Origin of the sequence: Phocaeicola coprocola DSM 17136 (assembly GCF_000154845.1) — a bacterium.
Taxonomy (GTDB): Bacteria; Bacteroidota; Bacteroidia; order Bacteroidales; family Bacteroidaceae; genus Phocaeicola; species Phocaeicola coprocola.
Map to the genome: position 1 here is coordinate 1,751 of NZ_DS981462.1, position 97,401 is coordinate 99,151.

83 protein-coding genes, 1 rRNA gene and 1 pseudogene (1 of these 85 running past the window's edge) are annotated in these 97,401 nt (G+C 40.5%); 37 read left to right on the forward strand and 48 right to left on the reverse strand.

Going from position 1 to position 97,401, the window contains the following annotated elements:
- Positions 1-430 (reverse strand): 16S ribosomal RNA (locus tag BACCOP_RS21605); it reaches 729 nt to the left of the window's first position.
- A gap of 199 nt (positions 431-629) precedes the next feature.
- On the opposite strand from BACCOP_RS21605, the gene BACCOP_RS19710 reads away from it, so the two are divergent.
- The 5 genes from BACCOP_RS19710 (at position 630) to BACCOP_RS06985 (ending at position 5,717) form a co-directional block, all read left to right on the forward strand.
- A complete protein-coding gene (locus tag BACCOP_RS19710; RefSeq protein WP_007567651.1) occupies positions 630-1,127 on the forward strand; it encodes a hypothetical protein in 498 nt (165 codons plus the stop codon).
- 197 nt (positions 1,128-1,324) lie between these two features.
- Entirely contained in the window at positions 1,325-1,774 is a 450-nt protein-coding gene (locus BACCOP_RS06970) for a LytTR family DNA-binding domain-containing protein (protein WP_007567653.1), read from the forward strand.
- Positions 1,775-1,788: 14 nt separating this feature from the next.
- Positions 1,789-2,292, forward strand: coding sequence for a TonB family protein (locus BACCOP_RS06975; RefSeq protein WP_007567655.1), 504 nt, complete (start codon positions 1,789-1,791; stop codon positions 2,290-2,292).
- A 5-nt stretch (positions 2,293-2,297) separates the two neighbouring features.
- Positions 2,298-3,419 carry a tetratricopeptide repeat protein gene (locus BACCOP_RS06980; protein ID WP_040311904.1) on the forward strand — a complete coding sequence of 374 codons (1,122 nt, stop codon included), beginning with the start codon at positions 2,298-2,300 and terminating at the stop codon, positions 3,417-3,419.
- A gap of 9 nt (positions 3,420-3,428) precedes the next feature.
- Entirely contained in the window at positions 3,429-5,717 is a 2,289-nt protein-coding gene (locus BACCOP_RS06985) for an outer membrane beta-barrel family protein (RefSeq protein ID WP_007567658.1), read from the forward strand.
- Between the two features lie 205 nt (positions 5,718-5,922).
- On the opposite strand, the gene BACCOP_RS06990 is transcribed toward BACCOP_RS06985, so the two are convergent.
- Positions 5,923-7,857 carry an NAD(+) synthase gene (locus BACCOP_RS06990; RefSeq protein ID WP_007567663.1) on the reverse strand — a complete coding sequence of 645 codons (1,935 nt, stop codon included), beginning with the start codon at positions 7,855-7,857 and terminating at the stop codon, positions 5,923-5,925.
- Between the two features lie 161 nt (positions 7,858-8,018).
- Between BACCOP_RS06990 and BACCOP_RS06995 the strand changes: the two genes are divergently transcribed.
- On the forward strand, positions 8,019-8,438 hold the full coding sequence (locus BACCOP_RS06995) for a Fur family transcriptional regulator (protein ID WP_007567665.1): 420 nt from the start codon (positions 8,019-8,021) through the stop codon (positions 8,436-8,438).
- A 51-nt stretch (positions 8,439-8,489) separates the two neighbouring features.
- Entirely contained in the window at positions 8,490-9,044 is a 555-nt protein-coding gene (locus tag BACCOP_RS07000; RefSeq protein WP_007567666.1) for an NADH peroxidase, read from the forward strand.
- A 295-nt stretch (positions 9,045-9,339) separates the two neighbouring features.
- Here BACCOP_RS07000 and secG read toward each other — a convergent pair whose 3' ends face one another.
- The 5 genes from secG to BACCOP_RS07025 form a co-directional block, all read right to left on the reverse strand.
- Positions 9,340-9,717 (reverse strand): preprotein translocase subunit SecG, encoded by a 378-nt coding sequence (gene secG / locus BACCOP_RS07005; RefSeq protein ID WP_040311912.1) that lies wholly within the window; start codon positions 9,715-9,717, stop codon positions 9,340-9,342.
- Positions 9,718-9,732: 15 nt separating this feature from the next.
- Entirely contained in the window at positions 9,733-10,515 is a 783-nt protein-coding gene (locus tag BACCOP_RS07010; RefSeq protein WP_007567670.1) for a hypothetical protein, read from the reverse strand.
- A gap of 9 nt (positions 10,516-10,524) precedes the next feature.
- On the reverse strand, positions 10,525-11,052 hold the full coding sequence (locus tag BACCOP_RS07015) for an LptE family protein (protein ID WP_007567673.1): 528 nt from the start codon (positions 11,050-11,052) through the stop codon (positions 10,525-10,527).
- Positions 11,039-12,340, reverse strand: a complete 1,302-nt coding sequence (locus BACCOP_RS07020) for a sigma-54 interaction domain-containing protein (protein WP_007567674.1) — start codon at positions 12,338-12,340, stop codon at positions 11,039-11,041. The genes BACCOP_RS07015 and BACCOP_RS07020 overlap by 14 nt, the downstream gene beginning before the upstream one ends.
- Positions 12,341-12,406: 66 nt before the next feature.
- Positions 12,407-15,040 carry a DUF5686 and carboxypeptidase-like regulatory domain-containing protein gene (locus BACCOP_RS07025; RefSeq protein WP_227994624.1) on the reverse strand — a complete coding sequence of 878 codons (2,634 nt, stop codon included), beginning with the start codon at positions 15,038-15,040 and terminating at the stop codon, positions 12,407-12,409.
- A 227-nt stretch (positions 15,041-15,267) separates the two neighbouring features.
- Here BACCOP_RS07025 and BACCOP_RS07030 point away from each other — a divergent pair, with 227 nt between their 5' ends.
- Genes BACCOP_RS07030 through BACCOP_RS07045 form a run of 4 tightly spaced genes read left to right on the forward strand, consistent with a single transcriptional unit; the run spans position 15,268 to position 17,869 of the window.
- Positions 15,268-15,747 carry a phosphatidylglycerophosphatase A family protein gene (locus tag BACCOP_RS07030; protein ID WP_007567677.1) on the forward strand — a complete coding sequence of 160 codons (480 nt, stop codon included), beginning with the start codon at positions 15,268-15,270 and terminating at the stop codon, positions 15,745-15,747.
- 41 nt (positions 15,748-15,788) lie between these two features.
- Complete coding sequence (locus BACCOP_RS07035) at positions 15,789-16,262, forward strand: GtrA family protein (protein ID WP_085960423.1); 474 nt, start codon at positions 15,789-15,791, stop codon at positions 16,260-16,262.
- The gene (locus BACCOP_RS07040) at positions 16,240-16,923 is read left to right on the forward strand and encodes a CDP-alcohol phosphatidyltransferase family protein (protein ID WP_007567681.1); all 684 of its coding nucleotides are present in this window, start codon (positions 16,240-16,242) and stop codon (positions 16,921-16,923) included. Before BACCOP_RS07035 ends, BACCOP_RS07040 begins: the two co-directional genes overlap by 23 nt.
- 10 nt (positions 16,924-16,933) lie before the next feature.
- On the forward strand, positions 16,934-17,869 hold the full coding sequence (locus BACCOP_RS07045; RefSeq protein ID WP_007567683.1) for a phosphoinositol dihydroceramide synthase: 936 nt from the start codon (positions 16,934-16,936) through the stop codon (positions 17,867-17,869).
- A 117-nt stretch (positions 17,870-17,986) separates the two neighbouring features.
- Here the strand turns inward: BACCOP_RS07045 and BACCOP_RS07050 are convergent, their stop codons facing one another.
- Positions 17,987-18,883 (reverse strand): PfkB family carbohydrate kinase, encoded by an 897-nt coding sequence (locus BACCOP_RS07050; protein ID WP_007567685.1) that lies wholly within the window; start codon positions 18,881-18,883, stop codon positions 17,987-17,989.
- A 249-nt stretch (positions 18,884-19,132) separates the two neighbouring features.
- Between BACCOP_RS07050 and BACCOP_RS07055 the strand changes: the two genes are divergently transcribed.
- Positions 19,133-20,440 (forward strand): inositol-3-phosphate synthase, encoded by a 1,308-nt coding sequence (locus BACCOP_RS07055; protein ID WP_007567687.1) that lies wholly within the window; start codon positions 19,133-19,135, stop codon positions 20,438-20,440.
- A gap of 173 nt (positions 20,441-20,613) precedes the next feature.
- Here the strand turns inward: BACCOP_RS07055 and BACCOP_RS07060 are convergent, their stop codons facing one another.
- Genes BACCOP_RS07060 through rlmN form a run of 7 tightly spaced genes read right to left on the reverse strand, consistent with a single transcriptional unit; the run spans position 20,614 to position 27,729 of the window.
- Positions 20,614-21,819: a sugar MFS transporter gene (locus BACCOP_RS07060; RefSeq protein WP_007567689.1), complete on the reverse strand. Its 1,206-nt coding sequence runs from the start codon at positions 21,817-21,819 to the stop codon at positions 20,614-20,616.
- A gap of 18 nt (positions 21,820-21,837) precedes the next feature.
- Positions 21,838-22,557: an IspD/TarI family cytidylyltransferase gene (locus BACCOP_RS07065; RefSeq protein ID WP_007567691.1), complete on the reverse strand. Its 720-nt coding sequence runs from the start codon at positions 22,555-22,557 to the stop codon at positions 21,838-21,840.
- A gap of 4 nt (positions 22,558-22,561) precedes the next feature.
- On the reverse strand, positions 22,562-23,476 hold the full coding sequence (locus BACCOP_RS07070; RefSeq protein ID WP_007567694.1) for a CDP-alcohol phosphatidyltransferase family protein: 915 nt from the start codon (positions 23,474-23,476) through the stop codon (positions 22,562-22,564).
- A 15-nt stretch (positions 23,477-23,491) separates the two neighbouring features.
- Positions 23,492-24,508 carry a lysylphosphatidylglycerol synthase transmembrane domain-containing protein gene (locus BACCOP_RS07075; protein ID WP_007567696.1) on the reverse strand — a complete coding sequence of 339 codons (1,017 nt, stop codon included), beginning with the start codon at positions 24,506-24,508 and terminating at the stop codon, positions 23,492-23,494.
- The gene (pdxA, locus tag BACCOP_RS07080; RefSeq protein ID WP_007567698.1) at positions 24,492-25,592 is read right to left on the reverse strand and encodes a 4-hydroxythreonine-4-phosphate dehydrogenase PdxA; all 1,101 of its coding nucleotides are present in this window, start codon (positions 25,590-25,592) and stop codon (positions 24,492-24,494) included. Before pdxA ends, BACCOP_RS07075 begins: the two co-directional genes overlap by 17 nt.
- A gap of 5 nt (positions 25,593-25,597) precedes the next feature.
- Positions 25,598-26,668: a DUF4837 family protein gene (locus BACCOP_RS07085; protein ID WP_007567700.1), complete on the reverse strand. Its 1,071-nt coding sequence runs from the start codon at positions 26,666-26,668 to the stop codon at positions 25,598-25,600.
- An 11-nt stretch (positions 26,669-26,679) separates the two neighbouring features.
- Positions 26,680-27,729: a 23S rRNA (adenine(2503)-C(2))-methyltransferase RlmN gene (rlmN, locus tag BACCOP_RS07090; RefSeq protein ID WP_007567702.1), complete on the reverse strand. Its 1,050-nt coding sequence runs from the start codon at positions 27,727-27,729 to the stop codon at positions 26,680-26,682.
- 131 nt (positions 27,730-27,860) lie between these two features.
- Between rlmN and BACCOP_RS07095 the strand changes: the two genes are divergently transcribed.
- Genes BACCOP_RS07095 through BACCOP_RS07105 form a run of 3 tightly spaced genes read left to right on the forward strand, consistent with a single transcriptional unit; the run spans position 27,861 to position 32,882 of the window.
- Entirely contained in the window at positions 27,861-30,272 is a 2,412-nt protein-coding gene (locus BACCOP_RS07095) for a DUF4922 domain-containing protein (RefSeq protein WP_007567704.1), read from the forward strand.
- A gap of 14 nt (positions 30,273-30,286) precedes the next feature.
- Positions 30,287-31,600 carry a SpoIID/LytB domain-containing protein gene (locus BACCOP_RS07100; protein ID WP_007567706.1) on the forward strand — a complete coding sequence of 438 codons (1,314 nt, stop codon included), beginning with the start codon at positions 30,287-30,289 and terminating at the stop codon, positions 31,598-31,600.
- A 10-nt stretch (positions 31,601-31,610) separates the two neighbouring features.
- Positions 31,611-32,882: an MFS transporter gene (locus BACCOP_RS07105; RefSeq protein WP_007567708.1), complete on the forward strand. Its 1,272-nt coding sequence runs from the start codon at positions 31,611-31,613 to the stop codon at positions 32,880-32,882.
- Between the two features lie 118 nt (positions 32,883-33,000).
- On the opposite strand, the gene BACCOP_RS07110 is transcribed toward BACCOP_RS07105, so the two are convergent.
- The gene (locus BACCOP_RS07110) at positions 33,001-34,641 is read right to left on the reverse strand and encodes an ABC-F family ATP-binding cassette domain-containing protein (protein ID WP_007567710.1); all 1,641 of its coding nucleotides are present in this window, start codon (positions 34,639-34,641) and stop codon (positions 33,001-33,003) included.
- A gap of 152 nt (positions 34,642-34,793) precedes the next feature.
- Complete coding sequence (gene mfd / locus BACCOP_RS07115) at positions 34,794-38,156, reverse strand: transcription-repair coupling factor (RefSeq protein ID WP_040311905.1); 3,363 nt, start codon at positions 38,154-38,156, stop codon at positions 34,794-34,796.
- Positions 38,157-38,394: 238 nt separating this feature from the next.
- Between mfd and BACCOP_RS07120 the strand changes: the two genes are divergently transcribed.
- Both BACCOP_RS07120 and BACCOP_RS07125 read left to right on the forward strand, forming a co-directional pair.
- The gene (locus tag BACCOP_RS07120) at positions 38,395-39,312 is read left to right on the forward strand and encodes an NAD(P)-dependent oxidoreductase (protein ID WP_007567714.1); all 918 of its coding nucleotides are present in this window, start codon (positions 38,395-38,397) and stop codon (positions 39,310-39,312) included.
- 30 nt (positions 39,313-39,342) lie between these two features.
- On the forward strand, positions 39,343-41,526 hold the full coding sequence (locus tag BACCOP_RS07125; protein ID WP_007567717.1) for a tetratricopeptide repeat protein: 2,184 nt from the start codon (positions 39,343-39,345) through the stop codon (positions 41,524-41,526).
- Positions 41,527-41,603: 77 nt separating this feature from the next.
- Here the strand turns inward: BACCOP_RS07125 and BACCOP_RS07130 are convergent, their stop codons facing one another.
- From BACCOP_RS07130 to ilvD, 8 genes are all read right to left on the reverse strand, one after another.
- A complete protein-coding gene (locus BACCOP_RS07130; protein ID WP_040311914.1) occupies positions 41,604-43,301 on the reverse strand; it encodes an alpha-amylase family glycosyl hydrolase in 1,698 nt (565 codons plus the stop codon).
- A gap of 30 nt (positions 43,302-43,331) precedes the next feature.
- A complete protein-coding gene (locus tag BACCOP_RS07135; protein WP_007567720.1) occupies positions 43,332-44,126 on the reverse strand; it encodes a patatin-like phospholipase family protein in 795 nt (264 codons plus the stop codon).
- A 26-nt stretch (positions 44,127-44,152) separates the two neighbouring features.
- Complete coding sequence (locus tag BACCOP_RS07140) at positions 44,153-44,677, reverse strand: nitroreductase family protein (RefSeq protein ID WP_007567721.1); 525 nt, start codon at positions 44,675-44,677, stop codon at positions 44,153-44,155.
- A gap of 385 nt (positions 44,678-45,062) precedes the next feature.
- Positions 45,063-46,106 (reverse strand): ketol-acid reductoisomerase, encoded by a 1,044-nt coding sequence (ilvC, locus tag BACCOP_RS07145; protein ID WP_040311906.1) that lies wholly within the window; start codon positions 46,104-46,106, stop codon positions 45,063-45,065.
- Positions 46,107-46,129: 23 nt separating this feature from the next.
- Positions 46,130-46,873, reverse strand: coding sequence for an acyl-[acyl-carrier-protein] thioesterase (locus BACCOP_RS07150; RefSeq protein ID WP_204482953.1), 744 nt, complete (start codon positions 46,871-46,873; stop codon positions 46,130-46,132).
- Positions 46,874-46,887: 14 nt separating this feature from the next.
- Positions 46,888-47,445, reverse strand: a complete 558-nt coding sequence (ilvN, locus tag BACCOP_RS07155; RefSeq protein ID WP_007567725.1) for an acetolactate synthase small subunit — start codon at positions 47,443-47,445, stop codon at positions 46,888-46,890.
- A 13-nt stretch (positions 47,446-47,458) separates the two neighbouring features.
- Entirely contained in the window at positions 47,459-49,156 is a 1,698-nt protein-coding gene (ilvB, locus tag BACCOP_RS07160; RefSeq protein WP_007567726.1) for a biosynthetic-type acetolactate synthase large subunit, read from the reverse strand.
- Positions 49,157-49,183: 27 nt separating this feature from the next.
- Complete coding sequence (gene ilvD, locus BACCOP_RS07165; RefSeq protein WP_022126306.1) at positions 49,184-50,983, reverse strand: dihydroxy-acid dehydratase; 1,800 nt, start codon at positions 50,981-50,983, stop codon at positions 49,184-49,186.
- Between the two features lie 439 nt (positions 50,984-51,422).
- Here ilvD and BACCOP_RS07170 point away from each other — a divergent pair, with 439 nt between their 5' ends.
- The 3 genes from BACCOP_RS07170 to BACCOP_RS07180 all read left to right on the forward strand — a co-directional run bounded on the left by BACCOP_RS07170 (position 51,423) and on the right by BACCOP_RS07180 (position 54,656).
- Entirely contained in the window at positions 51,423-52,019 is a 597-nt protein-coding gene (locus tag BACCOP_RS07170) for an FKBP-type peptidyl-prolyl cis-trans isomerase (protein ID WP_007567729.1), read from the forward strand.
- Positions 52,020-52,097: 78 nt separating this feature from the next.
- Positions 52,098-52,943, forward strand: coding sequence for a hypothetical protein (locus tag BACCOP_RS07175; protein WP_007567730.1), 846 nt, complete (start codon positions 52,098-52,100; stop codon positions 52,941-52,943).
- Positions 52,944-53,246: 303 nt separating this feature from the next.
- Complete coding sequence (locus BACCOP_RS07180) at positions 53,247-54,656, forward strand: undecaprenyl-phosphate glucose phosphotransferase (RefSeq protein ID WP_040311907.1); 1,410 nt, start codon at positions 53,247-53,249, stop codon at positions 54,654-54,656.
- Between the two features lie 394 nt (positions 54,657-55,050).
- Here BACCOP_RS07180 and BACCOP_RS07185 read toward each other — a convergent pair whose 3' ends face one another.
- The 4 genes from BACCOP_RS07185 to nadC form a co-directional block, all read right to left on the reverse strand.
- A complete protein-coding gene (locus BACCOP_RS07185; protein WP_007567733.1) occupies positions 55,051-55,896 on the reverse strand; it encodes an SDR family oxidoreductase in 846 nt (281 codons plus the stop codon).
- A gap of 1 nt (position 55,897) precedes the next feature.
- Complete coding sequence (locus tag BACCOP_RS07190; RefSeq protein WP_007567735.1) at positions 55,898-57,121, reverse strand: NADH:flavin oxidoreductase; 1,224 nt, start codon at positions 57,119-57,121, stop codon at positions 55,898-55,900.
- A 103-nt stretch (positions 57,122-57,224) separates the two neighbouring features.
- Positions 57,225-57,998, reverse strand: coding sequence for a DUF1295 domain-containing protein (locus BACCOP_RS07195; RefSeq protein ID WP_007567740.1), 774 nt, complete (start codon positions 57,996-57,998; stop codon positions 57,225-57,227).
- Between the two features lie 269 nt (positions 57,999-58,267).
- Positions 58,268-59,122 (reverse strand): carboxylating nicotinate-nucleotide diphosphorylase, encoded by an 855-nt coding sequence (gene nadC, locus BACCOP_RS07200; protein WP_007567742.1) that lies wholly within the window; start codon positions 59,120-59,122, stop codon positions 58,268-58,270.
- Positions 59,123-59,213: 91 nt separating this feature from the next.
- On the opposite strand from nadC, the gene rlmH reads away from it, so the two are divergent.
- Positions 59,214-59,687 (forward strand): 23S rRNA (pseudouridine(1915)-N(3))-methyltransferase RlmH, encoded by a 474-nt coding sequence (rlmH, locus tag BACCOP_RS07205; RefSeq protein WP_007567744.1) that lies wholly within the window; start codon positions 59,214-59,216, stop codon positions 59,685-59,687.
- Positions 59,688-59,893: 206 nt separating this feature from the next.
- Here rlmH and BACCOP_RS07210 read toward each other — a convergent pair whose 3' ends face one another.
- Positions 59,894-60,616, reverse strand: a complete 723-nt coding sequence (locus BACCOP_RS07210) for a DNA alkylation repair protein (RefSeq protein WP_007567746.1) — start codon at positions 60,614-60,616, stop codon at positions 59,894-59,896.
- 158 nt (positions 60,617-60,774) lie between these two features.
- Between BACCOP_RS07210 and BACCOP_RS07215 the strand changes: the two genes are divergently transcribed.
- The 4 genes from BACCOP_RS07215 to BACCOP_RS21330 all read left to right on the forward strand — a co-directional run bounded on the left by BACCOP_RS07215 (position 60,775) and on the right by BACCOP_RS21330 (position 67,842).
- A complete protein-coding gene (locus BACCOP_RS07215; protein WP_007567747.1) occupies positions 60,775-62,130 on the forward strand; it encodes a hypothetical protein in 1,356 nt (451 codons plus the stop codon).
- Positions 62,131-62,180: 50 nt separating this feature from the next.
- Positions 62,181-63,416 (forward strand): imelysin family protein, encoded by a 1,236-nt coding sequence (locus tag BACCOP_RS07220; protein WP_007567749.1) that lies wholly within the window; start codon positions 62,181-62,183, stop codon positions 63,414-63,416.
- A gap of 120 nt (positions 63,417-63,536) precedes the next feature.
- The gene (locus BACCOP_RS07225) at positions 63,537-65,279 is read left to right on the forward strand and encodes a di-heme oxidoredictase family protein (protein ID WP_007567751.1); all 1,743 of its coding nucleotides are present in this window, start codon (positions 63,537-63,539) and stop codon (positions 65,277-65,279) included.
- A gap of 343 nt (positions 65,280-65,622) precedes the next feature.
- Positions 65,623-67,842, forward strand: a complete 2,220-nt coding sequence (locus BACCOP_RS21330) for a cytochrome c biogenesis protein CcsA (RefSeq protein ID WP_007567753.1) — start codon at positions 65,623-65,625, stop codon at positions 67,840-67,842.
- A gap of 132 nt (positions 67,843-67,974) precedes the next feature.
- Here the strand turns inward: BACCOP_RS21330 and purT are convergent, their stop codons facing one another.
- The 4 genes from purT to BACCOP_RS07250 all read right to left on the reverse strand — a co-directional run bounded on the left by purT (position 67,975) and on the right by BACCOP_RS07250 (position 71,408).
- On the reverse strand, positions 67,975-69,144 hold the full coding sequence (gene purT / locus BACCOP_RS07235; RefSeq protein WP_007567754.1) for a formate-dependent phosphoribosylglycinamide formyltransferase: 1,170 nt from the start codon (positions 69,142-69,144) through the stop codon (positions 67,975-67,977).
- A 236-nt stretch (positions 69,145-69,380) separates the two neighbouring features.
- Positions 69,381-69,998, reverse strand: coding sequence for a GIN domain-containing protein (locus tag BACCOP_RS07240; RefSeq protein ID WP_022125313.1), 618 nt, complete (start codon positions 69,996-69,998; stop codon positions 69,381-69,383).
- A 14-nt stretch (positions 69,999-70,012) separates the two neighbouring features.
- Positions 70,013-71,065: a PspC domain-containing protein gene (locus tag BACCOP_RS07245; RefSeq protein ID WP_007567758.1), complete on the reverse strand. Its 1,053-nt coding sequence runs from the start codon at positions 71,063-71,065 to the stop codon at positions 70,013-70,015.
- Complete coding sequence (locus BACCOP_RS07250; protein WP_007567759.1) at positions 71,043-71,408, reverse strand: PadR family transcriptional regulator; 366 nt, start codon at positions 71,406-71,408, stop codon at positions 71,043-71,045. Before BACCOP_RS07250 ends, BACCOP_RS07245 begins: the two co-directional genes overlap by 23 nt.
- Before the next feature lie 215 nt (positions 71,409-71,623).
- On the opposite strand from BACCOP_RS07250, the gene BACCOP_RS07255 reads away from it, so the two are divergent.
- Positions 71,624-72,121: a GNAT family N-acetyltransferase gene (locus tag BACCOP_RS07255; RefSeq protein WP_007567763.1), complete on the forward strand. Its 498-nt coding sequence runs from the start codon at positions 71,624-71,626 to the stop codon at positions 72,119-72,121.
- Here BACCOP_RS07255 and BACCOP_RS07260 read toward each other — a convergent pair.
- Together BACCOP_RS07260 and BACCOP_RS07265 are read right to left on the reverse strand one after the other, a co-directional pair.
- Positions 72,102-73,130 carry an endonuclease/exonuclease/phosphatase family protein gene (locus BACCOP_RS07260; RefSeq protein WP_007567765.1) on the reverse strand — a complete coding sequence of 343 codons (1,029 nt, stop codon included), beginning with the start codon at positions 73,128-73,130 and terminating at the stop codon, positions 72,102-72,104. The genes BACCOP_RS07255 and BACCOP_RS07260 overlap by 20 nt on opposite strands.
- Entirely contained in the window at positions 73,130-74,587 is a 1,458-nt protein-coding gene (locus BACCOP_RS07265; RefSeq protein ID WP_007567767.1) for an aminoacyl-histidine dipeptidase, read from the reverse strand. The genes BACCOP_RS07260 and BACCOP_RS07265 overlap by 1 nt, the downstream gene beginning before the upstream one ends.
- A gap of 141 nt (positions 74,588-74,728) precedes the next feature.
- On the opposite strand from BACCOP_RS07265, the gene BACCOP_RS07270 reads away from it, so the two are divergent.
- The 3 genes from BACCOP_RS07270 to trxA all read left to right on the forward strand — a co-directional run bounded on the left by BACCOP_RS07270 (position 74,729) and on the right by trxA (position 76,082).
- Positions 74,729-74,974: a hypothetical protein gene (locus BACCOP_RS07270; protein ID WP_007567768.1), complete on the forward strand. Its 246-nt coding sequence runs from the start codon at positions 74,729-74,731 to the stop codon at positions 74,972-74,974.
- Between the two features lie 15 nt (positions 74,975-74,989).
- Positions 74,990-75,598 carry an OmpH/Skp family outer membrane protein gene (locus BACCOP_RS07275; RefSeq protein WP_007567770.1) on the forward strand — a complete coding sequence of 203 codons (609 nt, stop codon included), beginning with the start codon at positions 74,990-74,992 and terminating at the stop codon, positions 75,596-75,598.
- Positions 75,599-75,785: 187 nt separating this feature from the next.
- Positions 75,786-76,082, forward strand: a complete 297-nt coding sequence (trxA, locus tag BACCOP_RS07285) for a thioredoxin (protein ID WP_007567774.1) — start codon at positions 75,786-75,788, stop codon at positions 76,080-76,082.
- Positions 76,083-76,182: 100 nt separating this feature from the next.
- On the opposite strand, the gene BACCOP_RS07290 is transcribed toward trxA, so the two are convergent.
- Entirely contained in the window at positions 76,183-77,565 is a 1,383-nt protein-coding gene (locus BACCOP_RS07290) for an MltF family protein (protein WP_007567776.1), read from the reverse strand.
- Positions 77,562-78,173 (reverse strand): uridine kinase, encoded by a 612-nt coding sequence (gene udk / locus BACCOP_RS07295; protein ID WP_007567778.1) that lies wholly within the window; start codon positions 78,171-78,173, stop codon positions 77,562-77,564. The genes BACCOP_RS07290 and udk overlap by 4 nt, the downstream gene beginning before the upstream one ends.
- A gap of 72 nt (positions 78,174-78,245) precedes the next feature.
- Here udk and BACCOP_RS07300 point away from each other — a divergent pair, with 72 nt between their 5' ends.
- Together BACCOP_RS07300 and BACCOP_RS07305 are read left to right on the forward strand one after the other, a co-directional pair.
- Entirely contained in the window at positions 78,246-78,545 is a 300-nt protein-coding gene (locus BACCOP_RS07300) for a Dabb family protein (RefSeq protein ID WP_007567780.1), read from the forward strand.
- Between the two features lie 14 nt (positions 78,546-78,559).
- Complete coding sequence (locus tag BACCOP_RS07305; protein WP_007567783.1) at positions 78,560-79,033, forward strand: PaaI family thioesterase; 474 nt, start codon at positions 78,560-78,562, stop codon at positions 79,031-79,033.
- A gap of 195 nt (positions 79,034-79,228) precedes the next feature.
- On the opposite strand, the gene BACCOP_RS07310 is transcribed toward BACCOP_RS07305, so the two are convergent.
- Positions 79,229-80,140, reverse strand: a complete 912-nt coding sequence (locus BACCOP_RS07310) for a polyprenyl-phosphate transporter (protein WP_040311908.1) — start codon at positions 80,138-80,140, stop codon at positions 79,229-79,231.
- A gap of 154 nt (positions 80,141-80,294) precedes the next feature.
- Between BACCOP_RS07310 and tpx the strand changes: the two genes are divergently transcribed.
- A complete protein-coding gene (gene tpx, locus BACCOP_RS07315) occupies positions 80,295-80,807 on the forward strand; it encodes a thiol peroxidase (RefSeq protein ID WP_007567787.1) in 513 nt (170 codons plus the stop codon).
- A 107-nt stretch (positions 80,808-80,914) separates the two neighbouring features.
- Here tpx and BACCOP_RS07320 read toward each other — a convergent pair whose 3' ends face one another.
- From BACCOP_RS07320 to BACCOP_RS07335, 4 genes are all read right to left on the reverse strand, one after another.
- Positions 80,915-81,979 (reverse strand): mannose-1-phosphate guanylyltransferase, encoded by a 1,065-nt coding sequence (locus tag BACCOP_RS07320; protein ID WP_007567788.1) that lies wholly within the window; start codon positions 81,977-81,979, stop codon positions 80,915-80,917.
- A gap of 111 nt (positions 81,980-82,090) precedes the next feature.
- Positions 82,091-83,407 carry a xylose isomerase gene (gene xylA / locus BACCOP_RS07325; RefSeq protein WP_007567790.1) on the reverse strand — a complete coding sequence of 439 codons (1,317 nt, stop codon included), beginning with the start codon at positions 83,405-83,407 and terminating at the stop codon, positions 82,091-82,093.
- Between the two features lie 91 nt (positions 83,408-83,498).
- Positions 83,499-84,980: a xylulokinase gene (locus tag BACCOP_RS07330; protein WP_007567792.1), complete on the reverse strand. Its 1,482-nt coding sequence runs from the start codon at positions 84,978-84,980 to the stop codon at positions 83,499-83,501.
- 14 nt (positions 84,981-84,994) lie between these two features.
- Positions 84,995-85,735: an NUDIX hydrolase gene (locus BACCOP_RS07335; RefSeq protein WP_040311916.1), complete on the reverse strand. Its 741-nt coding sequence runs from the start codon at positions 85,733-85,735 to the stop codon at positions 84,995-84,997.
- Between the two features lie 246 nt (positions 85,736-85,981).
- Here BACCOP_RS07335 and thiD point away from each other — a divergent pair, with 246 nt between their 5' ends.
- Both thiD and fabD read left to right on the forward strand, forming a co-directional pair.
- Complete coding sequence (gene thiD / locus BACCOP_RS07340) at positions 85,982-86,812, forward strand: bifunctional hydroxymethylpyrimidine kinase/phosphomethylpyrimidine kinase (RefSeq protein ID WP_007567796.1); 831 nt, start codon at positions 85,982-85,984, stop codon at positions 86,810-86,812.
- Between the two features lie 70 nt (positions 86,813-86,882).
- Complete coding sequence (gene fabD / locus BACCOP_RS07345; protein WP_007567798.1) at positions 86,883-87,770, forward strand: ACP S-malonyltransferase; 888 nt, start codon at positions 86,883-86,885, stop codon at positions 87,768-87,770.
- A gap of 196 nt (positions 87,771-87,966) precedes the next feature.
- Here fabD and BACCOP_RS07355 read toward each other — a convergent pair whose 3' ends face one another.
- The 5 genes from BACCOP_RS07355 to BACCOP_RS07375 form a co-directional block, all read right to left on the reverse strand.
- On the reverse strand, positions 87,967-89,067 hold the full coding sequence (locus BACCOP_RS07355) for a TlpA disulfide reductase family protein (RefSeq protein ID WP_007567801.1): 1,101 nt from the start codon (positions 89,065-89,067) through the stop codon (positions 87,967-87,969).
- 92 nt (positions 89,068-89,159) lie between these two features.
- The gene (locus tag BACCOP_RS07360) at positions 89,160-89,864 is read right to left on the reverse strand and encodes an AbgT family transporter (protein WP_007567803.1); all 705 of its coding nucleotides are present in this window, start codon (positions 89,862-89,864) and stop codon (positions 89,160-89,162) included.
- Positions 89,854-90,576, reverse strand: coding sequence for a DUF5932 domain-containing protein (locus tag BACCOP_RS07365; protein ID WP_007567804.1), 723 nt, complete (start codon positions 90,574-90,576; stop codon positions 89,854-89,856). Before BACCOP_RS07365 ends, BACCOP_RS07360 begins: the two co-directional genes overlap by 11 nt.
- Before the next feature lie 13 nt (positions 90,577-90,589).
- Positions 90,590-94,990, reverse strand: a complete 4,401-nt coding sequence (locus BACCOP_RS07370) for a DUF5113 domain-containing protein (RefSeq protein ID WP_040311909.1) — start codon at positions 94,988-94,990, stop codon at positions 90,590-90,592.
- Between the two features lie 139 nt (positions 94,991-95,129).
- Entirely contained in the window at positions 95,130-95,306 is a 177-nt protein-coding gene (locus tag BACCOP_RS07375) for a histone H1 (RefSeq protein ID WP_007567807.1), read from the reverse strand.
- A 218-nt stretch (positions 95,307-95,524) separates the two neighbouring features.
- Between BACCOP_RS07375 and BACCOP_RS07380 the strand changes: the two genes are divergently transcribed.
- From BACCOP_RS07380 to BACCOP_RS20260, 3 genes and pseudogenes are all read left to right on the forward strand, one after another.
- Positions 95,525-96,430 carry a cation diffusion facilitator family transporter gene (locus BACCOP_RS07380; protein ID WP_007567808.1) on the forward strand — a complete coding sequence of 302 codons (906 nt, stop codon included), beginning with the start codon at positions 95,525-95,527 and terminating at the stop codon, positions 96,428-96,430.
- 58 nt (positions 96,431-96,488) lie between these two features.
- Positions 96,489-97,097, forward strand: a pseudogene (locus BACCOP_RS07385) (transposase family protein); the annotation flags it as partial.
- A 47-nt stretch (positions 97,098-97,144) separates the two neighbouring features.
- Positions 97,145-97,401 (forward strand): hypothetical protein (locus tag BACCOP_RS20260; protein WP_185150259.1); only part of this gene is annotated, 257 nt, incomplete at its 3' end.

The window sequence follows — 97,401 nt, forward strand, 5'->3', positions numbered from 1 at the left end:
CCGTAGGACCTTCACCCTTCACGCTACTTGGCTGGTTCAGGCTCTCGCCCATTGACCAATATTCCTCACTGCTGCCTCCCGTAGGAGTTTGGACCGTGTCTCAGTTCCAATGTGGGGGACCTTCCTCTCAGAACCCCTATCCATCGCAGGCTAGGTGGGCCGTTACCCCGCCTACTACCTAATGGAACGCATCCCCATCGTTTACCAATAAATCTTTAATGGTGTTATCATGCAATCTCACCATACTATCAGGTATTAATCTTTCTTTCGAAAGGCTATCCCTGAGTAAACGGAAGGTTGGATACGTGTTACTCACCCGTGCGCCGGTCGCCATCAAACTTAGCAAGCTAAGTTCATGCTGCCCCTCGACTTGCATGTGTTAAGCCTGTAGCTAGCGTTCATCCTGAGCCAGGATCAAACTCTTCATTGTAAAATATCTTTTTACTCTTGCGAGTACTTTTTGTCTCTGTTCAGGTGACCGAATGTTTCTTGATTGTTTAATCAGATTGACGGTTTTATCACTTCATCACGGATACACATTATTATATCACATGACTACTGCTTGTACTACATTTCGTTTGTTTATCTAAAGTCTTTCAAAGAACTATCTCTTATTTCTAAGCTTCCGTTTGTTAGCGAAAGCGTTTGCAAAGGTAAGAGGTTTTTTCTTAACCACCAAATTTTTTCGAAGTTTTTTTTTCGAAAAAATTTTCCAGCGGTCAGAAACCGGAGCCGCAAGCCCTTCTCGCTCCCTTAGCACCGCTAAGGTAAGATACAAGGCAACAACCGAAAAACCGGAAACCTCACGTTCACTCTGTCAATGCTTCAGCGCGTTTCTCTCTCGAAAGCGGGTGCAAAATTACGCACTTTTTCGCAAACTCCAACTTTTACACGACTTTTTTTTGACCGTTTCCCAAAGTTTTTTCGTAAGACACTGGAAAACAGCTATGTTACGCGGCATATTTTTTTACCGGACGCAGAAGGAGGAGGAAAACATGCACAATAATATTTATTGCGCGGGCGGGCGCATGTGCGCGGAGGAAAACACACCGCATTATCCGCAAAAAGCGGCACAATGGAAAAACAACGCCTTGTCTTCATTAAAACAACGGCATATTTTTACCTGAAATACACCACATAATAACTAATACTATTAGTACATCTCCCAACTCGTCATCAACATTCCAAAGAACATTTTACTGTGTACAAAATAAATCCTCGTAAAATAATCAGAACATATAAAAGAATACCGCTACAAAAGAATATCAAAAAACGATTCTAGATAAATTCATAAAATGAAAAAGGGATTTCACAAAAAAGCAAAATGAGAATTACACTATCTGACCAAAAATTTCTTCCTTTGTTTGATACAATTATAGAAACACATTTAATGAATACATTTAATGTTATGCCAAATTACCTAACAGTTTCCAACAATACCATATTGGTAAGAGTCTTAGATACCGGAATTGTCTACATCAGTTCAGACGGCAGCTACACAACTATGAAATTAATAAATGGTGAAGAATATACATTTTCCTTCAACCTATCAGCTTTTGAAAAAATCATAGAACAACAATTAAAAGACCATGCCAGTATATTTATTCGAGTAGGCAGAAGCCTTGTGATAAACAGCAACTTCATATATGTAATAAATATCAACAAACAAGAACTTATACTTGCTGATACAAAAACTTCTGCAAAGTTCATTTTGCATGTTTCGAAAGAAGCCCTGAAAGTATTGAAATCATTAGTTGAAAAATCAATCATTTAAAATATTAAATAATTATGAATAAAGAAGATAATGAAGTTTATTTCTTAGGAAAGAGTAAACCCGAACAGCATAGTAAGCGTATATATCTATATACACTCATATCATTAGCTATACTTGGAATAAGTGGATGGATATATTATAAAAGCACAATAAAAAAAACAGATAATACTGAAATGTTACAAACCGTATCCATTCATTCTAAGAAGACAATACTCAAGCGTCCTCGTTTTGATAAAGATAAAGACATTACAGCCTTTTATTCATGGATAGCCCAAAATTTGAAATATCCCAAAGGACTTGAAAATAAAGATGCAAAAGTCGTCATCAAGTTTACAGTAAATACAGCCGGCAAGCTGGAAAAATTTCAGATTCTTGAATCCCCAAAAGAGAAAGCTTTCGAACAAGCAGTAATAAGTCTTCTGAAAGAATCTCCACAATGGGCACCTGCCGAACTCACAGACGGCACCAAAGTCAACATGGAGTTCACCCTACCCGTTTCGTTTAAACCTGAAAAATAACCACTATGAAGCATTCTATCATTTGTTTTATCAGCCTGATGATGACTGTATTTTGTTATGCAAGAACTTCAATCTATCAACTTCCAAGCGATTCAACCGACTGGAAAGTCTATTACATGCAAGGAGAAGAATACCATCGAAAAGGGAAGCTGCAAAAATCTTTATCGAACTACAAAAAAGCACTCAGCATACATGTTTCTGATACGATCGTACATGCACTGGCCAATTGTTATTACCAAAGGGGGTACTACCAGCAAAGTATTGAGCTATATAATACATTTATAAAAGAAGACTCTTCGGAAATCAAACTGAATACTATCGCCAAATGCTACGACAAACTAGAAAAACCAGACTCTGCGCTTATATACCGCAAAATAATTGCAATGCAAGATATAGAGAATCAGAATAACACTATCGCACTTGCCCAAAATTTTTTAAGCATGGAGCAACCTGATTCTGCGCTGACATATCTATGCCGATACACCTCCATTGACTCTACCGACTTAAACATAAACAGACTGAAAGCATACGCATACAATCAGGCAGGATTGCACCAAGATGCTATCAAACTGTACCAGAAAATCAGACAATCCGGTGACAGACAGGCCAGTACGGAATATTATCTCGGACTATCGTATGCATACACAGACAGCCTCAGCCAAGCATACGATTGTCTGGTCCGTGCCAATAATCTATCAGAGAGGAAAAATGCTTACATTTTATCTCAACTGGGTGTAATAGGAAGTAAAATAGGCATGATAAAAGAAAGCCAGCAGGACATAAAAGATGCACTTGATCTCTTACAGCCCGACAAGCAACTGGTTATTTCTCTGTATGAAACAGCAGCAACAAACCACATTCAACTCCATCAATACAAGGATGCCATTGCCTGCTACGACAAGATTTTAAAAGAAAACCCAGAGAAGCTGCATATGCTATACCAGACGGCCTTCTTATACGGCAAATTGCAACAGCCTGAACAAGAGGCCGTCTATTACGAAAAATTCATCAAAGCGGTCGAGCAGGCCGGAAAGCCGAAGAAATATACAAATATGCTTCAAGATGCCGAAAGCTATATAAAAGAACTCAACGTAGAGAGATTTTTTCAAGGGAAAACAAACAAATAACCCAAACGTATGAAACGACTGATCATATTAGGCATTGTGATATGTGCGGGAACTCTTTGTACCCACCTGTCTGCACAAGTTATAGAAGGTAAGGTAACAGATGCTTCACAACAAGGAATAGACGGAGCAACAGTTATACTCCAGTCGGCCGACTCTGTATTTATCGAAGCAACGATAACCGACAAGGAAGGAAACTTCCATTTCCGTCAAAAACGGGAAAATTACTGTCTGACCGTACAACACCTGCTATTCCAGACAATAAGAAAATGTTTTCAGGAAAACAATATCCGACACCACATCATCATGCATCCTAAAGACAATCAGCTTCGTGAAATAATAATCGAAGGAGAAAAACCTCTGCTAAAAATGGAAGGAAGCAAACTGATATATGACATTACCCAGCTGACAAACACCAAGCTTGTAACCAATGCCTATGAAGTTATCAAAAACCTTCCCGGAATTATGGAATATAATGGAACTCTGACACTCGCAGGAAGTGGTTCGGTTAATATCTTATTAAACGACAAGGTATCTTCCATGACTTACGAGCAAATTCTTACACTCCTGAAAAGCATGCCAGCCTCACGAGTGGAGAAAGTCGAAATCATGTACACCACTCCCCCACAATATCATGTTCGTGGTGCATCCATAAATATTCATACCCCAAAGCATAAAACAGATGAAGGCAAATTACAAGGAGAAATCAACGGATCCTACAGCCAAAAGCAGCAAAGCGACGGAGAAGGTGGTATTACGCTAGCCTATACCTCCAAAAAGTTTGATGCAGATTTTACCTATCATTTTACTAATGAATACAGCCGTCAGGGTAATAGTGTGGAAACTCTCCATACAGTCGATGGCAACCAACACCATGTCTGCCAAAACTTCTCCGGAGAAGGTCGAAGCAACACGCATCTGCTAAAAATTGGCAGCACCTATAAATTTACTTCTCAAAGCAGCCTAAGTCTGGATTATACAACCAGTCTTACTCCTGACGATCAAAACACCCTGACAGCTTCCGGCAATCAGTTTGCATCTGAAAACATTTCCAACAGTCAAATCCAGGTACACAATCTCTCACTATACCTGACTTCAGCTTCCGGATTAAAAACCGGCGCAGATTATACTTACTACCGGAATATAGAGGATCAACATTTTCAAACACTTCAACCGGTTGAAGCTTTGCAGAAATTTCTCAGCTCGTCCAGGCAAGTGATTAACCGTTGCAAAATATACGCAGACCAACATCATATTCTCAATCAGGCATGGCAATTGGACTATGGCACTTCCTTTTCGTATGTAACCAACAGTAACCGGCAACAATACGATGCCCCAACAATGAGCAAACAGAATCTGGACTCCCGAATAAAGGAATACACCTATAATTTATATGCAGGCTCCGAATATAAATTCAACAAGAAACTAAGTTTAAGCGCATCCGTTTCGCTGGAGTTTTACAAAATGATGAATTATAAAAAATGGGCCATATACCCTACCCTACAACTTGGATACATTATTTCCCCTTTCCATTTGTTACAATTTTCATTCAACTCCGACAAGACATATCCAAGCTATTGGGTAATGAGTGGAGCCATAAACCATATCGACAATTACCAAGTAGCAATAGGCAACACTTACCTCAAGCCATACACCGATTATTCCGCCCATCTTAGCTATATATTAAAACGCAAATATATTTTTCAGATGCGCTACAGCCACAGACCTCATTACTTTACGCAAATGATGTACCTGCCTCCCAACGAACTGAAGTCCATATATAATTATCAGAACTGGGACTATATGAATCAACTTACATTTTCTTCCATCCTCCCCTTTAAAATCGGGAAATGGTGGAGTAGCCGACTATCGCTAAGCGCAATCCTGAAACACGACAAAGCCAGCCATTATTTTGATGCTCCTTTCGACCGAAAACAATGGACAGGAATAGGTATTTGGAATAACACATTTACACTATCCCAAAAACCGGATATAAAAATAGAACTCAGTGCCTTCGGACAAACCAAAGGAATACAGGGAAGTTATACGATAAAGCCTATGGGAAAGACAGATGCCGCTATCCGATATACATTTCTTAATCAAGCAGCTTCCATACAGCTGCGCCTAAATGACATATTCAATTCGATGAATCCATATACAACCATACGCAACGGAGTTCAAATTGCAGACATGAGCGTCAAACGAAACCAGCGCAGTTTGACCCTGTCTTTCAGCTATAAGTTCAAAGGATTCAAAAAAAAAGAAGTGAAAGAAATAGACACTCAAAGATTTGGATTATAGACTAATCTGCATACCAGAGAATGTACGTTTAAAAAGATGCAGAAGAAAGGATGAAAAATTGCTGAAAAAATAAAAAAAGATGCTGATGTTTTCAAGAAAAGATGCTGATGTTTTTCTGATGATTTCAGGGAAAGATGCCTAAAAAATAAAATGACATGCCAAAAGCCAAACAGTTGCTTCCGGCATGTCATTTTCTTCAATATCATTATAGCTGTTCACATTCCTGTAACCACAATGCTGAACTAGCATCGCTCGGCATACGCCAATCACCACGAGGACTTAAAGAAACAGATCCCACCTTAGGACCGTCAGGCAAACAAGAGCGTTTGAACTGTTGATTAAAGAAACGACGGCAGAAATTTACAAGCCACTTCTTTATTGTTTCTTTATCGTACACATCACGGAAAGCAATCTCTGCCAAATAGAAAATCTTTGCCGGACGAGAACCGAAACGCAAGAAATGGAAAAGGAAGAAATCATGCAATTCGTAAGGTCCGACCAAATCTTCTGTTTTCTGCTTGATATTTCCATTTTCATCTGCAGGAATCAGTTCGGGACTGATCGGGGTATCGATAATATCGAGAAGCGTTGCACGTGATTTTTCATCCACTCCGGTTTCTGCTACCCAAGTAACCAAATACCGAACCAGTGTTTTCGGTATACTTGCATTTACTCCATACATAGACATATGATCACCATTGTATGTAGCCCAGCCCAGTGCCAGTTCGGAAAGATCGCCTGTACCAATTACCAGTCCTCCTACCTTATTTGCATAGTCCATCAGAATCTGAGTACGCTCACGAGCCTGACCATTTTCATAAGTTACATCATGAACAGATATGTCATGATCAATATCTTTAAAATGCTGGATGCAAGCATCGCGTATACTGATTTCTTTCGTCGTTACCTGCAATGAACTCATCAAATCCAAAGCATTATGATAAGTACGGTCGGTTGTTCCAAATCCCGGCATCGTAATGCCGACAATACCCTTTCGGGACAATCCAAGTTTATCGAACGTTTTTACACATACCAGCAAAGCCAGTGTAGAATCCAATCCACCGGAAATGCCGACAACTACCGTTTTACATCCCGTATGTACCAAACGCTTAGCCAATCCCGCTACCTGAATTGAAAAGATTTCCTCACAGCGTTCATCAAGCAACTTACCTCCTGCCGGAACAAAAGGATGAGGTTCCACCGCACGTGTCAATGTAAAATCTTCATTCGCTTTAGTCATTTCAATTGGAATACGCTTTACCGGATAGTCTTTATATGTCCGTACGCTAGCAGCAAAAGTCGTATTCACCATTCGCTCTCCTCTCAAACGTTCGATATCAATTTCACTGACAACCAACTGTTCCTCAAATGAGAAGCGTTCGGAAGCAGCCAGTAGTGTTCCGTTCTCATAAATAAGAGCGTTTCCTGCAAAAACGACATCAGTAGTAGACTCTCCAAATCCAGAAGAAGCAAAAACATATCCAGCCAGACAACGAGCAGACTGCTGTGCCAGCAAAGAACGCAAATACTGATGCTTACTGATATTTTCGGTATCAGCAGACATATTGAATATTACATCAGCTCCTTTCAATGCCAAATGAGAACTTGGAGGGATGGTAGCCCATACATCTTCACAAATTTCTACGCCAAAACATAAATCTGTTGATTCAAATATCAAATCGGAACTGACAGGAACATGCTGCCCACATATACGAACCATCTCATCATCTGCATGTGCCGTTGATGGAGCAAACCAACGCTGCTCGTAAAATTCTTTATAGTTAGGCAAATATGTTTTAGGAACAATTCCCAATATTTTTCCACGCTGGCAGACCACAGCACAGTTCATCAAGGTAGAATTGACAACAACAGGCATGCCCACAATAGATATGATATCCAACTGACGAGTTTCATTCATAACCTGCATCAAAGCTATTTCTGCCTGCTCAAGCAATAAAGTCTGCCCGAACAAATCGCCACACGAATATCCAGTTAGATTTAATTCCGGAAAAATAATAACCTGTACGCCTTTCGAATCAGCTTCGACAATCAGTTTACTTGTCTGCTGAGCATTAAACTGGCAATCGGCCACCTTCACTAAAGGTATAGCAGCTGCCACTTTTACAAAACCATATTTCATATAAATTGTTATATAAATAGTGCATTACTGCAAAGATAGGAATTATTTATTGTTCACTATGAGAAAAATAAAAAAACTAACTTTGCTTTGGATTTTAAGAAAATCTTTATATCTTTGCCAAAGAATTAAAATTGTAACAATTACAAAATAAAAAGAATAACATGAACGTTTACGAATATCTGCTTAGCTATAACATCAAGCCATCCGTACAACGCATTGCTATTATGGACTACTTGCTAAAGCATCATACACACCCGTGTATAGATGAAATTTATTTAGCATTATGCAAAGATATACCCACCCTGTCGAAAACAACTGTATACAATACATTGAAGCTGTTTATTGAGCATGGTGCAGCACGCATGTTAACTATTGACGAACGCAATGCATGTTTTGACGGAGATACTTCTATGCATGCACATTTCCAATGCAAAACTTGCGGAAAAATATATGACATTCCAATGAAAACGGAAAGCGAAGAGGCAGACCTCTTACATAAAGATGGATTTCAAATAGAGGAAATACATCATTATTATAAAGGTATCTGTCCTGAATGTCTAAACGAGAAAAATGAAAATTAATGCCTGTAAATGGCAAATAAAATATTACTAATAACTAAAACTTTTTGACTTATGAAAAAATTTATCTGTACTGTATGTGGTTACATCTATGAAGGTGAAACAGCTCCTGAAAAATGCCCTTTGTGTAAAGCTCCAGCTTCTAAATTTAAAGAAATGGAAGAAACAGCAGAAGGTGGCTTGCAGTTTGTTGACGAACACGTTATCGGTGTAGCTAAAGGTTGCGACGACGAAATGATTAAGGATTTGAACAACCACTTCATGGGCGAATGTACAGAAGTTGGTATGTACTTGGCAATGAGCCGTCAGGCAGACCGTGAAGGCTATCCTGAAGTAGCTGAAGCTTTCAAGCGTTACGCTTGGGAAGAAGCAGAACACGCTGCAAAATTCGCAGAATTGCTGGGTGACTGCGTATGGGATACAAAAACTAACTTGGAAAAACGTATGAACGCTGAATGCGGTGCTTGCGAAGACAAGAAACGTATCGCTACTCGTGCTAAACAGCTGAACTTGGATGCAATCCACGATACAGTTCACGAAATGGCAAAAGACGAAGCTCGTCATGGTAAAGGTTTCGAAGGTCTGTACAACAGATATTTCAAGAAATAATAAATCCTTCCAATAATTAAGGTAGAAAGAGGCTGCTTATTCAAAGCAGTCTCTTTTTTTATTTACTCCCAACTATACCATATTAATAGCAATCAGTATAACTCTTTTGTCATCACTCTTCCAACACGAAATACACCCGTTCAATAACTTTAGACAATAATAGTCCTGATCTAGCTAGCTCCAACCCAATAAATAAACCTTGCAGTAACTCAAATCAAGGAATAGCTAGTTTTTATAGACAATAAAAAAGCGACCCTTTTTCGAGGGTCGCTCATTCTGCAATATATCTTTTTTATTAATTAGCAGCAGAATCTTTAGCTGCAGGAGCAGCAACAGGCTGATCGGTTGCTGCATCAGACTGAGGAGCAGCAAATCCTGCAGGAGCATTCAGAGGGTTAGTTTTCTGTTCTTTTACTGCCTGATCCATAATAACAGATGAAGCTTCGCTTGTGGTAGGAATAACATAAGCTGTAGCAACACTCACTACAACCATAAAAATAGCCAATCCCCAAGTAAGTTTTTCAATAAAATCTGTTGTTTTGCGAACTCCCATAATCTGGTTTGAAGCAGCAAAACTAGAAGAGAGACCTCCTCCCTTAGAATTCTGTATCAACACGACAAAACACATCAACACAGCTGCAAGTACGATTAATCCTACAAATAATAAATACAATGAATACATTTTCTTTTATTTTGATTTAGCGTTAATAATCAATTTTTCCAAAAATCTTATTTGGTCTGCAAAGTAAGCATTTTTTTTTGGATATTTCAAATTTAATTTTTTAATTATTTCAAGAGCTTTGTCATATCGTTGCTGTTTTACATAGATCTTAGCCAAAGTTTCAGTAAAATAATTTTCATCCGAACTTTCTTCTACTCTCGCTACCTCATCTTCTTGCTCTTGTATATCTGTTTCCTCCGGAACTTCATCTGTCGTATCTGATTCTTGCATCAAGTCATCCTCTTCCACCACAGCCAAGGTTTCAGAACCTGCTGACTGTTCAATAAAGTTATCAATCAAATCCTGGCCTTTCAACATGGCAGAAGAAGCAGGCTCTGCATCAGGTTCCTGCATCAAAATGGAAGTATAATCTACATTAACTTCTGCTGGCAATGGCAGTTCCATAGAAGTTTCCTCCGATAAATCCGACAAGAAACGGTCTATCAAATCTAAAGTCCGGTCAGTAGAGGAATCACTTGATACGTTTTTTTCAGAGGGGTGTTTCTTTATTACCAGACGCTCTCCTTCGATGTAATAGAAAAGAACACTTAAATCGGCTATATACAATGCACTTTTCCTTAATTCATCCTTGAAATCAGCATCCTGAAGCAAGAAGAGATTTTTCAGATAAAGTAACCGGACTGTCTGAAAATAAGGATAGCGAGCCAATAAATTTCTCAACTCAAACAAGCTATCCTTATTCAAATATTCCGGATGCAATATCCACTCATATAAACGTTGCTGCATCATTTGAATGAATTACCAGTTCGCTACTGTTGCATTAAATATTTGTTCCACTATTTCATCGATCATCTGGTTAACCAGATCTTCCTGAACAGAAGACAACTGCTGGCTTGCATTATACTCACGGCTCGCAGAAAATTGCTGTTCAAAATCTTCAGCATGATTTGTGTTATTCACGAAACGTACATTAACAGTCATTCTCAACTCAGCCATAGTAGAATAACCGTCGGAACCTACACCCTTATTATAAGCATCGTAGTTTGTAATCTCACCTGACAATTCCAAATCTCCCCCTTGTCTAACCTGTTTCAAGCGAGTTTGCTGCATGTATATATCCTGCAAAGCCGTATTAAACATCGACTCCATAGGTCCCCATACAAACGCTGCAGAACGGTTCGGGAAATTTTCGAAAGAAATTGTTTTTACCTTATCATAATTAATGGATGCACCATTAAACTTATATGACACAGTACATGCCGCCATTATACAGACAGCAACAGACAAAACAGAAACTAACTTATAATATTTTTTAATCAAGCCCATATTCTTTTATTTTTCGATAGAGCGTACGCTCTGATATTTTTAAATCATTCGCCGCATTCTTGCGTTTGCCGTGATGGCGTTCCAATGCTTTCCGAATCATTTCTTTCTCCACTTCATCCAAAGAAAGATTTTCTTCTACATATTCTTCTGTATCTTGAACTTCTGCTACTTCATCCGAAGAAACCTTTACTGGAGATATAGTATTTACAGACGAAACAGAAGGCTTTACAACAGGCACAGAAACCGGAGCGACCACTACTGGGGGGTCTTGTACCATTCCTACCGGATTCTGTAAATAATGTACAGTCGCAGTTTCCGTAGAATGATTTATCGGAGTTCCGGCACGTTCGGACATAATATCGTGAACCAGTTTTTTCAGCTCGGTTACATCGCGACGCATATCAAACAAAACCTGATAAAGAATTTCACGCTCGCTTTCAAAGCCTTTTCCTCCGGAAGTATTCTTCACTCCCAATAAAGCCGGCAGACGAGATACCGGTTGCGCAGGCAAATACCCCTGTAAAATGTCTGCTGTAATATCGCGGTTGGTTTCTATAATAGAAATCTGTTCTGTTATATTTTTCAACTGACGAATATTGCCAGGCCAGGAATATGATACAAGCATATGTCTGGCATCGTCAGTCAACTGAATGGCAGGCATACGATATTTTTCAGCAAAGTCAGCAGCAAACTTACGGAACAGCAAAGCAATATCATCCGGACGCTCACGCAAAGGAGGTATTTTGATTGGAACTGTATTCAAACGATAATACAAGTCTTCACGGAAACGTCCTTCCGCTATTGCATCTGCAAAATTCACGTTTGTAGCAGCAACAATACGCACATCCGTCTTCTGAACTTTAGAAGAACCTACCTTAATATATTCGCCAGACTCAAGGACACGCAACAAACGAGCTTGTGTGGATAATGGTAGTTCGCCCACCTCATCCAAAAAAATCGTTCCCCCATTGGCTTCAGCAAAATATCCGTTACGGTCACTGATAGCTCCGGTAAAAGCCCCTTTCTCATGCCCGAAAAGCTCTGAATCAATAGTTCCTTCAGGTATTGCACCACAGTTGACTGCGATATAGGGACCGTGTTTGCGGCGACTGAACTGGTGAATAATTTGCGGAAAGCTTTCTTTACCGACACCACTTTCTCCTGTTACCAGTACAGACAAATCTGTAGGAGCAACCTGTATTGCAATGTCAATAGCCCGATTTAAGCCTTCGGCATTACCAATAATGCCAAATCGCAACTTTATATTCTGTATTTCTGACTTTACCATATTCTACATTCAATATATGACAAAATTACAAAAAGTTTAATACATCAGGCAATTTTGGCAGAAATTTTAAAATACGGTACGAATCATAAAGCGAATACCCCACTTGTTTGCAGTTGGAAGATTGTTATAATTCAAACGGCGTACATACTCTACATGCAAAAGCTTGAAGATATTATGTATACCAGCGGTAATCTCCACATAAGGCTTCTTGGGATCCATCACATTGCTTGAATAGCGGTATTCTCCATTATAATCATAATGTCCCGGGAACTTCATCAGTATATCGTCATTACGGTTTTGCTCCAGGAACGGATTATTTTTATCGGTCAACGTTCCCCACAAACATTTTACGCCAATAAACTCACGCCATTTCAGTTTTTTCAACAATGGAATACGATTGAACAATTTACCTTGCATATTCCATGAAACATCCAATGAAGCATAACGGTCGTTTAAGAACTCCATATTGTTAATCAAATTGAATGTCTCATCCTGAATGATATAAGAAAGATTGGCAGCGGGCATAATCAACAGCGGGAATGGTACTTTATTCCACTGAATACCTCCTTTCAAACGGGCATCAACATTTCCCCATGAACTAAACCAGAAACGTTTATAGACACTTGCTTCCGTTACATTATACGTATAATCGCCTCCCAATACACCTTTCAAAGCCAATGTATGCTGCAAAGTAAACACCGGAGCATCCAGATTGATAGGAAGACGCCGCTGTTTGGTGTTGACAAATGTTTCACCAGGAGCATAGCGGAATGCAACAGATGCTTCAGCTACCGTAATGTCATGAGTATTGAATGGAGAATGTACCCATTTTTGTCCAGACAACTGCTGTTCAGCAATAAACGTCTGCAATGAGCTTTCACCGGCCATCGTACGATAGAACAATTCTCCGCATGGCTCATAGTTAGCATAGCGAATCATTGCAGTCGTTTTAAAGCCAAACTCCCGTTCACGTTCATATTTTATGGTAGCCTTACGCTCATAATTATACTGATCGACAGTACAAACCTTCAATGAAGTAAATACATTATCCTTATCTGTATTAATAAACTTATCAGAAGGCAACATATTATCATATTGATAAGTAAACGTGAGTGAATGTTTAGGGAATTCACGCGGCAAATATTCCTTCTTGTCGAATGAATACTCTACCTCACCCATATATTTGGATTTCTGGTCTTTAAAACCATATGCATAATACCCTTTCAAAAACAAATGCGGATTCAGGTTTGCCGTAGTCTGGGCCGAAGCACGCAAACGAAGTCCATCAATATAATTTGAAGTAATCATGGTATTGATGGGACCTATATCTACCTTACTATCCGGCGTACTGGTCTCCACGAAGTTTTCAATAAAAGCTTTCAATACGAACATGATATACTTGAATCCTTTTATTTTGGTCAAGTCGTCAACAAAACTGCTCATTCTGTTTTCCGACTGAGTCAAATCTTCTTGCCTGTACTGACTCCAATATTTGTCATCACGCATCATTGCATTGACATCTTTTATCTCATCACCTTTCTTCTTAAAAAGCTTATCAGGCAAAGGATCAAAAGTAAAATCAAAATAGCGGGTAGTACGCCTTACAAGATAAGAGCCCAATACTTTCTTTAGATATGACAGTTCGCACAACATGTCATCTTCCAATAAAGCCCATTCACCAGTAGGAAGTTCACCAAATTTTTGGTCGATGATCATATTATCAACGAAATTAATATCCGTTTTTTTAGGCAAGTTCAACTGACATTCTTTTACACGATAAGTTGAGTCTGCCAAAATATACAGATGTCCAGTAAAACCAAAATCCTGAGAGTTATTAGGGACAAAAGATAAATGGAAGCATTTATCCCGCTCTACATATACCGTATCCATTATATAGAACTTATAAAAACGAATACCTGCGTCCGAAACAGGGCTATCGAACGGATACTGCAAAAAGCGGAAACGATCTTCATAAATATCTATATCCTGAAAAACATCCTTCAAAACCGTAGTCAGCATATCACCTGTACTAAACAGTTCATTGACTCCGGTTGAATTTATTCCCTGAATAATTGTCTTCTCCGAACGTGGATTTTTTCTAAAGATTTTCTCCGAAACAGTTTCATCAACAGAAAGCGGCAGGATATTTTTTCCCGTTACATCACAAGTTTCTACCTGATCCCGAAAAAAAGGATACTTCTTAAACAGCCACGACTCTCGCAATGAATCTGTGGTAATATTATTCATCGCAAAAGTAATCTTCTGATACTTATTATAATGATAATAGTCGTTTTGCTCCAAATTTGTTTTCTCTTTTGAAGCAACTACTTTCTTCATAAGTTCTACTGCCGGATTATTTTTACGTGAATACTTTTCACGCTTGGGCTTTACAATAACTTCATCGAGAACCAAATCCGACTTCATACTTATATTCAGTTCGGTTGTCTTAGAAGAAACTGTTATCACTTGTGTAGCATATCCCACCATCGAAAATGTTAACTTTGTCCACCCCGGATGATAATCTATCGAATATTTTCCATCGATATCTGTGATTGTACCTACACCTTTCCCATCATAATAAACATTCAAATAAGGAATTGGATCTCCTGTATCGGAATCAATAACAACTCCGTGAATTTGAGCACACAGACCTACAGCCCAAATGCAAAATGTCATTATTAGGAGTAATCGTTTTACCATAAAAAATTTCAATACGCTTTTTTCGATATTCATAAAAACAGAGGCGAAATTACTGCTCTTTATTGTTTTAGACAAGTCAAGTAGTAACAAAAACGATAAATAGACCGTCTTTTATGCAGTATTAACTATTATTAATTTAGATTTTTAGGAAAGTCAATTCAGAGAAAAAGCGTAATTTTGTGCACTCAAACAAAAAAAGATTCGTATAATTTTCAAGATTAATAAACATGTCTAAAATACCATTATTCCATAACCTGATAGCAAGTGGCTTTGGCTCAGGGTACAGTCCTATCGCACCGGGTACAGCTGGGGCATTGCTTGCCACACTTATCTGGTGGGGATATGCATCTTTATTTAATGATTACTACCAAACATTACAATGTACATTTTTACTTGTTTGCATATTTACTTTTTTAGGCATCTGGTCATCGGGGGTTTCTGAAAAATATTGGGGCAAAGATCCATCGCGCGTAGTAATCGATGAAATGGTTGGAACATGGATTGCTCTACTTGCTGTACCGGCAGACAATTATATCGGATATATGTTTGCAGCATTTATTTTGTTTCGTTTTTTCGATATACTTAAACCATTAGGTATCAAACAGGCTGAAAAATTACCTTCCGGATACGGTATCATGGCGGATGATATCCTGTCGGGAATATATGGAGGCATAGTCATTCTTTTGTATCGATTCGTGTGCGCGTGAAAAATTTATTCATATCTATTTGCAAAAAGGGAGGGCTATTTATGTTCATCAGAGCGCAGCTCTCTGCACAGATTGCTACTTTTGTCGACTTTCTGATAAGCATTTTATTGAATCAATGTGCAAATGTATACTATGTATATGCGACACTAATCGGTTCTATCAGCGGAGGATTAACTAACTGTGCTATTAATTATAAGTGGACTTTTCAGACAGAAGACTGTAGCCCTATTCCTGTCATCATAAAGTACACTTTGGTATGGATAGGAAGCATTGGACTAAATTTATGGGGGACTTATCTATTAACTGAATTTCTTACGTTACAAAATAGTTTTATCTCAATAAATCAATCAACAGCTTTCATTATCGCCAAGGTCAGCGTATCTATTATAGTTGCGATATTATGGAACTATAATCTACACAAGACATTTGTCTTTAAAGATGCACATATCAATGAAAAACTCAAAAATAAAATAAAACAAATCACAAACCAACATGGAAATAAAAAAACAAGCTAAAAAATTGCGTGATTCACTTCAGCAATTAATTTACAAAATCATTAATCCTTTGGTTCATGGAATGATTAAGATCGGGATAACTCCTAATCTGGTTACAACAATCGGATTCCTCGGGAACCTAGCAGGAGCTTGTATTCTGGTTTATGCAGGTATAAACCAAGATATGAATCATTATAGTTTAATAGGATGGGCAGGTGGAGTTATTCTACTGTCATCACTATTTGATATGATGGACGGTCAGGTGGCTCGTATCGGAGGTATGTCTTCAACATTTGGAGCAATGTACGATTCTGTACTAGACCGATACAGTGAATTAGTAACACTGGGAGGTATTTGCTTTTGCTTAATTGGACATGACTACCTATTAGGAGCTATTATTACATTTGCTGCCCTCGTCGGCTCATTAATGGTAAGCTATGTACGTGCCCGTGCTGAAGGCCTCGGTTTAGAGTGTAAAATCGGCTTTATGCAACGTCCAGAACGAGTGGTATTAACAAGCCTAGGATTACTGATATGCGGCATTGTTGCTACACAAAATCCAGATTTATCTTTCGATCCAATGCTTATTTTAATTGTTCCTATGGGCTTTATCGCCATTTTTGCTAATATCACAGCTTTTGCACGCATTGAGTATAGCCGCAGACAACTTATGAAAAAATAATAGATCACGTATGAAGATAATGACAGATAAACCTTCTACAAGAGAAATAAGTATATTAGTCATTTCTCTTGTAGCATGGATCAGTGTAACGGCAACCTTCATCGGTATACGTCCTGAGCATATAGGGATGGGAGTCCTTATCGCATTGTTATTTCTGATCAGCAAGGAAACAAAAAAGCTGATTGTAGCGTTACTTCCTTTCGCTATATTCGCGATTTCATATGACTGGATGCGTATTGTTCCCAACTATGAAGTAAACCCTATCGATGTAAAAGGTTTATATGAAGCTGAAAAAAATCTTTTTGGAATTATGACTGCCCAAGGAGTTCTTACTCCCAATGAGTTCTTCCACATTCATCATTGTGCAGTCATGGATTTCATGGCAGGAATCTTTTACCTCTGCTGGGTTCCAGTCCCTATTTTATTCGGATTAGGACTGTATTTTAGCCGACAGCGCAAAATATATTTGCGATTTGCTCTTGTATTCCTTTTTGTCAATTTGATAGGATTTGTAGGATACTATATACATCCGGCAGCTCCACCCTGGTATGTTATGAATTACGGCTTTGAGCCAATTTTAAATACACCTGGAGACGTTGCAGGATTAGGAAGATTTGATGCAATGACGGGACTAACAATTTTTCAGGGATTATATGGACGAAATGCAAACGTATTTGCAGCAGTACCGTCCCTGCATTCAGCCTACATGGTTGTTGCATTGTTTTATTCTTTCCGGGCACGCTGCTACAACTGGCTACGAGCAATATTTGCAATCATCATGGTAGGTATTTGGTTTACGGCTGTATATTCCGGACATCACTATATCATAGATGTAACACTTGGTATTCTATGTGCATTATTAGGCATATGTTGCTTTGAATATGTATTAATGCGTATACCTAAATTCCGTAGCTTCATAGAACGTTACACAAAATATATTGAATAATAAAGAACTATCTCCTTAGGCCCAATAGGGTCTGATAAAAATCAAATGGCATGTACAAAAGGAATATTCATTTGTACATGCCATTTATGTATGAAGTTAACTTACGTATGTTATGATTTACTTTTTTATAACCTTCAAGTTACTATCTTTTATAATTTTCCATGCATCTTCCTCTGTACCACTAAATGGTCCTGATTTTTCTAGCTTAACAGTAGAAAGTGCAGCAGCAAAACATCCAGCTTCCTCATACGATACACCTTTATTACGCATATAAAGATATCCTAACATGTAAGTATCACCACATCCAGTAGCATCAACTACCTCTTTTGGAGGATAGGCAGGAATATAATAGAAACTATTTTCGGCATAAATAATAGAGCCTTCACTACCTAATGTAAGCAAAACTTCTTTTACTCCCCACTCTGCCAATTGCCGAGCTGCAGCCTGATAATCATCCAGCCCTGTCAGAACTTTTGCCTCATGCTCATTTACTTTCAAAATATGAACATACTTCAAAGCTTCTTTCTTTTCACACCAATCAATGGGATATACATTTTCACCTCTCACTTCACGTAAATATCCCTGCGCATCTACAGACAATATACCTTTCTTAGATAAATATTTAATCACATCCAAAGAGAAATCATCTGACAGCAGACTTCCAAGATGAAAGATTTTAGCCTCTATATGTTGTATTTTTTCAACAGTAAAGGGATCTGCTTTAGCTAAAACACGCTGAGTACGATTATTTTGATTTATCCCATACGAATTTTCAAAATAAACAGTTTTCTTACTAGGTATTATTTCTACATTAAGACCTTTCCCCGTCAATTCATCCACAGACGAATACTCACTAGGAGCGAGCGAAGTTACTAATTTATAATTTTTCCAATCATTCAAATGAGAAATACCATGAGAAAAATAATAGGAAGTACCTCCCGGCATATAAATAGTTTGTTTAGGAGTAATAATTTTATCTAATGTTATATGCCCGATGCAACAAATATCATTCATTATTAATAACTATTTCATTATAAAAAACGGGTGCAAAGATAGCATTTTTGAACTTAAGAAAGTTGTCCCAATTCTTTTTTTATCTGTCTAGAACAATGATTTTATTGTCATTTTATACGAAATATTGTTCAATTTCTCCAAGCAAGAAATAAAAAAAATAAGTTTATGCTTGTGGTTAAAAACAAAAGTATAACTTTACGGCATGTAATATTACTTTGTTATTTGACAAACTAGAAAAACAAATTAGAAATGGAAAAAATGAATGTACAACCGGCAAACGGCAAACTAGGAGTGCTGTGTGTAGGTTTGGGTGCGGTAGCAACTACTTTTATGACTGGTGTATTGATGGTCCGCAAAGGATTAGCAAAACCTGTCGGTTCAATGACTCAATACGATAAAATACGTGTCGGACGTGGAGCCAACAAAAAATATCTTCACTACAATGAGATTGCACCTATCGCAGATTTAAATGATATCGTATTCGGTGCATGGGATGTATATCCTGCTAACGCTTACGAATCAGCTATAAATTGCGAAGTCTTGAAAGAAAAAGATATTAATCCGGTAAAAGATGAGCTGGAAAATATCGTTCCTATGAAGGCAGCCTTCGACCATAACTATGCAAAACGTCTGGATGGAAATAATGTAAAAGACTGCGCAACACGCTGGGACATGGTAGAAGAATTGCGTAAAGATATCCGCAACTTCAAAGAAAAAAATGGATGTAGCCGTATTGTTGTTCTTTGGGCTGCTTCTACAGAAATTTATGTACCAGTATGCGAAGAAGTACACGGTACATTGGCAGCACTTGAACAAGCTATGAAAAACGATGACCGTGAGCATGTAGCACCTTCTATGTGTTACGCTTATGCAGCTCTGGCAGAAGGTGCACCGTTTATCATGGGAGCTCCGAACACAACTGTTGATATTCCTGCTATGTGGGAAATGGCAGAAAAAACTAAGATGCCTATCGCTGGAAAGGACTTCAAAACTGGACAAACATTAGTAAAATCTGGATTTGCTCCGATTATTGGAACTCGTTGCTTAGGATTATCAGGGTGGTTCTCTACTAATATTTTAGGAAACCGTGATGGCTTGGTTCTGGATGAACCTGCCAACTTCCATACAAAAGAAGTTAGTAAACTCTCTACACTTGAATCAATCCTCGTACCGGAAGAACAACCTGATTTATATACAGACTATTATCATAAAGTGAGAATTAACTATTATCCTCCTCGCAATGATAATAAAGAAGGTTGGGATAATATTGATATCTTCGGATGGATGGGATATCCAATGCAGATCAAAATCAACTTCTTGTGCCGTGACTCTATTTTAGCAGCACCATTATGTCTTGATTTGGTTCTGTTAAGTGATTTGGCAGCACGTGCAGGTCGTTATGGTATACAGCGCTTCTTGAGTTTCTTCCTGAAGAGCCCAATGCATGACTATACTGAAAACGAAGTACCAGTTAACCACTTATTCCAACAGTATGTTATGCTGAAAAATGCTATTCGCGAAATGGGTGGATACGAAGCTGACGAAGAAATTGACTAACCCTTTATATAAGAAAACTAACAATATTAAAACAAAAGGCTGCCTCAAAAAAATGAAGCAGCCTTTTGTTTTTAATGTTATCACCAAAGGTAATAAGAGATATAAAGTTTTAATCTCTTGATTTTCTTATTTAACAGATTACATTTTAAATACCTTGAGCAGGCATTATAATATCATTCTTTGCCCAAAACAATCCTACATGCATACATCAATACGACAGCATAAGCAATCCAAGGAACGATGAAAGACATAACCATAGAAGAAGTGATATCTGCCACATAGCCCATCAGTAAAGGACCCACGACGCCTCCCACTGGCGACATCATCAAGTAAGAAGAGGCACGTTTAGTATGGCCTCCCAACCCTCTTAAAGAAAGAGCAAATATAGTAGGAAACATAATAGCCTCAAAAGCATAACCACACAGCAAAGCAATCAATGAAATAATGCCTAAGTCACATAAGATTAAAGTCGTTGTCAAAACGGTTCCTATAGAACAATAGAGTAACATTCTCTCTGCAGAGATACGTTGCATTATCCAGCTGCCAATAAAACGCCCAGCCATAAATAAGCTTAGTCCCCCGAAAGAAAGAATCAAAGATGCGCGCCGTGCATTCATCCATCCTTGCTCTACTACATAATTGATAAAAAAGCTATTGATTGAAATTTCACTTACCTCATAGGCAAAAAGGGCAATCAGTCCGAAAATAAATAATTTATGCGACCAAATCCCAACACGATGCCCTTGAGAATCAACTTCTGTCTGGTGCTCGATTTCAGGCAACTTTACACGCATAAAAACAATGGCAACCAACAATACAACCACTCCCATACATGCATATGGTAAAGCTACGTTTCCTGTAGGTTGAGAATCATCTGAGAAAAGTAAAAGCCCCGTCAGAATAGGAGCACAAATACACCCCAATCCATTGAAAGACTGAGCGAAATTCAAACGGCTAGCAGCAGTTTCCTTTGCACCTAGTTCAGTAACATATGGGTTGGCAGCAGTTTCTAAAAAAGTAAGTCCACACCCTATTACAAAAAGTGCAAATAAAAATGCATTGAATGAAACGTAATATTGCCCTGGAATAAACAGAAATGCTCCTAGTCCATATAACAACAAACCAAAGACAACTCCTTTTCTATATCCAAAACGATTAATAAAGAGACCCGCAGGAATTGCCATGATAAAATATCCCATATACATCGTTACCTGAATAAAGGCTGAATGGGTTTTAGTTATATTCAAAACTTCCTGAAAATGTTTATTCAACACATCCAGAATGGCATGCGCAAATCCCCACAAAAAGAATAATGAAGTAACCAATATAAAAGGAAGAGTATATTGTTTACTTACCAATGAAATGCGTTTTGTTTCCATATTTTTCAATTATTATTACTATATCATTTCAGTAGACAGCAAAGCTTCGGCAATCCGTATATCCTCAGGGTGTGTCAATTTGATATTTCTTCGCTCTCCTTCTGCTATATATAAAGGAAAGCGCTTCAGTTCTGCCATCAGAGTATATAAAGATTGTGCACAAATAGATTTTTGTTCTGCTTCCTGGTAAGCTATCTCCAAATCTCTTAAAACAAAAGTATGAGGAGTCTGCGCCTTATACATTTGTTCACGAGGAAAACAACGATACGAAGAAACTCCATCTTCAGTATACATAACAGCTTCGTTGTCCCGGACAGCAGTAATTGCATTTCCATACAATTCACATATCCGGATATTCTCAGAAATAATCTTTGCCGATAGCAAAGGCCGTACAGCCTCATGAACTAATACAATATCATCCCTTGTGTAATAATGAGAAAGTCCTTTTATACCATTACCGATAGAAATATGGCTATTGCTACCACCAGAAAAGATATGCTGCAATTTAGTTATATGAAAATCATGTTTCACCCGTTCTACATATTCTTCCCATCCAGAAAGACACACAACAGCAATCACATCTATTTCAGGATGATTTTCAAAAGCTTTTAATGTATGTGCTATGACAGGCATACCTTGCAACAATAAAAACTGTTTTGGAGTTTCCATATGCATTCGCCCTCCATATCCCCCAGCCAGAACCAAAGCGATACGGTGCCTTTTTATAATACTTTCCATATCTTTATTTATAAGCTTCTAATTCTATCTCCTTACAGAGTTTCTCATGCCTGCTACGCATATAAAAGAAGATTACATTCATTACAGTTACTTCGAAAACCATATACAACCATGGTTCTTTTATTAATACTGATATAAATAAGACACCTGCACGCATATCAAATGTCAAGATATTAGTATATTTCATCAAAGGCTTACTTCCTACCCTAAAGTGTTGACGGAGTTCTGTTGGAATTTGATTTCCATATTTCTTTTTTAGTGTAAGTAATAAATGCTGGCATGAAGGCGACATTTTCTCCTGACTATGTGTATAACGAGCATAAAAAAATAAATAGATCTTTTCAAACCAGTCTTTACTCCATTTCAAGGCCTTCATTTTACGATATTGTTCTTCTGAAGAATCCAACTCACATTTATCAGCTCCTTTTTGAAAAAACATATGGACATTACGATAATAGTCGGCCAAAGCACACTGTTTACTATGACAAATAAATCCGGCAAAGGCTGACAACAGCCAAATCCATATACCCCAAGATGGCGTAAGCCGTAAACTGATAAAGAAATAAATTGAGAAAAACCATACATCTCCGGCAAATCCGTCAAGGATACGTCCCAAAAGACTTTTCTTTCCCGTCATACGAGCAAGTTGCCCATCTGCACAATCATACCAATTTGCCCATATCAGTAAAAAAATCCCCCACAGAGTATGAGATAAATCATCATAATAAAACATATACCCCGACAAGGCCCCTAATATGATAGAAACGATTGTCACTACATTAGGATGTATATGTAATTGCTTAAAAAACAATGCCCACAAATAGCCGCAAGAACGAGTTACATATATTTCAAAAAAACCTTCTGTATCTTCCGACTTTAATGTAGACTTTATACCTTGTACCAAAGAACTAAACCACATGATTTATTTAAGCTTCTAAATACGTTTACTTTTCAGACTATTCTTATTACCAAATTTCATTAATCCGATACCTAAAATTATCCAGACCAATTCACGAAGCCGCATTATCAGCCCCATATACACACCGTAAGCATATGGCATTGACAATCCACCTACAGCCAAAGCAAAACCGCCCTCCCGACCTCCTAACTGCATCGGTAAAAAGAACAAAGCATTAGCAAACAAAGAGGTAAAAGCCAATATTAGAATACAATCCCAATAGCTAATCGTATCTGTAAAAATCGATAATATAAAATAAATCTCAGCACATGATAAAACCCGCGCAAAAAACTCAGCTCCCAAAGATGTATAAAAAGTTACACGATGTTTGCTATGTAATTCCGCTATCTGATCATCAATTCGTTGAAGTGTTTCTTGCTTCTTTTCAGCAAAATTTATAGCCCAACGCTTCAAAAAAAACACCCTTTGCAACAATCGGATACAACGCATCGCCAACCCCTGCCGATAACCTTTCATAAAGAAATAAACTCCCATTAAACAAAAGATGCCGGAAAATGCCAAAAACAATGACAGACTCCATTGAAGGTGATGAAAGTATAAAACGAGATAGAGAAGGATAGAGAAAAGCCAAAAACAAAAGTGAGAAAAAATATGCATCATTACATATAATATCACACTAGAGGTAGCTTTTTCTACTCCAACATAAGGAGCTAACTCCATAATGCGATAAGGTTCCCCCCCCATCAGCCCAACGGGAGTAGTTGCATTCAACGCAAAGCCCGTTACCGTATATTTATATACACGCCAATAAGGTATTTTATCACCTCTAAAACCATCGTGTATAATGATATACCAGGCTCCAGCATTAAGCAAATAAATTAAAACCCATAAAAAGATAACCACCGGAAAACAAAGACCTGCTTTCCGGAGGCTATCTGTCAGTTCTGCATAGGACACGTCAAACGTAAGAAGCATGACGGCTATGGCAACTATGCCAAAAAGCAGAAACAGATTCCTATATTTGCTCTTCATCTACCGTATCCAGTTTCAGTTTATCGCTATCGTCACGCTTTTCATAATATTGCTTGCGCAACGGATGTGCACTGATTTCTTTTTCTATACAACGATTACGGAAAACATCCAGCGCTACATATATTGCTTGACGGAATGAATCCTCTGAAGCAACTCCCTGACCCGCAATATCATAGGCTGTTCCATGAGCAGGAGAAGTACGCACAACAGGAAGACCCGCTGTAAAATTGACCCCCTCATCCATAGCCAAAGCCTTAAACGGAGCCAGGCCTTGATCGTGATACATTGCTAAAATACCATCAAAATAGCGATAGTTTCCAGAACCCATAAAACCGTCTGCCGGATAAGGGCCAAAACACTGTACACCACGTTTTATCATTTCTTCCATCGCTGGAATGATAACCGTTTGCTCTTCACTTCCAATCAGTCCACAGTCACCAGCATGAGGATTCAGTGAAAAGACTGCTATACGAGGATTGTCAATGCCGAAATCCTGTTTTAAGGAACGATGGAAAATAGTCATTTTTTCCATGATTAATTCCTGAGTCAAATCTTTTGAAATCTCGCTGACAGGCACATGTCCAGTAACCAAAGCTACTCTGAAATCATCTTTTAATAAAATCATCAGAGCCTTCTGTCCATTTCCTACACGTTCTTCTATATATTCAGTATGACCGGGAAAATGAAAATTCTCCGACTGTATCGTGTGTTTGTTGATTGGAGCTGTTACCAATACATCAAACAATCCTTCACGATATTCCTTCAAAGACATTTCCAGTGCAGCTAATGCAGCACGTCCTGCTTCCTGAGTAGGCTTAGCTAATTCCACCTTCAGTTCATCTTCGGTACAATTTACAATATTGACACGTCCTTCCTGAGCTTCGGATGCAGAATTGATAATACTAAAGTTTGTCTGAATATCCATCGCTTTACGATGGTATGCAGCAACTTTAGGCGATCCGTAAATTACTGGAGTACACAAATCCAACATAGTGGGATCAGAAAAGGCTTTCAGTATTACTTCATACCCTACTCCATTTATATCTCCGTGGGTGATTCCCACAATTATCTTACGTTCTTCCATGCTTCTTATTTATTGCTTGTTTGTTCAGCTTTATGTTCTACTTTTTCTTCGGTTAACGTACTATCAACCGGCAGTTCTGAAACAGCCTGTTCTGAAGGTAACTTCAATGTATACAATGCTGCATTCAACCGACGGATCTGATCTCGTTTCAATTTACCCGGATTATAGACAAACCCTTCTACAACTACTACACGAGCATTTGCACGGTCAACTCTCATATGCGATACAAACGGGCCACCCATTGCATCATTTTTCATTTCCCATAGTCCACGGGCCTCAAAAGCATAATTTCCCTTTACTGCTATATTTCTAACTTCAACAAATGCAGAATCAGCAGTTTCCATATACATACCTTCACGCTCTCCCGGGATATTCACTTTCATTACAGAATCACGTTTGTGTATGAAGTATGCTTTGGTGAAAGTATTTTCATCTCTGAACGGGAAAGTATACATCACAAAATTCATATCATTAAGGTTGGTAGAAGACCAAAAGAAATCTTTACCTTCTTTATATGATTCCATTTCAACAGGCATCCAGATATCACAGTCGAAAAGACTTCCTACCTTAGCAGAAATAGTCTGATTATGTTTTTTCTCTAATGTCTTTATCTCACGGTTCATTTCTGCCCGAGTAAAGAAATCGATAATCACATTTCCATTTTGAGAAACATAGTTTGCAAATTCTTCCTGATTTGGGGCCTGAATGACCATAATCATCTGAGGTGAAGCATATACATCACGCGAGTATTTGAACTTTACCTGAGTATACAGCTGCGGATTGATGTCTACCATAATTATATTACGGAACAGACGCATTGTCCGGTCATAATACGCAGTTCGCACTCTTGAGATACGGAAAGAGCGTTCCGGCTGAGGCAATCCTGGAACATCCGTGTCCAACACATGAAAAAGAGCACTATCCGGACTCATCCAACAGTCATCATCGGCAACAACCAAAATTTCATAAGGACGACCACTGGAAGCCGGAGTTATCAGACTTTTTCCTTCCCCTTTACAAGAAGCTAATGCTAGCACAACAAGTGCCAAACTCAGATAAAAGGCTAAACGCTTCATATTTTTTTCTTTTAGTTAGTTTCTTTATTTTTTTCAGCTTGCCGTTTCGCCGTAGACAGCATGCCACAAGCAGCAAAAATATCCTCTCCTCTCGATGCGCGAATTGTTGCAAAAACTCCATGCTGTGTCAAATAATCACGGAACGCAAGCATAGACTCCATATCCGTACCTTCCAAATCTACATTTGGGATAGCATGGAAACGTATCAAATTGATACGGCAATCCAACCCTCGTAAAAGCTTTATCAATTCTTTAGCATACAGCATACTGTCATTTACTCCCTTGAAAACGATGTATTCAAAAGACAAACGACGCTGTTTGCTAAAATCATAGCGCCTGAGAATATCAATAATTTCAGTAATAGAAAATGCTTTCTCGGCAGGCATCAGTTCTCTTCGCTGTGCAGGGAACGGAGAATGCAGGCTCACAGCCAAATGACAGTCACTTTCTTCCAAGAAACGCTCTAAGCCTTTACGCAAACCTACAGTAGAAACAGTTATACGTTTCGGACTCCAAGCATATCCATAATCAGCTGTAAGAATTTCAAGTGAACGTAATACCGCATCCAGATTATCAAATGGTTCTCCCATTCCCATAAAAACGATATTCGTAAGCTTATCACGTTCCGGAATAGAATAAATCTGATTCAGTATTTGAGTAGGTGTCAAACTATTCGTATATCCCTGCTTGCCTGTCATGCAAAACTTACAATTCATTTTACATCCTACCTGCGAGGAAACACATAATGTAGCACGGTCTTCGTCAGGAATATACACAGATTCAATGTAATCACCTTCAGGAGTACAAAACAAATATTTTACAGTCCCGTCTACAGAACGCATCTCATGAATCGGAGCGGTAACCCCTATCTCATAGTTTTCTTTCAGCCTTTCACGATTTTTCAGCGATAAGTTTGTCATATCATCTATTGAAAAGACTTTCTTATCGTATAACCATGCAACAATTTGTTTTGCCGTAAATCCAGGCATACCCAAACCATGCACAATACCTTGTATTTCGCTCAGTGTTTTCCCCAACAAGGGAATTTTTACATCAGCCATTCTTTCTTTGTTTTTGCACACGTTCTACAAATAATCTGTACAAAAGGATTCTCCATTCTATACAATTAGCGTACAAAGTTAGACAAAAATAAGATATATTCTCTATCTTTGCCACTATAAATGTATTAAATATGAATAAAACAATCACATGTTTCATTCCATACGGAAGTGAAAATCAAATTAATAAAACAATAAGACACCTACAGGAATGTTCTACAGTAGACAGGATATTCTTACTGCCAACATCTCCTGTTCCCAATTTGAGCTTACCCGATAAATGCTATATATTGCCGTCCTCAGCTCCCGAATCTGTTGAAAGATACAAGCAAGTTGCTCTTTATGCAAATACTCCTTTTACCCTTATCTGCACACAGGTACAAGATTTGGAATTTGGCTACATGGCATTAGAACGTATGTGCGACTACCTTTCAGCACCTCAATGCAGTATGGTATATGCAGACCATTACAAAACTATAAAAGGAGAACGGACACCTCATCCGGTTATCGACTACCAACTTGGAAGTGTGCGGGATGATTTTGACTTCGGCTCCTTACTCATGTTCCGTACCGATTATCTTAAAAGAGCAATCAACGAAATTGAGGCTGAAAAAGAGTACCAACATTCCGCATTATATGCTTTGCGATTAGCTCTTTCAAGATACGGAGAACTTACACACATACGAGAGTTTCTTTATACAGAAACCGAGATAGACTTACGAAAGTCAGGTGAAAAACAGTTTGATTATGTAGACCCGCGTAACCGTCAGGTACAAATCGAACGTGAAGAGGTTTTTACCCGGCATCTAAAAAAAATCGGAGCTTATCTTAAACCCAGCATGATGACAGTTGATTTAAAAGAAGGAGAATTCTCTCATGAAGCATCAATAATCATTCCGGTGCGCAACCGTGCACGCACAATAAACGATGCCATACGTTCTGTCTTAGAACAGGAAACTAGCTTTCCTTTCAATCTGATTATCATAGACAATCATTCTACCGACAGAACCAGTGAAATCATAGAACAATATAAAAATGACAATAGAGTTATACACCTGATTCCCGAACGAACCGATTTAGGTATTGGTGGATGCTGGAATCTAGGTATTAACCACCCACAGTGCGGTCGTTTTGCTATACAGCTAGACAGCGATGATTTGTACAGCAGTCCGCATACCCTACAAACCATCGTTGACAAGTTCTACAAGGAACAATGTGCAATGGTTATTGGTTCATACCGCATGACCGACTTTACGCTGCAAACCTTGCCTCCCGGAGTAATCGACCATAAAGAATGGACAGATGAGAACGGACATAATAATGCGTTACGCATCAATGGATTAGGAGCTCCCCGAGCATTCTTCACCCCATTACTGAGGAAAATTCGTGTACCAAACACCAGTTACGGAGAAGACTACGCTCTAGGACTTGCATTTTCACGCCAATATCGCATTGGACGTATCTATGATGTTCTTTATCTATGCCGTCGTTGGGAAGGAAACTCTGATGCAGCCTTAAGCATCGAAAAAATAAATCAGAACAATAATTATAAAGACAGTCTCCGTACACTGGAAATTAAGTTGCGTCAAGCAATGAATAAAAAAAGACAAGCAGGGGACCTCTTTATCGAAAACCAATTAGCAAAATGGCAGACAGCACGCACTAACCACGAAGCACTCAATCAAATAGAAACGCGTCGGTTCGAGTTAGCAGGAAATACGATAACTGTACAATTCAATCCAGCACGTGCTGTTTCTACATGCGCAAAAGTCGATAAATCATCTATAGAAGCACGAAAATGCTTTCTTTGTCCGGAAAACAAGCCCAACGAACAAGATGAAATAATCATTTCATTAGACGAACCGTTCAGCTTACGGATCAATCCATACCCGATACTTCCCGGACACCTTACCATTTCCAGTTTAAAACATCAGGATCAGGTATTGGCAGATAAAACGATACGTCAGCTTCCAGGAAAACTGATCAGCTGGCTGGAAGAATATTTTGCATCCGGTTATGTCCTATTTTACAATGGGGCTAAATGTGGAGCCTCAGCTCCGGATCATTTCCATTTTCAGGCAGTAAAACAAAGCGATGTGCCGGTCATCCAGCAATGGGAAAGACTCATGGAAACAGCTGTCAGAGAAAAAGAAATAAAAACAGAAAACGGTAACACTTATTCTTCTTTCCAAATAACCAGTTACATCTGTCCGATCCAAGTATTTATCTGTAATCATTCAGCAGATATATTACCTGAAATGATTAACCAATACTTAGAATCACTTCCTTTGCACGAGGGAGAAAGCGAACCCAGATACAATTTATTTGCATGGCAGGACAAACAAAGAGGGTTCACGATGGCTTATTTTCCACGAGAAGAACATCGCCCGGCCTGCTATACGGCAACAAGAGGAGAGCAACTGCTAGTCAGCCCTGGAGCACTTGACATGGCAGGTTTATTAGTAACTCCGCGTAAAGAGGATTTTGATAGAATAACCGAATCAGATATTACAAAGATATACAAAGAAGTAGCATACCATAATTAAACACATAGAGCATAATGAAAGAACCAGAAATAAGTGTGGGTATCGTCAATGCCCAAGAGATACATTTTACCCTTAATTCTCATTTCCTGGCAAAAGGTGAAACTGTAACCGGTAACCAAGTCGTATCTTTTAGTGAAGGAGGAATCCTATGGAATGGCAATGTATATCGAGAACTTACATTCACTCCTGTAGAAGATGAAGCCTCTTTCTCCTTATACGACGTAACGATTGGCATCAATTTCCATTGGGAGCGTCAGGAAACGCAGCATTTCAACGGAACTTTGAAGTTGGTTGTAGATGAAGGAAAAATCACAGCTATCAATATTTTACCGGCAGAAGATTACCTGATAAGTGTGATTTCTTCTGAGATGAATGCTACATCCTCTCCCGAGTTTTTAAAAGCTCATGCTGTAATTTCAAGAAGTTGGCTATTGGCGCAAATTGAAAAACGCAAAGCAATGAGCAAACACGATAACGGTTTTTTCTCCTTTATAAAGACTGACACTGAATACATCCGCTGGTACGACCGCGAAGATCATACTATTTTTGATGTCTGTGCAGACGATCATTGCCAGCGTTACCAAGGCATTACGAAGGCATCCAATAAGAATGTTGTAGAAGCGGTCAAAGCAACTCAAGGCCAAGTATTAATGTACAAAAACTGTATTTGTGATGCACGTTTCTCTAAATGCTGTGGAGGAGTCAGTGAGGTTTTCGATACCTGCTGGGAAGAGAAAAACTACCCTTATCTCAGTGCTATACGTGATACAAAAGAGGAGAGAAGTTTTCCTGACTTGACTCAAGAAAGTGAAGCTGAGAAATGGATTAAAAGTACCCCTGACAGTTTTTGCTACACTCATGATAAAAATATCATTTCACAGATACTTAACAACTACGATCAGGAAACAACCAATTTCTATCGCTGGAAAGTTCGCTATACTCAGGAAGAGCTTGCAGAACTGATTCGCAGCAATACAAAGAACGATTATGGAAAGATTGTCGATCTCATTCCCGTTGAACGAGGAAAATCAGGACGTATCTGCAAGCTGAAAATAGTAGGTACAGAAAAGACACTTATCATAGGCAAAGAACTGGAAATACGCCGTACACTCTCTCCTACTCACTTATTCAGTTCTGCATTTATCGTAGAAAAAGGAGAAACGGATGCCGAAGGAATACCTGCATGGTTCGAACTTACTGGTGCCGGATGGGGACATGGTGTAGGCCTTTGCCAAATCGGTGCAGCCGTCATGGGTGAGCAGGGCTATAATTACAACGAAATTTTGCTTCATTACTATAAAGGGGCAGATATAAGAAAACTGTATTAATATTTTCAATATGAAAAAACAATCTCCCTGGTCGTGGGTTCCAACGCTTTACTTTGCTGAGGGATTACCTTATATAGCAGTCATGACTCTGTCGCTTGTCATGTATAAGCGCATGGGAATTTCAAATACAGAAGTAGCTCTTTATACGAGTTGGCTGAACCTGCCATGGGTCATCAAACCATTATGGAGCCCGTTTGTCGATTTGCTCCGTACCAAACGCTGGTGGGTAACTCTCATGCAGCTATTTATCGGAGCAGGTCTTGCAGGTATTGCCTTTACTATACCTACCGAACATTTTTTCCAGACTACACTTGCCATATTCTGGCTCATGGCTTTTAGTTCCGCAACTCATGATATTGCAGCAGACGGATTTTACATGCTCGGCTTAACGACTCATGAACAGGCTTTGTTTGTCGGAATCAGAAGCACTTTTTACCGTATAGCAACCATTGCCGGACAAGGCTTACTGGTCATGATAGCCGGATATCTGGAAAAAACAACCGGAAGCATTCCCTACTCATGGAGCATCACGTTCCTCATCATGGCAGGAATATTTCTTGCGCTATGGCTCTATCATGCCTTTATTTTGCCACGTCCTGCAAATGACAAGGCAGCAGTAGAAACATCAGCCTCTGGACTACTTAAAGAGTTTTTGCTGACATTCCGCTCGTTTTTCCGAAAAGAGCAGGCTGGTATTGCTATATTATTCATGCTTCTGTACCGGTTACCGGAAGCACAACTGACTAAGATGAGCATTCCTTTCCTGCTTGATCCGGTTTCTGAAGGCGGATTAGGCATGACGACCGAACAGATAGGATTTACACAAGGTACAGTCGGCATTATCGGACTGATGTTAGGAGGTATATTGGGAGGTATGGCAGTCGCACGGCACGGACTGAAACAATGGCTATGGTATATGGTATGGGCTATCTCACTGCCCGACATTGTATATGTATTTTTAAGCTACTTCCCCGAAACGAATCTCTTATGGATAAACATATGCATCTTTATTGAGCAGTTTGGCTATGGATTCGGTTTCACTGCTTACACGCTTTACCTCATTTATTTTTCCCGAGGGACTCACAGTACCGCACATTATGCCATTTGTACAGCTTTCATGGCACTGGGAATGATGCTTCCAGGCATGATAGCCGGATGGATGCAGGAGCTTCTGGGATACCAGTACTTCTTCCTCTGGATCATGGTATGCTGTGCCGCAACCTTTGGTGTAACAGCTCTACTGAAAATAGATCCTGAATTTGGAAAAAAACAGACCGAATAAACAACTTCAATACACACCGACAAATAAGAAAAAACGTCACCGGAAAATTCGTAATTAATTTCCAGTGACGTTTTTTCTTATTCATGGCGATAAATTATACCATGTACTTATAAAATCATCAATTCTTCTTTTCCAGCTCCCGCAGGTTTTCCATTTTCTTAGTCTCCAAGAATTCATAGATGCCACACAAGTGTTCTTTCACACGCTGATTACCGAACTCGTATACCTTGGTAACCAATCCGTCAAGGAAGTCACGGTCGTGCGAAACAACAATCAGTGTTCCATCAAAATCCATCAGAGCCTGTTTCAGAATATCTTTTGTCTTCATGTCAAGATGGTTAGTCGGCTCGTCCAGAATAAGCAGGTTAACCGGCTCCAGCAGCAATTTAATCATAGCCAGACGCGTACGTTCTCCTCCTGAAAGTACCTTTACTTTCTTCATTGACTCTTCCGGTCCGCCAAACATAAACGCTCCCAGCAAGTCGCGTATCTTGTTTCGGATTTCCCCTTTTGCCACATCATCGATAGTCTGGAAAACAGTCAGGTTTTCATCCAGCAACGAAGCCTGATTCTGAGCGAAGTAACCAATCTGCACATTGTGTCCCAATGTAAGTGTTCCCTCGTGCTCTATCTCTCCCATAATACATTTCACAAGCGTAGACTTACCTTCTCCATTCTTTCCCACAAAAGCAACTTTATCGCCACGTTCTATGGTAAGATTTGCATTACGGAACACCACATGATCACCATAAGTTTTGCCTACTCCTTCCATAATAACCGGATAACTTCCGCTTCGGGGTGAAGGAGGGAATTTGAGTCGGAGTGCCGAAGTATCTTCTTCATCAACTTCAATAAGTTCCAGTTTCTCCAGCATCTTTACGCGACTCTGTACCTGAAGTGTCTTACTGTATGTTCCTTTGAAACGTTCAATAAAGTCTTTCGTTTCCTGAATCATCTTCTGCTGTTCTTCGTATTGCTTCATCTGCTGTTCACGACGTTCCTTACGCAATACAAGATACTGCGAATAGTTTACCTTATAGTCGTAAATACGTCCCATCGTCACTTCAATGGTACGTGTAGTAATATTGTCGACAAACTTACGGTCGTGACTGATAACTACCACAGCCTTGGCACTGTTAATCAGAAATTCTTCCAACCAGCCGATAGATTCAATATCCAGGTGATTAGTCGGCTCGTCCAGCAATAATACATCCGGGTTCTGCAACAGCAGTTTAGCCAGTTCGATACGCATGCGCCATCCTCCACTGAAATCACTGGTAGGACGGTTAAAATCCTCACGCATGAAACCCAGTCCGAGCAAAGCCTTCTCTACGTCCTCTTCAAAGTGAGTCATATCAATGGCATAAAACTTCTCGCTCATTGCCGCAACCTTTTCTATCAACTCCATATACGAATCGCTTTCGTAATCGGTACGGGTAGCCAGCTCGTTGTTCATGCGTTCTATCTCTTCTTCCATTTCACGAAGATGAGCAAAAGCCTGCGATGCTTCCTCGAACACCGTACGTCCATCCTCCGTCATCAGATGCTGAGGCAGATAAGCAATTACACAGTCTTTAGGAGCCGTCACCTTTCCACGGGTAGGCTGACGTACCCCTGCCAATATTTTCAATAAGGTCGATTTCCCTGCTCCGTTCTTTCCCATCAGGGCGATACGGTCTTTTTCATTAATCTGAAAACTAATGTCACTAAATAAGGTGGTTCCGCCAAATTCGACGGTAAGTCCATCTACTGAAATCATAAAATATTACGTATTAGTATATAAAATTACATCATCTATCTCAAAAGCCGAACTGCTCGGCCGGATTTTTTAATTGTCCGACGACCAGTCCCTTTAAAGAAACCATTTTCACTGACAACAGGTTTTCCGCTACAATGCTTTCCGGCGCACAATTACCCCAAGCTGACCATTTCCTGTAAAATCCGGACTGCTGAATCCACATCAGTAATATCTTTCACAATCATGCTGCGGCGTCCGTTCTGTTCACGCAAGTTGCATACTCTCGGATACTTTGCCATATAGTCGATTATCTTTCCAAAAGCGGCACTCTGATAATACGGACTGTCCGGATTGCTTACAAAATAAAGAATCATCTTACCACCTTTCAGTACAGCTTTTTCCACTCCCAAACGTTTTGCCAGGCGACGAAGAGGCACAATGCGAATCAACTCTTCCCCTTCAGGCGGAATCTTTCCAAAGCGGTCGACCAGACGTTCCTTGAAAGCCTCTACATCACGGTCGAGTTCCAGTTTGTCCAGTTCACGATAAAGCAACATTCGTTCACTGCTGCTTGGAATATATTCGTTAGGGAACAATAATTCCAAATCACTTTCTACAGTACATTCGTCCACGAAATCTTCGCCACTGATTTTTTCTTCTCCTGCTTTTATCTCGTCGGCATAAAGTTCTGCAAACTCATCATTCTTCAATTCGGTTACAGCTTCCGACAGAATCTTCTGATAGGTTTCATATCCCAAGTCTGCTATAAAACCACTTTGTTCAGCTCCCAGCATATTACCAGCACCACGAATATCCAAATCCTGCATGGCAATGTGTATACCGCTTCCCAAATCGCTAAAGTTTTCGATGGCTTGAAGACGGCGTTTGGCTTCGGGGGTAAGCGATGACAACGGAGGAGCCAGCAAATAACAGAAAGCTTTTTTGTTGCTTCGTCCTACACGTCCGCGCATCTGGTGCAAGTCACTCAACCCAAAGTTCTGTGCCTGATTAATGATAATCGTATTGGCATTCGGAATATCAATTCCACTTTCGATGATAGTAGTTGCAAGCAACACATCATAATCATAGTTTACAAAACCGAAGATTATCTTTTCCAGTTCTTCGGGCTGCATCTGTCCATGTCCGATACATACACGGCAATCAGGAATATTGCGCACAATCATTGCTTTCAGTTCCATCAGGTTCTGAATGCGGTTGTTCACGAAAAATACCTGTCCGTTCCGGCTCATCTCGAAGTTTATCGCTTCCGTTATTATCTCTTCGTTAAACGTATGCACCTCCGTCTGTATCGGATAGCGGTTGGGCGGTGGTGTCTGTATAACCGAGAGGTCACGAGCCCCCATCAACGAAAACTGAAGTGTACGCGGAATAGGTGTTGCCGTCATGGTCAGTGTGTCTACATTGACCTTTATCTGACGCAATTTTTCTTTTACACTTACTCCAAACTTTTGTTCTTCATCGATAATCAGCAAACCCAGATCATGGAACTTTACACTTTTACCGATAATCTTATGCGTACCTATCAAAATATTGACAGTACCAGCTTCCAACTCCTTCAGAATACGAGATGTATCTTTAGCTGTACGGGCACGGCTCAGATATTCTACCTTACAAGGCATCCCTTCCAGACGTTTACAGAAAGTCTGGTAGTGCTGATAAGCCAATACAGTAGTAGGAACAAGCACAGCAACCTGCTTATTGTCGGCCACGGCCTTAAATGCGGCACGTATGGCAACTTCTGTTTTTCCGAAGCCCACATCACCACACACAAGGCGATCCATCGGACGATCGCTCTCCATATCGGCTTTTACTTCCTGAGTAGCTTTCAACTGGTCGGGAGTGTCCTCATAGATAAAGCTTGCCTCCAGTTCATGCTGCATAAAACTGTCCGGACTATATTTAAACCCTTTTTCCTGCTTACGCTGTGAATAAAGTTTAATCAAATCACGGGCAATATCCTTAATCTTAGTCTTAGTACGTTCCTTGATCTTTTCCCATGCTCCCGTACCCAATTTACTGATACGAGGCTGTTCTCCTTCTTTTCCCTTATATTTGGAAATCTTATGCAGAGAATGAATAGAAACAAACACCACATCATCGTTCTGATAAACCAGCTTAATAACTTCCTGCGTTGTATTCCCGTTCGGGATGCGCACAAGTCCGGCAAACTTTCCGATTCCATGATCAATATGCACCACATAATCACCCGGTTCGAACATGTTAAGCTCTTTCAAAGAAAGTGCGACCTTACCACTTCTTGCCTTATCACTGCGCAGATTATATTTATGAAAACGGTCGAATATCTGATGATCGGTAAAAATACAGCAATGCAACGTGTGATCGACAAATCCTTCGTGCAAGGTACGGTCTACAGCTGTAAAATCTATCTTATCACCACGCTCACGAAAGATATCTGCCAGTCGGTCCGTCTGTTTTACACTGTCAGAACATATATAAATGGAATATCCCCGCTGTAAATAATCTGTCAATGAACTTGCTACCAAATCGAAATTCTTATGGAAAATAGGCTGTACAGACGTATTGAACTTCAGTGTAGCCTGAGGTGTCCCCGTTGCCTTGTGTCCGAAATCAATCCGCCGGAACTCCAGTGATTCTACCGTAAACTCAGCACCGTCTATCAGCTTCCGCTCCAGGTTCATCAACTCAGTCTGCTCTCCCTCATATGCGGTCAGTGCCTGAGGCGAGAGAGCCTCATCATGAATTATCTGGATACGTTCGCGTACCCACAATAAATCTTTTACCCATAAAACAGTTTCACGTGGAATAAAGCTCAGGAAACTGATATCGCCATCCATAGCCTGTGCCAGTTCCGGAACAATACTTACCGAATCTTTTTTCTCACGCGACAACTGGCTTTCTACCTCAAAGGTACGTATACTATCTATCTCATCACCGAAAAAGTCTACTCGGTAAGGATATTCAGAAGCGAAAGAATAGACGTCGATGATACTACCGCGTGTAGCGAACTGTCCCGGTTCATATACATAGTCAACATGCTCGAAGCCATAATCCGAAAGTGTTTTGGTAATTTCATCCGTATCAATGTGCTGTCCGACAGTCAGCTTCAGTGTTCTGTCACTCAGTATCTTCGGTGAAACGACCTTCTCGGCAAGCGCATCGGGATAAGTTACAACTGTTACTGGTTCATTCTTTTCCAGCCTGCTCAACACTTCAGTACGGAGTATTTCATTGGCTGCATCTTTTTGACCGTATTTAATAGCCCTGCGATAAGATGAAGGGAAAAATAAAATCTGTTCATCACCGTTCACCTGCACCATATCATGATAAAAATATCCGGCTTCCTCCTGATCATTCAAGACAAAAAGATATACGCCCGATACCGACTTGATAAAGCAGGAAGCAAACAACGATGCGCACGAAGCATGTGTTCCCTCTAAAAATACAGTACGGATATCATTATTTTTTAAAGTATTCGCCAATCCTTCCAAGGCCGGATGACGAGTATAACGCGATTGAAGTTCTGTTATTCCCATTGTTATCATCAATAGTATAGTCACATCTTCCTGACCTCGCCGGCAGAAGATTACTCATATAATAAACAATGCAAAATTATAAAATAATTTCAGTACAGAAGAATATAAACCCGAGCTTGAAGAAAAACAAAAGCTTTTTTAGATTTTCAAAATAAGAAATTTTATCCATAAAAACGGAAAGAATGAATAACTTTGCAGAAAAACCAATATCTTAACAACAAAAAGATAAATAAAGGAAATGACAAGGTTTAAGAAAATAGTAGCGGTAGACGAAACGCTGCTTAATGAAGAAGCCCTACAACAGCTGCAAAAGCTGGGAGAAGAAGTAGTGGTATATCATGATTTTCCACAAGACGAACATATCGTAACCGAGCGTATCGGTGATGCCGACTGCCTGTTAGTATCATTCCGTACACCTATCAGAAAAAGTGTACTCGATGCCTGCCGCAATATACAATACATAGGCATGTGCTGCACACTCTATAACCCGGAAAGCTGTAACGTGGATGTTATAGAAGCCCAACGAAGAGGAATTACCGTGCTCGGAGTAAAAGATTATGGCGACGAAGGAGTTCTAGAGTATGTAATAAGCGAACTGGTACGATTATTACACGGATTTGGAGGCATACGCTGGCGTAAGGAAAGTACTGAACTGACCAGACGGAAGATAGGAATCATCGGAATGGGTAAAACCGGACGAATGGTTGCCGATGCGCTGAAGTTTTTCGGAGCAGAAGTCAGCTACTTCAGCCGCCACAGAAAAGCAGATGCAGACAACGCCGGATTTGTGTACATGCCACTCGATGAACTGTTGGATAAAAATGAAATAATCTGCACATGTATTCCTCGTAACAATTATCTGCTGGAAAAAAGAGAATTTTCCATTTTAGGCAATAACAAAATTGTAGTGAATACTTCAGTAGGACCGACATTCGATGTTGCTGCCATGAAAGATTGGCTGAATGAGTCACCCGACAATTATTATCTTTGTGACGCGACAGGAATGGGCAACGTATACGAAGAACTGAAATCATGCAGTAATCTTTTATATACGCCCTATATTTCAGGAAAGTCCATACAAAGTGTCGAAAGACTTTCACAAAAAGCTTTGGCCAACATAGAGTCTTACCTTACGGCATCAGCCAATAATAAATAATACTTTAATATTATTCGACCTATCAACTATATGTACAACGACATCATTGAATTTCTTGATAACAAACGGCTTAAAGAAGCTCTTGTACAACTTACAGCTTTGGCGCATGAAGCAGACAACTGGCAATTAAGTTCTGAAATAGAAAGTTTGCAGACTACTTACAGTTATATGCTGCAATATGCGGCACAGGGTATGGAAGATCCGGAACGCAACAAATTATACCATCAGTTACTCCGTACAGCATACGAACTTGCCGACCGCACCGAAGCCACACGTAAATATCGTACTGGAACAGGATATATGCATGGAAAATATTACAGTTTTCAGCAAATTCCACCACATTCTTATCAGGAAATCTGTCTCAGTCTTGAAGCTTTCAGCGAAAATCTGGGAATGGCTCAGATAACAGTCATGGACGAAGAACGGCGTAGTGAAACAGTTAACAAGCTATATATCGAGCATGAAAAGTATGTTACTGAGTTATTCGATATAATATGGATTTCTACACATTGGACAGATGAAGACTTGTCGGGTGCAAATTCCATATTGGAATCACTGCTCGTTCCTGCCAACGATGTAGCTGTAATGATAAGTGCAGTCACTTTAAGCCTGATACAAGTATTCGACAGCCGGAAGTTCCAATTCCTTATTAAGGCATATCAGACACACAGCGAAACAATAGTTGTCCAACGTGCTTTGATTGGAATTGCTCTGACAGCCTATTATCAAGAAAAAAGGTTAAAGCTATATCCGGATCTGCAAGCAGCCTTATCATTACTAAGCGACTCTACCCCGATCATTAAGGAACTGAACAAACTTCAGACCCTCCTGCTCCTTTCCCGTGAAACGGAAAAGATAGAAAAGAAACTGCGTGAAGAAATTATACCCAACATGAAGATTTCTCCGGAAATGCTGAACCAAAATCAGAAAATCATTGATCTGGAGGATTTGGAAGACAAGAATCCTGAATGGGAGAAAGAGATGAAACGTGTCGAAGAAAGTATACGCGAACTGGGAGAGTTACAGCTGGAAGGAGCAGATACCTACCTGAGTGCCTTTGCCCAACTGAAATCGTATCCGTTTTTCCGTCAGGCAGCACACTGGTTTTATCCATTCGACCGCCAGCATCCTGACATTGTGAAACTATTCACCAATCACAAGTCCACAGAAGGCAAATCGCTTATAAATCTGCTTATGGAATCAACCATGTTCTGCAATTCGGATAAATATTCTTTCTGTCTTGCTTTAAAGGATATTCCCAAACAGCAATTAGAGATGTTTACGGCAGAAGCTACCGAACAAAACCAAATACTGAAAGAAGGAAGCGAACAATTTGCAGAAACAATAAAAGGAGAAAAAAAGCCAAGCAATATCAGCCGTCAGTACATACACGACCTGTACCGCTTCTTCAAGTTATGGATGTATCGCAGTGAAATGCACGATATCTTTACAGACGATTTGTCACTCTGGAAATGTGAAGCTCTGAAACCGTTGATGCATACTCCGGAAAACCTGAAACAAATAGCCGACTATTTATTTTCTAAAGACTATTTTCAGGAAGCATGCACGATATATTATGACGAATTATGCAACAAGGGAAAAGGCGATGCCGACTCCTGGCAAAAGGCCGGATTCTGCCTTCAGAAAATGAAAAAATACACCGAAGCATTGCAGGCTTACGCTCAGGCAGATTTATTGAAACCTGAACATATATGGACGTTAAAGCAAATGGCACAATGCCATAAGAAATTACATCATTATCAAGAAGCACTCGACTGTCTGTACAAAGTAGAAACAATGCAACCCGACAACTTGAATTTGCTTCTGCAAATAGGACAATGTCTTGCCAGCCTGCACATGTACGACAAAGCTTTGTCTTATTTCTTCAAAGTGGAATATATGGAAACTGCTCCGGCAAATGCACAAAGAGCCATCGGATGGTGTTATTTCATGACAGGAAAATATGCTGAAGCTGCCCGTTTCTTCGATAAACTGCAACAGGCTGACGAAGTGCTGACTTCCGACTGGCTGAATGCCGGACACGTATATCTGGCACAAAACAATATACCCAAAGCACTGGAATGCTACAGACAGGCAGAAAATCATTGCCAAAGTCACGATGAATTCATACAGCTTTACTTAGCAGACAAGGAAGCCTTGCTGCAACAAGGCATATCGGAAGATAATATTTATCTGGTTCCAGATATGCTCTAACACAAAAATCCCCTTCTTCAGTTTTGCTCAATACATGGAAAACCGAGGAAGGGGATTTTGTATCGTAATATTCAGAATCAGATAGTCATTTTAAGAATCTTACCACCCCATTCCGGTAAGTCAACAGCAACAGGCTTATCGCTCGCGAATGAGATAGTTTCGTCTTTTCCCGACAACAGATCCGTTGCCTGAACTGTTTTATATTCCGGTATCTGCAAATATTCGAAAGCATGATAAGGAATGTTCACAGACAGATGGACAGGCATATTGTCGAAATTCACCAAAACCAGCAATACTTCATTTTCATATTTACGGATAAATACATACTGACGGTGCTCATTCATCAGCCAGTTTCCTTTATTCGCATACATCAGATCGAAAAATGCTCCATGTGATATAGCCTTTTCCTCACGGCATAAATTCAGGACATGCTGATAAAAACTGCGAAGCTCCTTTTCCTTATCATTCAGTAAATGCAAATTATAACGTCCGTGATTACTCCACCGGCGGATAGTATCCACACTCCAGTAATCAAAAATAGTAGTTCGTCCGTCACGGCCACTGAATCCTTCGCTATCCATTCCTCTTTCTCCCAGTTCCTGACCAAAATAAATCATCATAGGATTGGTGTTCATACAAGCCGAAACCAGCAAAGCAGGAAGAGCCTTACGTGCATCGCCTGCAAAGAAATCGGAAGCAATACGCTGTTCATCGTGATTTTCCAGGAAGTTCAGCATGTGCGGCTGTATATCGTCCACACTCTGCCAGCAATTTGTAATGGCAGTAGCCGATCCATATCCACAAGTTACGGCACGAAGGGTATCATACAGTCCCACCTTATCGTAAAGATAATCAAAATGCCCGTTGAATATATAATTACGGTATTCGTTCGGATTATAAACCTCAGCGATAAATATAAGTTCCGGATGCTGTTCTTTCACCTGAGGAATAGCCCATCCCCAAAATTCACAGGGAACCATCTCTGCCATATCGCAACGGAAACCGTCTATACCCTTTGCTGCCCAGAACAGCAGGATATCTCTCATCTTATACCAGGTATCGGGAACAGGAGAAAAATGGTTGCCGGTGTTTCCCATGTAATCGACTCCATAATTCAGTTTTACTGTTTCATACCAGTCGTTTTTGTTCGGATAAGCGTCGAAGCGGTTGTTTCCCGTAGCTTTAGCCGGCTGTTCTTCGTACATACCAGCCTGTTCATCATAAAAATCAATTTCTCCGCCTAAACTAGTTCCGGGGATATAATAAAAATTATTGTTTACATCGAAAGCTTTCGAGCTATCATCATCTTCTCCCAAATCCTTCACTCCGTCCGGCTTGGCATACGAATGATACTGACGTGCCACATGGTTTGGCACAAAATCAATTATCACTTTCAATCCATTGTCGTGCGAACGTTTTACCAGCAGTTCAAACTCTTCCATACGGCGGTTTACATCAACAGCCAAATCAGGGTCTATATCATAATAATCGCGGATAGCGTATGGAGAACCTGCCTTACCCTTTATAACAGCAGGATGGTTGCGAGGTATATTGTAAGCTGAATAGTCTGTCTGAGAGGCATGGGCAATAACCCCTGTATACCAAATATGTGTTGCCCCAAGCTTTTTTATCTCATTCAAAGCCTGGTTTGTAAATCCGGCCATCTTACCACATCCGTTTTCCTGCAGGCTGCCATTGTAGGCATTGCGTACCTCTTCATTACCAAACAGGCGGGTAAATACCTGATAAATAATTATTTTCTCACTTTGCTCCATATCATTATTGTATTTTGTCTTCATTTCATATCACCTGAATGAAAAATATCTTTCCTTTTCGTCTTCTTCCAGTCCTTCCAACACTTTTGAAGCTGCAAAATATCCGGCACTGAAAATCTCCTCTGCTTTTTCCAGCTCATAGTTCGAATATGATCCCAAGCCATCGGGAGCTATAACCAGATCAGCCTTTTCCAGTTCGGTAAACGTATTCGCCTGAAACATGAAATGATAAGCCCGAAGAGCAATAGCTGCCAAGTTCTTACTATATTCATCGGCTACCAGCTTGTAGACATTCAGGGCCAAAACCTTATCGCACATATCACGTATCGGTGTCACTGGTACATTCATGAATACTCCCCCGTCGACATAATATGTTCCCCCGATCTTGACCGGAGCAAAAAGTACGGGAATACAACACGAAGCAGCTACCCGACGCGCTATTTCCCCACGTGTAAAATGTACACACTGTCCATGGTCGAAATCGGTAGCTGTCACTACTACTGGTATTTCCAGATCTTCCAGATTACGTGTCCGCAAATTGCTTCTCATAAAATCGATAAAGTAGTCCATCTGAAACAAACTGTCTTTACCGAAACGTATCTTGGCAAGCTCTGTAAACGAACGGTCGGAAAACATCTCCATTATTTCAAACGGCTGTTTGCCATCGGCTATGAATACGCTTACAATAGCTCCCGCACTGGTTCCCGAAAGAATATCAGGGCGAATGTTATGCTCGAACAATGCCTGCAACATTCCCAAATGGGCTATGCCTCTGATAAATCCTCCGCTCAAGGCGAATCCGATATGATATTTTCCGTCTGCCATATATTCAGGTGTAAATAAAATCTTTATTATTTAATGACACGATAATAATCCTGCTTGCGTGGCTTAGGCTGTGCCGGTTCTTCTGCCGGATATCCCAGTGCCAGAGCGCCTATACCTACCAGACCTTCGGGCAGTCCCCACGACTTCATCAGTTCTTTGCCTTCGGAAGTAGAAAACATTTCCCGTTCACGATGAATCCAGCAGCTTCCTAATCCGATAGCATGAGCAGCGAGCATCATGTTTTCCAATACACAACTTCCATCCTGGATAGGATTGTTTGCATCAGCAGGAACAAGTACCAACACATAAGTAGGTGCATCGTAATACGGATTCGAAGTTACTCCCATCACATGAGCGTTCATGCTTGCCAACTGTTTACGCAGCTCTTCGTTCTGTACTGCCACAATATAAGGCGACTGCATGCCTCGTGAAGTAGGAGCATATGTTCCGGCTTCGAGCACTGCCTTCAGTTCTTCATCGGTTATCTGTTCTTTTTTATATTTACGGCAGCTGCGCCGTGTTTTGATAATCTGTAAAAAATCTGTTTCCATAACTTGCTAATAATTGTATAGGTATTATTAAGTTGAAGTCAAAAATACGTATTTTATTCCGATTGACGGATAAATAAATATTTTTTTATTGCAACAGATACAAAAAGAACGTGATATAAATCAGAAAACATGCTGAAATCTTTCCTAAAAATTCAGCATGTTTTTGACAAAAATTGTACAATAAATTCTCATTTTCGTACAAAAAAACAGGTAAATATGCAGGCGTTTCACTAGAAACATGTACATCTTTCATTATCAATAAGTTATCACCAAATTAAAGTTCAGACGAATAGTACAGCATCCATACAATACAGCATAAAAAAACTCCTTTTCTGCAATATCCAGCAGAAAAGGAGTGTGATTCATCTAACAGAAATAACTTTTATCAATTATTTTCCGGACGCAACTTACGGACAGTTACAGCAGTCTGCCACATTTCGCTTTCGCGCAACTGACGAAGTTCTTCATTCAGTTTTTCACGATAATCCGGCTGAGAATTTGAATCGATAGAACGCTGTGCTTCGTGTCCTTCAGCAACCGATTTGTACAGTTTTTCGAATACCGGTTTAGTTGCATCGTGGAACGGAGTCATCCAGTCCAAAGCACCGCGCTGAGCAGTAGTAGAACAGTTGGCATACATCCAGTCCATACCTTTGGCAGCAAACAACGGCATCAATGACTGAGTAAGCTCCTCAACTGTTTCATTGAATGCTTCAGATGGGCTGTGTCCGTGTTCACGCAATGTTTCATACTGTGCCAGCAACAGACCTTGGATTGCACCCATCAATGTACCACGTTCACCGGTCAAGTCAGAAGTAGCTTCACGCTGGAAAGTTGTTTCGAACAAATAACCAGAGCCAATACCAATACCCAATGCAATAGTACGTTCGTAAGCCTTGCCTGTTGCATCCTGATAAATTGCATATGATGAGTTCAAACCACGACCTTCGAGGAACATAGTACGCAAAGATGTACCAGAACCTTTAGGAGCGACCATGATAACATCGATATCTTTTGGAGGAACTACACCGGTACGATCGTTCCAGGTAATAGCAAATCCGTGAGAGAAATACAATGCTTTTCCAGCAGTAAGATGCGGTTTGATAGTAGGCCATACAGAGATTACGGCTGCATCCGAAAGCAAGCACATGATAACAGTAGCTTTCTGGCATGCTTCTTCGATGCTGAACAGAGTTTCTCCCGGAACCCATCCGTCGGCAACAGCTTTATCGTATGTTTTTCCCTGACGCTGTCCTACGATGACATTGAAACCATTGTCACGCAAATTCAGTGACTGTCCAGGTCCCTGCACACCATAACCGATGACAGCTATCGTTTCATTTTTCATTACCTCACGTGCTTTTTCCAAAGGAAACTCATCGCGGATTACTACATTTTCTGTAACACCGCCAAAATTCATTTGTGCCATAATTACAATCTTTTTATTAAAAATCAATTAAATATCACTTTACTTCGAACAACAACTTCAGCGTCGTTCTTTTTTATTTCTATATCAAATTCGTTTTCGTTTATCTGCTCCCGATAGAAACTCAGCTTATCGCCATAATAACTTTCGGCTACATAAGCTACTTCGAAACGGCGAAGTGATTTTTCACGGAACATTTCGAGCGGGAACAAGTTGAGTGAATGCTCGATATATTTAATACTGTTTACATGCCCGTTGAGATCGATATCACCATATTTTACCTGATATTCAAAACAAGGAGTCTGTTCCGTAATCTTCACACGGCCGGCCTTGTCAATAGGACACTCTTTCTTGCAGATGTAATCTGTAATCTTGCCTCCATGCAGAGCAAGCAAGTCGGCAGGCTTACGGGTTTCCATGCTGATCATCGCCCAAATAGAACGTGCATATCCTATTGGTTTACCTTCCTGGTTCAGAATGGCAAAATTACGGTCGGTAAACAGACGGTATACATTTTCCACCCATGTCTGAATGCTGAACTTTTCGTAAGCACGGGGCATTTCCTCCATTTCTACCGCCAGACGAGAAAGCACCCATGTATAATGGTTTTCATTCAATGTAGCAATACCGAATCCGCGTTCTGCCGCATGAAATCCGGCACAGTTCAGCAAATGATTACCTAAAACACCCATTGTAAGCTTTTCGGTAAAATCTACATGAAAGGGTTCTGCAACGAACTGATAAGTACTAACTTTATTATCCTCACTCATCATAATAACTGACTTTACTGTTTTTCATTTCTATATCGTTCCTCACGATGTGCCAGATATTCATTGACACGCTCAAAGCAACTGGTGGAAACAGCAATTCTTCCAGAACGTACAAACTGAAGCACACAGTTCAGATTTCTCAACTCCTGATACAGGTTAGTAATATCATCGCTCATACCTGTCATTTCGACTATAGAATAAGTAGGATTTACTTCTACTATATGTGCTCCATAACGACGTACGACTTTTGATGCTTCTGCAGTTGACTGAAACTCTGGTGTAGAAACCTTATACATGGCAACTTCACGCTGGAAGATTTCCTTATCGGTAAAATAATGTGCTTGTATAACGTCCATCTTTTTTTCTATCTGACGCACCACCTTTTCTACGATATCGGGAGTGGTCCAGCAAGTAATAGTGTACTTATGTACTCCCTTAATGGAAGAGGCAGACACGTTCAAACTTTCAATATTAATCTGACGACGTGTAAATACAGCAGTTACCTGATTCAACAAACCGGCTATATTTTCCGAATGAACGATTATTGTATATAATGTCTTATTATTATCCATAGTTACTTTTATATTAACAGTCCAACAGCATATAGTTTACGGGACTTCCCGGAGGAGTCATAGGCAATACCTTTCCTTCTTCTACCACACAGGTTTCCAACAGGAACGGTCCGTCGGTTTTCAGCATCTCACGAATAGCATCGTTCAATTCTAAACGATCCATCACCCTGCGTGAAGGAATACCATATGCCGCTGCAATCTGCATGTAGTCGGGGTTCATCATCGGAGTAAACGAATAACGGCGATTGAAGAACATGGCTTGCCACTGACGTACATTTCCCAGATAATTATTATTCATAAGAATGATTTTTACCGGAGCTTTTTGTTCCATAACAGTTCCCAGCTCCTGCATAGTCATCTGCAAACCTCCATCACCCATAAATGCACAGACCGTACGTTCTGGAGCGCCGAAAGTAGCTCCAATGGCAGCCGGCAGACAGAATCCCATTGTACCCATACCACCGGAAGTTACAACACTGCGCTTCTTTGCAAACTTGAAATAACGGCAAGCCAGCATCTGATTCTGACCGACATCGGTTACGAGAATAGCTTCGTTATCCGTTGCTTCGCTTACGGCATTTACCACTTCACCCATATTCAGTGGTCCGTCTTCAGGAAATACTTCCGGTTTTATTACTTGAGTGTATTCTTTTTCTTCATACGGCTGGAAGCTTTCTATCCATTCTGTATGTTTTTGGGCAACAATCCGCTCGGTAAGTAACGACAGTGTACGCTTGCAATTTCCAAGTACAGGAACATCTACCGGTACATTTTTCCCAATTTCAGACGGATCAATATCCAGATGAATGACTTTTGCCTGACGGGCATATGTAGACAAATCACCTGTTACACGGTCGTCAAAACGCATACCTACAGCAATCAGGACATCACATTCATTGGTTTTTACATTAGGACCAAGATTACCATGCATGCCGAGCATTCCTTTATTCAACGGATGCTTGGACGGTAAAGCTGAAAGACCCAGCAGGGTACATCCACAAGGTAAATCTGCCTTTTCAACAAACTTACGAAGCTCTTCCTGAGCACCTCCAAGTTCTACTCCTTGTCCTACCAAGACTAATGGCCTCTGAGAGGCATTTATCAGTTCCACAGCCTTGTTTATTTCATCCATGTCAGTTTCCGGATCCGGATCGTAGCTACGGATAAAATCAACATCTACCGGTTCGTAATCAGTCATTTCTATCTGAGCATTCTTTGCAAAATCGAGGACAACCGGTCCGGGACGTCCGCTTCGTGCTATATAGAAAGCTCTCGAAACAGCCCAGGCTACATCTTCCGCACGGCGTATCTGATAACTCCATTTCGAAATTGGCTGAGTTATACCCACCAAGTCAACTTCCTGAAAGGCATCCGTACCCAATAATCTGACACCGACCTGTCCAGCTATCACAACAATCGGGGTGCTGTCTATCATTGCGTCAGCTATACCTGTAATGGTATTCGTAGCTCCCGGTCCACTGGTTACCAGACAGACACCTACTTCACCCGAAACGCGTGCAAATCCTTGTGCTGCATGAGCCGCACCTTGTTCATGACGAACCAATATATGGTTTAATTTATCTCTATGATCATATAAAGCATCAAATACAGGCATAATAGCTCCCCCCGGATATCCAAAGAGAGTCTTTACCCCCTGATGTTCCAACGAACGCATTAAAGCTTCCGATCCTGTAATTCTTTCTTTAGCCATAAGTCAAATGAAGAATAAAATAGTTCTTTATACAATTCTTACTCCACCCTTGTCGGCCGAGCTTACCATGCTGGCATAAGCTTTCAGAGCTTTCGACACTTGACGATTGCGAGTCACAGGCGCCATAGGACGTGCTGCCAGCTCTTCATCAGTGAGTTTTACATTAATAGTACGATTGGGGATATCTATCTCGATAATATCTCCATCAACAATCTTACCGATATTTCCACCAGCCGCAGCTTCAGGAGAAATGTGTCCGATACTTAATCCGGAAGTACCTCCACTAAAACGTCCGTCTGTAATCAAAGCACATTCTTTACCCAAATGTTTTGATTTGATATATGAGGTGGGATAAAGCATTTCCTGCATACCAGGACCTCCTTTCGGCCCTTCGTGAGTAATAACGACTACATCTCCGCTCACAACCTTACCACCAAGAATGCCTTCGCAAGCTGACTCCTGAGAATCAAAGACCTTAGCCGGTCCTGAGAATTTCCAGATGCTTTCATCCACTCCTGCTGTTTTTACTACACAACCGTCCTGAGCAATATTTCCTTTCAATACCGCCAGTCCTCCGTCTTTGCTGTATGCATGCTGTAAATCACGAATACAGCCAGCAGCACGGTCTGTATCAAGTTCTTTATAAACATTGTTCTGAGAACCTAACTCAATATTGAATTTTCCGCCCGGAGCACTTGTATATATACGCATGGCTTCTGCATCTACATCAGCCTTACAAATATTATACTTGGAAATAGCTTCCTCGAGTGTAGAACCGTCAACACGATGTACACTGGTATCAAGCAAACCTCCTTTTGCCAGCTCTCCTAAAATATTAAGAATACCACCGGCACGATTGACATCCTGAATATGATATTTTTGAGTATTTGGAGCAACTTTACACAGACAAGGTACACGGCGGGACAACATATCAATATCATCCATCTTGAAATCAACTTCAGCTTCATGAGCTACTGCAAGCAGATGAAGTACTGTATTGGTAGATCCTCCCATTGCAATATCCAGTGTCATGGCATTCAAGAAAGCCTGACGAGTAGCGATACTGCGAGGCAAAACGCTGTCATCACCTTCTTCATAATACTTATATGCATTTTTTACAATAAGTTCGGCAGCATCACGGAATAAGCGTTTACGATTTTCGTGTGTGGCTACGATTGTTCCATTTCCAGGCAGAGCCAATCCGATGGCTTCATTTAAGCAATTCATAGAATTAGCCGTGAACATTCCCGAGCAACTGCCGCATCCTGGGCAAGCATGACATTCAATTTCGGCTACATCCTCGTCACTTACAGTCGGGTCAGCCGATTTAATCATCGCATCTATCAAATCGAGATGCATGCCTCCCCACTCCCCGGCTTCCATAGGTCCACCAGAAACAAACACTGTAGGAATATTCAATCGCATGGCAGCCATAAGCATACCCGGAGTAATCTTGTCGCAATTCGAAATACATACCATAGCATCTGCCTTGTGAGCATTTACCATATACTCCACACTGTCGGCTATAATATCGCGGGAAGGCAATGAATATAACATTCCGTCGTGTCCCATAGCGATACCATCGTCAATAGCTATCGTATTAAATTCGGCAGCAAAGCATCCCAGCTTCTCAATTTCGGCTTTTACCTGCTGACCTATTTCATGCAAATGAGTATGTCCCGGAACAAATTGTGTAAACGAATTTACAATAGCAATAATGGGCTTCCCAAACATTTCTTTTTTCATACCGTTAGCAACCCATAAAGCTCTTGCTCCTGCCATACGGCGACCTTCGGTACTCATCGAACTGCGTAACTGATGTTTCATTACATTATCTCCTTTTCATTAAGTAAAAAGCCTTTCTCAACACTGGCGAGAAAGGCTTTCATACATATTTCTTATGTGAACTATATACACGAAAACTTTACTCACCTCTTGGTTCTTTCACCACGACGCGAATAATATGCAGGACTGCCAAGTTAATTCGTATATCAGTTATCATTTTCATATTATCTTGTTTTGTTTACGCTTGCAAAGGTAAAGGCTTTTTCGAAACAAACAAATAAAATGAAAGATTTTTTCGATAAAAAATAATCATTAGTAAGTTTCCCTAGGTTTTTTATATCCAATTTCTTTTTAAACAATACATATTACCACATTTATAACATATAGATATAAACAGAAAGAGAAGACAGACCGTATTTCTGAATATCATTTTTTATTCGTACCTTTGCGAAAATTCAATTATTCAAACAAATTATTAAGTATGGAAAATAAATACATCACCGTAGCATATCGTCTGTATGCTATTGCTGACGGTAAAAAAGAATTGCTGGAAGAAGCAACTGTAGAACATCCGTTCCAGTTTATTTCAGGTATCGGATATACACTCGATAAATTTGAAAAAGAAATTACAGCTTTAAGCAAAGGGGATAATTTTAATTTTACTATCCCATGTGCAGAAGCTTATGGCGAACGTAACGAAGACAATGTACGTCAGGTATCAAAGAAAATGTTCTGTGATCCGGACGGAAACTTCGACAGCGAAAACATTTTCCCAGGAAACATCATTATGCTGAACGATGCAGAAGGTCATCAGTTTTATGCAAATGTAGGTGAAATAACAGAAGACAAAGTTGTACTCGACCTCAATCATCCTCATGCTGGTAAAGACCTGATTTTCGAAGGAACTGTTACCGAAATGCGTCCTGCAACCAATAAGGAAATCGAAGGAATGGTAAACATGATGAGTGGAGAAGGATGTGGTTGTGGATGTGACAGCTGCGGAGGCGGATGCGGAGACCACGAACATCACCATCACGATGATGGATGCTGTGGAGGCGGATGCGGACACTGCCATTAAATCTATTAAATTTCATCTAAATAAAAAGCACAGTGTAACATGTTACATTGTGCTTTTCACCATAAAATACATTCCTTTATGATACTTATTGCCGACAGTGGATCCACAAAAACCGATTGGTGCTACGGCACAGAAATAAGCAACTGCAAAATTATCCAGACAGAAGGAATCAATCCATTTCATCAATCCGCAGAAAAGATAGAGTCTATAATCTGCCAAGGACTCATTCCTCAACTGGGTTTTCCTCTTGAGCGTTGTACTGCCATCTATTTCTATGGTGCAGGATGCCTGCCGCCTAAAACAGAAAGTATCATACATGTCTTACAAAACAACTTTCCTGAAGCCGACATCGCTGTAGATACAGATTTACTGGGAGCAGCACGTGCTTTGTGTAAAGACAATGCAGGAATCGCCTGTATATTAGGAACAGGATCAAATTCATGCTTATACGATGGCAAGCAAATAATACAGAATATATCTCCACTTGGATATATTTTGGGAGATGAAGGTAGCGGTGCATATTTAGGAAAACGCTTTATCAGTGACTGCCTAAAAGGACAGTTGCCGGAAATATTACGAAATGGATTATTGGAAAAACTCAATCTTACTGTCCCTGAAATATTAGATAAAGTTTATCGGCAACCAGAAGCCAATCGTTTCCTCGCCTCTTTAACAACCTACATTTATGAGCATAAAGATATGCCTCAAGTACATACATTCTTACTAGATTGTTTTGGGGAGTTCTTCCGGCGTAATGTTATGCCCTATCACCGGTCATTACCTGTATCATTTGTGGGATCCATAGCATGGTTCTTCCACGATGAGCTTACAGAAACTGCAAACTCTTATAATATTCCATTAGGAATTTTTATAAAGAATCCGATAAGCGAACTGATTCAATACCATTTTCGGATACCAAAATAAATAAAATAAAAAAGGGAATCTTCCCAGACTCCCAATCTTCATTAACCTTAAATCTAATACCATGAAAAACACGATGCAAAGATATAGGTTTTATGTTATACAACATAGAATTATCACAGAAATTCTTTGCTAATTATTCTTTTTTAACAAATAAAGTATTGCAGGAATAGAGAAAACATCCCTTTTATTTGTTTATTATGATAATAAGCTCTACCTTCGTTAAATATTTTCATCTTTCTTTTATATTCTGAAGAAAGAGGCAAGTTTTTCAGCATAAAAACTATAATAATATATATTAAAGTTATGAAGAATTATTCTACACGCTACAACAGCATAATAAAAGCATGCGTGCTTTTTGGGGAATTGTGCATTTGCAGCGGATTATTTTATGTGTTTTATTTATGGGCACAGTTTTTAGGGAAACACGATGAACTGGTTGCCAGTTTATCACAGGTGCTCATTATTATTACATTATGCTATCTGGTATGTGCCATACATGGAGGAGTAGTCCTTCATATGCGCAAAGTATATCCATACCAGATTGTTATGCGTGTGTTCCGTAATATTTTTTATTTTTCAATATTAACAGGAACATTGTTGAGCATTGGAAAGTTTATGAATATATACACATTATACTTTCCAGCTTATATATCAGCATTATTTCTTACACTAAGCATTTACCGGCTTGCCTTACGTGCAATCATCAAGCGGTTCCGTGCTTCTGGAAAAAATCTGCGCCACGTAGTATTAGTAGGAAGTACTTCTAATAATATCGAATTATACCACGAACTGACAGATGATCCGTCTACAGGAGCAAAAGTGGAAGGATATTTTGATGATGAGCCTAATTCACAAATGCCTTCTCAATGCCAATATCTTGGTCGCCCGGAAGATGTGCAAAGCTATCTAAAGGCTCATCCGTATATTCACTACCTGTTCTGTTGCTTACCTTCACGCCGCAGTAACATTATTGTACCTATAATTAATTATTGTGAGAACAACCTGGTACACTTTTTTAGTGTACCTAACCGACACAATTACCTACATAACCGAGTATACTTTAACATGATAGGTAACGTACCTTACCTTAGCTTACGTACCGACCCATTAAGCTATCCGGAAAATAAATTCCTGAAACGTGCATTTGATATAGTTTTCTCACTGTTATTCTTATGCACTTTATTCCCGATCATATTAATTATTGTAACAATCATTACAAAATTAACCATGCCGGGACCAATCTTCTTCCGTCAAAAGCGTAACGGATTAAATGATAAAGAGTTTTATTGCTATAAATTCCGTTCGATGAAAGTCAATGCCGAAGCAGATACGCTACAAGCTACAAAAGATGACCCCCGAAAAACACGCTGGGGAAATATTATGCGTAAGACAAACATCGATGAACTTCCTCAGTTTATTAATGTACTGCTTGGAGACATGAGTGTAGTAGGACCACGCCCTCATATGCTAAAACATACCGAAGAGTACTCTAAACTGATAAACAAATACATGGTACGCCACTTCGTAAAACCAGGAATTACCGGTTGGAGTCAGGTTACAGGATATCGCGGAGAAACAAAAGAGCTGAAAGATATGGAAGGCCGTGTAATAGGAGATATCTGGTATATTGAGCACTGGAGTTTCTGGCTTGATATCTATATCATATATAAAACTGTCAGAAATGCTATTCATGGCGAAAAGAATGCATATTAACAATAATACCTTATAACATTAAAGCCGTATCAAAGTGAAACAGAAGTGCCCTCAAAAGTTAAACACAAAACTTTTGGGGGCACTTCACTTCAAACAAAATTTGATTCGGCTTTTTTTATTTCTGTAAATTATAATCAAAGCATGATATACGCAAACAGTTCCAACTTCACCACATCCCTTTTTTATTTATTAACGCCTAACAGATATACCTAATCACTTGATTATAAAAATCATCACGCAAAAAACAAGTTGGTAAGACAATACCAAACACGCTCCTTCAGACATATATAAACAAATGAAAAATTCTACTAAACAATAATAACTTCTACTCTAACTAAAAATAACCATACTCAGCATGAAAAATCGAAGCACTCCCTTTCTTCTGACTATCCGGTTATAACCATTTTGCAACAATCTCCTCCGTCCGCTCCCAAAGTTCCTGTGACTGGCGATGATGAGTGTACTTTTCCGATAAAACCTTAGGTCGACAGCTGACATTCAACGTGCCAGTACGTTTACCGGCCTCTTCATCGAGTAAAAGGCAGATTGCTGTAGCAGCTCCTTGCCGAGGTGTACGGATAAAAGGGCGGAAGAAAATATCAGTCAACGGATCGAACCACATATGCATGGTGATAATGTCTGTCGAAACGATACCCGGATCAGCAGCATTGACTACAACTCCCCGCTCTTTCAGACGTTCCGACAATTCGAAGGTAAAGAGTGTAAGCGCCAGTTTCGTATTGCTATATACAGGAATCCGCCAAAAGCAGCCCTTCTTCCCCTTTATGAAAAAATCAGGAAAATCCAGTTTCCCTATCGCATACGTACAAGATACCATATTGACGATACGGCTCCCCTTACCCATCAGCGGTAATAATTTGCGAGTCAGTAAATAATGTCCCACATAATTAACACTTACCGTACGCTCCAGCCCATCTTCCGTTATATGGAGGCCGGTTTCCATCGTCCCGGCATTATTCATCAGCAAATCCAGCCTGTCTCCACGCTCCAGCATCCGGCAGGCAAAAGCGTTTACAGAAGCCAGCGAGGACAAATCTATCGACATCACCATAATATCAGCATTACCTGTTTCCTCTATCAAAAGCCTCCGCTTAACCTCAGCTTTTTCAGCATTATAACATGCCATTACCACACAATATCCAGCCAAAGCTACCGCACGGGTTATTTCCGTTCCCATACCACCGTCTGCTCCTGTTATTATCGCTAGTCCTTTTCTCATATCAACCTCTACTCTCTATACGTTCAATTTCTTTTTTCAGGCAATCCGGCAATTCTTCCTGCAGGTGTTGGTGACATGCCATATCAAGTGTATACATACGGGCTATGCAATAATTACTATGCTTACAACTGCAACGGGCATTTTCTTCCATGAGCATACGGTTTACAAATCCCGGTTCATTAAGCAATGCACGACCCATTTGTACGGCTTCGAAACCATCGTTAAGTACCTCATCAATCTTCTGACGGGTAACCAGACCACCTACATATACCAACGGCATATCCAGTACTTTTCTGAATTTCAACGCATCATCCAGAAAATAAGCTTCGCGGAAAGGCACTGAAGGAATCATCCATTTCCCCACCAGACGAACACCATATTTCAGCCACCAGCAAGTCATATAATGTGTCATGCTACGGATAGGCATTTCTCCCCTCATCACATACATCGGTGCTTTACTTACAAAACCGCCACTCAAGACTAGAGCATGAGCTCCCGACTGCTGTAACCTGCGTGCCACCTGTAGTGATTCCTCTAACTCCATTCCGCCACGGAAACCGTCGCGCATGTTCATCTTCACCAGTACAGCCATGTCATTACCAGCCGCTGTCATCACTTCATCTATTACCATATCCATAAAGCGCATCCGATTTTCCAGTGAACCTCCGAAGATATCTTTACGATGATTGGTGGCAGGAGAAAGAAACTGACTGATCAGGTAGCCATGTCCGGCATGTATTTCCACAGCATCGAATCCGGACTCGCGTGCCAGACAAACAGCTCTGCCATACGCACGAGCCATTTCCGGCAACTCATCGGCACGAAGCCCGCGCACAAACGTGGGCGAATAAAGATTGAACCCACTGCTGGCTCCTACGGGCAGACAACCACAAATGCTTTTATGCGACATATTTCCGCAATGCCCCAGCTGAATGCTGGCAGCTGCTCCTTCTGCATGAACCGCATCGGTGAGCCGACGGAGACCAGATACAATCTCCGGACGCATCCATAGCTGGCGGTCGAACGACAAGCCACTACGAGTAACAGCTGCATAGGCTACAGTCGTCATACCCACTCCTCCGGCAGCTACCGAACGATGATAATCGAGTAGCTGTTCCGACGGTTTATTTCCAGGGCACATGCTTTCGAAAGCTGCTGAACGGATGGTACGATTGCGCAACGTCAATGGTCCCAATTTCACCGGAGTAAATAGTTTTGAATTCATAACAATCTGATTAAAATAAACATCACAGATGAGAAAACCCTCATAAAATCTCAAGAGATCTGCTCATCTTTCAACGTATGAACAAGAATTCTAAGGCGAACTCTCAATATATATAAGGAATAATTCTCTTTTTGTCTTTAAGAGCTTCACATCCCAATTCTTCACGATAACGCCGATAGATGGCATCAGCACGAGGTACTAAATTGGCAGCTGTCCACCACACAAAAACCCATGCAGCAGGCGAAGCTGTCAACAAGGCAAAACCTGTCCACTCAATCAGTTCACCCAAATAATTGGCAGACGTGACATGACGGTAAAATCCTTTCTGCGGCAGATAATGTTTCGTATCGCCTGACTTCCGCAAATGACGGATTACATAATCCGAATGAAGATTGATACTCATTCCGGCGATAAACAGTGCCAGCCCTATCCAAGGGAAAGAGTGCATCCAATAGCCGCAGCCTTCAGCATACAAATCTTCAGCAGACGGATAAGAAAAGAAACTTGTTATGAGCAGCATACCGTTCAGTATATTAAAGACAATCCCCATAGCTACAATGGCAACCGGCATACGACTTTTGCCTCTCATCAGCAGCGGGAAAACAAACGAACGCTGAAAATAATGCAACAAAAACAGGCAGGCAAAGACAAACTGAGGAGCAAAAACGTCAATATCACTAGACAGCCATCCCCACAGCATAACAACAAAAGCCGGAGCCTCCATCAGCATCCAAGCTAACTTATTAGGCAAAGAGATTCCCCACGAGGATGTACGGAACATACCATATCCTGCCCTCACAAAATAAAGTGCCACAAATACTACTGCGCCTGCCACAGACATAGCATAAAGAAGGAATTGATAGGTGTCGTGACTCATAATCTTCGATTTAGAACAATAATCAAAGATACAGAAAAAGGAATCAGAATCAATGGTTTAAAAAATAGAAAAAATCCCCCTTTTCCTGCTTTAATTCTTTTCATATCATATATAAAAGACAAAAGCGGGAAAAGGAGGAAACGTCCTGTTCTTTCAGAATAATGTCAGCATATTTCTGAAAAAACATCAGCAGAAAAATTTTTCAGTACAAAACTTCAAAAAGACTTGGAAGGTATTTCTGAAACCTTGTACAAATTAATCACACTTTATCAGCATGCTTTAAAGCTCATATCAAGACCTTTTACAGAATGTGTCAAAGCACCTACGGAAATGAAATCAACACCACATTCTGCGTAATCGCGTAGTGTATCGAAAGTAATACCACCCGATGACTCAAGCTCTACACGTCCGTTTACCATTTCTACAGCCTTACGTGTATCTGCCGGAGTAAAGTTGTCAAGCATGATACGGTCTACTCCACCCAAATCGAGAACCTGCTGCAATTCGTCGAAGTTACGTACCTCGATTTCAATTTTCAGGTCCTTACCTTTAGCCTTGCAGTATTCACGGGCACGCGTGATAGCCTTATCAATACCACCAGCAAAATCCACATGATTGTCTTTCAACAGAATCATGTCAAACAGACCGATACGATGATTTACACCACCACCGATTTTAACAGCCATTTTTTCAAGAATACGCATACCCGGTGTTGTCTTTCTAGTGTCGAGCACACGAGTCTTGGTTCCTTGCAGACGTTCTACATAACGGTGTGTCATCGTAGCAATACCACTCATACGCTGCATAATGTTCAGCATCAGTCGTTCGGTCTGAAGCAATGACTGGATCTTTCCTTCTACCACCATAGCTACGTCACCCGGCTTTACATGTGTACCGTCTTCAATGAAAACTTCCACTTTCATTTCAGGATCAAAACGGTGGAATACTTCTTTTGCCACTTCAATACCGGCAAGAATACCTTCTTCCTTTATCAGAAGTTTTGATTTTCCCATAGCATCGGCAGGAATACACGATAATGTGGTATGGTCGCCATCGCCGATATCTTCTGCAAACGATAAATCAATCAAGCGGTCGATTAAATCCTTAACAACTTTTTCGTCCATTTTATTTCTTGTTTTAAATACGTTTTCTTACTGGCAAAGGTAAGGATAATCCTTATCTTTGCAAAAAGAATAAATTAAAACAAGACAGAAAATGAAATTTACGTTACTAGTTGTCGGACGGACAGTCGAGAAACATTACATCACCGCCATTAACGATTATGCAGAGCGTACGAAACATTATATCTCTTTCGACATAGAAGTCATCCCGGAGCTTAAGAACACCAAAAGTCTGAGCATGGAGCAACAGAAGGAAAAAGAAGGAGAACTGATTCTGAAAGCCCTGCAACCGGGCGATGTACCTGTGTTGCTCGATGAACATGGCAAAGAGTTCCGCTCAGTAGAGTTCGCTTCTTGGGTAGAACGAAAAATGCATACAGTCAGCAAACGGCTGGTATTCATTATCGGCGGACCTTATGGATTTTCTCCTGCCGTATATGCAGTCGCCCAAGAAAAAATTTCCCTTTCGAAAATGACATTCTCACACCAGATGATTCGGTTGATATTTGTGGAACAGCTCTATCGTTCCATGACTATCCTGAACAACGGTCCGTATCACCACGAATGAAAACATCATATCACACATCGTATAAGGCTGGACTAAAATAGAATTACTTAAGTAAAATAACCGACACTTTCAGACAAAAATCCCCTGCTTTACCGATTAAGTGCTTAAAAGCAGGGGATTGTGTACTTTAACCTATAAAATTATAAGTAAATCGATTCGTTTTTTGTACTGTAAGACACACTCGTGCGACTATTATCTGCTCCCGTCTATCGGGTAGCAGGTCTTTTCATCTGCTTGATCAGCTTCTTGGTTTCGGCATCCACCCGATATGATTCGATTATTTTCTGCAACGTTTTGTTGTATGTAAAATCATCTAATGTATTCTGCTTCAGGTATTGCATGGTAATTTCAGGGAACTTTACAAAGCAGACTGACAGCGCCCATGCCACTGCCATTTTCACGTAATACCCATCGTGACGGATAGCATCATATTCTTCCAGCAGTTGTTCAATATGTTCGTCATCAATAAAAAGTTGCATACTCATCACAACCCCAAATCGAATTTCATACTCTCCCTGTGCGTGCATCCAGCCAACTAAATAATGCCACAACCGCTCCTTGTTTTCGGCGATGAATCTTTTCCCTCCTCCGAATTTAAAAGTATCACAAACCGACCAGCTGTTTATTATCCATACAAAGCGAGTTACGCGCTGCAAGTAGTATTCAACATCCGCATCAGGTTTGATACAGCCTAATACCATCCCCTGCAACATACGTTCTTCCATATAGAAAGTATCGGCAGTAAGCAGATACTCCTCCCAGTCCGTATGCGAAATCCGTACTGCAAGTTTACGCAAATCAGGAATTCTTATTCCCAACACATGTTCCACACCCGGATTCAGACTCTCAGCAAAAGACCTATTTCCTCTTTCTGCCAACTCCAGTAAATGTTCCTTTATGGTCAGGTTATCCAATCGGTATTCTTTCATCTTTATACACTGTTAAAACTATCTTCCCGCAAAGATAAGAACAAGCATACCTAGTAGTAGGTATTTAACAACTTTTTTTACCAATTAATAGGTATTGATGCCCTAAAGCATGTGGAATACCTTTGCGCTTGTTAAGAACCAACAAAATTAGAAAACAAATGAAAAGTAAAATGTTCCTGTTTTCACTTTGTATCGCAGCAATAAGTACACACGCATTTGCTGCAAACGAAGCCGAGAAAACAAGCAAAAGCAGCGAAGAGGCTGTGACAGAAATGAAAGCCCAGAAACGTTCTATCTTAAAAACGGAAGAAAACGGTAAAGGGTTGACCATAGGAGGATATGGAGAGGCTGTATATAGTCATAACTTTTATTCGGACAAATATATACGCTATACGGCAAAAGATCCCAGCGTATACAAGGGACAGTCGCACGGACGTTTCGACTTGCCACATGTGGTGCTTTTCCTGAATTATAATTTTGGTCATGGATGGTCAATGGGAAGTGAAATAGAGTTTGAGCACGGTGGAACGGAAAGTGCCATTGAAATAGAGGAAGAGGAAGCCGGAGAATATGAAAGTGAAATAGAACGTGGCGGAGAAGTTGCTCTCGAACAGTTCTGGATCCAGAAATCTATCTGTCCGGAATTCAACATCAAACTGGGGCACATTATTGTTCCGGTAGGTGGAACAAACCAAAACCATCTGCCGACGGAGTTCTTTGGAGTCTATCGTCCTGAAGGAGAAAATACCATCCTGCCTTGTACCTGGCATGAAACAGGTATCAGCTTGTGGGGACGTGCAGGTGACTGGCGCTACGAAGTTTTATTGGTTCCAGGCCTCGATTCTGACCGTTTCAACCGACTGAACTGGATTCAAGGCGGTGCAGGCAGTCCATATGAATTTAAAATCGGTAACTCCGTAGCAGGAGCTTTCCGCATCGATAATTATTCCATTAAGGGACTACGCCTTTCTCTCAGTGGGTATGCAGGCAATTCTTTCAACAACTCACTGAATGACTATAAAGACAGCGAAAAGTATAAAGATGTAAAAGGAACTGTCATGATTGGAGCCTTCGATTTTAATTACAATGATCACAACTGGATAGTGCGTGGAAACTTCGATTACGGTCATTTGAGTGATGCCGATAAAATTACGGAAGTCAATAAAAAGATGAGCAACAACTCTCCTTCCCCACAACAGAATGTTGCAGAAGCGGCTATTGCTGCCGGCATAGAAGCTGGATACAATGTATTCTCACAAATCAATAAACTGAATGACAAAGGACAGAAGCTATATGTTTTCGGACGTTACGATTATTACGACTCTATGCATAAGACCAGTACGCCCATTTATAAATTCTGTGGACGCAATCGTATAGCAGCCGGAATAAATTATTATCCCATCCACGATATCGTAGTAAAAGGTGAATATTCCATCGGTCTGATGCGAACACCTTACAACAATGAACCCGCTATATCGGTTGGCGTAGCATATGCAGGATTCTTCACCAAATAAAAACAGTAAGAAAGCAAGTTTTATTAATCATAACTTAAAATTCAAAAAAGATGAACATGTTTTTTAAATTTCCTCTTTGTATGACAGTTGTTACCATCATGGCAACAAGTATGATTTCATGTAGTGATGACAATAACGGGAGTAACACATCCAACGGTTTATCAAACGAAGAACAAGCATTGAAAGAAGCTATCGTTCCATACGTAGACAATACCGTTATCCCTACTTACACAGCTATGGCAGACGAAGCTATTCTGATGAGTGACGCATGCACAAAAGCCAAAGAAGCTTACCTCAGTGGAGATAAGGCTAAAGCAACCGAATATGTGGCAGAAGCATGCGAGCACTGGACAGAATCACGTAAGGCATGGGAGTTGAGCGAAGCATTTCTGTTTGGTGCAGCTGCCGATTACAATATCGACCCTCATATCGATTCGTGGCCTCTCGATCAGGTTGCACTAGATAATTTACTGAACAATCAGAAAATGATGGATGCCATCGGCGAAGGCGATTTCGATTATATCACAACAAACCTAGGTTACGGTCTGCTAGGTTATCATGCTTTGGAATACATCCTGTTCCAGCTTACTGACGACTCACATAGAGAACCAAGAAACTTTGAGAAGACTTATAGCTACAGCGGACAGGTAGTAAATATAACGAACAATCATCTGATTTACATGGCAGGAGTTGCCGAAGATTTACGTAACCAGTGTATCCGCCTGGAGGCTTCATGGGCCGGTATGAATAATATCAGTACACAAAAACAGGAAATCCTTACCGAAACAGAACAAGAGCCGACTTTCAATTACGGTACGAGTATGAAAACAGCCGGACAAGGCGGAAGCAAATATACCAGTTATACCGTTGCCGCACAAGAATTGATTCAAGGATGTATCGATATCGTAGATGAAGTATGTACGCAAAAAATCGGACGTCCTAACTCAGGTCAGAGTGCCGACGACAAAAATTATATCGAATCACCTTATGCACTAAACTCGGTTGTCGACTTTGTCGATAATATCAAAAGTGTAAAAAATGCATACGAAGGAATCAGCTACGATGGCAAGAACAATGCAACATCTGTCAGCGCTTACGTTTCAACAGTCGACCAGGCTACAGATACAGAAGTAAAAGCGCTGATAGATGAATCCATTACCAAAATACAGGCTATACCAGAACCGTTTGCAAAAAATGCAACAGGAGCCGAAGCTGATGCAGCCATAGCATCTTTAAGCAAGTTATCTACAGCATTGAACAAAGCCAACAAAGCTCTTTTGAAATAAGAGCAATACAAATTTCTTGTAGAATAAAATAGCTTTAAACAGTCATCTTGAATTGAGGTAAAGACACCCTAAATTCCGATTCAAGATGGCTGTAGCAGCTTAGGAACAAAAATTTTACTTATGAAAACAAAGTTCTTATATCTGATAAATTCATTGTTCGTTGCCAGTGCCATAACAGCATGTAGTGACAATGAGAACCAGCATGTACCGTCCGATAATCCCGAAAATAACGAAAAGCCCGAATGGTATTACACCGGAGGCCAACTAGGTACTGCATACCTGACAACATCGAATGCGCTGGAACAGCCAACAGAACCCATCGAAGCTAATGAAGAGATGAGCCAGCGCTTTAAAAATGGTGAACAACTTTTCGAAAAAATGTATATGAACAATCATTCCGGAGTACGTAAAGGATTAGGACCGGCATATGTACGCAGCTCGTGTATCCATTGTCACCCCGGATATGGTCACGGGAAACGTAATCCTGCCGGTGCTTTTCAAACTACATCAATAGGAAACGGATGTCTGCTTGTCGTTTACAATCCTGATACAGACGGATATGTAAGTTGGCTTACAGGAATGCCTCAGGGACACGCAACTCAGCCTTTTAAAGCTCCGCTGGATGAAAGCAAGGTCATCATTGAATGGAAGAAATATACCGACGAGTGGGGAAATAAATTTCCTGACGGAGAAAGTTATGACCTGGAATATCCGGAAGTTACACTTGCTGCTGATGCTGTATATGCAAAAAATGAAGGAGTAATCAGCAGTCTGGGCAACTATAAAGTGCTCTTGGAATCTACCATCGGTATTTACGGAACCGGACTGCTGGATGCCATCAGCGATGATGATCTGAAAGCACAATATGCCAAAGAAGAGCAAGACGGATACATGCAAAACGGTCTAAACGAAGCTTTCTTCAAAAATGGAGAATGGGTGAAGCAATACAGCAATACGAAAGTCACAGATGTCAATCCTGACTTTAGCGATAAAGGAGAACAACATCCTTTCAGATTTACTTATGCCCTGAGCAGAGGACCACTGCAAGACGCTGCCGGAGCGAACGCTATGTGGAATATCACAAACGTAACACGCAGCAACCGCCGCTATCATTATCTGGATACTTATTTTGCCAGTGCCAGCGGAGAGGATAAAACGGTTTACGGAGGAAGTTCATGGGTAAAAGCCTCAGCCAATGATCCGGAAGTACAGGCTGGTTATCAATCATACATTGAAGAAGTCGATCCTGATAAAAATCACCCGACCTGGCATGCAGATGATTATACAGACAAGACGCAGGTAGCCAGAGCCATTGCCGCATATCTCACTTCTCAAGAGCTGGATGTAGAAATGGATGATGAAGATTTTATCGATTTCATGGTATGGCATCGTGGATTAGCCGTTCCTGCCGCACGTAATGTGGATGATCCAGACGTGATAAAAGGCAAGGAACTGTTCGAACAGATAGGATGTGCTTATTGCCATCGTCCATCATGGACAACAGGAGATGATAACTTTTACGATCCGAACGGATTCTTTACCAAAGGCGACAGCCGGTTGCCAAGATATCCCAACCAGACAATCTGGCCTTACTCCGACCTCGTACAACATAAGTTACATATGGAAAACGACATCCGGACCGGCTGGTGCCGTACCACTCCGCTATGGGGACGAGGATTGCATCAGATGTGTACCGGTTCGACCACAGCCGACCGTCTGCACGATAACCGCGCACGAAACGTCATCGAAGCCATTATGTGGCATGGAAATGCTAAAAGTGATGCACGAATGACTGTCGAAAAGTTCCGTAACCTGTCGAAAGCCGAGCGCGATGCAATTGTAAAATTCATTGACTCAATCTGATCATACATTTGAGGGAGAACGAGGGCTTTCATGCAACAAAAAAGGTCTGAACTCTCTCCAAAAGAAACGAATCTAAAAAACTATTGCTGTCCGATAAAACTTTTAAGTCATCAATAAGCATTAACTTAAAAAGGGGCCTATCCATAAAAACAACACTGATAATCATCCTATTTAATATGTTTATCGGACACTAATATAAAAAACAGATTCTACCACGGATTACACATACAGATACAGATTTTCCCATACAATATATAAAATAACCTATTATCAGTTTGTATAGTCCGTGGTAATATTTAATCTCCGTATGTCTTCCTTTATACAAGTAAAAACAACAAACAGAATGACTAATATATTAAAAAAAGCGACTTTTGGATTATGGATATTTCTGCTCATCATGATGATTGCAGCCACCATTATCGAAAAGCTATATGGAACCACCGTTTCGTCAACATACTTTTACGGCTCTCCTTTCTTTATAGGTCTTTGGATAGCCACAACATTACTTTCATTACTCTATATCATCAAGCGCCATATCATAAGGAATAAAATAGTATACTTGCTCCACCTGTCTTTCATTCTTATTTTATCGGGAGCACTTACTACACACATCTGGGGAATACAAGGAAACATACACCTTCGACAAGGAGAAACTCCAGTCACTACTTTCAATAAAAATGACGGACAAAAAGCCGATTTGCCATTTTCTGTTTCATTAAAACAGTTCCAGTTAACGTACTATCAGGGAACATTCGCACCAATGGATTTCATCAGCATACTAAACGTTTATGACGGTCCTCAGATGCACGAAGGAAGTGTTTCCATGAATCACATCTATACTTACCGCAATTACCGTTTTTATCAATCGACATATGATGCCGATAAAAAAGGTAGTACGCTATCCATTGCATACGATCCTTACGGAATAGCCCTTGCATATACGGGATATGCTTTCCTGTTGCTCTCGTTTATCCTGTTCTTTTTTGACAAACACAGCTATTTTCGGAAATTATTAAATCATCCTGCCTTAAAGAAAATTACCGTATGTATACTACTCTCTACAAGTGTGATTACTATGTTCGGAGCATCTGTCCCCCCTTCCTTACCTAAAGAAACAGCCAACGAGTTTGGAAAGCTATACGTCTATTACAACGACCGTATCTGCCCGCTTCAGACATTGGCAAAAGAGTTTACAACCAAACTTTACGGCAAATCCAATTACAAGGGATTAACACCGGAACAGGTGCTGACCGGATGGCTTTTCTTTTACGAGCAATGGAAACAAGAACCAATGATTTTTATCAAAGACAAAGAAGTACAAAAGCTGCTGGGAGCAAAGGGAAAATATGTCCGTCTTGCCGACTTTGCAGGCTCTACCGGATATAAACTGGAACAAATATCACCTTCCGATAGGAACGCAAAAACCACACGGGCCATAGAAGAAGCAAATGAAAAGTTCAGTCTGGCAAGCATGCTATGCACAGGAAACTTATTGAAGATATATCCTTACCTTGATAAAAACAATGCACAGCCAATATGGTATTCACTGACTGACGACCTGCCAGTATCCATGCCTCACGAGCAATGGGCATTTATACGTTACAGTATGAATCTTATAGCCGAGAAAGTAGCCCATCAAGCATACAATGAAGTCAGAATACTACTCGATAAAACAAAAAAATATCAACAGAAAGAAGCAAGAAGTTTCTTGCCTTCAGACACACGTTTCGGCGCTGAGATGTTATACAATCGTATGAACTTTACCCGCCCACTTGCTATGTCCAGCCTCACAATCGGCATACTATCATTCTTTTTATACTGCTGGAAAATGGCGAAACAACGCAACAGCAGTAAAAAACAGAACAGCATACTGCTTGCAATGCTAGGTATCGTATTCATTTATCTTATGATACTTATCGGGCTAAGAGGATTTATAGGCGGACACCTCCCTATGTCAAATGGTTACGAAACGATGCAACTCATGTCCGTATGTGCCATACTGCTGACTTTCTTACTCTATCGAAAGTTTGAAGCCGCTATTTCATTCGGCTACATACTATGCGGACTGACCTTGCTTGTTTCGATGTTCGGTGAATCCAATCCCTCCGTTACCCAGCTCATGCCAGTACTCTCCTCCCCTCTGCTAAGTATTCACGTAGTAACAATTATGCTCTCGTATTCACTACTGGCATTCGTCATGCTGAATGGTATCACGGCAATCATCTTACGATACACACGCACAGACTGCCATGAGCAAATCATTCGCTTACAAATCATCAGCCACATCATTTTATATCCCGCTGTATTCCTCATGGCAGCAGGTATCTTTATTGGAGCAATCTGGGCAAACGTATCATGGGGAAGATACTGGGGATGGGATCCCAAAGAAGTATGGGCACTCATCACCATGCTGGTATATGCAGCCGCTCTACATCCTGCATCACTTTCCTCTTTCCGACGCCCGATGTTCTTCCACTGGTTTGCAGTAATCGCTTTTTTAAGTGTACTTGTCACATACTTTGGTGTCAACTTTATTATGGGAGGTATGCACAGCTACGCATAAGAAAACATTATTCGTTTTTACTTGTCATTCTGTTTTAAGAATGAAAAATGGAGACCAGTGCGTGATGCATCGGCCTCCATGATTTATTTACCTGCTCCCGCAGGAAAAACTAACTATTCTCTATTTATTTTATCAATAAACTTCTACTTTGCTTGCCAAAGCTTTACATTTATCGCGCAAAGCATCCAGGTCACCGTCATTCTTATCGTAGCATACTACTACACCCATACGGCGATTCAGCTTCGTATACGGTTTTCCGAAAATACGGAGGTATGTGTTAGGCTGCGAGCAAACCAGTTCTTCTCCCCGGTAGCGCGGAGTGTCCTTGCTGGCAATAGGAGAAAGAATAACGGCACTGGCACCGATATGTTCCTGAGTAATACCCGGAATAGGCAATCCCAATACAGCATACAGATGAAGTTCGAACTCGTTCAGGTTCTGTGTATTGGCAAGTGTTACCATACCTGTATCATGCGGACGAGGAGAAAGTTCAGAGAAATAAACTCCATTGTCGTGACTCAGGAAAAATTCAACTCCCCAAAGGCCATAACCAGTCAACGCTTCAGTAACTTTTGCCGCCATCTTCTGAGCCTCAGCAAGATGTTCCGGAGCAATGTGAGCAGGCTGGAAGCTTTCGCGATAGTCACCACCTTTCTGTACGTGTCCGATAGGCGGACAGAACAGTGTCGGACCATTTTTCTGTGTAACTGTCAGCAACGTGATTTCGCTGTCGAACTTAACAAACTCTTCCACGATCAGCTCCTTAATATCACCACGGCTGCCTTCACATCCGTATGCCCAAGAGTATTCCAAATCTTCAGGACCTTTGGCTACCGATTGTCCCTTACCAGATGATGACATCAACGGTTTGATAACGCACGGATAACCAATCTTTTCAGCAGCTTCCTTCAGTTCATCGAACGACTTTGCATAATAATATTTCGCCGTCTTCAAGCCCAGTTCCTTAGCAGCAAGGTCGCGGATTGCTTTACGGTTCATCGTAAAGTTTACGGCACGTGCACTCGGTACAACCTGAATACCTTCTTTTTCCAGATGATAAAGACGTTCGGTGCGGATAGCCTCAATTTCAGGCACAATAATATCGGGATGATATTTTTCTACCACACGGTCGAGCGCATCGCCATCCAGCATACTAAATACTTCACAAGCATCTGCTACCTGCATGGCGGGAGCACCTGCATACGAATCACATGCGATAACGTACTGACCCAGACGTTGGGCAGCAATCACAAACTCTTTTCCTAATTCGCCGGAACCCAGCAAAAGTATTTTCTTAGTCATATCTTAACAGTTAATCCTTTTTTCTTTTCAGCAAAGATAACGATTTCTGTTGAGAGATTATACGAATATGATAAATAATAACATTTTGAAAGAACACAATTCTTTCGTACAAAAAATAAAAAAACATGCTGATGAATTTGGCAAAACATCAGCATGAATTAAGATAAACATGCCCATGTTTTTTCCAACCCTGGGCATGCCGTGTCACAAGATAAATTTAAGACACTATGAATGAGTTATTTGCTTACTTCCATTCCCTGCGTATTGAGCTCTCCTATACCACCTTTATGAAAAGAAGCCATTTGTGCCGTTCCTGTAAATGTAGCAGCACCTATACCACTGACATCAGCTTTTACTTCTTCACAATTGATATGTATATTTACCTCTCCTATACCTTTCAGATCGAAATTTGCTTTACGGCATTGCAGGTCTTTTATATTTAATTCTCCGACTCCGCTGAAATCTACATCCAAGTCCTGAAGTGTTACCTTACCGTCGATATTAAACGAACCTACTCCTTTAAATTCCAGCTCCTGCAAATCGGGAGCAGAGATACGGATAACAGCCCCATTCTTGTTGTTTTTCAGTTTCTTGATATAACCAATTTTCAGCTCATTGCCTTCAACACTAGTTGTAATATTCTTTACCTGGCTCTCTTCCCCTTCTATCGTACACGAGAAATCGGATGATTGTGTAAAATAAACACTTCCCACACTCTTTATATCAATAGAGGTAAAATCCGCCACATGACGTTTCTCTGTAACATGTTCACCTTTACTTCCAGCCCAAATGCAGGAAGTAAAACCCGCGATCATAACCAACGCAGTGATAACTCTTGCAAAAACAGTTTTCATAACAATCATATTTTTTACATCCAGAATATTGGTCCCTCGATGAAGGAAGTATTAAACAAAAAGATAAATCCGGCAACCAGCGAAATAAACCATATCAAGGTAAGGATAACCTTGGTTACAGTAGACATCGGTTTCCATACATTGAAACTCTGCAAAAGCAACTGCAACAGGCCTATCACCGGAATGCCCACGATGAACAGTCCGCACACCAACAGTCCGGTCACCGCAGCCGGAGAGGAAGCAATCAGACTCCAGTCTACATCAGGCATAGAATAATACAACACGGCAGGTACACTGGCAAGTATACCGGTAGCAGCCAGCAGCAAGGCAAACAGTACGACAAGACCGACAAGCAGAACCGGTGTAAGGCAGATAGCCAGCAGTACAAGGAAGAACTTGATGATGAAACCTGCAATCTTTACAATCATATTTCCCAACTGATGCAGAAAGGAACGAGGCTTCTCGGAATGTACATAATCGTTCACTTTATCGAACCCCTCAGTCACGGTACGTCCTATATTCTCCATATTGATAGGTTCACCACGCATCTGTAACTTTTCCGTTGCTGTTTTTGCCAGCGGAACAATAATCCATGCGATCAGATAAGCCAGAATCAATCCCTGGACAAAACATCCGGCTACCAGTACTCCGATACGTATCCACGTTACATCCCATCCGAAGTAAGCAGACAATCCGGAAAGCACACCACCCAATATACGGTCGTCAGGATTACGGAACAGACGGCGGGCAGTTCCATTGCCATATGTATGGTTAGTTTTTTCTTCTTTCTTCTCATCATTATCGTCTGTATTCAACTCCTCAGGTTTCCCCATACGGGCAATAACAGCTTCTACCTGCTCTATGGTGATAACCTGCTGTCCGGTACGAATATACTCATCGAACAGTTCTGCAATGCGGGTTTCCATATCACGTACAATCTCGTCGGCTCCTTCTTCCTTGCGGAAATGATAGCGGAGATTATTCAGATAATTATCGAGCAGGTTATAGGCATCTTCATCAATATGATATACAGTGCCTCCCAAATTAACAGTCAGTGTCTTTTTCATGTGATTTTGAAATTAATAATTTTGTTCTTAAATGATTTACCGTATCCGACAATTCGTCCCATGCCAGTTGCAGTCCTGCCAGAAATTCCTCCCCTTTCGGAGTCAGACTGTAATACTTTCTGGGAGGTCCCTGAGTAGATTCCACCCACTCATACGATAGCAAATCGTCGTTCTTCAGACGGGTAAGCAACGGATAAAGCGTACCCTCCACTACTATCAGCTTCGCTTCTTTCAGATTCTGTATAATGTCTGAAGCATACGAAGGCTCGCGGTGCAGCAACAACAGGATGCAGTATTCAAGCATCCCTTTGCGCATTTGAGATTTTACGTTATCGACATTCATGTTTTCTATCCTCTTGTTTTGTATAGCACAAATATATGTATTATATCAATACCTTGCATTACATAGAACTATTAATTTACCATTTTTAACGAAATACAACCAGATATACGGAAAACGACAGGCGGAAAGCCTTATTTTTGCATAAACTTTTTCACGGTAAGCCACCGTGATACGCTCTCAGACATTACATAACAAAATATTAAATACTCAAAACTATGTTCGTAATAAAACAAGCAACTACAGCCGACATTCCACTGATAAACAAACTGGCTTGGAATGTTTTTCCTGAAACATATAAAAATATCCTCAGTCACGAACAGATAGAATATATGATGGACTGGATGTATTCCATAGAGAACCTGCACAAGCAGATGGAAGAAGAAGGACACATTTATTATATAGCTTATGAGGAATGTGAAGCGGCAGGATATGTTTCCATCCGTCAGGAGGACACAGATTTATTTCATCTCGAGAAAATCTATGTCATTCCTTATTATCAAAAGTATCATCTGGGCAAACAGCTTTTCCAGCAGGCTATAAAAGGTATCAAGGAAATTCATCCGGCTCCCTGCCGTATGGAACTGAATGTAAACCGTAATAATCCGGCATTGGGATTTTACGAACATATGGGAATGAAAAAAGTACGCGAAGGAGATTTCCCCATTGGAAACGGCTATTACATGAACGATTATATTATGGGGCTGGATATTTAATGTCTATATCGACACAGACAGGCAGGTGATCGCTATAACCACCGTGATATTTCATACCATTATAGGTACGGAAAGGCTTGTCGCCTCCATAGTTTTCGTCTTCCTCCAGTAGAAACGGGAAAGTAAGAATACGGGCGCGATTAAACTCCGTTGTAAGATTACCCGTATGATTCAGAAAAGTACCGTTCAGGATGAGCTGATCCAGAATGCCCCATTCACCACGATAGCGGTATGTTCCTCCCTGCCTGCCGTTCATCAAGTTATACAGCCGGTATGAATCGATATCTTTCTCTGGCTTCCCTGCTCCTAAGGTCCGACAAACAGAACGACTTTCAGGATAATCATTAAAGTCACCTATGATAATGAGGTATGGAGTCTGGCGAATTTTCATAACAGAATCTGCTGCATGACGCAATACACGTGCAGTAAGCAGGCGGTAAGGTTCACTTTGTTTTTCGCCTCCCGAACGTGAAGGCATGTGACAGATAAAGACATCGAGTGTATCACCGGAAACTACCCGACCGGTAACATGCAGGATATCGCGTGTAGGCTTACGCCCTATTTTATAGGAAGGAATACGAATATGCTGGTCGCTTATCAGCCGGAACGAGGAAGGCTGGTAGAGAAGTGCCACATCAATTCCCCGTTCGTCGGGCGAATCAGTCATCACATAGCGATAGGCGGCATCTCGGAGCGGAGAGTATTTCACCAGTCCGTCCAGACAATATGCATTTTCCACTTCACAAAGTCCTACCAGATCGGGCACTTGCTCTCTACTGGCAGCGAGTATGACTTTTGCAATGCGGTTCAGTTTTTCATGATAACGTTTCCAGCTCCATCCCCGAACGGAATGAGGAAGATATTCCGAATCGTTCTTCAGTGAATCATGACGACAATCGAACAGATTCTCTACATTGTATTCCATAACACGAAGGGTTTGCTGCGCCTCACATACAGAAGCCGTGAGGCAGGCAGCAAACCCTAGCAATATTTCAGGAAATAATTTCATTATGCCTTTGCAGGAATATGAGCCAAGACATCCAATAAATGACGCCAGAACTTATCGACTGTAGGGATAAGCATGCGTTCGTCGGGTGAATGAACACCACGGAGTGTAGGACCGAACGAAACCATATCGAGTGAAGGATATTTTTCGAGGAACAAACCACATTCCAATCCGGCATGGATAGCTTTAATCTTAGGCTCGGTAGCAAACAGACGCTTATAGCTTTCTACCGATACTTGCAATATTTCGGAAGACGGATTAGGTTTCCATCCCGGATAACCGTCGCCAGTCGTTACTTCCGCTCCTCCCAACAGGAAAGCTGAACTTACCATCTGCGACATATCCTTGCGAGAAGACAGAATAGAACTGCGCTGACTGGTTACAACAACGAGTTTTCCATCACGCTGCTTGATTGAAGCAAGGTTGGAAGAAGTTTCTACCAGTCCCGGAATATCCTGGCTCATGGCATATACGCCATTATGTACAGCATAAATGGAATGAAGGAAGTTTTTCATGGCATCCTGCCGCATAACTTCTGCACAAGGGCTTTCCGATTCCAGCTCCATCACAAGATTTGGTTCTGTTACAGCAAACTCGTTTTCTACTTCCGACAAATATATATTCAAGTCAACACGTACTGATTCTTTATCTTTCATCGGTACAGCACAAACAGCATGTGCTTCACGTGGAATGGCATTATGCAGGTTTCCTCCATCTATTTCACACAAATGCAAGTCGTATTTCTGCATCAGCTGGACCAGGAAACGATTCAGCAACTTATTGGCATTGGCACGGTTCTTATTGATATCATCACCCGAATGTCCGCCTGTAAGTCCCTTTACAGCTACACGGAAGAAAAAATAGCCTTCGGGAGCAGCAGTCATCGGACACGGGAACTGAGCTGTAGTTCCTGCTCCACCTGCACAACCGATAAACAATTCACCTTCATCTTCTGAATCAAGGTTGATCAAGATATCGCCATCCATAAAGCCTTCCTTCAAAGCAAAAGCACCTGTCAGTCCGGTTTCTTCATCAACAGTAAACAAACACTGTATCGGTCCATGCTCGATATCGTCTGACGCCAAGACTGCAAGCTGAGTCGCCACACCAATTCCATTGTCGGCCCCCAGTGTAGTACCTTTCGCTTTCAGCCACTCACCATCGATATAGGTTTCAATCGGATCAGTATCGAAGTTATGTTGTGTATCTTTATTCTTCTCGCATACCATATCCATATGCGATTGCAATATGACAGTTTTCAGATTTTCCTTACCTGCTGTAGCCGGTTTAGACATTAACACATTTCCGGTCTCATCTGTTTTACAAGCCAGATTATGCTTCTGAGCGAAATCGAGCAAATAAGCTCGTATCTTTTCTTCCTTCTTGGAAGGACGCGGAACCTGACATACTTCTTCAAAATAACGGAAGACAATAGCCGGTTTCAAATCTTTTTTCTCCATAAATAGTCTATTTATTTGTTCAGTTATCAGTAAAAATAAGTTAAAAACATAGATTAATAAGGCAAGTACCCTCTTTTTTCCGTACCGAAAAGAGTAAATCGGTAACAAAAGATTTATATTTGCACCACAAAAATAATAGAAATGCTTAAGACTATCCTTATAACAATGTTAATAGTTGCTATCTGCATAGCACTATTATCGGTAAAGATACTCTTTCAGAAGAACGGACGTTTCCCTAACACACACGTTAGCGGCAGCAAAGCCATGAGAAAAAGAGGTATCGGATGTGTGCAATCTCAAGACAGAGAAGCACAAAAAGTGAATCCTCATGCCATAGCAGAGCGGAGGCGTCCAGAAACAGAAACAGAAAAAACAATTAATAACTAAGAGACAAAAACCATTATGAAAAGAATGAAGCATATCCTGAACGGATTTATCGCACTGGCTATGGTGCTGATGTTTACTCAATGTACTGACAACAAAGCTAACGAACAAGGAGCTTCAACTCCTGCTGTAGTAGGCGGTCCGGTAAACATGAAGATAGCTTATGTAGAGATCGACTCTCTGCTGACAAAATATCGTTATTGGAATGACTTGAACGAGATGATGATTCAGAAAGAAGAAAACATCCGTACTACACTGAACGAAAAAGCAAAAGATCTGGATAAAGAAATGAGAGAATTCCAGCGCAAACTGGAAAATAATGGTTTTGCCAGCCGTGAACGTGCTGAACAGGAAAACTTACGCATCAGCCAAAAACAACGTGACTTGCAGCAGTTGCAGGAAAAATTGACTAGTGAATTACAAGCAGAAAACCAGAAAATAAGCTTGCAGCTCCGCGATTCTATCAACTCATTCTTGAAAATATATAATAAGGATAAAGAATATAGCCTGATTATCAGCAACACTGGTTTCGACAACTTACTGTATGCTGATCCTGCATTCAATATTACTCAGGAAATCGTAGACGGACTGAATGCTCGCTATAACCCAGCATCAAGCAAAAAATAATTTAAACCTTGTATTATATTCAAGCCCTGTTGCTTAAAAAAGAGCAGCAGGGCTTTCTTTTTCTCAGACAAAAAACTTTCGATATAAAATACTCTTTTTTATCAAACTTTCCCGAACAAAATAATATATGGATTTGTTATATTATAAAGGTTGGAAGAAATTTACAATGTATTAAAAAGGAGTTTTTATGGAAACGTTTGCTGACTTGATATCATCGCCCACTCCTGTTCTGGTGGATGTTTTCGCAGAATGGTGTGCGCCTTGTAAAATAATGGCTGGAATTTTAAAGAAAGTAAAAGAAACACAAGGTGACTCGCTGCGAATCATAAAAATCGACATAGATAAAAATATGAATATTGCACAACATTATGCAATATCCTCTGTGCCTACACTCATGATTTTCAAAAACGGAAAACAGTTATGGCGGCAAAGTGGAGTAATAGAAGCAAACGAACTAAATAAAATTGTTGAAATGTTTAAGTAAAGCAACATATTCATTTTCACGTAGCATAAGCTGACCTCTACCGCAAAAAGACAAAACCCACTTGTCTTTTTACGAAAAAGGTCAGCTTTTTTACTGTTTATCAGCCTTTAATCTTTTTCTTATAAACCTCGGCACGTTCTACAACTTCACGCACAAAGTTATATGTTTCTGTTCCTCTGAAATATCCATTTTTACACACAGGATCCTGATAATAGTCTTCGTTACTCTTCAATAAGATGTAATGATCAACATGATGATCCCATAGATAACGGTTCTTACCATATTTTTCCGCTAATGCCATGGCATCAGTAATGTGCCCCACTCCTGCATTATATGCAGCAAGCACAAACTTAGTCTGCTCACCTTTATCGGGAACTTTAGAGAAAATATTCTGTAGACGGGCGATATATTTCACTCCAGCTTTTATACTTTCCTCCGGATCACTTTCTTTTCCTGCAGGTATCCCCATAGCACGTGCCGTAGCTGGCATTAATTGCATCAACCCCCGAGCGCCTGCCCAAGATATGACATTCGGATCGAAATTCGATTCTGTATATGCCAGCGACGCCAGCATACGCCAGTCCCAGCCTATTTCTTTTGCATATTTCTTGAACAAATCATCGTAATGTGAAATCTTTCCATCCTTAACTGAAAGTATAGATCCATGGGTAGGACGTTTATTCAGCTCAAAATAACGCCGGGCACTTGCCTTGAATTCCGATGAATTGATATTTTCTTTATGCCACTTGTCGGCAGCTTCAGCCAGCAAAGGAGATGTTTTACGTACAGCCCATGAAGAGCGCTGGTCGAAACTGATTACCAGACCGATATCAAGATTAGGATAATACGTACGGTTTATCTTAGCAATTTCATTAGTAGCAACTGTATAATCTATTTTACCTTCTGCCACCCAAGTAATCAAATTTTCTTCCGATACGCTGTCGGTCTCTACTTTATGCACGTTGATACCTCCCCCCAGCTCACTATTCAAGTTCATCAGCCGGTCATAGTATTTTCCTGAAGTAGTATAAACCTCTTTTCCAGGTAATTGTGTTACGTCTTTCAGTGCATCTTTTCCTCTGCGCTGCACAATCACCTGATGAGTGATATTTTCTTCACCACAATAGATCAGACTGTCCTTCCATGCATTTGTGATATCAAGATTATATGCAACCAGGTCGCCTTCTCCTCTTATCAGGCAACGCACCATTTCAGAAGGATTATTTACGACCTTCAACTTTAATTTGAGTCCAAGGGAACGTGCAAACTGTTGTGCTAATTCATATTGAAATCCCATCGGTTCACCACGATAGTTAAAGTATGATGTAGAGCTATTGGCTGTAAGAACAACCAACTCTCCCCTCTCCATAATTTCGGGTAAATCAATTGCTGCTTCTCCATTTACAGTTCCTTTTCGTGACTGACACGAATAAAACAGCAGACTCAGGCATAGTACGCTCCAGAAGACATAGGAGAGCTTCATCGTCCCACTATTTTTTCAATATACATCTTCAATATCTCTATCGCTTTCTTATTATATCCTCCTTGAGGAATAATCAGGTCAGCATACCGTTTTGCAGGTTCGATAAATTCAAGATGCATAGGTTTCAGCACCCTCATATATCGTTCCATAACAGCCTCTGCCGTACGTCCTCGTTCTACTACATCACGCTGCATTACGCGAATCAATCGCTCATCCGGATCAGCATCGACAAATATTTTCAGGTCCATCAACTTACACAGCTCCTTATCACTCAACGCCAATATACCCTCTATAATAATCACTTTACGAGGTTCTACATGCAACGTTTCCTTCTGTCGCGTACAAGTAAGGAAATCATATATAGGCTGTTCTATCGCTTCTCCTCTGCGAAGCATAGCCACATGCTGCGACAACAACTCCCAGTCGAAAGCATTCGGATGATCGAAATTAATACTTTGACGCAGTTCCACTGGTACATGACTGCTGTCATTATAATAAGAATCCAACGGAAGCAAAGCCACTTCATCGGCCGACAGACTATCAACAATACTTTTCACTACAGTTGTTTTACCGGAGCCTGTACCTCCTGCAATTCCAATGATTATCATAAGCTAAAATCCAATAATTAGTTATATATTTGCATCTATACAAATTTACGATAAATCATAATATAAACAACTATGGTCAAGCACATTGTTTTATTTAAACTGAAAGAAAACCTGTCAACAGAAGAAAAACAGGCTGTTATAGACAAATTTAAAGCAGCAATAGAAGCTTTGCCGCCTGTCATACCAAGTATTCGGAAAATCTTTGTCGGACAAAATATCAATGCTGACGAGAAATGGGATATTTGTCTGGAAAGTGAGTTTGATACATTAGAAGATGTTAAAGCATATGCAGTTCATCCGGCACATGTAGCAGCAGCCGGCATTTTAAAGGAAGCCAAACAAGACCGTGCCTGTACAGATTATATTTTCTAGAATTTCAAGCAGATATGAAAAAGATAATCAATCCTTGGGGCGAAATAGAAGGTTACAACTGTTTTGGATGTGCTCCTCAAAATCCGTCAGGACTGCACATGGAGTTTTACGAGGATGGCGATGATATCGTAAGCTTCTGGCATCCGGACGGCAAATACCAAGGCTGGCTTAATACGCTGCACGGAGGCATTCAGGCTGTATTGCTAGACGAAATATGCGGATGGGTAATCATGCGAAAGCTTCAAACGGCCGGAGTTACTTCAAAAATGGAAACCCGCTATTTAAAACCTGTACATACTACAGATAATATGTTAACCCTGCGAGCATCTATTCGTGAACAACGGCGAAACATTGTTACGATAGATGCTTCTTTGTTCAATGAAGCAGGAGAAATATGCACTCAAGCTGTTTGTACTTATTTTACTTTCTCACGCGAGAAAGCACTACAAGATATGCACTTTCATGAATGCAAAACGGAAGGCGAATAATTGGTTCCTGATATAAATAGAATCTGAATTAAAAAAGAAGACCTCTACTATCAGCTTCATATTATGATGGATTAAGTTAAAAACAGAAAGAGGTCTTACATACAATAAAAATGGCATATGGAGCGATTATTATATATCATCTTCATATGCCATTATATTTTGTATAGACGTTTACTGAATATCCCAAGTCAGTTTTTATTCATTGCCCTTTCTGGTAGAAAGCTTTTCCAGAAAATATACCAGGAAAAAGCCCGCCAGCATTAAAACAACAGCCTCCCATATGTATTGATTAGGCAGGATATTACTTTCTATCAACGGCTTTTCCACTCCATGACTGTCTATAAATGTTTCAATAGTTTCTTTCCATGGCCATACTTTATTGAGTGACCCTAACATGAAACCTGTCAGTACAGCCAGGGTTATATTACGAAAATGCTTTAATGCATACGATAAGACACGTGAGAAACTGGTTATACCAATGCATGCCCCAGCACCGAATACAAGTATAACCTTTATATCGAATGTCTTTACTGCTTCCATGATAAAAAAGTATTTTCCCAGCAATACCAATATAAAACTTCCCGATATCCCCGGAAGAATCATGGCACAAATCGCAATAGCCCCACATAAAAAGATAAACAATAAATTAGAAGGAGTTTCTGCCGGAGTAGCGACTGTAATGTAAAAAGCTACAGCAACACCGACAATGAACCCTAAAATCGTTTTCCAGTTCCATTCCTTAATGTCTTTCCCAACAAACCAAGTAGAGGCAAGAACAAGGCCAAAGAAAAAAGACCATACAAGAACCGGATGATCGGTAAGCAACCAAGTTATTACTTTTGCCAATGAGAAGACACTGATTCCAATACCGGCTAAAAGAAATAGCAAAAAGTTACCGTTTATCATCTTCCAGAAAGTTCCCCACTTCCCGGTAAAAAACATTTTCAAACTTTGTGCATTGATACTCTTAATGGAATCAATCAATTCATCATAAATACCTACAATAAAAGCAATTGTTCCTCCTGACACACCAGGTACTACATCGGCCGCCCCCATACCCATACCTTTTAAGGCAAGCAAGGCGTAGTCTTTAAAACTTCGTTTCATCTTAAATTTTATCTGTTTTCCTAAGAATTTTATGGTTTGCAAAGTAACAGAAAAAAAAGAAATGTATCTATTAAAAAGATAAAAAAGGCATCACAGGACAAACATTATATCCGATTGTTTGTTATATTCACAGAAATATTTAATAAAAATAATCATGGCAAAAACAGCATTTCAAGGAGCCCCAGTTTCACTGGCAGGCGAGTTTATTAAAGTTGGAGCTCAAGCTCCAGAGTTTTCACTGGTAAAAGGAGATTTAAGTTCTTTCACTCAAAATGATATTAAAGGGAAATACGCACTCCTGAATATATTCCCTAGTATGGATACGGGTGTATGTGCAACTTCAGTACGCAAATTCAACAAGCTGGCAGCCGAAATGGAAAATACCGTTGTTCTGGCAATTTCGAAAGACCTTCCTTTTGCGCAGGGACGTTTCTGTACAACTGAAGGAATTGAAAATGTTATTCCACTTTCAGACTACCGATATACTTCTGATTTTGGAGAAAAATATGGTGTATTGATGACTGACGGCGTATTATGCGGACTGTTGGCGCGTGCCGTAGTAATTATTAACCCGGAAGGAAAAGTTATCTATACAGAACTCGTACCGGAAATAACTCAGGAACCCAACTACGATTCTGCTTTAGCAGCACTTAAAGAACAACGATAATTGCTACCCCTCTTATAATAACTAAACCAACTAACAATAATGGCGGGAAGAGAAACTTACATAAAATTCTCTTTCCGCCATTTTGCTATCTGAAATATACAGTCACCTTACTCTTCAGCAAAGTCTTTGATACGTTGTTCTTCGGTCAGGCGACAAATCAACAGCTTATCATTTTTCTCGGCAACAATATAACCGTCCAATCCCTGTACTACCACTTTCTTTTCCTGAGTAGTATGAATTATACAGTTTCTGGTTTCATACAGTTTGATATTATTTCCGATGCAGGCATTGTTATGCGCATCCTTTTTTGAGTTTTCATGCAAAGAACCCCAGGTTCCCAGATCACTCCATCCAAATGATGCCGGAAAGACATAAATCTCCTCTGCCTTTTCCATGATAGCATAGTCTACAGATATGTTTTCACAGGTAGGAAATAACTCATTCAGCATTTCCTGCTCTTTGTCTGTATAAAAATATGGAAGCATGCGCTCAAAAACCTCTGCCATTGGAGGCTGATAAACACGCAAGGCATTGACTATCGTATTGACATTCCATATAAAAATCCCTGCATTCCAAAAATAATTTTTCCGCTGAATGTAGCGACGTGCAACTTCCAAATCAGGTTTTTCCTTAAAAGCATCAACTCTATAAATCTCCTTATTGGAAGGACATGCCATCGACAAGTCCGCTTCTATATAGCCATATCCCGTTTCCGGACGGTTTGCCTTCATTCCCAATGTAACGATAGCATCCGAATCGGCTGTAAATTTCATAGCAGAGTTAATGACACGTGCAAATTCCCTCACATCCATCACCACATGATCACTTGGAGTCACTACGATATTGGCCTTCGGATTTTTAGCTTTTATTTTCCAGCTTACATAAGCAATACACGGAGCGGTATTACGGCGACAAGGCTCAAGCAGAATATGATCTACTGGAATAGACGGCAACTGCTCTTTTACGACATCTGCATAGTCGACTGATGTTACCACCCATATATTCTCAGAAGGACAAATATCCTGAAAGCGGTCTACCGTAAGCTGAAGCAATGTTCGTCCGCATCCCAAAACATCAATAAACTGCTTCGGCATCTGGGGGGTACTCATAGGCCAGAAACGACTTCCTATACCTCCCGCCATGATAACTATATGATTGTTGTTTAAAGCCATAACCACGATTCATTTTTAGATGTTTTGCAAATATAGCTTTATTTTGACAAAATAAAATATCCCGACTGATAAAAATCAGCCGGGATAGAGATTGGTTCTTATAAAAACCTATTAGCAATACATATTTACAATAGCCTCATACAATTCTTGCTTACCGCTAGTCTGTTTTGGTTCGCCGTTTGCCTTAGCATAAGCAACAACATCTTCCAAAGTCAGCTTACCTTCTTCAAATTCTTTACCTTTACCAGAATCGAATGAAGCATAACGTTCAGCCAACATTTTCTTATATGGAGATTCTTCCAGCAACTTAGCAGCACTCAGCAATGCACGAGCCATAGCATCCATACCTGCAATGTGAGCGATAAAGATATCTTCCAAGTCTGTTGAGTTACGACGGGTCTTAGCATCGAAGTTAGTACCACCATTACCCAGACCTCCGCCACGGATAATCTGCATCATAGCCTGGATGAGTTCATAATTGTCGATAGGGAACTGGTCTGTATCCCATCCGTTCTGATAGTCACCACGGTTTGCATCGATAGAACCCAACATGCCATTGTCAACAGCAACAGCCAGTTCGTGTTCGAAAGTGTGACCAGCCAAAGTTGCATGGTTTACTTCAATATTAACTTTGAAGTCCTTGTCCAGATTATGAGCTTTCAGGAAGCCGATAACAGTTTCAGTATCTACGTCATACTGATGTTTTGTCGGTTCCATCGGTTTCGGTTCGATCAGGAATGTACCAGTAAAGCCTTTTGCACGAGCATAGTCACGAGCAATAGTCAACATCTGTGCCAAGTGTTCTTTTTCACGTTTCTGGTCTGTGTTCAACAGTGACATATAACCTTCACGTCCGCCCCAGAATACATAGTTTGAACCACCCAGTTCGATTGTTGCATCAATAGCATTCTTAATCTGAACAGCAGCACGAGCTACAACATCGAAATCAGGGTTTGTAGCAGCACCGTTCATATAACGAGCATGACCGAATACATTTGCAGTACCCCACAACAGTTTGATACCAGTTTCAGCCTGTTTCTGTTTTGCATAAGCTACTATTTCTTTCAGATTTGCTTCATATTCTTCGATTGTGTCAGCTTCATCACACAAGTCTACATCGTGGAAACAGTAGTATTCAATACCCATTTTCTGCATAAATTCGAAGCCTGCATCCATTTTGTCTTTAGCAGCCTGTACCTTGTCAGGATTTCCTTTCCATGGGAAGTTCTTAGTACCGCCACCAAACTGGTCAGCTCCTTCAGCGCACAATGTGTGCCACCAAGCCATAGAAAATTTCAACCAGTCTTTCATCTTCTTGCCCATTACTACTTTTTCTGCATCATAATAACGGAAAGCCATCGGGTTTTTGCTTTCTACACCTTCGAATTTAATTTTACCAATACCGGGAAAATACTCTTTTGTTGCCATAGTTATACTCTATTTAAAAGTTAATTATTTTTATTTATTTCAGGAAATTGTCCTGCGTCCGGAGTTATTTCCAGACAGCAAAACAAGTAAATTAGATTTTATTCATATATGAAAGCCAGCGCTGATATGCATCTTCGTATGCAGCCTTGTTTGCCATATCCGGTTCGATAACAGCCAACTTATCCAGCGTAGCAAAAGCTTCATTATTGTCTTTATAGATACCTGCTCCGATACCAGCTCCTTTTGCAGCTCCAACTGAACCGTCAGTATCATACAGTTCGATGGTAGCTCCAGTCACACCGGCCAGCGTATCGCGGAATATCGGACTCAGGAACATATTTGCATGTCCGGCATGTATCTTATGTACATCCATTCCCATGCCTTCCATAATATCTATTCCATATTTGAACGAGAATACGATACCCTCTTGAGCAGCACGAATAATATGATTGCGCGTATGCAGATTAAAGTTTATTCCATTGATAGAACATCCTGTTTCACGATTCTGCAACATACGTTCTGCACCATTTCCAAAAGGCAAGATACTGATTCCTCCCGCACCGATAGGAGCCTGAGCAGCCATATCATTCATTTCGGCATACGAAACGCCTGCAGGTACAACGGTACGTTTTACCCATGAATTCAAAATACCTGTTCCGTTAATGCAGAGCAACACTCCCAGACGAGTCTGGTCTGCCGTATGATTGACATGCGCAAATGTATTGACACGTGATTTCGGATCATAGTTAACTGCACCGTTTACACCATACACTACACCCGACGTTCCGGCTGTAGACGCGATTTCGCCCGGGTTGAAAACATTCAGCGACAACGCATTGTTCGGCTGGTCACCCGCACGATAAGTCACAGGTGTACCCTCTTTCAATCCTAGTTCGGCTGCTGCAATAGCGGTTACACGTCCCTGTTCTGAAAAAGTCGGTTTGATATCGGCTATCAGTGAATTGTCGAATCCGTAATACTCCATCAGGAACTTTGCGACTTCATTATTCTTGAAATCCCAGAACATACCTTCTGAAAGTCCGGATACAGTGGTGCAAACCTCACCAGTCAGCTTCATAGCGATATAGTCGCCCGGAAGCATAATTTTATCTATTCTGGCATAGACATCCGGTTCATTCTCTTTAATCCAGGCAAGCTTGGAAGCGGTAAAATTACCCGGAGAGTTAAGCAAATGAGAAAGACACAGCTCTTCACCCAACGTATTGAAAGCCTTCTCTCCATACGGAACTGCACGAGAATCGCACCAGATAATAGCCGGACGGAGCACCTGCTGATTCTTGTCCACGCATACCAGACCATGCATCTGATAAGAAATACCGATAGCAGCAATATCTTCCTTGCGTACTCCGCTTTCATTCATAACAGCTTCAGTTGCAAGCTTCAGGTTTGCCCACCACATTTCCGGTTTCTGTTCAGCCCAACCGGGATGCACAGCTATAATCTCTGCCTCTGTCTTAGGGTAGAAAGCAGAAGCTACACATTTACCAGTCTCCGAATTCACCAAACTGGCTTTAACCGAAGAACTACCTATATCATAACCTAACAAATACATAACTCTAATATATTTTATTTCTTTAGTTTGTTATAAATCGTTCTGTCGAATCTATAATAGCGTGCAGCACGATGTCGCACACCTTTTTCTTTTTCCTCCATCGGTACGACATAAGGCATCAGTGCTATCTTCTTGTGGAAATTACGCACATCAAACTCTTTATCGTATACCAACTGATACAATACACGAAGCTGTGCCGCAGTAAACTTTCTAGGCAAGAGATCGAACATTACCGATGGATTTGTTTCCACATAATGGCGTATAAAAGCAAGCGCGTCGCGATATATCTGAATATGGTCGAACGCCAGGGCTTTCACTTCCGACAGCGGAGTCCAGCAAGCATCATACGTATCAGTCAGCTGCCGGTTTCGCTGGTCAATTTTCAATAAAGAAAGATAAGCGATCGTAACAATCCTGCCGACTTTATTATCCGTAATGCGATGAAAACGTTCCAGCCACAACACGTCTTTCGGATTAGCCGTACGATCTTTGGAGCCATAAGCTTTAAACTGGCTCATCTTGATATTTTTCAAACCGGTAAGTTCATTAAGTACACGCTTGGCAGCTTCATCCAAGTCTTCATCGGCATAAATCAAGCTACCGGGAAGCTTCAGGTCATTAAATCCACCATCCGTTTGTTTTCCGATCTGGCGCACAAGCAAAACGCGAAACTGTTCTCCATCGAAGCCAATCAGGACACAGTCCACTGAAACGTGTACATCGATTATAAGGTTATTTCCGGTCTGAGTTTCCATATCTTTATTTTCTTTCAACACTGCAAATATAAAGACTTTTTCAATTCGTTATTCAAAAATATCAGAATATTTATCATGTTATAAAACATTATTATACAAGTATATAGATTTCATACTTCATACGATATATAATTAATGTATTATTGTAGGTGATACGAAAAGAGATTCAAGCAAATTACACTGCAACAAAAAGTACTTTAAAATTAGTTTCTTATCTTTGCATAAAACAATCCTAATAATGAAGTTATGAAACATTATCCTTGCGTGCTCACTATTGCCGGATCGGATTGCAGTGGAGGAGCCGGCATTCAGGCCGACATAAAGACTATATCAGCATTGGGAACTTATGCTGCCAGTGCCATTACAGCAATCACAGTACAAAATACTTGTGGAGTAACAGGTATTCATCCTGTACCTCCCAGCTACGTAAAGGGACAGATAGAAGCTGTTATGACGGATATCCGTCCACGTGCGGTCAAGATTGGCATGATAAACGATGTAGAGATTGTGCAGGTTATAGCCGAATCTCTGAAAAAATTCAAGCCGGAGTTTGTCGTGTTCGATCCGGTTATGGTATCAACCAGCGGATGCAAACTTATGGAGGATGATGCAATTGAAGCTATCACCACACTTCTTATGCCGCTTGCCAGTATTATAACTCCCAATCTGAGTGAAACGGAAGTGCTGACGGGAAAGCAGATTCGCAACATTGAAATGATGAAAACTGCTTCGCGTGAACTGCTGAACTACGGATGCCGTGCCGTACTGGTTAAAGGAGGCCATCTGGAAGACGGAAACATGTGCGACGTACTGCAACTGAAGGATGAAAGCGAACCTCATTTATTCATGGCACAAAAAGTAGAAAGTCATAATACACACGGCACCGGGTGTACACTTTCGTCTGCCATTGCTACTTTCCTTGCTTTAGGCAACAATATGCCCGAGGCGGTAAAACAAGCTAAAGAATATGTATATCAAGGTATTCTATCCGGTAAAGATGTACACATAGGAGAAGGGCACGGACCACTGAATCACTTCCACTCTCCCGTACCGATGCATATTTCCGATGAAGATTAAATCAAAAAAATCAGAAATCTAAAATAATTCATTACCTTTGTCATCAATAACTTAACTCAAAAATAAATTTATGAAAGCATTTGTATTCCCCGGACAGGGCGCACAATTCGTAGGAATGGGTAAAGACCTCTACGAAAACTCAGCACTGGCAAAAGAATTATTCGAGAAAGCAAACGATATTTTGGGCTATCGTATCACCGATATCATGTTCAACGGCACAGACGAAGACCTGCGTCAGACTAAAGTTACTCAGCCTGCCGTATTCCTTCACTCTGTTATCTCTGCTCTTTGCATGGGTGATGACTTCAAACCTGAAATGACTGCCGGACACTCACTTGGAGAGTTTTCTGCTCTTGTTGCAGCCGGTGCTCTGTCGTTCGAAGACGGTTTGAAACTGGTGTACGCACGTGCTATGGCTATGCAGAAAGCATGCGAAATGCAGCCTTCTACAATGGCTGCTATCATCGCCCTGCCTGATGAAAAAGTAGAAGAAATTTGTGCTCAGGTAAGTGCAGAAGGCGAAGTTTGTGTCGCAGCTAACTTCAACTGCCCGGGACAGATCGTTATCTCAGGATCTATCGAAGGCATCAACAAAGCTTGCGAACTGATGAAAGCAGCAGGAGCTAAACGTGCATTGCCGCTGAAAGTAGGTGGTGCTTTCCATTCTCCGCTGATGGATCCTGCCAAAGTTGAGCTGGAAGCAGCAATCAATGCAACTGAATTCCACACTCCGAAATGCCCGATTTATCAGAACGTAGACGCTAAACCACATACAGACCCTGCTGAAATCAAGACTAATCTGGTAGCTCAGCTGACTGCTTCTGTACGTTGGACTCAGACAGTTCAGAACATGATTGCAGACGGAGCAACAGACTTTACAGAATGTGGTCCGGGTGCTGTTTTACAGGGACTTATTAAAAAGATCGATAAAGAAGCTAATGCTCACGGAATAGCATAAGCAGCAGTTCTGCACGAAGCAAAAAAAGATGCTGAATTTTTGATGAAAAATTCAGCATCTTTTTTTATTTTATCAGCAAATTTTACGACAAATATCAGGATATAATTTACCCCTCTTGCAGTTTTCTTGTTTTTTATCTGCCAAGCCCTGTAAAGGTCGGCTATAAAAGTCTGCAAAAGGGGTAAAAATTATTCTTTTATTTCAAAAGTTCTCCAAGTTTAGCAGCCAGTTCTTCGCCACGCAAGTTACGAGCAACGATAGTACCTTCCTGGTCAACCAGAACAGTTGCAGGGATAGCACGAACACCATAAAGTTTCGCACCCTCACAGCTCCAGCCTTTCAAGTCTGACATCTGTGCCCATGTAATATTCAGGTCTTTAATAGCCTTTTTCCATGCTTCTGCATTGTTGTCCAAAGAAACACCGACAATACCAAAACCTTTAGCCTTGAATGCATTGTATGCAGCTACTACATTTGGCATTTCTGCACGGCAAGGACCACACCAGCTAGCCCAGAAATCAATCAAAGTATACTTATTCTGAGAAATAAAGTCAGACAGTTTTACTTCCTTACCTTCTGGAGTATTCATTGCAAAATCAATGAACTTCTGACCTACTTCTGTTTTTTCTATTGTAGCAATGTGCTCTTTCAAAGCAACAATATCTTTATCTGCGCTGTAAGCAGCTGGAACTTTATCCAATAATGCTTTTACTTTAGCTGTTTCGAATGCATTAGCATATGAAGTCAGCAACTGTACACCTACAAGGTTGTTGATGTTTTCATTAATGCAGTTGTAAACCATTTCAGTTCCCAAGCTATCTTTTTCAGCCAACTGTTTTTCCAAATCTTTGCGCTGATCGTCAGTCAACGTAGTATCAGTCTTTGATTTCTGATATATTTCAGACATTTCCTTATTGATAGCAACAAATTTATCCATAAACTGCTGGTAAGCATCATTACACATTGTACCAGCAACCTTATTGGCTTCAGCGCCCATGTTCAGCGTGATATCTCCTTTTTCAATGAATACCATCGCAGTCATGCGCATACCGTTCTTTCTATAGGTTACATAACGGCTTACTGTTACAGAATCAGGAGTGCCCTTAAATTCGAATGCACCACCTTTTACAACAGCAGAATCCATTTTAACGAGTGATCCGTCTACAAAATTCTGCAAATACACAGTATCCCCTTCTGCTACTCCTTCAATAGTACCCTTAATCGTGTACCCAGCCTTTTCCTGACAAGAAGCAAATGCCAATAATCCGGCAGTTGCCATCAATAAAATTTTCTTCATAATAAATGTGTAATAATAAAATAGTTTAATGGCGGCAAAGGTAGCCCTTTAAATCAGAAAGGCAAACAAATTAATGTATATTCTTCCGCTTATCACTTCAGTTTATTCCCTCCAACAAATAGTGGAAGAATAGAGCACAAGGTATAAAGTATAGTAAATCCTTCGGAAGAAAGCCCGAAAAAAGAATCCAATCCTGTATAGTGCAGGGATGTAAACAGCTGTATCACAAAAAACAGTGTAACACAATAGCCAGAGAAACGGACAAAGCTATACGACATGCCCTTTATTATATCTCTATCCGTACGGTATAAATCTATACTGTATCCGTAAATTATCGCCATTATTCCCAGCCCCAACGAAAGGAGATAACTGACACCTTCTGACAAGGGTGAATTCTTCAACCCTCCTGTAATACTGCGTACTATCCCCCATGGACCTAAAGCCAGACACAAAACTGCCAGTATATAAACTGCCCCAACGGTCAGACTCAACAACAACGAACGCTTTTCTTTTCGGGAAAGTTTTCTGCCATGAAAGATTACTCGTCGGACAGCCTCCCAAAAACCTGAATGCATACAGAGTCCCACCCCGAAAGCCAACAACAAGATGTCGCTAAAAAAAGGAGCGGAAAAAAAGCCGTCGCCAACATTTCTGAGTTGCCAGCGTAACCCTTCCGCACTGAGCAGACTCTGAACGCCCGACCAGCCATATATGCTCCCAACCCATGAAAGGAGGACCACTACCAACGTAAGCAGAAAGAAAAGCGTGGCAGGATGAAGGAAGTGTCTATTCATCATCAGGTTCCAGATTGTCGATATCCAATATCCTCAGTTCAAAAGCCCGTGTTACCAATCGGCAAGCATTTACTCCGGTACGCTCCTCAGGACGGAACAAGCGGTTTACCAATTCATTCTGACGTTTTTCTATCGATTTCACTCCAAAGGGCATAGCCTTCAGGTTGGTGATCATTTCCTTAGTATACCCCAAAGCCAAATGGCGAAGCAAACGTTCGTCATATTCATCGATATCATAATCAATGATCGCTTCCTGACGCCGCATCTCCACCTCTACCGACTGCTTGAAGCGTTCCACAATTTTTTCCAGTATCGGATAGTTGAACACTAATTTCTTTCCTGCCATGACAGCCTCTACATCCGTAGCAGTCAACAGCTCACCTGTTTTCAGAATGATCCCGTCAGCACCTGCATTTAAAGCATCAACCCATAATTTTTCATTCAATACTTCACCGGTAAAAATCAAAACTTTCAGTTCCGGACGTTCACGATGCAAACGGGCACAAATATCAACACCGATAGTAGTAGAACCTCCTAAACCTAAATCAAGCAAAATCAAATCGGGAGTATGCTGTTCCAGCAACGGCCAAAATTCAGCTTCAGTCATAGCCGTACCTATAACTTCTGCATTAGGTATCTCGTGACGAAAGATTTCTTCCGTCCCTTTTAATTCCAACTTAACATCTTCTACAATGATAACTTTAAACTTTTCCATATATTCAGTCTTTTTACTTTTTCACAATAAGCGGTATGGTAAACCATACGGTATATCCTCCCTCTGAAGACGGACAAGCATTGATCCGGCATCCACGATGTCCTGCGAACTCATCATGTTCGCGAATTATCTGCTTACAGACCAGAAACTCTGTACCCTGCAGGCCAGCTGTGCCGCCTTCATGAAAACGAGACAATGCCGGATAAAACAGATCGTTCAGTTCTGCCTGTGTATGATTCCGTCGGGTATCCGTAAAGTTGAAACGTGCAAAGCCGTTTTCCTGAAAAACTGATAACTTCAGAACACCCGTCTGCGGGAAACGTACAGCCTCATCGAGTAAATTTTCGAAGAGAAATAAAAGCAAAACGCCATCTCCTGCTACTGACAAGCCTGCTTCCTGCTCGACTTCCAACTTCAGCGAATGTGACAGTTTACGAGATATTTTACGCAAATATTTTTCTACTTGTCCCATTAACACAGCTACATTGACCTCTGCCCGTCGGAACGTTATATCGTCAAGCTGACGGGAGGCACACGAACTAAGTAAAGTAAATATATCTTTATAATAGCTCACCAGTTCAGAAATGGTTTGCAGCTGCTGTTTCTCCTCCTGTAAAGAGATATTATCCTGCCTGTTCAGACGATCGACTATCTGCTTTATCCGGTTAGGATAATAGATTGTTTCATGCTTTATGGTAGACAAACAATTATCGAGTACCATATTCTGCACATGCAGCATATTTTCTTCATAAGAAGCTCGCCTTGCATCATCCTGAGCCAATTCTATGTCGTAATGTTTACGTCTGACACAGACCACCGCATTATGCAACACAACAGCAAGATAACTTACAATCAGCTCTACCATCAATCTGTCATTTTCGCGCACACAAGGAAGTGCGGCCTTCACGGCAAGTACACCTGCACAATAATTCTCTTCATTAATATCTACATTCAGCGGAAAATAATTCCAGGAAGCTTCATTCGTCCACGATACTAGTTTCTTTTCAAAACAGCGTTCCATCCGGTTACACAAATCTTCGTTCTCTCCTTCTTCACCGAAAATATAATGCAAAGATGAGGTTTCTTCATCGTATAAGGCTAAAGCCATATCCGCAATGGGGAACAGTTCATTCATTTCCTCGGAAAGCTTTTTAAGAATGTCTTCTGCTACATTACTTTCTTCTTCATCTCCCGGCTGCGCAACAGAGAAGATAGACTGGTTTATCTCGAATACCTGCTCCATATTATAGCGATAATGCAAACGATGACGTAAGTATAGTATATAATAACCGGCCAGACAGACCACAACCAGTAAAAGAAAAATTCCTAAGGCTATCAGCTTATTATTGGCAGACTGCTGCATCCGCACACAATATTCTTCCAGCGAACGGTCTTTACTAATCTGCTTGTACAAGGTAGTATAAGCACGATTATTATAATAATATGTACGGAAATCCTTTACTGCAAGTCCGGCTACAGCTGCTTCATTACGAACATCAAGCAGAATATAATAATCGGTATCAAATCCTTGGGCCAACCATGTCTGTTCTGCTGCTTCATAATCATCGCGATATAATTTCAGCAACGGATATTTTCGCTTGGAATATTTCAGATAGTGCAGATTCATGTAATATAAAACACTGTCGGCATATACCAGCGCCTCCTGATAGCGAGCATTTACATTGCAATCGTACACCCAGTTTGCATAATCATTAGCAATCGACAGCAAACTGTCGTAAGCAACTCTGTTCTTTTCTTCAGGCTGTTTGTATACCGACGACTGACAGCTACCCAGGCCTAAAATACTCATGGCGAATATCAGACATATAGAAAGAGTTCTTTTTACTCCTTTAGGCAATCTGAAATAAAAACGACTTCCTTTTCCCAATGTACTGTCTATCGAGAAACAACAAACGCTGAATACAGCATTAGTCTTACGGTACTTCTCAATAATCCCTTTACAATTCATCAAGCCAAAACCAGATCCCTTCTGCCGGCGCAATTCCTCCGTATCAGCAGCTGTTCCCATTCCAATAGCTCCAGAATCATAGACCTTCTCACCTAAGATACGGTTTACATCCTCTTCCGACAGACCAGGACCGTCATCCGACACTGAAATCTCTACATACTCATCCGTTTCTTTTGTCGATAGTGTAATATGTCCATACTCGGGAGTATACTTACGTGCATTTTCGGTCAAGGTATTTATCATAAAAAGAGTAAGTGCCTTATCGGCTTTTACAACAGCTTCGGTCGGATCGACCTGCAACTCCTGATGTTTTATTTCAAAAGAACGTCTACCTTTAGCAATAATCCCAAAAAGTTCTTTTAAGGCAAAGCTCTCAATGTTCAAACTTAATACCCCTTGACGCATCTTGATCCATATTGCTAATATTTCATTGTACTCATTAATCCGGGTAATTAGTTCGTCGATATATTCAAACTTTCCTTTCTTAATGTCAGCCCGACTGGCATAAGGTACAGATTGCAGCTTATGCACTTCATTAGCTACTCGGTCTATATATGGAAATATACCTGTCACAATAGAAAGACAAGCTTTTTTTACCATGTTCTGACGTTTGTTCTCGGCTACATGCTGTTCATGAATATACTGTTCCTTTTCCAGACGCCGCCGCTCGTCGTCTAAAGAAACAAGATTCATTCCATTTTCCAATGTCCATGCCAGATAAGGCAAGACCAGCTGGAGTAATGTCTGTTTCTCTTTACGAAGCGGATGAGGTAATTCCAATAATAATTTCCCTATATTCTTGCTTTTATCAGGAGAAAAGAGCTCGAAGGCATAAAAGCCGGCTTCAATTTCTTCACGCTCATCTTCCGATGAACACGCTTCTAATACAATTTTTACATCCGTAGCTCCAAAGATATGCTCAAAATCGGTTTTTATCGTATGACAGACAGTATCAGTAATTTCTTCTACTTCTGTTACATTTTCCGGAACAGACGAAGTTATCTTGCGACACAAATCAAATACTTCCTTCAGTATGGATATATAAAGCTTATTTCTCTTGCGCCAACGCCTATTCAGCATAACGAATAATACAATAAGCAGAAAAATCCCTATCACTACCAGCAATAATAACGCATTAATCTGTCTTGATTCTTTCTCCAAAGCTGCATAACGACTCTCCAAAGCTTTGTCCTGCCGGGTATAGTCCAGTAAGTCCAAATAAACATTCCGATTGTAATCGGATTCCAGCTTACACCCCATTGCTGCATACGTCCTACTCAATTGCTCACGCAAGCGCAGTATCCATTCCGGTACAGTTTTGATGCCTTCATCCGCAATCCATTTCAGTTCAGTAGACCGTACTTCATCAGGAGCATAGGCCTGCAAGCGATCGGTTGTATCTGTACAGTGATAATATTTTTCATGATGCCAGTTAACATATTGCAATGCAGCTTTCAGGTTCTCCAAAGCCTTTTCCGGCTGTCCCGAGTAATTATAATACGTAGCAATCGTCCGATAAGTTCCCGAAATCTGATAACCGTCACCATATTTCTTAAACAAATCCAGCGCCTGACGTGCATAATACAGCGGCAAGCTGTCAACTGGTAAGTCTTCTTTATTGACCAAACGGAGAAGCCCCGAATGCTTTTCTTCCAATATTTTCCGATTACTGCGAAAATTCAGCAATTCTGCCATAGCCTGCATGGCATTAGCCTCAAAATAAATATATCCTCCCTTACGACTCTGAAGTAGACAACTCGTCAGGCAGCCAAACTCTCCAATAGTAATTTCCTCGCGAGCGGGAGCCTCATACATTCCTCCAGAACCTCTCATATATTCATAGTACAACCACTGTGCTGTATCTCCCTGCAACACATCGGGTGTAATAGAATTAATGGAACGCAATGATTCATCGTGCTGTTCCAGATAATAGAAATAAATACCCGATACAATATGAAACTCGGAAACAGCATAATTTAGTCTTTGTTTCTCGTGAGCATCAGAAATAAGGGCCTCATCTTCACGAATACGCTTCAAACGTTGTAAAGCGCTATTCCGGTAATCGTAAAACTCTTTATTCATTGATGTACGCTGACATATTTTCATCATACCTACATCCGAAATCAAATGTTCTATTTCATTACCTCCTTCTTTCAAAGCCTGTAGATACAAAGAAGAAGCCTTTTCAAAATCCATGCGCATAAAGGCACAAAAGCCCATGTTATTTAAAGCCTCTGCACGCAAATCGGAATTTCCTTCAGCCAACTGACATGCGCGCTTGGCTGCTTTCATAGCAACAGACAAGTCTTTATAGCGCATATCATAAGCAAGATGATTCAGAGAATCGGCTTCTGTATAAGAAACTTGCTGCTCCATGTGCCTTTCACACGACATTCCAAAGATGACCGTGAAGCTTATTATCAATATACACATTACTACTCTCATAAGGAAACATACGATTTACTACAAAAGTACAAAGTTCATTGCGAAGAAACGGCAGAGAAGATGATAAAAAAATAAAAGAGACCATATCACATCGTCTGTACGAAATGATATAGCCTCTTATGGACAAAGTGAAAAAAGATTATTTCTTTGACTCTTCCAGAGAAACTTTTCTAAATTCTTTCAATACTTTTTCCAGTTCCAATGAAGCCTTGCGAGCACGAGTTCCAGCTGCCTTATTTCCTTTAGCAACCTGCAATTCTGCATCAGCAACCAAAGCTGCATTCAATTCCTTAATCTTTGCAATTAATTCGTTCATAATCTCCTGTATTTTTTATTTTAAACAACTCAAAGTAAATACAAATAACTCAATAACAGATATCTTTGCCTTTCTTTTTTACATTATTTAATATAAAACACTGTTTTTCAATGCAACTCGGTTGCAAATAAAGTTAGCACAGATGAAATCAGACTACGCATATATTGAATTTATGATATAACGTATGTATTTTTGTTTCCTGATAAAAAACTAATCAAATGACACATCATCACAAACATCATCATGAACATCACCATGCAATATCCTCACTTAATTCAATATTTATTGCATGCATAGTAATCAATCTTGCTTTTGTTTTTATTGAAGCAGGAGTAGGTTTTATCTATAACTCATTAGGACTTTTATCCGATGCCGGACATAATCTCAGCGATGTATTCAGTTTGCTGCTTTCTTTATTCGCATTCCGTATGTCACAATATCACAGCAACCGGCATTTCACTTACGGATACAAAAAAAGTACGGTGTTAGTTTCACTGGTCAATGCAATTATCCTACTGATAGCGGTAGGAGCCATCGTTATTGAAAGCTTTTACAAACTGAAACATCCGGAAGCGACATCAGGTGAAGCAATATCATGGACAGCCGGTATAGGTATTCTTGTGAACGGAATAACGGCATGGCTTTTAATGAAAAATCAGAAACACGATTTGAACGTGCGTGGTGCATTCCTGCATATGGTTATGGACACACTCGTTTCTGTGGGTGTTGTCATATCGGGTATCATTATTATTTATACAGGTTTTACAATCATCGATACTATAATCAGCCTGGTAATTGCCGCCATTATCTTACTCTCTACATGGAGGTTACTGAAGGAAAGTCTCTTTCTTTCATTGGATGCTGTTCCGGAAAACATTGACATTAAGACAATCGAACAAATCCTAACACAGGCTCCGGGCATAGAAGGATGGCATCACTTACATATATGGGCAGTCAGCACTACTGAAAATGCAGCAACTGTACACATCGTCATCAGTAATCTATTACAAATGGAAGAGATAAAATGGAATCTGAAAAATGAATTACGAAAAAAGGGTATTCAGCACACGACTATCGAATGTGAAACTCCCGACTCTTTATGTAAAGACAGAGATTGCTGCTGAATACTTCTTTCAGTTCACTAGTGTTTACCTATTGGCGGAATTAAATTATAAAAGATTTATGTTTAAAAAGTTGTGCATATTGTTGATATTTAGTGAATTAAAGGTGACCAAACTTTTTAATAGACAAATATCGTATGCACAACTTATATGCAATATTCGCAAAATTACTGAACATATGCAAGCAAATTGCCGGCAATTTAGTCAATGAATCTGGGAATGTGCCAAGACGAGGAGTCGTCCCTAAATTCTCAGACCTTGAAGTAGTGGCTTTGAACATGGCATCAGAGGCTGCCCCGTATTGTACAGTGAGTCTCTGTTGTTTGCAAAGCTACAGGAATATAGGGTTGAAATACCCAACCTTATTTCCCGCCGACAATACAATGACAGGCGTAAAACAACTTCCTCCCTATGTAATGCAATCCGAGAAAGAATGGTTTCTGAAATGGATGGTGGTGAAGACTGTTTCTGTATTGATTCGAAGCCGATAGAAGTATGTCGTATTGCCCGTTCCAAACGTTGCAGTATGGGAAAGAAGGATTTTAGTAAAGCACCTGAGGTAGGCTACTGCGCATCACAAAGCATGTATTATTATGGGTATAAACTCCATGCAGTCTGTGGGTTAAGTGGTGTCATCCGTAACCATTCTATTTTCCGCCTTGACACGCATGTTCCCTAAACCTACCTTTGCGCCGTAACCCTTAAACAACAATGATTATGGCAAAAGAAAAAGTAAACTACCAGGAGGTATATGACCTCTATCAGTTATGCAGTGAGACCAAGGATCTTCGTGAGTTCTGTGCGGATTATGGAGTAAATTACGACAAGTTCATGAACTGGCAGCGTCATCAGCTATGGAGCGAAAAGTTAGGCAAGACAGTTCAGGTTGAGCAACCCAAGGTTGCCAAAGTCCGGATAACCGGCAAGCCTTGCAACAGTCCAACCGTAAAGTTGGAGGTGAAACAACCTGAAGG

What these genes read in the sequence shown, in the direction of transcription:
- BACCOP_RS06970 (WP_007567653.1), top strand. Translation starts at nt 1,325, where the DNA reads ATGAGAATTACACTATCTGACCAAAAATTTCTTCCTTTGTTTGATACA.
- BACCOP_RS06975 (WP_007567655.1), top strand. Translation starts at nt 1,789, where the DNA reads ATGAATAAAGAAGATAATGAAGTTTATTTCTTAGGAAAGAGTAAACCC.
- BACCOP_RS06980 (WP_040311904.1), top strand. Translation starts at nt 2,298, where the DNA reads ATGAAGCATTCTATCATTTGTTTTATCAGCCTGATGATGACTGTATTT.
- BACCOP_RS06985 (WP_007567658.1), top strand. Translation starts at nt 3,429, where the DNA reads ATGAAACGACTGATCATATTAGGCATTGTGATATGTGCGGGAACTCTT.
- BACCOP_RS06990 (WP_007567663.1), bottom strand. Translation starts at nt 7,857, where the DNA reads ATGAAATATGGTTTTGTAAAAGTGGCAGCTGCTATACCTTTAGTGAAG.
- BACCOP_RS06995 (WP_007567665.1), top strand. Translation starts at nt 8,019, where the DNA reads ATGAACGTTTACGAATATCTGCTTAGCTATAACATCAAGCCATCCGTA.
- BACCOP_RS07000 (WP_007567666.1), top strand. Translation starts at nt 8,490, where the DNA reads ATGAAAAAATTTATCTGTACTGTATGTGGTTACATCTATGAAGGTGAA.
- BACCOP_RS07010 (WP_007567670.1), bottom strand. Translation starts at nt 10,515, where the DNA reads ATGATGCAGCAACGTTTATATGAGTGGATATTGCATCCGGAATATTTG.
- BACCOP_RS07015 (WP_007567673.1), bottom strand. Translation starts at nt 11,052, where the DNA reads ATGGGCTTGATTAAAAAATATTATAAGTTAGTTTCTGTTTTGTCTGTT.
- BACCOP_RS07020 (WP_007567674.1), bottom strand. Translation starts at nt 12,340, where the DNA reads ATGGTAAAGTCAGAAATACAGAATATAAAGTTGCGATTTGGCATTATT.
- BACCOP_RS07025 (WP_227994624.1), bottom strand. Translation starts at nt 15,040, where the DNA reads ATGGTAAAACGATTACTCCTAATAATGACATTTTGCATTTGGGCTGTA.
- BACCOP_RS07030 (WP_007567677.1), top strand. Translation starts at nt 15,268, where the DNA reads ATGTCTAAAATACCATTATTCCATAACCTGATAGCAAGTGGCTTTGGC.
- BACCOP_RS07035 (WP_085960423.1), top strand. Translation starts at nt 15,789, where the DNA reads ATGTTCATCAGAGCGCAGCTCTCTGCACAGATTGCTACTTTTGTCGAC.
- BACCOP_RS07040 (WP_007567681.1), top strand. Translation starts at nt 16,240, where the DNA reads ATGGAAATAAAAAAACAAGCTAAAAAATTGCGTGATTCACTTCAGCAA.
- BACCOP_RS07045 (WP_007567683.1), top strand. Translation starts at nt 16,934, where the DNA reads ATGAAGATAATGACAGATAAACCTTCTACAAGAGAAATAAGTATATTA.
- BACCOP_RS07050 (WP_007567685.1), bottom strand. Translation starts at nt 18,883, where the DNA reads ATGAATGATATTTGTTGCATCGGGCATATAACATTAGATAAAATTATT.
- BACCOP_RS07055 (WP_007567687.1), top strand. Translation starts at nt 19,133, where the DNA reads ATGGAAAAAATGAATGTACAACCGGCAAACGGCAAACTAGGAGTGCTG.
- BACCOP_RS07060 (WP_007567689.1), bottom strand. Translation starts at nt 21,819, where the DNA reads ATGGAAACAAAACGCATTTCATTGGTAAGTAAACAATATACTCTTCCT.
- BACCOP_RS07065 (WP_007567691.1), bottom strand. Translation starts at nt 22,557, where the DNA reads ATGGAAAGTATTATAAAAAGGCACCGTATCGCTTTGGTTCTGGCTGGG.
- BACCOP_RS07070 (WP_007567694.1), bottom strand. Translation starts at nt 23,476, where the DNA reads ATGTGGTTTAGTTCTTTGGTACAAGGTATAAAGTCTACATTAAAGTCG.
- BACCOP_RS07075 (WP_007567696.1), bottom strand. Translation starts at nt 24,508, where the DNA reads ATGAAGAGCAAATATAGGAATCTGTTTCTGCTTTTTGGCATAGTTGCC.
- pdxA (WP_007567698.1), bottom strand. Translation starts at nt 25,592, where the DNA reads ATGGAAGAACGTAAGATAATTGTGGGAATCACCCACGGAGATATAAAT.
- BACCOP_RS07085 (WP_007567700.1), bottom strand. Translation starts at nt 26,668, where the DNA reads ATGAAGCGTTTAGCCTTTTATCTGAGTTTGGCACTTGTTGTGCTAGCA.
- rlmN (WP_007567702.1), bottom strand. Translation starts at nt 27,729, where the DNA reads ATGGCTGATGTAAAAATTCCCTTGTTGGGGAAAACACTGAGCGAAATA.
- BACCOP_RS07095 (WP_007567704.1), top strand. Translation starts at nt 27,861, where the DNA reads ATGAATAAAACAATCACATGTTTCATTCCATACGGAAGTGAAAATCAA.
- BACCOP_RS07100 (WP_007567706.1), top strand. Translation starts at nt 30,287, where the DNA reads ATGAAAGAACCAGAAATAAGTGTGGGTATCGTCAATGCCCAAGAGATA.
- BACCOP_RS07105 (WP_007567708.1), top strand. Translation starts at nt 31,611, where the DNA reads ATGAAAAAACAATCTCCCTGGTCGTGGGTTCCAACGCTTTACTTTGCT.
- BACCOP_RS07110 (WP_007567710.1), bottom strand. Translation starts at nt 34,641, where the DNA reads ATGATTTCAGTAGATGGACTTACCGTCGAATTTGGCGGAACCACCTTA.
- mfd (WP_040311905.1), bottom strand. Translation starts at nt 38,156, where the DNA reads ATGGGAATAACAGAACTTCAATCGCGTTATACTCGTCATCCGGCCTTG.
- BACCOP_RS07120 (WP_007567714.1), top strand. Translation starts at nt 38,395, where the DNA reads ATGACAAGGTTTAAGAAAATAGTAGCGGTAGACGAAACGCTGCTTAAT.
- BACCOP_RS07125 (WP_007567717.1), top strand. Translation starts at nt 39,343, where the DNA reads ATGTACAACGACATCATTGAATTTCTTGATAACAAACGGCTTAAAGAA.
- BACCOP_RS07130 (WP_040311914.1), bottom strand. Translation starts at nt 43,301, where the DNA reads ATGGAGCAAAGTGAGAAAATAATTATTTATCAGGTATTTACCCGCCTG.
- BACCOP_RS07135 (WP_007567720.1), bottom strand. Translation starts at nt 44,126, where the DNA reads ATGGCAGACGGAAAATATCATATCGGATTCGCCTTGAGCGGAGGATTT.
- BACCOP_RS07140 (WP_007567721.1), bottom strand. Translation starts at nt 44,677, where the DNA reads ATGGAAACAGATTTTTTACAGATTATCAAAACACGGCGCAGCTGCCGT.
- ilvC (WP_040311906.1), bottom strand. Translation starts at nt 46,106, where the DNA reads ATGGCACAAATGAATTTTGGCGGTGTTACAGAAAATGTAGTAATCCGC.
- BACCOP_RS07150 (WP_204482953.1), bottom strand. Translation starts at nt 46,873, where the DNA reads ATGAGTGAGGATAATAAAGTTAGTACTTATCAGTTCGTTGCAGAACCC.
- ilvN (WP_007567725.1), bottom strand. Translation starts at nt 47,445, where the DNA reads ATGGATAATAATAAGACATTATATACAATAATCGTTCATTCGGAAAAT.
- ilvB (WP_007567726.1), bottom strand. Translation starts at nt 49,156, where the DNA reads ATGGCTAAAGAAAGAATTACAGGATCGGAAGCTTTAATGCGTTCGTTG.
- ilvD (WP_022126306.1), bottom strand. Translation starts at nt 50,983, where the DNA reads ATGAAACATCAGTTACGCAGTTCGATGAGTACCGAAGGTCGCCGTATG.
- BACCOP_RS07170 (WP_007567729.1), top strand. Translation starts at nt 51,423, where the DNA reads ATGGAAAATAAATACATCACCGTAGCATATCGTCTGTATGCTATTGCT.
- BACCOP_RS07175 (WP_007567730.1), top strand. Translation starts at nt 52,098, where the DNA reads ATGATACTTATTGCCGACAGTGGATCCACAAAAACCGATTGGTGCTAC.
- BACCOP_RS07180 (WP_040311907.1), top strand. Translation starts at nt 53,247, where the DNA reads ATGAAGAATTATTCTACACGCTACAACAGCATAATAAAAGCATGCGTG.
- BACCOP_RS07185 (WP_007567733.1), bottom strand. Translation starts at nt 55,896, where the DNA reads ATGAGAAAAGGACTAGCGATAATAACAGGAGCAGACGGTGGTATGGGA.
- BACCOP_RS07190 (WP_007567735.1), bottom strand. Translation starts at nt 57,121, where the DNA reads ATGAATTCAAAACTATTTACTCCGGTGAAATTGGGACCATTGACGTTG.
- BACCOP_RS07195 (WP_007567740.1), bottom strand. Translation starts at nt 57,998, where the DNA reads ATGAGTCACGACACCTATCAATTCCTTCTTTATGCTATGTCTGTGGCA.
- nadC (WP_007567742.1), bottom strand. Translation starts at nt 59,122, where the DNA reads ATGGACGAAAAAGTTGTTAAGGATTTAATCGACCGCTTGATTGATTTA.
- rlmH (WP_007567744.1), top strand. Translation starts at nt 59,214, where the DNA reads ATGAAATTTACGTTACTAGTTGTCGGACGGACAGTCGAGAAACATTAC.
- BACCOP_RS07210 (WP_007567746.1), bottom strand. Translation starts at nt 60,616, where the DNA reads ATGAAAGAATACCGATTGGATAACCTGACCATAAAGGAACATTTACTG.
- BACCOP_RS07215 (WP_007567747.1), top strand. Translation starts at nt 60,775, where the DNA reads ATGAAAAGTAAAATGTTCCTGTTTTCACTTTGTATCGCAGCAATAAGT.
- BACCOP_RS07220 (WP_007567749.1), top strand. Translation starts at nt 62,181, where the DNA reads ATGAACATGTTTTTTAAATTTCCTCTTTGTATGACAGTTGTTACCATC.
- BACCOP_RS07225 (WP_007567751.1), top strand. Translation starts at nt 63,537, where the DNA reads ATGAAAACAAAGTTCTTATATCTGATAAATTCATTGTTCGTTGCCAGT.
- BACCOP_RS21330 (WP_007567753.1), top strand. Translation starts at nt 65,623, where the DNA reads ATGACTAATATATTAAAAAAAGCGACTTTTGGATTATGGATATTTCTG.
- purT (WP_007567754.1), bottom strand. Translation starts at nt 69,144, where the DNA reads ATGACTAAGAAAATACTTTTGCTGGGTTCCGGCGAATTAGGAAAAGAG.
- BACCOP_RS07240 (WP_022125313.1), bottom strand. Translation starts at nt 69,998, where the DNA reads ATGAAAACTGTTTTTGCAAGAGTTATCACTGCGTTGGTTATGATCGCG.
- BACCOP_RS07245 (WP_007567758.1), bottom strand. Translation starts at nt 71,065, where the DNA reads ATGAAAAAGACACTGACTGTTAATTTGGGAGGCACTGTATATCATATT.
- BACCOP_RS07250 (WP_007567759.1), bottom strand. Translation starts at nt 71,408, where the DNA reads ATGAATGTCGATAACGTAAAATCTCAAATGCGCAAAGGGATGCTTGAA.
- BACCOP_RS07255 (WP_007567763.1), top strand. Translation starts at nt 71,624, where the DNA reads ATGTTCGTAATAAAACAAGCAACTACAGCCGACATTCCACTGATAAAC.
- BACCOP_RS07260 (WP_007567765.1), bottom strand. Translation starts at nt 73,130, where the DNA reads ATGAAATTATTTCCTGAAATATTGCTAGGGTTTGCTGCCTGCCTCACG.
- BACCOP_RS07265 (WP_007567767.1), bottom strand. Translation starts at nt 74,587, where the DNA reads ATGGAGAAAAAAGATTTGAAACCGGCTATTGTCTTCCGTTATTTTGAA.
- BACCOP_RS07270 (WP_007567768.1), top strand. Translation starts at nt 74,729, where the DNA reads ATGCTTAAGACTATCCTTATAACAATGTTAATAGTTGCTATCTGCATA.
- BACCOP_RS07275 (WP_007567770.1), top strand. Translation starts at nt 74,990, where the DNA reads ATGAAAAGAATGAAGCATATCCTGAACGGATTTATCGCACTGGCTATG.
- trxA (WP_007567774.1), top strand. Translation starts at nt 75,786, where the DNA reads ATGGAAACGTTTGCTGACTTGATATCATCGCCCACTCCTGTTCTGGTG.
- BACCOP_RS07290 (WP_007567776.1), bottom strand. Translation starts at nt 77,565, where the DNA reads ATGAAGCTCTCCTATGTCTTCTGGAGCGTACTATGCCTGAGTCTGCTG.
- udk (WP_007567778.1), bottom strand. Translation starts at nt 78,173, where the DNA reads ATGATAATCATTGGAATTGCAGGAGGTACAGGCTCCGGTAAAACAACT.
- BACCOP_RS07300 (WP_007567780.1), top strand. Translation starts at nt 78,246, where the DNA reads ATGGTCAAGCACATTGTTTTATTTAAACTGAAAGAAAACCTGTCAACA.
- BACCOP_RS07305 (WP_007567783.1), top strand. Translation starts at nt 78,560, where the DNA reads ATGAAAAAGATAATCAATCCTTGGGGCGAAATAGAAGGTTACAACTGT.
- BACCOP_RS07310 (WP_040311908.1), bottom strand. Translation starts at nt 80,140, where the DNA reads ATGAAACGAAGTTTTAAAGACTACGCCTTGCTTGCCTTAAAAGGTATG.
- tpx (WP_007567787.1), top strand. Translation starts at nt 80,295, where the DNA reads ATGGCAAAAACAGCATTTCAAGGAGCCCCAGTTTCACTGGCAGGCGAG.
- BACCOP_RS07320 (WP_007567788.1), bottom strand. Translation starts at nt 81,979, where the DNA reads ATGGCTTTAAACAACAATCATATAGTTATCATGGCGGGAGGTATAGGA.
- xylA (WP_007567790.1), bottom strand. Translation starts at nt 83,407, where the DNA reads ATGGCAACAAAAGAGTATTTTCCCGGTATTGGTAAAATTAAATTCGAA.
- BACCOP_RS07330 (WP_007567792.1), bottom strand. Translation starts at nt 84,980, where the DNA reads ATGTATTTGTTAGGTTATGATATAGGTAGTTCTTCGGTTAAAGCCAGT.
- BACCOP_RS07335 (WP_040311916.1), bottom strand. Translation starts at nt 85,735, where the DNA reads ATGGAAACTCAGACCGGAAATAACCTTATAATCGATGTACACGTTTCA.
- thiD (WP_007567796.1), top strand. Translation starts at nt 85,982, where the DNA reads ATGAAACATTATCCTTGCGTGCTCACTATTGCCGGATCGGATTGCAGT.
- fabD (WP_007567798.1), top strand. Translation starts at nt 86,883, where the DNA reads ATGAAAGCATTTGTATTCCCCGGACAGGGCGCACAATTCGTAGGAATG.
- BACCOP_RS07355 (WP_007567801.1), bottom strand. Translation starts at nt 89,067, where the DNA reads ATGAAGAAAATTTTATTGATGGCAACTGCCGGATTATTGGCATTTGCT.
- BACCOP_RS07360 (WP_007567803.1), bottom strand. Translation starts at nt 89,864, where the DNA reads ATGATGAATAGACACTTCCTTCATCCTGCCACGCTTTTCTTTCTGCTT.
- BACCOP_RS07365 (WP_007567804.1), bottom strand. Translation starts at nt 90,576, where the DNA reads ATGGAAAAGTTTAAAGTTATCATTGTAGAAGATGTTAAGTTGGAATTA.
- BACCOP_RS07370 (WP_040311909.1), bottom strand. Translation starts at nt 94,990, where the DNA reads ATGAGAGTAGTAATGTGTATATTGATAATAAGCTTCACGGTCATCTTT.
- BACCOP_RS07375 (WP_007567807.1), bottom strand. Translation starts at nt 95,306, where the DNA reads ATGAACGAATTAATTGCAAAGATTAAGGAATTGAATGCAGCTTTGGTT.
- BACCOP_RS07380 (WP_007567808.1), top strand. Translation starts at nt 95,525, where the DNA reads ATGACACATCATCACAAACATCATCATGAACATCACCATGCAATATCC.